Origin of the sequence: Thiomicrorhabdus sp. (genome assembly GCF_041583835.1) — a bacterium.
Lineage (GTDB): Bacteria > Pseudomonadota > Gammaproteobacteria > Thiomicrospirales > Thiomicrospiraceae > Thiomicrorhabdus.
In genome coordinates, this window is the sequence record NZ_JBFHFC010000007.1 from 1 (window position 1) to 115343 (window position 115343).

Here is a 115343-nt window from a genome sequence, read left to right on the forward strand (position 1 = left end):
CATTCAAGTCATGCAAGCCATGACCCATGGCGATTTCAGCCAGCGTATCAATCTGGAACTTCCGGGTGAATACACCTACTTGAAACAGTACCTGAATGATTCTTTGGATCGTCTGGAACACTCCATCGAAACCAAAAACAGCATTTTGGATAACTATAGCCAAGGTGACTTCTCGTTTACCACTCAGGTGGAGTTCAACGGTAAACTGAACGAATTGAAAAACAACATGGACAGAATGGCGGGCAGCATCAGTAACATGCTTCAGACCGTGAAACGTGCATCCATCGACGCGGTTTCCGGTGTAGAAGAGATCAGTGCCGGTAACCAGGATCTGAACTTAAGAGTGCAAAATCAGGCGACCGCCTTGCAAAGCACGGCGCAAAGTATGGAACAGATGGCTCAAAGCGTCGCTCAATCGCTGCAGCAAGCCGATGAAGTCAACAAGGTCAGTCACGGCGTGCAAAAAACCATTCAACAAGGTAGCGAAGTCGTCGGTGAAATGGATCAAGCCATGCAGGCAATCTTTGATGCCAGCTCCGAAATTTCCAACATCACCGGCGTGATCGACAGTATCGCTTTCCAGACGAACTTGTTGGCGCTTAACGCAGCAGTAGAAGCGGCTCGTGCCGGTGAAGCAGGACGCGGGTTTGCCGTGGTCGCCGGAGAAGTTCGTTCATTGGCTCAAAAATCCGCAGAAGCGGCCAAACAGATTCGTCATGTGAGCGAATCGAGTATGAACAAAATAGAAGCCGGTCTAAAACTAAGTCAACTGACGACTCAAACTTTTGAGGAAAATTTGAAAGCGGTTGCCGAAGTTTCCGGCATGGTCGAAGAAATGAACCAAAGCCTGCAAAAGCAGAGTCACGGTATTCAAGAGGTCAGCCACGCCTTGAACGAAATCGATAATGCCACTCAGCAGAACGCCGCACTGGTCGAACAGATCGCCAGCACGTCGTCCAACATCATCGATCAGGTCAAAGGATTGGAAACTACGGTCAATGCCTTTAAGGTGCTGGAAGGCGAATCCAACATTCTACCGATTAAAGCGGCTTAACGACAAGACTAGCCTGTTTGGTCTTTTGTTTGACGGCTTGTAAAGCCTGCTCGATCAACGGCCAGACTCGTTGCAGAATCTGCGGTTGCGCCTCGGCATTCGGGTGCAACCCGTCCCACTGCATTAGATCGGGTTCCAGAGCGACGTCTTCAAGAAAAAACGGATCGAACAACACGTTAGACTGCTCAGCCAAAGCTTGGTACATTTTCTGTAATTGCAGATCGTAAGCCGGGCCGTAATTGGTCGGCAGACGAATTCCCAGCAACACCACTTCACAATCCGTCAGGCTGGCTTTGCATGAGTCGATCATGGTTTGCAGGTTGCGCTGAGTCGTCTTCAAATCCTGCCCTCTTAAGGCATCGTTGGCCCCCAACTCCAAAACCATCACACTCGGATGGTACTGCTTCAACAACTCCGGCAGGCGCTGCTTACCGCCGGAAGTCGTTTCGCCGCTGATACTGGCATTAACCACCTGTAAATCCGGTTCTTTGGCTTGCAATAAAGCCACCCAACCCTGCTCCGATTCCATCCCGTAAGCCGCGCTGAGACTGTCGCCCATCACGAGCAATAAAGGCTTGGAAACAGCCTGCTGAGTCCCTTGCGGATTCGCCATGGTTAGACTAGGATAAAGGTTCATTCCAACAACCCAGAACAGCCAACCAAAATGAACCAACCACGCCCGTCCGCGCCAATTATCGAATTGCAAAATGTGCACTATCAGATTCCTTCCGATCAAGAGTTACTCGATATCATAAAAGCCTGCTACCTGAGTGTCCAGCCGGAAGAGACTTTAGCGATCGTCGGACGTTCCGGCTCGGGTAAATCGACCCTGTTGGCCTTAATGGCGGGATTGGAACTGCCTACCGACGGCAACATCCTTTTACTGGGAAAATCGCTGGAAACGTGCTCCGAAGACGAACGGGCGCAAATCCGCGCCCAACAGGTCGGATTTATTTTCCAAAACTTCCAACTGATGCCGAGCATGACCGCACTGGAAAACATTCTGATGCCGTTGGAGCTGTTTCAAATTGACGGTGCCAGACAGAAAGCGATGCAGGCTTTGGAAAAAGTCGGCTTGAGCCATCGTGCCCACCACCGCCCTGCCGAACTTTCCGGCGGCGAACAGCAACGCGTCGCCATCGCACGTGCCTTCGTGACCGAACCCAAAGTGCTGTTTGCCGACGAACCGACCGGCAATCTGGACGAAGAAACCGCTCTGCAAATTCAAAACCTGTTGTTTGAACTGAACAACGACCTGAAAACCACTCTGATCTTAGTTACCCACGACATGAGTTTTGCACAGAAATGCCATCGCGTCATGCATCTGACTCACGGTCATTTAGACGAACAACCGGGCAAACAAGCGGAAGCCGTCCAATGAAACAACTTTGGCTTGAAAGCATTACCGCTTCAAAATGGTTTTTCAGAAGTCTGAAAAAAGGGGATTGGCTGTGGTTGATTATGGCCGTCATCATCGCCAGTATGACGGTCACATTGGTCAAACAACTCGGGGAAACCGTACAACAAAGTATGCTGCGCAAAGCTTCCGAATCCCTTGGAGCGGATTTAGTGATTCGCAGCAGCCGGCCAATCGAAGCCAAATGGCAGCAACAGGCTGAGGACCTGGGATTGAAAACCGCCCGCTCCACCTCCGTGGTCACCATGGCGCTCAGTAACGAACAGTTTCAACTGGTCAATCTCAAAGGCGTTACTGACAACTATCCGCTTAGAGGCCGACTGAAATCCACCGAAGATTTGCCGTTTCACCCCCTGAAAGGCGATAAGGTCTGGGTTGAACCCAAACTGATTAGCCTGATGGGGCTTTCCGCCGACAGCGAAATCACCCTCGGGCACATCAAAACCGGCTTGGCAGGCAGCGTACTCAACCAACAAACGCTTGCGCCAATGGGTGGTTTTGCCCCGCAAGTGCTGATTCCGTTGGATACCTTCAAACGCACCGAGTTAATCGGTCCGGGCAGTCGCGCAAGTTATGAACTTTATGCAATAGGCGATGCCGCACAAATCAAACGCTTCTCCAAACGGCTGAACCAAGAAGAGAATCCGCACTGGCAGATTCTTTCGGCCCAATCCCCCACCCAGGATTTGGAAGATTCACTGCAAACCGCCTGGCTATTCCTGGATTTATCCGCACTTTCAGCCGTACTGGTTGCGGGTATGTCGATTCTGATTGCCAGCCGCTTTTATCTGAACCGATGGCAAAGCAGTATGGCGTTGCTGCGCGCATTGGGAGCCGACAACGCCAAAATGCAACGTCTGTTTGCTATGCAACTCAGTTGGATCGCTTTAAGCAGTAGCCTGATCGGCGTTCTACTGGGGTACGGCTTATCCCTGTTACTGCATCCGCTTGTCGGCCATTTTTTTCAACCTCTGGTCGTCGCCGATGCTTGGCCTGCAATGCTGACCGGCTTCATCAGCGGCCTGTTGGTTTTATGGAGCTTTGCCTGGCAGGCTTTCCAAACAGCCGTGCAGACGGCTCCGATGCAGGTACTCAAATCGGTTCCGCGCACACCTAACGGTATCCATTGGTTTATCAGTTTCGCGTTATTACTGGTGTTAATCAGCTTAATGCTAGGAGTCAAATCCATTACTTGGATACTGGTTGGTCTGGTCGCCATCAGCCTTGCTCTGCTGGGAGTCGCCATCGGTTTGTTAAAAGTCATGGCGGCTTTGCAAACCAATAGCCGTGGTTGGTTTAGAATCGCCCTTTCCAATCTGCTTAAAGAACCCGGCCTGGTGAAAATTCAGTTGGTTTCGGTGGGCATGGTTTTGTTTGTCTTAATGTTGATGACCTTTGTTCGCCAGGACTTACTGCTAAACTGGCAGGCCTCGTTACCTGACAACACCCCAAACACCTTTGTTATGAACATTCAGCCCGATCAACGCGATCAGGTCGTCGATATTCTCGCCGCTCAAAAACTGCACCCGGAACTGGTTCCGATGGCTCGCGGACGCTTGACCGCCATCAACCAAAAGCCGCTGCTCGCTTCCGAACAAATGGAAGATCGTGCACGCAGACTGTTGGAACGCGAATCCAATGTCGCCATTCTGGAAAATGTTCCGAGCCACAATGATGTGGTGCAAGAGATTGCCCCTTCAAAACTGACTCTGCCGACCGTTTCGGTGGAAGAAGGTATGGCGGAATTGTTTAACATTCATCCGGGCGATACCTTAAGTTTCAACTTTGCCGGACAGAGTTTCGATTACCAAGTCAGCACGTTGCGTAAAGTGGAATGGCAGAGCTTTCAGCTGAACTTCTTTTTCATTTTGCAGCCGGTTGAACAACGCCACCTGCCGATCTCCTACATCGGAAATTTCCATCTCGGCGGTGACGGTTCGCTTGAATCCGGTAAAACAAGTCCGGTCAGTCAATTGACCCAAACACTGGCAGAACAAACCCCCGGTGTATTATTGATTGACGTACGCCAGATCATGCAGCAAATTCAGGAAATTATGCGCCAGGCAAGTTGGGCGGTAACGGGACTTTACGGATTTACTTTGTTGGCGAGTATCGGCGTTTTATTCACCGCGACCCTTGCCAGCCAGCAGGCCAGAATTCAAAGTTGGCTGTTGCTGCGTACATTGGGTGCGAGAACCCATCAGATCGTCAAGATTGGTCTGACCGAGTTTATTCTTTTAGGAGGATTGGCAGGTATTTTAGCCGCCAGCTTTGCCCAGATTGCCAGCTTGCTGATCAGCCACTTTTTGCTCAAGACCGAACCGAGTTTAAATTTGGATTTGTGGCTGCTAAGCATCGTTATCGGCAGTGGACTACTGCTACTGATCGGCTTATTGACGCAATACAATTTCTTGAGAAAAACGCCTCAACAGCTCAAACTGTATTTAAATCAACTGTAAACCTGAATACAAACCGAACGGGACTGTTCGGTTTTGAAATGTTGGATTTTAAAGTGCCGTGATTAAGCTTGAACCTCATTCTTATAAGGTTCCACCCATTGCGGATCGAAGCTCGTCTGATTCAAATCCAGATTCAGTTCTGTCATCTTCTCTTCCAGGCCGCGTTTTTCGGCCAACAGATCAATCATCGCGTGACTATTGTCTTCCAAACGGTGCATCTGCTCCAGCCCTAGATGATAAAAACGCAGGATTTTCATCGCTTCCGTATCACCCTTCTCCACCGCTTCCTGAATCGGACGTAAACGATTGGTGACGTGCATCAAACTACGCTTTAAACGCCAGCCATACATGGCTTCCCGCATCCATGGACTCTTAACGAAAAACCACTTCACGACAAAAGCCGTAATCACCAAGCCGACAAATGCCCCCATCAGGTTCAACACCAGATGATTATTGGAATATTCGCCAAACCAGTCCACGAACGAGGTTGCCATAACCATTCCGATGACAATAAAAATCGCCATGATGATCAAAGTTGCCTTACGCGTCTGACGACGATAAAACGCCGCATCCATCTCTTCAATTTCAAACATCTAACCGCCTCTTTTATTAAATCAATACCCATGCGAACGGGTTAAACGGGAACATATATTAACATTGAAACCGCTCATACAGCAGCACGATAACGAATTGGATACAAACTTAAATTAAAAATTTCGGAATTAAGGAATAGCTAAAACAGCAATGAAATCACCTTACTCACTAAAAGCCTTTTCAGAATAAGTAAATTAACGTAAAATACAATCAAATAAGTATAATTAAGTAGTCAATTAAGGGCAGACCACAGGTGCGTTATGAATGTTAATAAAGAAATTTTAATTTTCGTAAATCCCACAAAATACATTTCTTTACCTGTACAACAGGAATCATTAGGATTTGACCGTACTAAAATTTTTCATGACTATTTCCATCGAAAAACGACAAAATTGAACACCTACGTTTTAAGCACTAAATGCGAATCCGATACAGAAAAGAAGAGTATTTAGAGATAAAAATTATCGGCTTAGCGACAATTCCTAATATACGAAATGGTCGGAGTGACAGGATTTGAACCTGCGACCACCACACCCCCAGTGTGGTGCGCTACCAAGCTGCGCTACACCCCGATATAAGAGAGATAGAATTATAGGGAGTTTGCGTCACAAATCAACCAGCCAATACACTTTAAGCCGGTTTTTTAACGCCTTTTACGCCAAGCAGATGCTTAGCGAAAAATCACTCCCCATAATCCATAAAACAATTTAAGAAAAAATTAAGCCTCCGCTTTAGGTTTTTCCCAACTTCCGCCTAATGCTTTATACAAGCTGACCAAGGCACTTGAATGATTCAATTTCATGGAAACCTGAGCCAGTTCGGCATTGAACAAGTTGCGTTGCGCGTCCAATACTTCCAGATAGCTTGAATAACCGGCATCGAAACGACTTTGAGCCAATTCCAACGTCTGTTTCAAGGCAGTAACCTGACGCTGCTGAGCGGCTAGCTGCTTGGAACTGCCTTCCAATCTGGTCAATGCATCCAGAACCTCTTTAAAGGCGTTACGAATGGTCTGTTGATAATTAATGACCATCGCCTTTTTCTGGGCTTCGCTGATACGTACCTGCGCCTGACGTCGGCCGTAATCGAAAATCGGAGCAGTAATGCCTGCAGAAGCATTCCAGGTCACGGCATCGTCATCGAATAAGTGGCTTAGAGCTTCACTTTGAAAGCCTAACAATCCCGTCAAACTGATCGACGGGAACAACGCAGCTTTTGCCACGCCGATATTCGCATTAGCGGCAATCAAACGCTGTTCGGCAGCAAAAATGTCCGGACGACGATTCAACAAATCCGAAGGCAGGCTTTTCGGTAAAGGTAAGCTGTCTGTATAGGTCAGCGCTTCCGTCGGCATTGCATCGCCGGTCATATTGACCAACGCACTCGGCGAACGGCCAACCAATACGCCAAGCGCATGCAATTGTAAATCACGTTGCTCTTGCAACTGATGCAACGAAATTTCGACCGCCGCCAACTCCGATTCAGCTTGGTAAACCGTTAAAGGCGTAACACTACCGTATTCCAATTGGGTTTGACGCAATTCAAGCGTTTCCTTTCTGGACTGTACGGTGTTCTGCGCCAACAGCAAACTCTGATTCAGCGCCATCAAATTCAAATAGGACTGAGCAACCGCGGCACTCACACTCAACTTCAACGTATGCTGGTCGGCTTGCGTGGCTTTCAATGCCGCTTCGGACTGTTTCACCGAAGCATCGACTCTGCCCCACAAATCCAACTCGTAACTCAATAAAGCACCCAACGAGAAATCACCGAACGTCGCGCCCTGCTGCATCGGATAAGCTTGATCGCTGGATTGAGTTCGGGCGAGTCCGGCGTTGGCATTCAACTCGGGATATCGACCCGACTGGCTTTGGCGTAACAGAGAAATCGCCTGTTCCAGATTGACTCTCGCCAAGGCGATATCCTGGTTATTTTTCAACGCTTCGTCGATCAATTGATTCAACGTCTCGCTACCGGCTAGCTGTTTCCACCAAGCCGATTCATCCATGACCACCGACTGCAACTGTTGCGTTTGACTTAACTGCCATTGATCGGGCAACTCGGTTTTTGGTTTTTCATACACCGGAATCTGGCTACAACCCGCCAACAACAGTACAGGAATCAAAGTAGACAACGGTTTTAAAACCGGACGACTCATCGTTTTATTCAACGTGACCTGTTTCATCTTTCTGACTCCTGTGTCTTCGAAGTTTTTTCGATTTTAGTCTCTTTTTTCCCGGAAATGCGTTCCGAGAATTCGGCAATCCAACGGAAGAACATCGGCACGAACAACGGTGCCAGTACGGTTGCCGCAATCATACCGCCTACAAGTCCCGTACCAACGGCAGCACGCGCCGCCGCACCGGCACCGGTACTCAACATTAACGGTACCGCCGCAATCGTAAAGGCCAAAGAGGTCATGACGATCGGACGGAAACGTAATCTTGCGGCGTGCTGTGCGGCTTCCGCCAAAGGCACACCTTTCTTACGTTCCTGCATCGCCACCTCAACGATCAGAATGGCATTTTTCGCAGACAGACCGATCAAGGTCAAAAGACCCAGCTCGAAATAAATGTCATTGCTCAAACCGGCCAACCAAACGGCAATCGAGGCTCCCAATACCGCAAACGGAACGGCTGTGATAACCGCCAAAGGAATCGACCAGCGTTCGTACTGTGCCGCCAGGATCAGGAAGACAAACAGAAGACCAAATAAGAATGCTTGGTTACCGGCACTGGCCGACTGCTTCTGTTGATAGGCTTCACCAACCCAACCTAAAGAGTACCCTTCCGGCATCACCTCTTTAGCTACTTCTTCAAACGCGGCGATCGCCTGACCGGAACTGTAACCCGGAGCCGGTTCGCCCATCAGCTTAGCCGCCGGGAATAGGTTGAAACGATCCACCACGTCAGCCCCAGTCAAACGTTTAAAAGACACCAAGCTGCTCAGCGGAATCATCTCGCCGGTTTGCGAACGCACGAACACTTGCGACAAATCTTCCGGCTTTTCACGATAATCCGCTTCCGACTGAAGATTAACCTTGTAGGTACGACCATACAGGTTGAAATCGTTCACGTACAAACTTCCGAAAGTCGCTTGCATCGCTGCAAACACCTCTTTAGCGGAAACCTGCATGCTCTGCGCCTTCTCTCGGTCCAGAACCACTTCATATTGAGGAACCTTAGTCGAGAACGTCGTACGAACCTGATTCAATTCAGGGCGCGCCGAAGCTTTAGCGATTAATTCATCGGTCACTTTACTCAGTGCAATCGATCCTTGACCTGTCCGGTTTTGCAGATAGGCTTCGAATCCACCGGTCATACTCATCCCCATAATAGTCGGCATGCCGATCGGAATGCTGAACGCATCAGGCACCGCCATCAACTGACCGAACAGTTGACCGACAATAGCAGGCGATGACAATTCCGGTGATTGACGTTCATCCCAGTGTTTCAGCTTCACGAACGAAACGGCCGAATCGGTTTTTTGAGTAAATGTCTGCAAGTCGAACCCGGCAAAACTGATCGAGTGTTCGACGCCGGGATGTGCTAACAAGGTATTACTAACTTGGTCACGAACCACTTCCATTCTCGACAAAGAAGATGCCGGCGGCAGATAGCTCAATACAAACAAGGTCCCTTTATCCTCTTGAGGCAACAAGCTTTTCGGCAAGTGGCTCAACGACTGGTAGGTCAAAGCAATCAATCCACCGAATAAAATGAGACTGATCAAACTGTATCGCATTATCAAACGGACACCGGAACTGAAACCGGAGGTCAACCAGTCAAAAAAGCGGTTGAATGTACCGAAAAAGCGGCCTTGCTCCAAATGGCCCGACTTCAACATATTAGCACAAAGTGCCGGGGTCAAAGTCAAAGCGACAATACCGGAAATGGTGACCGAGATGACGATCGTAATGGCAAATTGTTTGTACATCTGCCCTGTCAAACCACCAATAAATGCCACAGGTAAGAAGACGGCAGCCAACACCAATACGATGGCAATGATCGGCCCGGTAATCTCACTCATCGCCTTAAGCGTTGCCTCTCGGGCGGACAAATGATAGGTCCGCATGATCCGCTCGACGTTCTCGACCACGATGATAGCGTCATCCACCACGATCCCGATTGCCAGAATCATACCGAATAAGGTCAGCTGGTTGATCGAGAATCCAAGCAGATACATACCGATGAACGTACCGATGATCGAAACCGGAATCGCCAGAACCGGAATCAAAGTTGCACGGAAGTTCTGCAAGAATAGGAATACCACCAAAACAACCAGAACCAAAGCTTCCAATAATGTATAAATTACCTTATTGATCGAAATCTCAACGAATTCGGTCGTATCATAAGGCACCGCATAAGACAGGCCTTTCGGGAATTTGGCCCCCAACTCTTCCAATTTGGCATCGATCAACTTAGAGGTTTCCAGTGCGTTTGCGCCCGGTTGCAAGAAAACCCCCATCGGAACGGTCGGTTTACCATCGTAAGTTGCATTGAAATTATAGGCTTGAGCACCTAGTTCGACTCTAGCCACGTCTTTCAGGCGTAACATCGCGCCGTCACTTTCTGCACGCAGAATAATGTTCTCAAACTGAGACACATCGGACAGACGCCCTTCGGTTGTCACCGTATAAGTGAAAGCCTGAGCCGTATCCATAGGTTCCTGACCAAAACGGCCGGCGGCAAACTGAGAGTTCTGCGACTTAATCGCCATTGAAATATCATTCGGGGTCAGGTTATATTTCGCCAACTTGTTCGGATCCAACCAGATACGCATCGAATAATCTTTGGAACCGAATTGTCTGACTTCACCCACGCCCGGAATACGCGACAGGTCATCCAAAACGTTGATAAGCCCGTAGTTTGCGATAAAAACCGTATCCAGACTGGAGTCATCGGAGTACAGCGCAATAACTTTGAGGATACTGGATGACTTCTTGTTAACCTGCACGCCCAACTGTTGAACTTCGGCAGGTAAACGAGCCAAAGCCCCCTGCACCTTATTGTTGACGTTAATGTTGGCCTGATCGATATCGGTTCCGATATCGAAGGTGACCGTTAGGGTCAAGGTGCCGGACGAAGACGTGACACTGTTGATATACAACATGTCGTCAATCCCGTTAATAGCTTGTTCCAAAGGCGCTGCAACCGTATCGGCGATGGTTTCAGCACTGGCTCCCGGATAGGTCGCAACCACACTTACCTGAGGCGGCACGATTTCCGGATATTCGGCGATGGGCAATGATTTCATTCCCATGTAACCGGCGATCACGATGATGAATGAAAAAACCGTGGCCATTACCGGTCGATCTATAAAAAATCTCGAAAACATGATTTATCCTTTATCCGATGAAGGTTATTGCGCTTTATTAGCAGGGTTACCGGCGTTAGCTGCCGCAGGTAAAACCTGTACCGGTGTCTTAGGTCTTAGCTTGATCAAGTTACCGACGATCACTTGGTCTCCGTCATTCAAACCGGTTTCAACCAACCAGTTCTCCCCTTCTTGCGCCGCTAAGCCCACTGGATAAAGCTCGGCCAAACCTTGTTTAACGACATATACGAATGCTTGCTGCCCCATCTGCAATACTGCTTTTTGAGGAATCGTAAAAACGTTTTTACGCGTAGCGGAATAAACTCTCAATCGTTCGAATTCTCCCGGCAAGAACTGGGCATTCGCATTATCAAAAATCGCACGGCCTTGCACACTTCCGGTTTTAGCATCGATTTTGCTGTCGGTGAAATCCACGGTTCCTTTTGCCAACACTTGTTGCTTGTCGTTTATGATTTCAGCATTCAATTTAACGTCGCTGACCAATTGAACCTTACCTGCTACGATCTCTTTATGTAACGACAGACGTTCGCTATCGGGAATCGAGTAGGTGACGTAGATCGAATCCAACTTGGTAATAGTCGTAAGTTTGCTATTTTCCGCATTCGTTCCGACCAAGTTACCCACATCTTGCTCTTTAATACCGGTCACACCGGAAATTTCAGCCTTAACCTGTGTATAGTCCAGATCAATCTGTGCATCATTTAATGCCGCCTTGGCACCTTCAAGCGAAGCTTTGGCAAGTTCAAGACTTGAAATAGCGTTATCTCGTTCTTGTTCACTCACCGCCTTTTTCTTATAAAGACCCTCGACTCGCTTATACTCTCTCTCAGCCTGATTCAAATTAGCTTGAGCGACCTGAACCTGCGCCTTTGCTTTATTCACCAATGCCTGATAACGACGGTCGTCAATTTGATACAACAATTGTCCTGCCTTAACCGTTTGACCGTCTTCATAAAATTTCTTTTGCAAAATCCCGCCTACACGTGCATAAACCGTGGCTTGCTGAACCGCCTGAGTTCTTCCCGGATACTCAAAATAGACCGGAGCATCCATGCTTTGGACTTTCAGCACATTAACCGGCATCGCTTGTGGAGCGGGTGCTCCACCTTTTTCTTGACCGGCAGAAACACTCGCAGGCAACAATAAAGTAACAGCTAATAGAAATGAACTCATTCGAGCCAATGGATGGAATGTGGCAGACATAGGATTTCCCTCAAACTGAATTTGACATAAAAACGAAGTGTAACATACACTACACTTTATTCTCAATCAGAGAATCACTCTTTTTAGGTATAATAATCCTATAAAAAGAATGCAGTAAATAAAACCGGTTAAATCGGTTCGAATTAAGAGAAATCAAATGTCTAAGGAATCCGTAAATAAAACAGTTTCAGCTCAAACAACCACAAAAAGAGGTTTAGCCCGTCAACAGAAAATATTGGAAGTTGCCGAGACCGTGTTTTTATCTCAAGGTTACGCAGGCAGTAGTGTTAATGAAATTGTCCGTCTTTCAGGCGGTTCTCTAGGAACCCTTTACCGAATTTTCGGCAATAAGCTTGGCCTCTTCGAGGCCGTTTTCAAAAAGAAGTCCAAAGAAATTTTCACTCAATTTGACAATGATTCTTTTTGGACGGATAACATGGCCGAAAGTTTATTCAGCTTCGGACAGACATTACAACATGTGGCCCTCTCCCCGGACGGGATTGCCATTTACCGTCTCGTGATCACCGAAAACAACCTTGATCAGGGAGAAATCCAAAAAATCTTCTACAAATACGGACCACAGACAGCGGCAACCATGCTTGAAAACTACCTGAAAAAGCAAGTAGAGGCTGGACGTATTGAATTACTTGACTGTAAGCTCGCGGCAACTCAATTTTTAGAAATGATAAAAGGGCCGTTTGTATTACGGACTTTATTCTGCGAACCCGTTCCGAAAGAAGAATTAGAACTGGCTTTAAACCAAGCAATTAAGATATTTTTAGGTGGATGCAGCGTCGGGAAATAACGCTTAATGAAACGACAATAAATTTATTTAGATTGTGTTTTAAGACGTTTGTTCAAATCAATAACGTTTTTGCAGATAGACTCTAAATTCCTGCAATTCAGCCTTAATGGCTTGCAGTTGTTGCAGAACGTCTTTTTTCTCTTCCGGAATATCTTCCGCACTTAGATTAACCCGATTTTTTGCTAAACGGGCTTTTGCACCAGGAATGGTAAAACCTTGATCGTGCAGAAGGCTCTTGATCTCCATAATCAATTCAACGTCGTTGCGCTGATAATACCTTCTACCACTTCGCTTATTAGGTTCCAACTGCGGAAACACATGTTCCCAATAGCGCAGAACGTGCGACTTTAAGTCGCACAAATCCGCTACTTCACCAATGGTGAAATATTTCTTATCAGGCAAATCAATCTCAATTTGAGTTTGCGTAGGTGTTTTAGACTTCGGCATTGTTATTATCGATCTGCGCACGCAGTTTTTGACCAGGCTTAAATGTTACCACTCTTCGTGCGGAAATGGGAACATCTTCACCCGTTCTCGGATTACGTCCAGGACGCGATGATTTATCTCTAAGCTCAAAGTTTCCGAAACCGGATAACTTAATCTGTTCGCCAGAGATTAATACTTCACTGATCTGATCATAAAACTGCTCTACAATCTCTTTAGATTCACGTTTATTAAATCCAAAAGTATCAGATAAGGTTTGTGCAATATCCGCTTTTGTAAGAGTCATTATTTATTATCCTTATAATTTTTATACTTATCTTAAAACTGCGTTAACCGCCTGCTTAGCCGAAGCTAAAACCAGCTCGACTAAAGCATCGACCTCTTCATCCTGAAGCGTTCGATCGGCATGTTGAATTTTGAGTGTCAAAGCGACACTCTTCTGATCCTGGTCGATTCCCTGACCTCGATAAATATCGAAAATCTCAACCGACTGCAAAATTTCGGACTCGACATTCATGACGGCATCCAGCAGTGACTGAACGGCCACATTCTCAGCAACGACGAAAGCTAAATCACGCTGTACTTCAGGGAATTTCGAAATCGCTTGAGCCGCCGGAACTTGCATCGTCATCAAAGCGTCTTGACGGATTTGGAACAAGTAAACGTCATCGCTGACACCCATCGACTTGACCCACTGTGGATGCAGTTTCCCCATGACACCGACTTCTTTACCGTCTTTGATTAAAGCCGCCGACTGTCCAGGATGCAATGCCGTATGCTCGCAGGATTCAAAACGAATATGACCCAGCTGATGACTCATACGCAATAGCGTTTCGACATCACCTTTGAGATCAAAGAAATCAACCTTACGGCTCACTTCATCCCAACCTGAATCGGCAACGGAACCGACTACGGCACCACCGATCATAGGCACCTGAGTCGCACCGGTAGGGTCGGTTTCGTTCTTATAGAAGACCAAACCGGTTTCAAAAATGCGCACGCGAGGCTGCTGACGATTCTGGTTGTAAGCAACGGTTTGTAACAAACCCGGGAACAAGGTAGTACGCATCGCTTTCATGTCGTCCGAAATCGGGTTTTTCAGCAATACATAAGGCAGATCCGGCGCTAAAAGTTGCTGCTTACCTTCTTCTACAAAGCTATAGGTGATAACTTCGTTGTACCCACGCTGAACCAGCGCCGTTTTCAAAGCGTGTAACTCTTGTTCCGACTCAGGAAGTTCATTCAAGGTCATTGGCGCTAATACCGGCGTTTCCGGAAGGTTGTTATACCCGAAGATACGCCCTACTTCCTCGATAAGATCCATTTCGATCGCCATGTCGAAACGATAGGTAGGTGCCGTTACAGACCAACCGTCAGCCGTGGTTTCAATACCGAATCCAAGCCCTTTGAAAATGCTTTCGACTTTTACATCGTCGATCTCAAGGCCCAAACGTTTTGTAATGGTTTGACGGCGCAGTTCAATCGTCACAGGCTTCGCCAAATGTGCATCGGAAACAACCGCTTCAATCTCACTAACCTGCCCGCCGGCAATTTCGGTGAACAACTGCAAGGCACGATTCAAAGCGCGCTCAGGAAGCATCGGATCAACACCACGTTCAAAACGATGAGATGAGTCGGTATGCAAACCGTATTGACGCGCTTTACCGACTACAGCCAAAGGCGTGAAGTGCGCGCACTCAAAGAAAATCGTTTTGGTTTCGTCGGTCACGGACGTATTCAAACCACCCATAATACCGGCCAACGCAATTGCACCGGAATCGTCGGCAATCACCAACGTATCGTCTTTCAAGCTCAACTCTTTTTCATCAAGCGTTACCAGTGATTCGCCGGACTGTGCCTTACGAACTTGAATTTGGCCTTGAAGCTTATCCATATCGAACGCATGCATCGGCTGCCCCAGTTCAAGCAGCACGTAGTTGGTAATATCCACAACCAAACTCAGAGAACGAACTCCGCCACGCTCCAGCTTCTGTTTCATCCACAAAGGCGTTTTTGCCTGAGTATCAAAGCCGCTAACCACACAACCTAAATACTTCGGACAGGCCGCAGCTTCCGCTACAACAACCTTTTGCGAGCAGGCGCCGCTATGTTCGATAGCCGCCGTTTCGAAAGGCACCTTGAATTCCGCGCCACTGATTGCTGCCACATCACGGGCAATACCCTCAATACTTAGACAGTCTGCACGGTTCGGAGTTAAATCGACATCAAGAACAGAGTCGTTCAAATCTAGATATTCGCGAACATCCATGCCGATCGGCGCGTCTTCAGGCAAAATAAACAAACCGTCGACACCATCGTCAGGTAATCCGATTTCCGTGGCACCACATAACATACCGTTTGACGGTACGCCGCGAAGCTTGGCTTTTTTAATTTTAAAATCACCCGGCAATACAGCGCCGACTTTAGCGCAACAAGCCTTCATCCCGACAACAACGTTCTTGGCACCGCAAACAATCTGCAAAGGCTCGTCTTCACCGACTTCTACTTGGGTGACATTCAATTTGTCTGCATCAGGATGCTTTTCGCAAGCGATGACTTGGCCGACGACGACATTACTGAATTCACCGGCAACCGGCTCAACATCGTCCACTTCCAGGCCGGCAAGACTTAACGATTCCGATAATGTATTGGTATCCCACTCAGGATTTGTCCACTCTCTTAACCAATTTTCACTAAATTTCATATTTCTTTCTCAACAGGCCTGGTCTTATTTAAATTGCTTTAAAAAACGAAGATCGTTTTCAAAAAATTGACGTAAGTCCTTAACGTTGTAACGTAACATCGCCAAACGTTCGACCCCCAATCCAAAGGCTAGACCGGTATATTCATCCGGATCGACACCCACGTTTTTCAATACGTTCGGATGCACCATTCCGCAACCCAAAACTTCAATCCAACGACCTTCACCGAATAAGTTAGTGGCGATATCCACTTCGGCCGACGGCTCCGTAAACGGGAAGTAGGACGGTCTGAAACGAACCTTAAGGTCCTCGTCCTCGAAAAACTGACGTAAAAACTCGATCAACAACGCACGCAACTGAGCAAAGCTGGCATCTTTTTCAATGATCAGGCCTTCAACCTGATGAAACATCGGGGTATGCGTCTGATCGGAGTCGCAACGGTAAACGCGACCCGGCGCAATGATACGCATAGGCGGATTTTTCGCTTCCATCGTACGGATCTGGACACCGGAAGTATGCGTTCTTAGGACGGTATTTTCATTAATGTAAAACGTATCGTGCATCGCACGAGCAGGATGGGTTTCCGGAATATTCAAGGCTTCGAAGTTGTGCCAATCGTCTTCAATCTCAGGACCGGTTTCAACATCAAACCCCGCTTTTGAAAACAGCGTTTCGATACGACGCAAGGTACGAGATACCGGATGCAAACTGCCCAGATCGACGCCTCGGCCCGGCAAAGTAACATCAACGGTTTCTTCAGCCAACTGTTTAGCAAGTTTGGCATCGTCCAACTCTTTCTTTTTACTGTTCAACAAGCTTTGCACTGTCTGCTTGGCTTGGTTGATCAATTGACCGGCCTGAGGACGTTCCTCGGCGCTCAATTGACCCAACGTTTTCATAATGTCTGTTAACTGGCCTTTTTTACCCAGAAATTGAACTCGAATCTCATCAAGCTGCGATAGTTCAGTTACGTCATCGATAGCTTCCTGAGCTTGGGAAATAATGGCTTGAAGTTTTTCTTGCATAATAATGGAATGCCTTAACGAACCTATAAAGAGAATCTAAACGAAATGGATATAAAACAACGTACTTTCAACCGTCAACAGACCCGATTCCAAGTCTTCGGCAAATACATTCTTTTATATCCAAAAAATCAAAAAAATAGGGGACAAAAGTTAAGTTTCTAACTCATGCCCCCTATCATTTAGACGCTGCAGACCGAACCTAAGTCCGATCTGCATACAACGCAAGCGATTAAGCTAGTGCTGCTTTTGCCTTTTCTGCGATTGCGGTGAACGCAACTGCATCATGGATAGCGATATCAGAAAGCACCTTACGGTCAACCGCAATACCTGCTTTATTCATGCCATCGATTAAACGGCTGTATGTCATTCCGTTCATACGAGCTGCAGCGTTGATACGTGCAATCCATAGACGACGGAATTGACGCTTACGCTGACGACGGTCACGGTAAGCATATTGACCAGCTTTGATTACAGCTTGCTTAGCAACGCGAAAAACCTTGCTACGTGCGCCATAATAACCTTTTGCTGCTTTTAAAACTTTATTGTGTCTACGACGTGCGATGACACCTCTTTTAACTCTTGCCATTTTTCAATCTCCCTTAAGCGTACGGTAACATACGGCGAACCATCGCCACATCGTGATCGTGAATCATACTAGCTGCACGCAATTGACGCTTACGCTTAGTCGATTTCTTAGTCAAAATATGACGTAGGTGAGATTGTTTGCACTTAAAACGGCCAGAACCAGTTTTTTTGAAGCGCTTAGAAGCACTACTGTTTGATTTAATTTTTGGCATTGAATCCAAACTCCGCATTTAAGTGGCACCTAAAAAACAGGCCCACTTCCATTTTTAACAATAATAACCAATGGTTATCTTTCGGAACAACGAACAGCACTGAGGGAGCTGCACCGGTAACCTTTTTATTAAAAATAAAAAAGTCCCAGTTGTTGTGTGGAAGCAGTTACTTAATGAACTACTTTCCTTTTTTGTTGGGAGCAACCATCATTTGCATCTGACGGCCTTCCATTTTCGGCATTTGTTCAACGGTCGCAACCTCTTGAATGTCATCCCGAATGCGCTCCAACATTTTCAATCCCAGTTCCTTATGGGTAATCTCACGGCCACGGAACCAAATGGTTACCTTGACGCGATCACCCTTATCTAGGAATTTCATCAGGTTGCGTAGTTTGACCTGATAATCTCCCTCCTCAGTTCCTGGGCGAAACTTAACTTCTTTTACTTGCACTTGCTTTTGTTTTTTCTTAGCTTCGTGCTGTTTTTTCTGTTGCTGGTAAAGATATTTACCGTAATCCATAATCCGACAAACGGGCGGTACGGTTTTTCCAGAAATTTCGACTAAGTCTAATTCTGCTTCCCTCGCAGCTTCAAGAGCCTCTTGAATGGAAACAACACCGGCTTGCTCCCCATCTGCATCAATTAAACGAACTTCAGGAGCGGTAATGGCTCCGTTTATATTATCCTTAGGTGCTTCAGGTTGCTGTGGTCTTCCACGGCCTCTTCTAATTGCGATGGCAATATCCTCCAGTTATAAAAATCTTAATGCAACAGGTCAATTCAGCCTTCCACGATTCGGCCAAGGTTGGAAATATCGTCATTTAACATATCCACCAACTCATCCATGGCAAAACTTCCTAGGTTTTTACCACCTCGGGCACGAACATTGACAGTACCATCTTGCATCTCTTGATCACCTACGACCAAAATATACGGTACTCGTTGCATAGTGTGTTCGCGAATTTTAAACCCAACCTTCTCATTTCTCAAGTCTGTTTCGACTCTAAACCCATGTTTTTTCAATTTATTAGCAAAATCGGCCACATATTCATTATGAACTTCCGAAATCGAAGCCATCACCAATTGAACCGGAGCCAACCAAGTCGGGAACTTACCTTCGTAGTGTTCAACCAGAATACCGACGAAACGTTCCAAAGACCCTAAAATCGCACGGTGAATCATGACAGGATGATGTTTTTCATTATCCGCACCGACGTATACCGCGTTCAAACGTTCTTCCTGAGTCATGGAGAAGTCCAACTGAATGGTTCCGCACTGCCAGACACGGCCGATACAGTCTTTCAATTGGAATTCGATCTTAGGACCGTAGAATGCACCTTCACCCGGCTGTAATGCATAATCCAAACCGGCGTTTTTCAAGGTTGCTTCCAAAGCGGTTTCCGCCAAATCCCACACTTCATCGGCACCTACGCGCTGTTCCGGACGAGTTGAGAATTTAACTGCGATATTTTCAAAACCGAAATCGGCATACGTCTGGAAGACCAAGTCGATACACGCCTGAACTTCCTGCTGAATCTGTTCTTCAGTACAGAAAATATGAGCGTCATCCTGCGTGAACGAACGCACACGCATCAATCCGTGCAAAGTACCGGACGCTTCATTACGGTGAACCAGACCGAATTCCGCAATGTGGATCGGCAGGTCACGGTAACTGTTCAAATGACGGTTATACACCTGAATATGTCCCGGACAGTTCATCGGCTTAACCGCGTAGTCACGGTTCTCGGTTTCTGTGGTGAACATATTGTCTTTAAACTTATCCCAGTGACCGGACTTCTCCCACAAGGAGCGGTCCATGATCAAAGGCGTACGAATCTCTTCATAATCGTTCATCACCAACTGCTGACGCATGTAGTCTTCAACAATGCGGTACAACGTAGTTCCTTTCGGATGCCAGAACGCCATACCCGGAGCGATATCTTCCAAATGGAACAGGTCAAGCGCCTTACCAAGCTTACGATGGTCGCGTTTTTCAGCCTCTTCCATCATGTGCAAGTATTCTTTCAACTCGTCTTTACTGGTAAAGGCTACGCCGTAGATACGCTGCAGCATTTTGTTGTCGGAATTACCGCGCCAATAGGCTCCAGCCACATGAGTCAATTTAAAGGCTTTGATAAAGCCCATGTTAGGCACGTGCGGCCCACGACACATGTCGATGTATTCCTGGTGATGATAAAAACCGAATTCGGTTTCGTCAGGCAAGTCGGCAATCAATTCCAACTTGTAATCTTCGCCGCGCGACTTGAAGATTTCGATCGCTTCAGCGCGTGGAGTCATCTTCTTGATGACTTCGTATTTGGTTTTCGCCAATTCCTGCATGCGCTTTTCAATGACTTTCAAGTCGTCCGGACCAATCTTGGTTTCCATGTCAATGTCATAATAGAAACCGTTGTCGATCACCGGCCCGATCGCCATTTTAACGTCAGGATAAAGCTGCTTAAGCGCATGACCCAAAAGGTGAGCGCAGGAGTGGCGCATAATGTGTACACCATCATCGTCTTTCAACGTAACGATCTCTAGAGAAGCATCTTCCGTAATTAAATCGCAAGCATCTTTCAGCTGACCGTCAACACGCCCGGCAATCGTAGCTTTCGCTAATCCAGTCCCAATACTTTCAGCCACCTGCATGACTGAAACCGCTTCATCATATGTCTTTGTAGAACCGTCAGGTAACGTAATGATTGGCATCGATAATTCTCTTTGATGTACAAATTAAAAAACAAGCTGAGTATTTTAGCATTTTCTTATTTGATCATGTGGTATTTGAAACGATTTTTGTTATAAATTTTTTGCGTAACAGTTACTTAAAGGCAAGCAACAAGATAACCCCGAAAAAAAAACCGGCAAGCAGGCCGGTTTCTTTATAGTCAATGAAACAAATAAGAGCAAGATTAAAGCATGCCCGCCTGTTCGGCGGTATCGTAGGCTTTCTGAATCAGTTCATCGTAATCTTCCAACGCCAAACCAAAGTAGTCCAATGCAGCCAACAACTCTTCGGAAGGTGCCTCGCGATCCTCTTCAGGCAGATCCGCCACCCCGTTATCGATTCCTAGACGTAAAGCCGCCTGCTCGGACAAGAACGTAATATACGCAAACGGTTTGAACTGCTCCCCCGCCTTGGCTGGGGTGTGGTGATTCGCGACCCCCATGATGATTTCCTGCGGAAACTTCCACTGCTGAAGCAAGCGGGCACTCATAAGGGCATGGTTCGTACCGTAAACCTTATTCTCGGCCGCCGACAATTTGTTGATGTCATAATCAGTCAGGCGCATCACCTCAAGGTATTTATCGCGATCTTCGACCGACAACAAGTAAATCCCGATATCATGCATCAACCCGCTTAGAAAAGACTCGCCGGTATTTACGTGCAATGCCTTCCCTAGCGACTGAGCGACAAATGCCGATAGCAATGCATGACGCAAGAAATGTTTTTCGCTAAACGGCGGCTTCGACTTAAATGTCGATTTATAGTTGATGGCGTGCGCCATCATTCGAACGTCCTGGGTACCGATACGGATAACCGCATCGGACAAGTCCGTGACCTTTTCTCCCATCCAATATTTAGCGGTATTCACCACGCCGATCAACCCGGCCGCCAAACGCGGATCCTGTGCAATCAACTGAACGATGTCGTCAATATGGATATCTTCGCCACTCGCCAACAGACGTTCCAACTTCATCAAAGCATCAGGAAAATGAGGTAAATCGTCTAACGCATGGAGGCGTTCGATAATCACCTTACTGACACTTGGTTTTTTCGTTGATTCTGATGACATATTTCCTTTCCTGTTAAGCTAATATCCGTATAAACAATATGTTATTTCACATTGGGCATTAATTTTTACATAAAAATGAGATAAAATCCGCTCAGTTTTTTATATAAGTATAAAATTCATACTTATTCGCCAAGGGGTGGCCAAAGCGGCCTGAGATCTTCCGTTTCACGAAGGAACCCTCCGAACCTGATCCAGTTAATACTGGCGTAGGGACAGGCAGCACATTATTCCACAACTCGACTCTATTGAAAGAGTTCATTTCGAATGTACGCCCTGTCCTTTTAAGTTATTTAAAAGGAACTAAAATGAAATTAAAGCCCTTAGCGCTTGCCCTTTCCGCAGCCCTAGCCTCCACAAACGTTCTGGCCGAAGAATTGAAACCTGTCATGGTTCATGCCGACTTACGAACCACTTCGGAACAAGACATTCCTGCCAGCGTCGACATCAAAGATAACGCCGAACTTCAAGATCAAGGCGCCGTTCATTTTGACGACATCCTTTTAAAAACACCGAACGTCAACTTTTCAGGTCAGTCTTCCCGTGCACGTCACATTCAGATCCGCGGTATCGGCGAACGCGACGAATACACCGGCGCACCCAATGCCAGTGTCGGTTTTGCGATTGACGATATCGATTTCAGCGGCATCGGCATGGTCGGCAACTTGTTCGACATCAAGCAAGTCGAAGTCTTACGCGGCCCGCAAAACACCCGTTACGGACAAAGCGCCATCGGCGGTTTGATCAATATCGAAACAAACGATCCGACGCCTTATCGAGAAAGCATGATCGAAGCGAGCGGCGGACAGGACAACCTGAAAGAATTCGGTTTAATGACGAGCGGCCCGGTCAGCTCCGAAGAAGACGCTGCCCAATACCGCATCGCCATTTTCAAGCACACCAGCGACGGCTTCCGTACCAACGACACGTTGAACCGTACCGATACCAACGGGCGCGATGAATTGACGATACGCGGAAAAGTACGCCTATTCCCGAATCCAAACACCACCGTGGATGTTTCTTTACTGCATGCCGACCTCAACAACGGTTATGACGCCTGGTCTCGTGACAACAGCTTCACCACCCTATCAAACCAGCCGGGCAAAGATGCACAGCTTTCGAATGCCGGATCGGTAAAAGCGGAATGGAAAGGCGATCCAAACTATGTCTTTACCAGTAAAACCACGTTAGCCAATTCCGACATGACTTACAGTTATGACGAAGACTGGACGGCCTCAAGCGCCGGAACTTATTTGAATAACAAGCACCGTAGAACCATGAGTCAGGAATTGCGCTGGACTTCGACGCCAAAGTCCCGCATCAATGATAATACCGACTGGTTGTTCGGTCTTTACGGCTCAAAATTGGATGAAACCAACAAAACCGAATATTGGGGCAACAGCAGTTCCGATTTCAGCCTTAACAAACTGGCCGGTTTCGGACAACTTGATTATGCCATGACGCCAAAAGCCACCATTACTGCGGGCTTACGCATTGAAAACGACGCTAGCGACTTCACCAATAGCGCAGGCGAACACTACACCCCGGATGAAACCCTATGGGGAGCGAACCTGACGTATCGTTATAAATACAACGATACCCATACCGCTTTCACAGGAATTACCCGCGGTTACAAAGCCGGAGGATTCAATGCGGGACAACCTGCCGGTACGCCAAGCCAATACGTGACCTACGATGCGGAAACCCTGATGAACTATGAAATCGGGCTGAAATCCAATTTCGCCGCATTAGGTTTGAAGACCAACATCACCGCTTTCTATATGGATCGCCAAAATCCTCAATTAGACGGCTATACCTACGACCCTAGTTCTTTTACCGCTTGGGTGTTCTATACCGAAAACTTCGATAGCGCCCAGAACTACGGTCTGGAAGGTGACTTCGATTGGCAGGCGAACACCAACTGGAATCTGTACGGAAGCATGGGACTGATTCAAACCAAAGTAGAAGGTACGCCACTGAATTCCGGCTTCACCATCAGCGACCGCGAACAGGCGCACGCACCGAACTACCAGTTCAACCTTGGCGTCAAATACCGCGCAAGCAACGGCTTCTATGCACAAGGTGACGTAACGGCCGTGGACAAGTTCTACTTCGACAATACCCACAACATCGAATCCGATCCGTATCACCTTGTGAACGCTCGAATCGGTTACGAAACCGAGGATTACGAAATCTATCTATGGGGCAAGAACCTGACCGACGAAACCTATGCGACGAGAGGTTATTACTTCGACTTCAACCCGCCTTGGACGAATCCATCCAAATACGTTCGTTTGGGTGATCCAAGACAGTTGGGAATCACCGCTCGCGTATTCTTCTAACCTCATATAAAACGGACTTTTACAGTCCGTTTTTTTATAATTAAAACAAATAGATAAAATCAATTAACGGAAAATAAAATGAGAGTTTCAGTCGATATCAGTATGTACCCGCTTCAAGAGGATTACTGCCAGCCCATTCTGGATTTCATCGCCCGTTTGGAACAGAACCCGGATTTGACAATTGCCCGTAACAGCTTAAGCACGCAAGTATTCGGAGATTTCGACAGCGTCATGAAAGAGATGACTCAAGATATGAAAGACGTTCTGGAAAAGATTCCACACAGCGTGTTCGTACTCAAGATTGTCGGTGTTGACCGATCGGCGGCGGTGATCGATGCTTGCAAATGACAACCTCATACAAACGGTAATCGACAGCTTTCTCGCCCTATCGGGATGGGAAACCGTCGCTGCAGGACTCGGCATTTTATACGTCATCCTGGCGGCAAAAGAATCGGTCTGGTGCTGGCCCGCGGCTTTCGCCAGCACCGTTATCTATACGGTACTCTTCTGGGAAGGCCAGTTACCGATGCAGGCGCTGCTCAACTTTTATTATATGGCGATGGCGGTTTACGGCTTCATGCTATGGCGCCGTCACGACGATAAAAAAGACGATCTGGCGATTTCGACCCGGCCTACCCGGTTTCATATACGCCTCATTGCGGCGGGTGCCGTACTCAGCGTACTGACCGGTCTCTATCTGGAAAACGTCGTTCAATCCCGACTGCCGTATCTGGATGCGTTTGTCACCGTATTTTCGGTCATGAATACCGTCTTAATGGCTCGCAAAATACTGGAGAACTGGCTGTATTGGCTGGTAATCGACACGGCGGCCATTGCGCTGTACTGGCAAACCGGATACTACGTGACCATCGTCATGTTCGCCGTCTATCTGGTTCTGGCTGTAGTGGGATACTTCAATTGGATAAAACTCCGCAGAGAAGAAAGCAAAGCCCCTGCTTCGGGAAATCAGAACACTGCACCCTGACCATTAAAGTCGTCTTGGAGCGGACATCCACGCTTCAAGCGATTCTTCACCCAACACATTCATAAAAAACAACAACAAACGGTAAACCGTTCTTACCGAATCCAATTCCGGCAAATCCCGGTATTCAATATATGCATCTATAAAGCCCTGCCACAAGGATTCGTCCAAAAGATATTCCAACAATACAAATTCCAGTTCCCGCGCACCCCACACCATCGCATCCAAATCGACCAAAGCGTGCAACTGCTGTTGGTGAATTAAAAACTGATCCCAACGCAGGTCGAGCATAATCGGCACAAACTCTTTTTCATCTCCCGAAAAAGTGCGCTCAAACGCTTCCAGTTCCAACCGATAAGCTTCTACCGAAACCGCTTTTTGTCGAGCCAACTGCACAACGGCATTAAGCACTCCGCCCGTCCATCGATCGGCCGAATTCTGCGGCGCGAACAGCACGCCAAACCGTTCCGATTTGTGCCGATGCAAACTGCCCACATGATGCCCTAACCGGGCCGCGACCTCTTTGGTAAGTTGCTCTCCTTGCACTTCCAGACCGGGTAATTTACGCGTCAACAAACAACCGGCAAAATCCTCATGACTGGAACGGGCGGCAACCAACGGCGGAACTTTCAAAGGACTCCATTGCGAAACCAACTCGTAAACTTTGACATAATCGGCCATTTGATGCGGAAAAGAAACGCCAAACAAGACCTTCATCCCCTGCCAGAATTCCGAACTTTCAATATCCAGCGGATGGCACAGTTTCAGTATCGCCTCTTCGTTACCGCCGTCAGTCCGGTAATTGACCGTCCACAACCGGTTGGTACTGTCTTCGAATTTAGGCGGCACAACTTCATAAGCGGTTAATTCGGGTAATTCACCGCGCTGCCGTTCGGATAACCGGTGATAGGGATGTTGGGAATTAAGCATATTCATTTCGCAATCATAACATTGCAGACAAAAACTCTGGAATAACAATCTAGGTAACGCCGATAAAAATCAGGCGGATATTAAGTAAACGTTTTCTTATATTTTTATATATAATGAGCGGCTGAATTATAAATATTGAACACACCCAGGCGCATATGACTATTCGTAATATCAATGTCGCTTGTTGTAGAAATAGCTTATTTAAAGGAACCTGTTATGAATTTTGATCAAGCTCGTTTTTTCATGGTAGAACAACAAATTCGTCCGTGGGATGTACTTGACCAAAAAGTTCTTGATCTGTTTCTTGAAGTGCCTCGTCACCAGTTTGTCGAGGATTCAAAACAGTCTTTGGCTTACAGCGATATCGAACTGCCGATCGGTCACGACGAAGTGATGATGGCCCCAAAAGTGGAAGCCAAATTATTACAGGCCTTGGACATCGACGACACCGACACCGTACTTGAAGTCGGAACCGGGAGCGGTTTCATGACCGCTTTAATGGCAAGTTTAGGTGAATCCGTTACAACGGTTGAAATCCATGAAGATCTTCAGCAAATCGCCAAAGAGCGCCTGAAAGATTACAACAACATCGATTTCCAGATCGGCGACGCCAGCCAGGATTGGAACGACGGTAAACTTTACGATGTAATCGTATTGACCGGCTCGGTTGCAACTATCCCGCAAGCCTATAAAGAAAAACTCAACCTGGGCGGCCGACTAGCGGTTATTTGCGGACAATCTCCGGCAATGACGGCAGAGGTGCTGACGCGCATCAGCGAATCGGAATGGGAAACGGAAAGCTTGTTCGAAACCGACTTAAAAGCCCTAGTCAACGCTCAAATGCCGGACAGCTTCACCCTATAAACGACTAATCGATGACAACGCCCGGACGGCTTTAAGATTAATCCCTAAAAGTCCGCTCGCAAACAAGTATCATTCGAATTGAAAAGTCTAAAGGCCGGAAAACACTCCGGCCTTTTTAATACCTGTAATAACCGCCTGACGCCGACTTAACACCTGGCCGAAATACATTCCCCTTTTTAAAAAACGCATTTTCAGTCCCTTTTAATCACCGTTCATAGATCCTCCCGACCTAACGGCATTTACGACTCAACACACCGCCAATTTATTTTTTTTACACCTTTGCCATTGTGTTTCACACTCCAATGTGTAATATCGATTACTGAAACAACCATAAGTATTTTAATGTATCTCTCATAAAATATTTTGAACACACATAAGCCCTCTTTTTCCTACAATACAGCTTACATAACTTATGCTTATGCCACATAAACTAAACTAATCGTAAGGAAATCCCAATGGATCTTATTAGCCTTTATCCAACTTGGTACGAACCCACCGTAGGTTCGGGCTGGGTGGTTGCCTTGATTGCAACCTTCCACGTACTCGCCTCGCATACCTCGGTAGGAGCTGCTCTACTATTCGCTTACCTTTCTCATAAAGCTTACAGAGAAGATCGTGAGGACTTACTGGATTTTGTTAAGAAATACGGCTTGTTCTTGCTGGTCTTTACTTACGTTGCCGGTTCAATCACCGGACCTGGTATTTGGTATTCGACCACCGTCGCCAGCCCGAACGGCATCGGCGCTCTGATTCATTCGTTCGTGTGGAAATGGGCGACCGAATGGGTCTTCTTCGTCATCGAAGTGGTCGGTGTTTATATGATTGTCTACCTAGTGGGTCGAGTCGATAAAAAGACCCATATGAAAATCTCGGTCATCTTCGGTTTGGCCTCACTGGCAACCATGGTGATTATCGTCGGTATCCTATCTTTCATGATGCTACCGGGTAAAGAACAGTGGTTTACCGAAGGCGGTTATCTGAACGGTTTCTACGGAACCAATACCTTCATCCAACTAGGAATGCGTGTCGCTTTCATGTTCACCATGACGGCCGTTGTCGGGGGCATTGTCGTTGCGGGTATTAAAGACCCTGCATTCAAAAAAGAGATGGCGCGTAAGCTGGGTTGGCTTGGGATTATCTCAACCTTGATCGGTGCGGCAATGTTTCAATGGTATCTGACTTCGGTTCCGGATCAGGCCTTACTGGTTATGGAAAACCGTCTACCGGATTACTTTATTCCAAGTATCGTAGCCGTATTGGCGGGTACTCTGGCGTACTTCATCATCACCATGCTACAGCCTAAAACGCTGGTAACCGGGTTTGCTGGCTTTATGTCCGTAACCATTCTGGTCGCCGGTTTATGGCCGGAAGAGACGGCGCGAGAATCCATGCGTAAACCTTGGGTAGCCGGTCAATACGTCTACTCGAATCAGGTCATCGGACGCGACGTTCCGGGCATGAGCATCAAATCCCAATTACCGACCATCGAAAAAGTCGGGATTTTAAAGGCGCATCCGTTTACACCGGCTGAATTAAAAGAAGTCAACGACCAGAACATGATTCAAGCCGGGGAATTCATTGCCATGGTGTACTGCTCTAACTGCCATTCGCCTAGCAAAACCGGGATTCGCCCTCTGTACCGTTATTTCCCTGACGGAATCACTCAGGAGCGTATGGAGAAATATGTAAAAGGTGTTCTCACAACAGGAAACATCGCTTACATGCCGAAAATGCCAATGTTGGATTCTGAAGTGAAAGCTCTGTCCGCTTATTTGGTCATGAATAAAGAAGGCGGGCAAGATGCCGTTGTCGCCGCCATCAAACAAGAAGTGGAAAACCGCAATCGCGCTCTGGCTGAAAAACAAGCCGCCGATAAAGTTGCCGCTCTGACTCTTCCACAGGAGGTGAAATAATGGACGCTTCTCAAGTCGCTCAAGTTACCGAGATGATGTACGCCCTGCGCAATCCGGCGGGCGTACCTACTTACCCGATCATTTTCATCGGATTAGGCGTATTGACCTTTGCCCTGCACATTCTGTTCGTACAGCTTATGCTCGGCACTTCCGCAATCACTCTGTTCGGCGCTTTCAGCCAGAATTTCTACTGGCGTCGGTTAGGGGCCGCCATGCTCGAGATCGCCAAGGTTTCGGTGTCGGTCGCCATCGTTATCGGGGTTGCGCCGTTACTGTTCGTACAGGTGGTATACGATCCGCACTGGTACACTTCCAACGTACTTTCGGCGCAATGGGTTATCGGCTTTATCGTTATTCTAATTTTGGCTTACTGGGCAATGTACTTCTACTACTTCCAGAACAGCAAGAACGCCGACAAAACCGTTCAACCTAAATCACGTTGGTCGATGATTCTAAGCTTGATTTTGATGCTGACCGTCGGATTTATCATGCACAGTTTAACCAGCGCAATCCTGCATCCTGAACTGTGGAAAGAATGGTATATGCAAAACGGCGTTCTCGATTATTCCGGTTCCAAACTGCATGCTTATAACATCTGGCGATTTGCGTTCTTCATCAGCTTAGCGATTCCGGTTACCGGGGGCATGCTGGTTACTTACCGACGCTTTAAATCGGTTCGCGAAGATGCCGACCACGACTACCTGAACTGGGCAGCCGATTTAGGTAAAAAATGGATTAAAGTCGGTTCCGTTATCTCTGCGATTTTATATGTTGCCTGGATGATGACCCTTCCGGAAACAGCCGGTGATTTTGCAACCTCTTTCTGGGGAATTGCAGGTGGTATCGCGGTGATCTTCTACGCCTTATGGGCCATGATTCGTCTACGCGGTGAAGCACGCTTCTGCAGCTACATGGCATTGCCGATGGCTTTAGTGGTCGGTTTAGTGGTCGCCATCTCTCGCGAGATGTTGCGCTACGGCATACTGAACGACTTCTTCCACTATGACTTCATGGATTACAAAGTGGTCATGGATTGGTATTCGACAGGTCTGTTCTTCCTGACTTTCGCAATCGTCGGCGGGGTTGTATTGAGCTACTTCCTAACCGTCGCCTGGAAAACAGGTCAAACCGTCGGTGTCTATACACCAAGTGCCACTGTCGATCGCCTTGGAACCATCGCCATCTGGATTGTAGCCATTTGGATGGTGCAGTTCTTTGTCGTCGGTTTCTATATTTGGGCGCAGTAAGGAGTCAAACATGAAATTATCGTATTTATTTACACCCGCTTTGGCTTTTGCCTTGATTCAACCTGCGGCCGCCGACGCTCAAAATCCGATCGCCAGCGGTGCAGCGATGGCGTGGCAATGTGCGCCATGCCACGGCACTAACGGACAGGAATTCCTCGAAGCTATGCCGCCGCTGGCCGGCATGCCTGCGGAACAGTTCATTAAAGCCATGATTGCTTATCGTGAAGGCACCCGCCCTGCAATCATCATGGATCGCGTGGCACGCGGTTTTACCGATGCCGAAATCGAAGCCATGGCCTACTGGTTTGAAAAACAACCGGTTAAGCAGTGGGAAAACACCAGCCTCACAGAATCACAAAATGCTCAAAAGTCTAACTCTACCGGAGGTCAACAATGAGCCAACTCGAACACAAAACATTCGACAGCAAAATCACTCGTCGTGACCTAATCAAAGTTTTCGGTGCCACCGCGGTAGCGGGTACCGGAATTTTCGGAGCCAGCAGCAAGGCTTTCGCCAAAGATGCACAGCACGTTGTCGTATTAGGCGGCGGTGTCGGCGGTTCGACCTTTGCCAAATACCTGCGTTTTGCCGATCCTGACGTCAAGATCACCATCATCGAGCAATACCCTGAATACATCACCTGTTTGCGCAGTAACGATGTCATCGTCGGTATGCACACGTTGGATGAACTGACTTTCAATCTGGACACCATCAAATCCAAATACAACGTGAACGTCGTCATCGACAAAGTAATCGGTGCGGATTTTGACAAGAAGACCGTGCGCACGGCCAAAGGCGAAAGCTTCTCTTACGACAAGCTGGTGGTCTCTCCGGGGATCGACTTCAAATTTGAAGATTACGAAGGTTACGATGCCGAATTGGCCGCGGGCAAATTCCCGCACGCATACAAAGCCGGTCCACAGACCCTTGAATTGAGAAGACAGCTATTGGCGATGCCACAGGGCGGAACTGCGATTATCGCCCCCCCTCAAAACCCGTTCCGCTGCCCTCCCGGACCTTATGAGCGTGCGTCGTTCTTTGCGGAATACTTCAAGAAGCATAACCCGACGGCTAAGTTGCTAGTACTGGACCCTAAAGACCGATTCACTAAGGACGGACCTTTCAAGAAAGCCTGGGAACGTCTTTACGGTTACAAAACCGACAACTCATTGATTGACTGGGTCTCCGGCTCAGACGGCGGCCGTGTGGTTGCACTACATGCTAAGGAAATGGTGGTAGAAACCGACGGCGGAGATCATAAAGCCGACGTCATCAACATCATCCCTAACCAACGTGCCGGTAAACTGGCTCAGGAACTTGGCTTGACCAATGCTTCCGGTTGGTGCCCGATCGAACGCAACTCGATGGAATCGTCACTACACAAAGAAGTGTATGTACTGGGTGACAGTAGTATTGCCGATGCCATGCCTAAGTCCGGTTACTCGGCCAACTCTCAGGCAAAAGTCTGCGCTAGAGCCGTAGCCGACAGCTTGAAGGGACAGGCACCGGGTGTCGCGATCTACTCCAACGTTTGTTACAGCTTGGCGGGTGAAAACTACGGGGTCTCCATCGCAGCGATCTACGAGGTACGCGACGGTCTGATCCAGCCAAAAGGGAAATCGGCCGGTGTCTCACCGATTACCGATAAAGCCGCACAACCTATTCTAGAAGCCGTTTATCAGAAAAACTGGCAGCGTGAATTTGTTAAAGACGTATTCTCTTAATGGTTAATGGTGAGGAAAACAACATGATTAGAAAAACCCTATTAACCATCGCCATGGCAAGTATTTCCACGATGGTTTATGCCGGCCACGATGCCAAACCCGAAACGAATCCGTGGAGCAACTTCGGATTGGCCAGTAAATTACAGGAAATGCCGAAAGGCGATCCAATGCGCGGTCAAGACATTCACGCACAGATGATGTGTAACGCGTGTCACGGCGAGAAAGGCGAATCGCCTTCCCGCAACTACGCTTCCTTGAAAGGACAACCTGCGGAATACACCATCAAAATGATGTTGGATTATCAGGACGGTCGTCGTTGGGAAAGCTATAAGCAGGCAAACATCATGGTCAAACTGGCGCGTGCTCTGGACGAACAGCAGATTGCCGACGTTGCGGCATTCTATGCGCAACAGCCGACTGAAAACTGGAAATACGCCAGAGAACTAGATAACGAAATGCACTCCAAAACGGATCGTGTCGTGCGTAAAGGCGATGTTTCTCGTCTGATCACACCTTGCGCTTCGTGTCACGGTGCGCACGGCGAAGGTAACGACATCACGCCGGCATTGGCGGGACAAGTACCTGAATACTTCGTGCGTACAATGAAAGCGTACCAAAGCAAAGATCGCCACAATGACGTTAACGAGGGAATGTCTCAATTCACTCACGAACTGACGGATGCGGAGATCGAAGCTTTAGCCGAATACTACGCCTCTCTCGGCCAACAGCAATAAGGAGGCTGACATGAACGGAATCAAAGCAATCATCTGGGGAATCATCCTGACATTCGGCTCGATCGCACTTATGTGGTGGTTGAGTACCCTGACAGTGGTGAGTTTATAATCTGCCAAACCAAAAAAGCCGCTTTTAAGCGGCTTTTTTTATTACTTTTTTAAACTGGACAGGCCTGTTCGGTTTTTCTTCCGCTCAATTCAAGAATAGAACTAGAGATTACTAGCCAGCATTTTTAAATGCTTATCTTTAAATGCCAGCAAACTCTCAAGTTTCAAATGCGAAACATCAAATTTTGAATGTGCAAATTCTAATTTAGAGGGAACGGCGACAGTTTTCATATTCGCCTCTTTCGCCGCTAGAATTCCGGAAAGAGAATCTTCAAACGCAATGCATTTCTCGGGCGAAACCCGCAGTTTTTTGACGGTAGATAAATAGACTGCCGGATGCGGCTTCCCTTTCTCTTCATGCTCGGAAGAAGAAATGGCTTGGAAATAGTCCACAATACCCAACTTTTTCAAAACGACAGGAATAAGTCGGTGAGGCGAATTGGTAGACAGACCGATTTTTAAGTTGTTCTTATGGAATAGCTCCAAGATCTCGTTAACCCCTTCCATCGCCACACCCTTTTCGGTGATCAAGGATTCAACACACTCAACTACTTCATTTTCGACTTGTTCCAGACTCTTGCCCGTCCAAGGACAATGACTGTACCAAAACCGCGTGACCTCATCGGTTGTCATCGACGCCGTTTTAGCGGACAGCTCTTCATTAACATCAACGCCAACAGACGAAAAAACCTGCTCTTCCGCCTCTTTCCACATAGGCTCCGAATCAATCAGTGTTCCGTCCATGTCAAAAATCACGGCTTGTATCATGTGCCACCAACCCCAAATAAAATTGAGGATATATTTTCTCACAATCCTTCAAGGCGTTGTAACTGAACAGACCTTGTTATCGCTCATACACCCAAAAGACAATCTCGTTTTTAACCATCTCGCCTTTTCGTGTAAAACCCAACGACTCGTACAGATGCTGAGCTTCCACCATGGGTTTCTGAGTCCATAAGACAATCTTTGACCATTCATTCTGTTCAGCCGTTTCTATGACCTTAGAAACCAACTCTCGACCCAAGCCCACGCCTCTGAATTTTGTCTTAACGCCCAACAAATGCACTTCACATTCATTCTCCTTCGCCCTGACAATCATGCCTGAACCCGGTGGGACAAGAACAACCATCCCTGCGAATTCTTTTGTTTCGAGTTCACGAGCCGCAAACAATATCCCTCGTGTTTTGACCGATAAAGGATTAAAGACCGATTCAGCAACGTCAGCCGAAACAAAGCCGCCTTGTACGTAAACCTCGAATAACAGATCAAATATTTCCTCATCTGTTATTTTCAACTTTTCGTGACTGTCGATTAAAAAGTTCAACGAACCATCCCCATTACTTTCAAACCCACTTCATACTATTCCCAAACCTGCAAAATATCCACGCATTAAAAAAGCCGCTCTTAATTGCGGCTTTTTAAATTGAGCATGCCTATTCAATTTAAATTGTTAAAACATGTTTACAAAGTTAAAAGTTAAATAAACTTTCCTTTAATAACCGTAGCTATAGAACCTGGTCCCTTTGACATCAAAGACTCACTATCCAAGCCTTTCTGTTCTGACTGTTCTCTAATTTGAGATTCAACATGGGCTCTTACCGATGTATCGAACAGGTGTACAATTTCTCGTAAATGTCTAACCAAAGCACTTATATCAAGAGTGGAATCAAAAGCAGTAAACTCAAACATACCCACAGGTAAATCTAGAATCTTTCCTGAAGAAAGGTTTGCAACAGGCCATTTATGAGAAGAATGGGTTAAAGACCCTGCTGTCATTGTATATATCATACAATCATCAACATTCACTCCTTCATCTTCAAGCTCAAACTTACCGAACGAAAACACCCCATATACAGGAATGACACTCCCTTTCTTAGCAGCTTTATTCGATATATTTTCTGGCAGGTGATCCATCCCATTCCTCATATTTGGTACTGACCCAGTAACATCCAAGAAACGTTCAATAACCACATGATTTTTAATAGTTTTAAACAACCTTCGAAGATTATATGCCTGATCTACAATTGACCATAAATTCAAAAATAATTCCAGTCGCTCTTGATAGGGTGCATTAATAAAATAAACCTCATCACAATTTTCCGCCCACTTTGATACTTGATAATGCTTCAAATAAATAGCATCAATTGAAAACGCAATTGCTTCCAATTCCATTATCGTTTTAGTCTCTAGCGAAAAAGGTATATTTCTTAGAAATGAATTTTCAGGAATCATGAGTTAACAAGCCTTCTTAAATATCTACCTACTTGAACTTATCGTAAAAGATACTAAACATATACTCCAATGCTAAATTACATTTAGCAAAAACAAAAAAGCCGAATCATTTCTGACTCGGCTTTCTTAAAACTTCAGCTTTGTATGAAGCGCTAATATTTGTTTATTACGCTACATTCTGTTTCTTCTGAATGGATTTAATGTTGATTAACATGGCGATAGAGATCAACAATGCAACCACAAAGAATCCTGAGAATACATACAGTGTTTCAGCATAGGAACCGGTGGCGTCTTTGACCATAGAGATAATCAGCGGCCCCACCAAACCGGCTGCAGCCCAGGCGGTTAGGATATAGCCGTGAATCGCACCCAATTCTTTGGTTCCGAAGATGTCTCCGATATACGCCGGAATGGACGCAAAGCCACCGCCGTAACAAGACATGATGAAATACAGAATTACTTGGAAGATGATGATTTCGGTAATCGACGGCAAAACATAAAACGCCACTGCTTGAGTTGCAAAGAAGGTGATATAGACCACCGGTCTGGTTAGATAATCCGATAACGACGCCCAGAAAATTCGACCTGCACCGTTAAAGATCCCCATTAGACCGACCGCTGCAGCGGCTGCAATTGCAGAGACGCCAAGCACTTCCTGCAATAGTGGCGAGGCCACCCCGATAATCGCGATACCGCAAGTTACGTTGATAAACAGCATCAGCCATAAACCGTAAAATCTTGGCGTTTTAACCGCTTCATGCAGCCCTAGCATGGCAAGGTCTTGTTTGATGGTCTTGTGTCCGGCTTCCACCTTTTTCTTGAAGCCTTCAGGCAAATAGCCCTCTTCCGGCTTTTCCAGATACATGGCCGACGCGAACATGATGACGAAATAAGCCGCACCCAAAACGATGAACGTCGAAGCCACTCCGATGGACGAGATCAATACTTTGATGGTTGGTCCCCATACGGCGGATGCAAACCCGAATCCCATAATCGCCAGACCTGTCGCCAAACCTCTCTTGTCCGGGAACCATGTAACCAATGTGGAAACCGGAGCGATATAACCGATCCCCAATCCACATCCTCCCATTACTCCGTAGAAGAAATACAGAAGCATTTTGGATTCCATCAAGATGGCCAGACCTGAGCCCGCAGTACCTAAACCGAATAGTACGGCAGCGATAATCGCGGATACTTTTGGACCGTTCTTCTCTACGAACTTGCCCATCAAGGCCGCAGATAAACCCAAGAAGAAAATCGCGATACTGAATGCGATAGTGACATCGGTTAACGTCCAGTTCATTTCCGCTTTAATCGGATTAACGTAGACGCTCCACGCGTAAACGGAACCGATACAAATATGAACGCCTACTGCGGCCAAGGCCATAAGCCATCTATTTTTTCCCATATAAAACCTCTTAAAATTACTCGTCACGTGCATCAAAATTTAGAGAGGCTAATATCGTAGAAAACAGGCTAATTGTCCATATTTGTAATCAATTATCAGAACCAAAGATTCTTACAGCCATATAAAAAATTACAATTTGCCAGCCGAAACCAAAAATCAAAAGCCAGAAACAAAAAAAGCCGAGTCATTTCTGACTCGGCTTTCTCATAACCAATAATATAAAAGGAGATAGCTTGTTCGAGTTCAAGGCGCTTTTCGAGGAAGTGTACAATGAGTACACGACCCGGAAAGCAACACAGAAATCGGTCAAACTAGACCTTTTAAAAAATTAGTTTTTCTCTTGGTCAACAATCTTGTTCGACGCGATCCAAGGCATCATAGCGCGTAATTTCTTACCAACTACTTCGATACCGTGCTCTGCGTTGTTACGACGTGCAGCCGTCATTGATGGGTAACCAGCTTGTCCTTCAAGGATGAACTGCTTAGCGTACTCACCAGTCTGGATGTTTTTCAATGCCTGACGCATTGCAGCACGTGATTCGTCGTTGATAACGCGAGGACCGGTAACATATTCACCGTACTCAGCGTTGTTAGAGATTGAGTAGTTCATGTCGGCGATACCACCTTCGAACATTAGGTCAACGATCAACTTCAATTCGTGCAAACACTCGAAGTAAGCCATTTCAGGCTCGTAACCCGCTTCAACCAAAGTGTCGAAACCAGCTTTAACAAGCTCAACCGCACCACCACAAAGAACCGCTTGCTCACCGAATAGGTCAGTTTCACACTCGTCACGGAAAGTTGTTTCGATGATACCAGTACGTCCACCACCTACACCAGAAGCGTAAGAAAGAGCGATTGCCTTAGCGTTACCGGAAGCGTCTTGCTCAACTGCGATTAGGTCAGGAATACCGCCGCCACGAACGAATTCAGAACGTACAGTGTGACCAGGTGCCTTAGGAGCGATCATGATAACGTCAAGATCTTTACGAGGCTGGATTTGGTTATAGATGATTGCGAAACCGTGTGCGAATGCAAGTGTAGCACCCTGCTTGATGTTCGGCTCGATCTCTTCTTTGTATAGAACAGACTGGAATTCATCAGGAGTCAAAATCATAACAACGTCAGCACCTGCAACGGCAGTTGCAACATCAGCAGTCTTTAGGCCGTAACCTTCCGCTTTTTTGATTGAAGATGAACCAGGACGCAAACCAACTGTTACGTCAACGCCAGAATCCTGAAGGTTAGCTGCATGAGCGTGACCTTGAGAACCAAAACCGATGATGGCTACTTTCTTACTTTGGATGATTGAAAGGTCACAATCTTTATCGTAATAAACTTGCATTTATCTATTCCTATCTATTATTTTTTGAATTCTTAATTAATGACACTGAGCGCGATCTTTTAGGATCTTGTTGCGCCCGGCGTCAAATTAACTGCTTAATTTAATTGGGGGAATTATCTACAAACCGTTTAGATGTGTAAACACTTTTCTCCGCGCATCACACCGACCGTACCGGAACGTACGGTTTCCAAAATAAGACCTGAATCCAACGCGTCGATAAACGCGTCCAGCTTCTTACTTTCACCAACCATCTGTACCGTATAAGTCGTTGCAGTCACATCGATGATGTCGCCACGGAAGATCTCGGTCAGACGCTTGTATTCGTCACGTGCTTCACCGACGGCGTGCAACTTAATCAACATCAGTTCGCGCTCGATATGTGCGCCTTCAGTCAGATCAAGTACCTTAACTACGTCAATCAGACGGTTAAGGTGCTTCACGATCTGTTCGATCTGCTGCTCGGTACCGCTGGTAACCAACGTCAGACGGGACAAAGACTCGTCTTCGGTCGGTGCAACCGTTAGGGCATGAATGTTATAGCCACGGGCAGAGAACAAACCCGACACGCGCGATAAGGCACCCGACTCATTTTCTATTAACATTGAAATTACATGTTTCATCGAGACACCCCTACACCAAAATCATTTCGTTCAAACCGGCACCGGCCGGAATCATCGGATAGACGTTTTCCTGCTGATCGGTAATGATGTCGATAAACACCAAACGATCTTTGTTCTTTTCGGAGAACGCTTCTTCCAGCTGAGATTTCAGAGTCTTCGGATCTTCAATGCGCATACCGACATGGCCGTAGGATTCCGCCAACTTGACGAAGTCCGGCAAAGATTCCATATAAGACATCGAGTAACGACGCTCATAGAAGAATTCCTGCCACTGACGAACCATTCCCAGGAAGCCGTTGTTCAAACAGACGATCTTCACCGGCAAGCCGTATTGCAAACAGGTCGAAAGTTCTTGGATATTCATTTGAATAGAACCTTCACCGGTCACACAAACAACCGTTGCGTCAGGGAACGCCATTTGAGCACCCATGGCCGCCGGTAAGCCGAAGCCCATGGTTCCGAGACCACCGGAGTTGATCCAGCGACGCGGCTTGTCAAACGGATAGTACTGAGCGGCAAACATCTGGTGCTGACCTACGTCAGACGCCACGTAAGCATCGCCTTTAGTGACTTCCCAAACCGCTTCCATCGCAGCTTGCGGCTTGATCTTGGCACCGGCCGTGTCGTAGCGCAGACACTTGGTCGCACGCCACTCTTCGATTTGCTGCCACCAATCCGCCAACGCTTGTTCGTCGATTTTCAATTTGGTTTTATCCAAAATTGCATTCATTTCGGTCAAGACTTGCTTAACCGGTCCGACGATCGGAATATCGACGATGACGTTTTTAGAGATCGAAGCCGGATCGATGTCGACATGAACGATCTTCGCATCCGGACAGAACTTTTCCAGGTTCCCGGTTACACGATCGTCAAAACGCGCGCCAATTGCAATAATCACGTCACTGTGATGCATCGCCAAGTTCGCTTCATAAGTACCGTGCATTCCCAACATACCTACCGACTGTTTGTCGGAAGCCGGGAAAGCGCCCAAGCCCATTAATGTTTGGGTAATCGGGAAGCCCAACTTGTGGGTTAATTCGGTCAATTCCGCAGAAGCGTCGCCCAAAATGACACCACCACCGGTGTACAGAATTGGTCGCTTGGCAGAAAGCATCATCTCCACCGCTTTCTTAATTTGTCCACTATGGCCCTTAGTTACAGGCAGATAGGAGCGCATCTCAACTTCTTGTGGATAAACATAGGTGCTTTTGGCGTTTTGGATATCTTTTGGAATGTCGACTACAACAGGGCCAGGTCGGCCGGTTGTGGCTAGATAAAATGCTTTTTTGAGCGTACTAGCAAGTTCGTCAACACTCTTGACCAAGAAGTTGTGTTTTACGATCGGTCTTGTAATCCCTACGGTATCGATCTCCTGGAATGCATCCAAACCGATCAGTGCGGTTGGCACCTGACCGGTAATACATACCATTGGAATCGAGTCCATATAGGCCGTTGCGATTCCGGTCACGGCATTGGTTGCACCGGGACCCGACGTTACAAGCACCACTCCTGGTTTACCTGTAGAGCGCGCATAGCCGTCTGCAGCATGCACTGCAGCCTGTTCGTGACGCACCAAAATATGGTTTAATTTTTTAGCGTCCGTATCTAGGGCATCGTAAATTGGTAGAACAGCTCCACCAGGATACCCCCATATATGCTCTACTCCCTCGTCCTCGAGATAATTTACAAGGATCTGGGCACCAGTCATTTCCACAACAATGGTCCTCCAATAAAACCTAAACCAGCCTGCCAATTAAAAACCCATTGAAAAACAAAGGGAAAATTCAGGCAATGGTCAGATATAAACGTTTTAAATACCCGCCGAGATTTGACGACGGGAAAAGGAGGAATTATATAAAATTTTCAACGCTTTTAGAACTCTAAGCGGCGCTTTTTTACCGCTTAAGGGCAAAATAAACCGGCTTAGAGAAAGAATAGGATTATTTACGAGGTTAAATTTCGGATTTGAACAAGTGTTCACGGTAGTGCTTGAGTTCGTCGATCGACTCCATAATGTCGGCCAGAGCCAGATGGGCACCGCTTTTCTTGTGTGACTGATAAACAGTCGGCGCCCAACGGCGCGCCAGTTCTTTCAACGTACTGACATCCAGATTTCGATAATGGAAAAAGGCTTCCAGTGCCGGCATCTGCTCCACCATAAAACGGCGATCCTGACAGATGCTGTTACCGCACATCGGCGATTTTCCGGCCGGAACGTACTGCTTTAAAAATTCGATGGTTTGCTGTTCAGCCTGTTCCATAGTGACCGAACTTTCCTGAACTCGCTTGGTCAAGCCCGAGTTTCCGTGATGGGTCACGCACCAATCGTCCATTAAATCCAAGTCGGTCTGCTCTGTCTGTACCGCAATGACCGGCCCTTCCGCCAACACATTCAATTCACTGTCGGTCACCACTGTGGCGATTTCAATAATTCGATGGGTTTTGGGATCAAGCCCGGTCATTTCCAGATCAATCCAAATTAAATTCTTATCCGACTTCATAAATCTTTCTCTTATCACTTACAATATGCGGTTATATTAACCGAAAAAACAAGAAAGAAAACCCATGAACTGGATCACCCAACTGTTTCTTACCGCTTTGATTTTAAACCTACTGATCGAAGCCTGGTTAAATATCAAAAACCAATTTCATATCCGCCAACACCGCGACCAAGTCCCTGATGAATTCAGCGAAGTCGTGACATTGGAAGCGCATCAAAAAGCCGCTGATTACAGCCGCGCCAAATTACAACTGGGGCGCATGGGACTCTTCTACGATGCGGCTATTTTGGCCTTTATGACGATCGGCGGCGGCTTCCAGGACATTTACAACCTGTGGTTAAACACATCGCTGGAACCAATCTGGCGCGATGTCGGTTTCTTACTTTCCACTCTGTGGTTCCTGTCGTTATTACACCTGCCGTTTTCACTTATCAGCACCTTCAAAATCGAAGCGGATTTCGGTTTCAATAAAACCACTCCGGCAAAATTCGTCAGCGACATGGTTAAACAATGGGCATTGATGCTGGCTCTGGGTCTGCCTCTTGTTTGGGTGATCCTGTCGATCATGAACAACTATTTCGAACAGGCCTGGTGGCTGTACACTTGGATTGTCTGGATGGTTTTCCAACTGGTGATCATGTGGGCCTATCCGAAATGGATCGCTCCGATCTTCAACAAGTTCACACCGCTTGAAGACGAGGCCATGAAAACCCGCATCAACAATCTGTTGGAACGTACCGGATTCGAATCCAACGGCATTTTCGTGATGGACGGCTCATCGCGTTCCGGCCACGGTAACGCCTACTTCACCGGCTTCGGCAAGAACAAACGCATTGTATTTTTCGACACTTTGCTTGAAAAACTAACGCCGGAAGAAGTCGAAGCGGTCTTGGCTCACGAACTGGGTCACTTCAAACACGGACACATCAAGCAGCGCCTGATTGAAAGCACCGTTTTAAGTCTGGCCGGATTGGCTTTACTAGGTTGGTTGGCACAACTACCGGAATTTTACATAGGCCTTGGACTAAGCACTCAAACGCCTGCGGCAGCTCTACTGCTGTTCATGACGGCGGTACCTGTCTTGTTCTTCTTCCTAGGCCCGGTCAGTGCCATCAAAAGCCGAAAACACGAATTTGAAGCCGATGCTTTTGCCGCCGAACACGTCGGATCGAAATATCTGGTATCGGCTCTATTGAAAATGTACCGCGATAACGCCAGCACCTTGACGCCTGATCCAAGCTATTCGGCTTACCATGACAGTCATCCGCCGGCGAAAATCCGTATTGACCATTTGAACTCATTGCCAAGCAACGCCCAAGAAGTCTCACTGGAGGTAAAATAATGACAACGGCTAACTCTCTTGTAAACGAACTGTTAAACCAACACTGCGAAGACATTCCAAAAGGCAGCAAAGCTTTGATCATTCCAAGTATCGAAAGCAATCTAAGCCAACTTCAAGGTTGGGAGGCGCCGCTTGACTACGCATCGATCAAAAAGCAATTCCAATTTAAGAACTACCACCAGACGATTGCATTCGTGAATGCGGTGACTTGGGTTGCCAATCGTGAAGACCACCATCCGGAAATCTGTTTCGGTTATAACCAGTGCACCATCACGCTAACAACGCATAACGCCAAAGGCTTAACCATGAACGACATGATCATGGCGGCTAAAATCGACGCGTTATTAGACTAAACATTAAATCGAGTTCATTTCCCGATGGCTAAACGCAAACTCACCACGCAACAAAAACGCCGTGTCAGCGGCAAACGTCAAAAGTCCACGTTGGAAAACGCAACGGGCAAAGAGAACGACGATAAAAGTCTGTTAGGTGAAGAACAAACCGGCCTGGTCATCACCAGCTTCGGTAAACGCGTATTGGTCGAATCCGAGGACGGCGAAGCCTACAACTGTGCCATTCGCCAACATCTAGGCAAATTAGTGGCAGGCGACCGGGTCATCTGGCAAACCGACGTCGAACCACAGAGCGGCGTGGTCGTCAGCGTTTTACCTAGAACTCACGAACTAAGCCGCCCAGGTTTCCGCGGCCAAACCCGCATGGTCGCAGCCAATATCGACTTTATCGGAGTGGTGACGCCGGTCGTCCCGGGCATTCATCCCGACATGATCGACCGCTATCTGGTTGCCGCCAAACAGCTCGACATTCCGGTCGTCATCATTATCAACAAAGTCGACTTATTGGAATCCGAAGAAGATTGGAATGCAGTTGCAGAACTGTTGCAGCCCTATGATGAAATGGGAATTGAATTATTGCCCGCCTCCACCATCTCCAATGAAGGCCTGATGGATCTGCGCGAATTCATGTCCAATAAGAACTCGGTGTTTGTCGGCCCGTCCGGCGCAGGTAAATCGTCGTTAATTAACGCCCTGATTCCGGATTTACAGATTCGCGTCGGTCAGCTTTCCGAAGCTTCAGGCCTGGGGAAACACACCACAACCAACAGCATTCTATACCACCTGCCGGAATCCTCGCCCGGCGCCAACGACGGCGGCAATCTGATAGATTCTCCCGGTGTTCGTCAATTTAGCCCTATGCCTTGCAGCCTTAACGAGCTGGAATCGATGTATCCCGATTTTGCGCCTTTTCTAGGACAGTGTAAATTCAATAACTGCACCCACACGATCGAACCTAAATGCGCGATCAAGCAGGCGGTGGAAGACGGTGAAATCGCTTACTCGCGTTATCAAAGTTTCCAGCGTTTACGTCAAGAATTTAAAGAAATGGAACAGGCGGAAGCGCCAACCTAACCGCTTCCAACCCGTTGAATGAATTTATTCCGGTTAGTCGATTCAAACGTGACTGGTGAACCACACGGAAACACCATACAGCAACAGAGTCGTTCCCATAATCGCGACTACCCAAAATAAAAATACCAGGCCGATATGGGTCGGTTTATTAATCAACTTCAAAACGAACCAGCTAATAACGGTCATTGCAATGACCAATATCCACAATCTAAACAAATCCGATCTCCAAATAAGAATTAAGACGAAACCGCCTTTTGTACCCGCTTATAAAAACGCAAATGACAAGTTCTACAAAACTTTCCGTATAACTTTATCAAAGGTTTTACACAAAGCTTATGGTTTTGTTCACAATTTAGGTTTTTTTTAAGGGTTACTCAAGGTTTCAACCTTGACTCAACCCCCCTTTTCGTTTGTAATTGCATCCAGGGAAAAAACCCGAACTTTTTATCACGTGCTTTTTAGGAGAGTACATTATGAAAAAACTAACTATCGCACTAGCAACTGCTGGTCTTATCTCTTTTGGTGCAGCTGCTCAAGCTGGTGACGCAGCAGCTGGTCAAGGTGCTTACGCAACTTGTGTTGGTTGTCACGGTGCTGCTGGTGAAGGTGGAGTTGGTCCAAAACTAGCTGGTCAGCCAGCTGCGGACATCGCTTCTAAGCTTCACAAGTATAAAGCTGGTGAGCAAATGGGTCCTATGACTTCTATGATGGCTCCAATGGCTGCTGGTCTTTCTGACGCAGACATCGATAACATCGCTGCTTACGTTGCTACTCTATAATTTTTAGAGTTAAGACTGAAAACCGCCCTCAGGTTTACCTCGGGCGGTTTTTTTTTGCCCTAAACAACGTCTATTAAGTCGACATAACTTGACCCCAAGGTCATCTTGGCTTTTAATGATGTGCGATTTACTTAAACAAATTACGGGAACAGAATTATGAAGAAATTACTCGTTGCAACTCTAACGACAGGATTACTATTCACAGCTTCTGCTCAGGCTGCGGATGCACCTGCTAAAGCCAATACCTGCGTTGGCTGCCACGGAGCCAATGGTAACAGCGTTGTTCCAAACTTTCCTAAATTGGCAGGACAGCACGCAAACTATCTTGAGAAGCAGTTGAAAGACTTCCGTGACGGTTTCCGTAAAGACGCGACCATGGCGACTTTTGCTAAAGGACTAACCGATCAAGAGATTAAAGACTTGGCAGCTTACTACGAAGCACAAAAAGCTCAATAATCTCATCCGGAGATCAATACGGCGGCTGAAGATAGATTCACCGACTTATTGATCATCAGATATAAAAAAGGCACTCAAATGAGTGCCTTTTATATTACCGAACGCAATCTTCTTACAGCAGTACTTTCTCGATACCACCCGCTTCGAGCTTTTTCAAGAATTCCTTGTTCCAACTTTCGCCGTAACGATTCTTCATTAACTCGACCACGATGTAGTCGGTATCCATACCGGTATTATCCGAATAACGTCCCAAACCTTGCTGACAAGCCGGACACGAAGTCAAAACCTTAACACTGCCGTCATTGATCTTGTCTTTACCGGTTAAATCAATCAGACCCTGCTTAAGCTCCGCCTCTTTTCTGAAACGCAACTGTGTCGCAATATCAGGACGTGCCGTCGCCAAAGTTCCCGCTTCACTACAACAACGGTCACTGAATTTAACCTCGGACTGCAACAGATCTTTTGCGACTTGTGTTCCATCCATCAGCTTCATCGGATCGTGACACGGAGCATGATACAAATACTGCTTACCGGTCGCATTCTCAAGCCCCATACCCTTTTCGGTCAAGAACTCGTGAATATCCATCAAACGGCAACCAGGGAAGATACGTTCGAATTCATACTTGGTCAGCTGGTCGTAACAGGTTCCGCAAGAAACGATGACCGTTTTAATGTCCATATAGTTCAACGTGTTTGCAACACGATGGAACAGGGCCCGGTTTTCGGTCGTGATTTGCGAACTTTTATCCGCCAATCCGGCCGCCGCCTGCGGATAACCACAGCACAGATACCCCGGAGGCAACACGGTTTGTACACCGGCATCGTATAACGACGAAATCGTTGCCAGACCGATGTCGCTGAACAGTCGTTCCGATCCGCAACCTGGGAAATAGAATACCGCTTCCGAATCTTCCGTGGTCTTCGCCGGATCACGTACGATCGGAATCTGAGTGGCATCTTCCACACCCAACACATTACGGTAGCTGCTCTTATTCGGACCGGTATGCAACGGCTTGCGAACAAAATTAACCACATGCTGCTGAACCGATGCCGGGTTGGTCGAACTTGCCGGCAAGGTTTTCTTACGATCCACCAGACCTGTCCACTTTGCCAGCTTGTGCCCCAAAGTAATGAAGTTCGATCCCCAACCGATCATGCTCTTACGTAACACCTTAATGGTCAGCGGGTTCTTGGTATTCAAGAATAACAGAGCCGCCTTCACCATCAAGCTGCTCTTCTTCTGCCCCATGTTGGTCAGAATGGTACGCATACGAATCGATACGTCACCGAAGTCGATATCGACCGGACATGGCGTCGCACACTTATGGCAAGTGGTACAGTGATCGGCCACGTCGTTCATCGCATCGAAATGATGCAGAGAAATACCGCGTCGTGTCTGTTCTTCATACAAGAAAGCCTCAATCACCTGACCGGTCGCCAGAATCTTGTTACGCGGCGAATACAATAAGTTTGCACGCGGGATATGCGTTTGACACACCGGCTTACACTTACCGCAACGTAGACAATCCTTGATATCCTTGTTAAGTTCGTCCAGTTCAGTTGCTTCTAGAATCAATGCTTCCTGCTGAACCAACTGCAACGATGGCGTATAAGCTTTTTCCAGACCGGAGCCCGGCATAAGCTTACCTTTATTGAAACGCCCTTCCGGATCGACCTTGTTCTTATATTTGACAAAGGCATCGATCTTATCTTCTTCAAGGTACTGGAACTTGGTCAAACCGATTCCGTGCTCACCGGAAATAACGCCGCCCAAACGATGAGCGATATCCATAATGCGATCCACTACCTTATCCGCGCGATGAATCATGGTGTAGTTGTCGGAGTGCACCGGAATGTTCGTGTGGATGTTTCCGTCACCGGCATGCATATGCAACGCAACAAACAAACGCGCATTTCTCAGTTCAAAATGTAGCTGCTTGATCTTTTTCAACAAAGGTTCAAAATCGTGCCCCATAAAGGTCTCTTTCAAGAATGAAAGAATCTCTTTACGGTAAGAGACCACCAAATCACGTCTCAACATCAGATTAATGATTTTATCGCCTTCGCGGATTTTCTCGGCAACCCCTTCTGGGTACAGATTTAAATGTTCGGCTGCCGGCGCATCCAAATGTGCGAGAATCGAAGACCAACGCTGACGAACCTGACTAAGGTGCGATTTACTTTCGTCGACCTTGCCTTTGAAATACGTCGCAGGCCCTTTGCTGTCCTCAAAGTCGTCCGCTTGATTGAACTCTTTAATCGGTTCGGAAAAGTATTCGCTTAACGAATCGATGATTTCAAGTTTATTCTGAATCGACAATTCGATATTGATACGTTCGATTTCGTTGTTGTAATCGTTCAAACGCTCCAACGGAATCACCACGTCTTCATTGATTTTGAAGGCATTGGTGTGCGCCGAGATTGCTGCGGTACGGGAACGATCCGACCAGAAACGCTTACGCGCCTCTTCACTGACCGCAATAAACCCTTCCGCATCACGTTTGTTGGCCAATTCAACGATTTCCGTACAAGTATTGGCTACTTCAAAACCGTTTTCACCACAAACGTCGGCCAGAAGAATCATCTTCGGAAGACCTTTACGATTGGCTTTGGTGTTGTATTTAACCGCTTTGATATAGCGCTCGTCCAGATGTTCCAATCCGGCCAACAAGATACCTTGCTGTTTCTTGCTTTCGATAAATTCGGTAATTTCGACAATCGCCGGAACCGCCAAACTCAAATCGGTACCGAAAAACTCCAGACACACCGTACGCGTATGACTCGGCATGCGATGAACGACAAAACGAGCCGACGTGATGATGCCGTCACACCCCTCTTTCTGTACACCCGGTAAACCGCTCAGGAATTTATCGGTAACGTCTTTACCTAAACCGGCTTTACGGAATGCAGAACCCGGCATTTCAAGACGTACCGGCGCATCGATTTCGGTTTTCCCGTCGATCTCGTAGCGCTGCATTTCAAAGACAACGGTTTTCTGATCCTGCAATTTACCGAGGTTATGATTGATACGACGGATTTCCAACCAAGTTGCATCCGGCATAACCATTTTCCAAGAAGCAAGGTTGTCTAAAGTCGTTCCCCAAAGCACCGCTTTTTTACCGCCGGCGTTCATCGCGATGTTACCGCCGATGCAGGAAGCATCCTGTGACGTCGGGTCAACCGCAAAGACATAACCGAAACGCTCGGCCTGTTCCGATACGCGGCGAGTCACCACACCGGCACCGGTCTGAATAGTCGCGACTTTACCGATACCCGGCAACTCGACTTTTTCAACCATGCCAAGGTATTCCAGTTTTTCGGTATTAATAACGACCGAATCCTGATGCAATGGAATAGCACCGCCTGTATAACCGGTTCCGCCGCCACGCGGGATCATCGTTAAACCAAGATCGATACAAGCTTGAACCACATAAGCGACTTCTTCTTCGGTATCGGGAGAGACAACCACTAAAGGCAACTCTACGCGCCAATCCGTCGCATCGGTAGCATGAGAAACTCGTGCCAAACCACCAAAGTCGATGTTATCGTTACGGGTAAACTTGGATAATTTCCGGCGAACCCGCGCTCTTAATTCAATCTGTCTAGGGAACCAATCGGCGAATTCTTTTACGGCATTTCGCACGGAATGCAATAAGTCTTCGGCCAAATCATTACCGTTTAAACGCTGTTCAACCTGTTTTAAACGATGATTCAACGCGTTGATCAAGGCATCGCGACGCTTCGGATTCTCGATCAAGTCGTCTTGAATATACGGGTTACGAGTCACGACCCACATATCCCCCAAAACCTCAAACAACATTCTGGCTGAACGCCCAGTATTGCGGGAATCACGCAATGATTCGATCGTTTTCCAACCTGATTCACCCAAAAACCTTAACACGATCTCTTTATCGGAGAACGAAGTGTAGTTGTAGGGAATTTCACGAATACGTTTAGCCGGATTTGGACTCATAATGCTGTCTAAACTCTTAGTAATATCAGAATGATGCTAATTTAAATAGGTATCTTGTCGGTTCGATTAAAGAGCCGACTAAGTTCTGCGTTTTTGAGTACGCTTTTTCTTTTTCTTAGCGGCGATTGGCTCGCCGTCCTTACGTTTAATACGTTCGGATAATTTGTTCTTACGTCCTTCAAAAGGATTGCTGGTCACCTTGTACTCAACCGTTACCGGCGTACCAATCCACTTAAAGGCTTTACGAAATACATTAGTCAAATATTTGGTATAAGCTTGCGGCAACTTATCCACCTGAGTGCCGTGCACAATCACGCGCGGCGGATTCAAGCCACCCAAGTGCGCATAACGCAGCTTCACGCGACGCCCTGCAATCAACGGAGGTTGATGCTCTAATACGGCCTGCTCCAATACACGGTTCAAATCGGAAGTTGAAACGCGCTTCATCGCCGCCATATAAACACTTTTAACGGTCTTGAACAGATCTCCAACACCGGTACCGTGCAACGCCGAAATCAGGTGCTGCTTTGCATAGTCTGCAAACTGCAAACGGTAACTCAATTCATGGCGAACTTTCTGGCGTTGATCGCCATCCAGGTTATCCCACTTATTCACGGCTAAAACCAGACCGCGCCCGGACTCGATTGCCAGACCAAGCAAAGTCAAATCCTGGTCGGTCAGCCCTTCCGAACCGTCGATCACCAAGATAACCACGTGAGAATCTTCCATGGCTTCGATCGCTTTGACGATACTGAACTTCTCGACTTTTTCGGAAATGTTTTTACGGCGACGAACTCCGGCGGTATCGATCAAGGTATATTCTTGACCATCACGTTCGAACGGTACATAAATACTGTCTCGAGTGGTGCCCGGCATATCGAATGCGACCACTCGTTGTTCACCGATCATACGGTTGATCAACGTCGACTTCCCTACGTTAGGACGGCCGATGACGGCTACTCGGATTCCCGGATGATCGTCCAAATCCTGACCGGATTCATCTTCTTTTTGAGGAATCTGATCAAGCACGTGATTCACACAATTCGCGACATTATCACCGTGAGCGGAAGAGACCGGCATCGGTTCACCTAACCCCAACTGGAAGAAATCGGCCTTGATTAATTCATAATCACAACCTTCGGATTTGTTGACCAAAACTTGCACTGCTTTATCGAACTGGCGTACATATTGGGCAATCACTTCATCGCCGTGCGTCAACCCCTGACGACCGTCAACTAAAAACAATACGGCATCGGCCTCTTCCAAGGCGGCCTGCACTTGGCTGGCCATCAACGGATCCACACCGTCCGTCTCACCACTTAAACCACCGGTATCGACCACGATATAAGGCGAGTGGCCGACTCGACCCGTACCGTACTGACGGTCACGAGTTAACCCGGGATAATCCGCCACAATCGCATCACGCGAACGGGTTAAGCGGTTAAACAGAGTAGATTTTCCTACATTAGGACGCCCCACTAGGGCGATAACAGGCTTGCTCATTCTTTATTTGCCTTGCTCAGCGGCTTTAACTTCCGCTGTTTGGAATTCAATTAAATCCGATTTTGTAATTCGGTAACTATTAACGGTTCCTTTGCTGTCTAAAATATACAGCGTATCGCCGTCCAGCATCGCATGCACGACGTTATCTTCATCACCGTAATCATTACTGTGTTTAACACGGCCGATAATCGTACCGTGCACTTTATCCAGCCAATGGATGTATCCAAAGCCGTCAATGGCCAAAATCATATCTTTATAACCGATCAAATCACTCAGGTTGCGGTATTTCAATCCGACCTGACTCCACAGCTCAGTGCCGTTGGAAATATCATAGGCATGAACAACATCGTCTTCATCAACTACATAAATTGCCTGATCGTCCGCAATGAAATCCCGGTAACCCGAAACCTCTTGAGAATAATATAAATTTCCGCTTTCAAGACTGATTGCTGCCAATTTTCCATGGTAGCCAAGCGCAATCAATCGATCGTTTTTCAAGACCAAAGCGGACTGTACGTCAACCATACGCTCCAGGTCGGTACGCCCTCGAGGAATCGCGACTCTCGCTTCCCAAATCGTGTTACCCGATTCCGCTGATACCGCTTCAACCTTACCTGTTTCCCAGCCGATATATACAACATTGTCGTGATATAAAACCGGCGCCGCACCGCGCAATGAAAGATTCGGAATCTGATACTCTTTAACCCAGACAACACGTCCGGTTTCCAGGCTAAGTTCATATAACATTCCGTCTACGGTACGGGTAAAGATTTTACCGTCTGCAATCACGGCACGACTTAAAACTTCACTCGAAACCTGTGTCTGCCAAATGACCTGCCCGTCCTCTGCGGAAATGGCAACCACTTTTCCTTTTGAGGTACCGACAACTAAACGGCCTTCTGCCAGCACAGGACCGGAGATGACTTTTTCATCGATCTGACTCTGCCAGATCACTTGATCGGTCCAGCGTGATTGATTGTCTTTCTTAAAGGCGGAAACCATACCGGTTGAATCGGCAACAAACACCGCATTTAAGTTTTGTGCGATATTCAACCCTTCTTCCGAGTTACGCATAGCATTCATTTGAATTTGCCAATTTCTATCAATTTGAAGCGGCGAATCCAATGGCGTCAAAGCGGTCGGCACTCTCACTACTTTAGAAGAGGAGCACGCGGTCAATCCCAGTGCCAATATAATTAATGAAACAGTACGTAACAAATTCACTACAAGCGTCCTATTTAAAACTCAACCAACTAACCAAATCGTGATCTACTTATTAAGACAGATCATCCAATTGAATTTGCGCGATACCTTTAAGGCTCTTTGAAGCCTCTGCATTTTCCACTACTCGTTTGAAAGCGTCGCGAGCCGCATCAATATCAGCCTGCGATAAAGCGATCAACCCCGAAGTATAGTCATAAGTTCCACGCTCGGATGGCAACAAAGCTTCTGTCTTCACCCCATCCAACATCGCCTTAGCATCAGAAAACGATTTGTTATCCGCCAACATACGAGCCAAACGGATAGTTGCGATGCGCTGCAAACTGTCATCGGAAGAATTTACACGCACCCATTCAAGTTGCTGCTTAGCTTCGTCAAACTCGCCTTTTTCAAAGTCGTACTTTGCAACCATCAATGCCGCAGCCGCAGCATAAGGACTTTCCGGTTGTTCCTGAATCAACTTTAGGGCGTCACGAGAAACTTCGCCAAACGTCCCTTGCTGTAAATTCATTTGTAATACTTCAAAAGTTGCGGAAGCGTTGCTTGCTTCGGCCGTTTTCTTCTGATCCCAATAACGCCATCCGGAAAAAGCAACAGCAACTACCAACAAACCGCTTAATAGCGTCGTACCGTTTTTCTTCCACCAGGTTTTAATCGCTTCAACCTGTTCTTCTTCTGTTTCATAGCGGCTCATAACTTATGAATCCCTCGTTAACTGATTAGTTTCGTAAAAATATATCGATTAATTAAACAACGTTTTTAAATGATCGGTCAGTTCATCCCAGCCAAGCGTAAGCTGTTCGGCTTCGTCTCGAAGCGGTTTTAGCGCAACCACTCTACTTTCGACCTCTTGATCGCCAAGGACAACCGCATAATGCGCGCCGGACTTATCCGCTTTTTTAAACTGGCTTTTGAAGCTGCCGCCGCCGCAATTCATTTGAACGTTAAGTTGCGGTAAATCATCACGAATTTTTTCGGAGATGATCAAGCCCGGTCTTTGAACATTTTCTCCGACCAATACGACATAGATATCCGGTGTTGCATGAGCCGGCACCAACTGTTTATCCATTAACAAGGCCGTCAAACGCTCAATCCCCATCGCAAACCCAACGGCCGGGGTAGACTTTCCGCCGATCTGCTCGACCAGTCCATCGTAACGCCCACCGGCACAAACCGTTCCTTGTGCGCCTAATTCCGTCGTAACCCATTCAAATACAGTGCGGTTGTAATAGTCCAAACCACGCACCAAATTCGGATTGACGACATATTCTATGCCTAAATCATCCAAATGGGATTTTAATGTTTCAAAATGTTGTGCTGATTCTTCATCCAAGTGATCAATTAGCTTAGGAGCACCGTCGACAACCGCTTTCATATCCGGATTTTTGCTATCCAAAATACGCAAAGGATTGGATTCCAGACGGCGTAAACTGTCTTCGTCCAACTGCTCTTTATGCTCGGAAAGATAAGCAACCAACTTATCGCGATAAACTGCTCTCGCTTCTTGGCTCCCCAAAGAGTTGATCTGCAATTCCAGATTTTCCAAACCTAACTTTTCCCACAGACGGGCACTCAGCGCAATCAATTCGGCATCGATATCGGCGTCGCTTAATCCAAAAACCTCCACGCCAAACTGATGAAATTGACGGTAGCGTCCTTTCTGGGGACGTTCGTAACGAAACATCGGGCCGCTATAATATAACTTTTGAATTTGATTGTGGGTAAGACCGTTCTGAATCATCGCTCGAACGCAACCGGCGGTTCCTTCGGGACGCAGCGTTAAACTATCGCCGTTACGATCTTCAAAGGTATACATCTCTTTTTCTACGATGTCCGTGACCTCACCGATAGAGCGCGCGAAAAGTTCGGTTTTTTCAACAACCGGTAGACGAATCGACTGAAAGCCGTATTGCTGTAATGTTTCTTGTGCTTGGGCAAGCAAATAATCGAATGCCTCTACTTCTGAACCATAAAGGTCATTCATGCCACGAATGGCCGAAATCTGTTTTCCCATAAAATATTTAAACTCTTTTTAATACTTTTTATTTTAAAAACTAATCAGGATTTTGCCGCTAATAAATCCGACCGCTCTATTGCATAGCAGCCCAAATAAATACGCCCAATACAACCAACAACAAAACCAACAATACAAAACGAACTAAACCGCCTCGAATCAACGGCTTAGTTGTCGGATACTGATAACGTTGCATCGATTTCAAGTTACTGACGACGTCATCCGCATCCGGAAAATAAGGTTCGTATACCTCTTCATCAATACCGAGAAAATGTGCGTAATTTCGTACGTAACCACGCTCAAAGGGTGTCATCTCGGATAAATTCAGTTCGGTCTGTTCGAATTGTTCCAACTGAGACTCCGGTAAATTAAGACGCTTAGAAGCCTCTTCAAGTGTGAGTTTTTTTTCTTTTCTAACTTTAAGAAGCAATTCATTTAATGCTAATTCCACACTTTCTTGCTCTACCATCTCAACTCCCTTCAATTCACGTTTTTAGCCTGGCCTTCAAACTCAACCCTATGTATCGTACGCTTCGTGCGATCTTTCACTTTTCCGGCCAATTGTCCGCAAGCGGCATCAATATCGTCGCCCCTGGTTCTACGAACCGTACAATTCAAACCTGCATCCTGTAACTTTTGCTGAAAACGGTGAATCGCATTATTAGATGAACGCTGATACTCCGTATTCGGGAAAGGGTTAAACGGGATTAAATTGATTTTGCAAGGCAGATCACCAAGGATAGCGATCAATTGATCGGCATGCTCCGGTAAATCATTGATCTTGTCCAGCATGACATACTCTACTGTTACATGCTTTTTGCTGTGTCCGCCTTCGACAAAACGATGCAACGCAGGCATCAAAACTTCAAGAGGATATTTTTGATTGATTGGAACTAAAATATCACGAAGCTCGTTGTTCGGTGCATGCAAAGAAATAGCCAGACTTACGTCCACTTCTTCTTTAATTTTATCAATTGCCGGCACCACACCCGCCGTACTGATCGTCACGCGTCTTTTGGACAATCCGTATGCATAATCATCCATCAAAATTCGTGCAACCGGAAACACATGAGTAACGTTCAATAACGGCTCACCCATCCCCATGAAGACGACGTTGGAAATACGTCTTTCATCTTTTGGCTTACAACCCAGCGCTTTGTTCGCCACCCACATTTGGGCGATGATTTCCCAATTTTCTAAATTACGGTTAAACCCCTGTTGCCCGGTCGAACAAAAACTACACTCCAACGCACAACCGACCTGAGATGAAATACACAAGGTTCCTCGCGTTTTCTCAGGAATAAACACCGCTTCAATGCAATTGTGATTATCGACTTCCAACAGCCACTTAATCGTGCCGTCGTCGGAATGCTGTTCAGCTACGATTTTGGGCGTTCTAATTTGAGCAACGGACTTGAGTTTTTCACGCAACGGCTTACTTAGATTGGTCATTTCGTCGAAATCACTGACGCCATGCTGATGAATCCACTTCATTACCTGAGAGGCACGAAAAGGCTTTTCACCAATTTCGGTAAAATAAGCCTCCATGGCAGATCGATCCATTCCTAGAAGGTCTACCTTATCCATCAATTCCATTGTCACCTGATAAATACTCTTTTAATCTCTCAGACACAATTCTGTCTGACTGAAAAAATAACCGATTTCACGGGCGGCACTCTCTACAGAATCCGAACCATGGACCGAGTTTTCACGAACGCATTTTGCAAAATCGGCACGAATGGTTCCCGGCGCGGCTTTTGCCGGATCCGTGACACCCATAATCTCACGATTTTTAAGAATGGCATTCTCGCCTTCTAAAACTTGTACGACCGATGGCGCGGAAATCATATATTCAATAAGCGGCTCATAAAACTCACGCCCCTTATGCTCGGCATAAAAACCTTCCGCCTGCTCACGGGTTAAACGTAACATCTTAGAAGCAATGACGCGCAAACCACCCTGTTCAAAACGCTGTAAAATTGTACCAATTAGGTTTCTTTCCACCGCATCCGGCTTAATAATTGAAAAAGTACGCTGCATTTGCTTTTCCTTAATAAAAATAGTTGCATTATTCTAACAATTATTCATTACGGCTGCAGAAAAACAAAACCCCAGCCATGGCCGGGGTTAGTAATCTTTAAGAAAGTGAAGCCAAGATCAAATTACACTGTAAATGATTCTCCACAACCACAACTTTCTTTCACCTTAGGATTCTTGAAATCAAACCCTTCATTTAGCAGACTTTCTCTGACATAATCAATTTCCATGCCATCGATATTCTCTAAACTTTTTGCATCTACCACAACCTGGGTACCGTGACTTTCAAAAACGGAATCATCCGGGTTAATCTCGTCCGCATAATCTACAACGTAAGAAAAACCGGCACAACCACTAACCTTGGTCGACACTCTTAAGCCAATACCCGAACCTCGCTTGGAGATCATGTTCTTCACTCGCTGTGCAGCAGCTTCTGTTAAGGTAACGGCCATATTTACTCCTTATACTACCTATCCGAATTTAATCTCTTTGACATTGACATGCGCCTTATCCAACAGAGATTGTAGCGAAATACCCTTTAAAAAGGAATCTATCAATTCACTCAACTCACCCCAAAGCTCGTGGGACAAACACTTTTCCCCGCCTTGGCAATTTACTTTTCCGCCGCATTTACGTGCATCCACAATCTCATCCACGGCATGAATGATTTGACTGATTGAAATATCACCCGCCGCACGGCTCAAGCGGTAACCGCCTCCCGGCCCTCTTGCACTTGAAACTAAATCCGCTTTTTTCAATTTAGCAAACAACTGCTCTAAATAAGACAGAGAAATCCCCTGTCTTTCAGAAATTAAAGACAAGGTAATTGGCCCATTATTCTGATTCAAAGCAATGTCAATCATTGCAGTTACGGCATAACGCCCTTTTGAAGTCAATTTCATCGCACTCTTCCCGTTCTTAAACTATCGCTAGATTATACAATAACCATGTAAATTACTCAAGTAATATGATGCGTATTTTAGCACCAATCTACGTAAAATTTACACCTTGAGTTCATTCTAACCTAATCAACAACCTTTTTTCCAGCAGAACTTTTCAAATGCGCCGCCTGCTCGGGATCACTTGGCTCCAATACCGCATCATCCAATTTGGGAAAATGCATATCAATCGACTCCCCGCCAAGCTTCTGAAGCTCTTTAGCCATTATCTCTAACTTTTCATCCTGAACCTGTATATGATCCAATAAACTGTAAATCGCTTTTTCAACCGGATCAGCTACATCCTGTCTTACACCGTACGCATCAAATCCAATCTTTTCGGCCATCTTAGCTCGGCGTTCCTTAACACCCGACTTCTCTTGTTCAACGATTCTTCCGGGAATTCCGACCACCGTCTTGCCTTCCGGAACCGGCTTCAAAACCACGGCATTCGATCCAATGCGGGCGTCGTCGCCGACTTCGATAGGACCGAGCACCTTCGCCCCCGCACCGACGACAACACGATTCCCCAACGTCGGATGACGCTTGCCTTTTTTCCAGGTTGTACCGCCTAAAGTAACGCCATGATACAAGGTACAGTCATCACCGATTTCGGCCGTTTCCCCTATCACCACTCCCATACCGTGATCAATAAAAAACCGTTCCCCAATCACACATGCAGGATGAATTTCGATACCGGTAAACCAACGAGCCACCGTTGAAATGAAACGTGCTAACCATTTAAGTTTTTTGTTCCATAAAAAGTGCGCGACACGATACCATAAAATGGCGTGCAAACCTGGATAGGTCGTCAGCACTTCAAAAGTATTTCGAGCCGCCGGATCGCGTTCGAACACACAATTAATATCTGATCTTAGTCGCTTAAACACGCTCAACCCTCTTTTTGATTTTTAGTCGCCTGACGCTGTGCCGCCGTCAAAACACCGCGCAATATATCAATTTCTTTAACGTCTAACTGGGCACGATTGAACAATCGACGCATCCTACGCATGAAGCGGGCGTTTTTGGCAGGATCCAAAAACTCGATATCCTGCAAAGCTTGATACAAGTGATCGTAAAACCCTTCCAACTGCTCAGAAGACGCTAATTTATGACGATAACCCTTACTATGCTGCCTTTCGATATCCGTCGCCATTAGACATTCATAGGCAAATACTTGAACCGCAGCACCCAAATTCAATGAACTGTACGTCGGATTTGTCGGGATATGCGCCAAATAGTGGCATTTATCCAATTCCGAATTACTTAAACCGGAATCTTCCCGCCCGAACACCAGAGCAACATCACCCTCTTCCACCGTACTCAACGCCAATTCAGCGGTTTCTCTAACATCCAGTTGCGGCCAAGAGACTTTTCGTAACCGGGCACTTGCCCCTATGACCAGCTTGGCGTCTTTAACCGCCTCATCCAAACTCTCAACCACCCTAGCCGAATTAAGTACATCGGCCGCACTGGACGCCCTGACCGAAGCGACCTGACTCGGAAACTCTTTTGGGCTGACTAAGACCAACTGGCTCAACCCCATATTCTTCATGGCTCTCGCCACGCTCCCGATATTCCCTGGATGGGAAGTTTCAATCAATACAATTCGGATTCTTGACAATCCCTTATGCAGAGCATAATCTTCAATCATTATATTTTTCCGTTATAATTCGCATCCACTTACATTTTAGCGTTTAGCTAATCACTTTATCGCTCGTAGTGCACAGATTAGAAATAAAAACCAACATAGGAATTTACCATGCACCCTTTACTCAATGTCGCCAGCATAGCCGCCCGCAGCGCAGGCAGCAACATCATGCACCACCTAGACAACATCGATCGTCTGCATATTGAACATAAAGGCAAAAATGACTATGTCAGCGAAGTCGATAAAGAAGCTGAACGGACTATTATACAGACCATCCAAAAATATTACCCGGACCACACGATTATTGCTGAAGAAAGCGGAAAATCTTCCGGCAACAAAAAATCGGATATCGAATGGATCATCGACCCTTTGGATGGTACGACCAATTTCCTACATCAATTTCCGTCGTTTTCAGTTTCCATTGCCGTCAAGGAAAAAGGAAAACTCATGCATGGTGTCATCTTCGATCCGCTTCGAGATGAAATGTTCAGTGCAACCAGAGGGAGCGGTGCAAAACTGAATAACTTCCGCATTCGCACCAGCGAACAGAAAACACTGGATAACGCCCTGCTTGCTACCGGCTTCCCATATCACGACTTCAGCTACCTTGACAGCTATATGGCAAGCTTAAAGAGCTTCATGCTAACCACCGCAGGCGTCCGCCGGGCCGGCTCGGCCGCACTTGACCTAGCTTACGTAGCTTGCGGGCGCGTAGACGGCTTTTGGGAATTCAACTTAAAGCCGTGGGACATTGCCGCAGGTGCCTTGATTGCACAAGAAGCGGGGGCATTGGTGACGGATTTCATGGGTGCGGAAAACTATCTGGAAAGCGGTAACATTCTGGTTTCGAACCCAAAACTATATAAAGAAATGGCACAGACCATCGCCAAAACCATTCCGGCCGAATTAAGACGTTAATTTAAAAATCAGAGGGTGCAGGACATCAAAACCGCATCCTCTTTTCCTTCGATCAAAGATAGACTCTCATCATCCCATAACTGACAGCGGTAATAATTCTTTCGTACGCCGTCATGCTGAAACTCGCATTGCTTATAAAGCTTTTGACCGGCTTCATTGGACGCCCTGACCTCCAACAAAATGAGTCGATAACCACCTGCATTTAATTTTTCTTTCAAAGCATTCATAGCGGCTCTACCGACACCTTGCTTTTGATATTTTGGTGCCACACAAAAATTCAGCAACTGCACCTCATCCAGAACTGTGAGCATGCATGCATACCCCAACTGTTCGCCTTCGCCGCTGCAAAAAATATAGTTCAATCCTTGATCCAGGCTATTTTCAAACCCTTTTTTCGACCACGGATAGTCATAGGCCTGCTGCTCAACGCCCATTACCCAATCAAGATCACTTTCATGCATAGAACGCAAATAACTAAAACCGGACATATGTAGAGATTAAGAAAGGTTTACGGAAGTAACAACGGATTGATAAAAAGATTGCTTGGCATAAGGATCGACCAACATATCCTGCAAACTGGGCACCTCTATCACTTGAAGACCCTCGGAAAGCTGCTCGGACAATTCGCTATCGGACTGCATGCTCAGCACACAATCAACACCGGATTCCACAATCTCTTCCATCGTTGCAAACAGCATTTCTTCGGAAATTAATGCTTCGGTATCGTAATAAACAATCTGATCTTCTGGCCAATTCAGAGCTTCACAAATATTTAGCCAAAGCTGCCATTCCAGCTGCTCTTCGTCTTCCCAAATCGAGTTTAGACCGGAACCAATCAGAATCAAACCGACCGAATCCTGAGTGTTTGCAGTGCTCCGATCAACAGACATTGGAGATTGTTCCTGAGCAACCACAACCTCTTCAACTCGATTCGTTTCTGATTCACCATCAAACAATAAGCCACTTTCAGGCGAGTCATTTAATGGCTCGTCATCATCGAGCGGCATTGATTTTTGGAGCAGCTGGTTTTCAAAAAAAACAGACCTCTCTCGCCAGTTAGAACCTCCTAACTGTTCAAACAGGTCTGCAGAAAACTTTGGCGAGGACATAGAAATTAAAAGCCTTAAACGGCTGCTTGCGGATGAGCCTTTTCACCCACCGCCTGAAGCTTATTCAAGGCATTGATATAGGCCTTCGCTGAAGCCGTAACAATATCCGTATCCGCGCCTTGACCATTCACAATGCGGCCGGCCAACTCCAAGCGTACGGACGTTTCACCCATCGAATCGGTTCCGTTAGTTACGTTACTAACCGAATACAATTCCAAAGTGGCACCGGAGGACACCAACTTTTCGATCGCTTTAAAGGTTGCATCAACGACACCGCCACCATTGGCCGAAGCGGTCGCTTCATTACCGTCAATCCATAAAGTCACTTCTGCAAAAGGCTGCTCGCCGGTTTCAGTCGCCACCTTAAGAGAAACTAGTCGACAGGTTTCATTTTCAACACGCTGTGCAGAATTATCTGTAACAAGGGCTTGCAGGTCTTCATCATAAATTTCGTGTTTACGATCCGCCAATTCTTTAAAACGTACAAAAGCCTCATTTAACTCCTGCTCTGTTTCAAAGGTAATACCCAATTCCTCTAAGCGCGAACGGAAAGCATTACGCCCCGAATGCTTACCCAACACCATCTTATTGGTTGTCCAGCCCACGTCTTCAGCGCGCATAATCTCGTAAGTTTCGCGATGTTTAAGAACACCGTCCTGATGAATCCCGGACTCGTGAGAAAATGCATTGGCCCCGACAATCGCTTTGTTAGGCTGCACGGCAAAACCGGTGATATTAGAAACCAAACGTGAAGCCGCCAGTATTTCCGTCGTGTTGATTCGAGTATCGACGTCGAAAATGTCCTGACGGGTTTTCACTGCCATCACTACTTCTTCCAACGCCGTATTACCGGCACGCTCACCTAAACCGTTAATCGTACACTCGATCTGGCGTGCGCCATTACGCACTGCCGCCAACGAGTTAGCCGCCGCCAAACCTAAATCATTATGGCAGTGGGCAGAAAAAATCGCTTTATCGGAATTTGGAATGCGTTCAATCAAGTTTTTAAATAGCTGCCCGAATTGATGAGGGACGTTGTAACCTACCGTATCCGGGATATTAATGGTCGTCGCTCCTGCATCGATTGCAGCTTCAATCACACGGCATAAAAAATCCAACTCCGAACGACCCGCATCTTCCGGCGAGAATTCCACATTATCAGTATAATTACGCGCCTTTTTAACCGCCCAAACCGCACGCTCAACCACCTCGTCCGGAGTCATACGTAATTTCTTTTCCATATGAATCGGCGAAGTCGCGATAAAAGTATGAATTCTTCCCGAATTGGCCGGCTTGATCGCCTCACCGGCGCGTACGATGTCATTTTCAACCGCACGAGCCAAACCGCAAATCGTACTGTCTTTAATTACTGAAGCAACCGCTTTTACCGAATCGAAATCCCCTTCACTCGCCGCCGGAAAGCCGGCCTCAATGACATCGACACGCAACTTCTCTAACTGCTTGGCAATACGCACCTTCTCTTCTTTAGTCATAGAAGCGCCCGGACTTTGCTCGCCGTCGCGCAGGGTGGTATCAAAAATAACTAAATGGTCTTTCATTACTCTTCTCTATTCTTTTAATTCAGTTTCCGATGACTCGATACTTTTCTCTTCGGACTGCTCTGAATCGTCTTTTTTATTTTGTTTGCGCAAACTCCTGGTTTTACGCAGCGCCACTAATGTCAAAACCGGGCCGGAAACCGCGTAAACCAAAAATATCAAAAACAAGATCATGGCCGGTTTTAAAGTAATCACTACAAACAACAGCACCATCACCAACAAAGTGACAAATGGCACTTTGCCCTTCATATCCAATTCTTTAAACGAACTGAAACGAACATTACTCACCATCATCAGGCCGGCTAAAACCGTTAACAACATCGCAACCAACGGCTCAAGCCCCGTCTCAATATTATTACTTTCGACCATCCAAACTAAACCTGCCAGCAATGCTGCGGCCGCAGGACTCGGTAAACCTTGAAAGTAACGCTTATCGGCACTGCCTACCTGAGTATTAAAACGGGCCAAGCGCAACGCAGCTCCAACCGTGTAGATAAAGGCAACCAACCACCCGAGTTTGTCATAGTCATGCAGCGCCCACTGATATACCAATAGCGCCGGAGCCAATCCAAACGAAATCATATCAGCCAAGCTGTCGTATTCAGCACCGAAAGCACTGCATGAATTTGTCATGCGCGCCACCCGTCCGTCCAAGCCGTCAAAAATCATAGCGACGAATATAGCAATCGCGCCGGCTTCAAAATGCCCCTGCATTCCGGCGATTACGGCGTAAAAACCGGCAAACAAAGCTGCGGTGGTCATTAAATTGGGCAGTAAATATATACCGCGTTCAAATGGTTTCATAAACTACACTTCAAAAATTTTGTGAATACATCTTTATTTTAACAAGATGTGGTTAGCATCAGGCTTTAAGTTATGCCTGATGCCGTATTTTATATGGTTTCGCCGCGGCCTACACCAAAATAACGGAAACCCAGTCCTTTCATTACTTCCGGCTCATAGATATTTCGTCCGTCAAAAATCACCGGCGTCGTCATGCGGCTTTTCATCAACTCGTAATCGGGACTCCAAAACGATTTCCATTCGGTAAGAATAAACAACGCATCCGCGCCTTCAAGAGCTTGATACATATCTTCAAAATATTCTATGCATGAACAGCCTTGATAATGTTTTTTGAAATCTGCCACCCCTTTGGGATCATAGGCGTTAATCGTTGCACCTTGCGCCGCCAGAGCTTCGACGGTTTTGATACTCGGCGCGTTTTCTACCGTCGAAGTATTGGGCTTAAACGACAAACCCCAAATGGCAATTTTTTTGCCCCTAAGATCCGTATCGAAAAATCGCCAAGCCTTGCGGAAAAGAACTTCCTTTTGGGATTCATTGTTACTCAGCACCGTTTTCAACAAATCGGCATCGTAACCTTTGCTTTGTAAAGTCCCGACCAGGTTTTTAACATCTGCGGCAAAACTCGGTCCGCCGAATCCGCACCCCGGATACAAGTAACTAAAACCGATTCGAGCATCCGACCCCATCCCTTGTCGAACTTCTTCCATATCGATATCGAAGTGCTCGGCATTGTTCGCCAACTCGTTCACTAAACTGATACGGGTCGCAAGCAACGCATTAACGGCATATTTAGTGTATTCGGCCGCTCGCGTACTCATGACCTTCACTTGATCCGTCACCCTGTTGAAAGGACGCATCAAATCCTTAATACGATTTATACTCTGCTCATCGCGGCTTCCCAAAACAATGCGGTCGGGACGAGTAAAATCTCCGATCGCCGAACCTTCACTGATAAACTCGGGCATTGCCGCAACCGAGACTTTTGCGACCAGCCCCCTTTGAGCAAACGCCAATTTGATTTGAGCCTCGAAACGATCGGCCGTACCAATCGGGAAAGAACTTTGATTCACCACCAAAACATCGCCGGTAGCGCATTCACCAATCACCTTAATCACTTCTTCCGCTCTATCCAAGCGCCAAGAAGGCATGCTTAAGATCAAAACCTCACCGTGCTTAACCCCTGCTCTCCAGTCGGCTTCAAAAACCAAACCACCCTCTTCAACCTGCGATCTAATTAACTGACTCAAGCCCGGCTCGTCTCTAGGTAAAACCCCTTGATATAAATCTTCAACTTTAACCACACCAATCGGCATGGCGACTACCCGGTTACCTGTTTGCGCCAATGCGCCAGCAGTTACCAGTCCACTCAACTCACAACCGAAAACCGATACCTTCATTTTACAAGCCTCTTAATCAAATTCTGGGTGGATGAATCAAAGCCGTCAATACGAGTCACATCTTTAATGGCCGCGTGAGCCTCTTTAGCGATCAGCTTACCTAACTCAACCCCCCATTGATCGAACGGATTAATTTCCCAAATAACCGATTCTACGAACGTCTTATGCTCATAAAGCGCAACCAACATACCTAATGTTTTAGGAGAAATTGTCTTGAGCAAAATCGTATTGGACGGTTGATTGCCCGGATAATGCTTAAAAGGTGTATTAAACTGCTCTTTGATCGAGTCCGGGATTGCAGCATCCCCCAACATAAGAACACGAGACTGGGCAAAACAGTTCGCCATAGCCAATTCATGCTGGTTGCGCAAACTCCCGTCTTTTTCGGATACGGAATTACGGTCGAAATCGTCGCGCTCAATCGGTGCAATAAAGTCACACATAACCGACTGGGTTCCCTGATGCAATAACTGATAAAATGCATGCTGCGCGTTAGGTCCGACCTCACCCCATAAAATCGGACAGGTTTTATAAGAGACTTTTTCGCCGGCGCGATCCACCGATTTACCATTACTCTCCATCACCAACTGTTCGAAATAGGAAGGCAAATACCTCAAACGGGCGTCATAAGGTAAAATCGCTTTTGCTTGAATATCCAAAAAGTTAATATTCCACACGTCGATCAAGCCCATCAACACCGGCATATTTTTTTCAAGTTCGGCAGAACCAAAGTGATTATCCATAAGATGGGCACCAGCCAACATCTCTTTAAATCCGTCCATGCCGACTTTCAACGCAATCGGCAAACCAATGACAGACCACAAAGAATAACGTCCGCCGACCCAATCCCAAAATACCAACTGATTCTCTTCCGGGATACCCCATTGTGACATCATATCAGGCTTGGTCGAAACGCCTAAAAAGTGCTGAGACACCAGCGTATTCGAGTCATGAACCACCTCTTCCAACCAATCACGAGCCGTTTCGGCATTCGACAGAGTGTCGATCGTGGTAAAAGACTTCGAAGCCAGAATAAACAGCGTGGTCTCTTGATTTAAAGTTTTTAACAGATTGGAGGTCTGGGTGCCGTCGATCGAAGAAATGAAATGCAAATTGATAGGAGATTTTATCGTTTGTAAAGCATGGGTGATCATCAACGGTCCCAAGTCGGAACCACCGACACCGATATTCACCACATCAGTAATCGGCTTTCCGCTATAGCCTCGCCAATGGCCGCTTCGAATCTTATTGACGATGCCCGCCATTTTATTGAATTCGGCATCGATATCCGCCTGAACACTCAAGGCGACTCCCTTAACGTCTTTACCGCCGGCACGCAACGCTGCATGCATCGCAGGACGGTTTTCGGTATCGTTAACCTGTTCACCCGTCAGCAGACGATCAATCCAATCAGGTAAAGCCTGTTGCTTCGCCAATTCTACCAATAATGAAAGCGTCTCTTTGGTCACCCTATTCTTGGAATAATCCAAAAACAACTCATCCAGCTCAATCGAAAAAGCATCCGCTCTATCAGGATCCTCAAACAACGATTTCAAATGCACTTCACCGATACCTTGCTCGTAATGCAACTGCAAGGCTTCCCACGCTTTAGAACTTTCCACACCCATGCTTATCGCTTCCTTCATGCCCATGATTGAAAAAGTGAAACTGCGTTAAATTTCTGTAAGTTCGATTTTCTCTAAATATTCTCTAAACCCCTGCCCCAACTTAGGATCACGCAAAGCGTATTCAACGTTCGCCTGTAAATATCCAAGCTTATCTCCGCAGTCATAACTCTTTCCATTCTTGAATTCAAAGCCAAACATGACCTCTTCATCCAATAACGCATCCATCGCATCGGTCAATTGAATCTCTCCGCCCGCGCCAGGTTTGGTTTTTTTCAGCAGCTGCATCAATCGAGGGGTAAAAATATAACGTCCGACAACAGACAGGTTCGAAGGCGCCTCTTCAATACTCGGCTTTTCAACCAACTTTGTAATTCTCAGATCCGGCCCTTTTACGTCCGCAATTCCGTACTTTTCAACCTGATCCTCAGGAACCTCTTCCAAAGCAACAACACTGGTATGGACTTTCTTATAAGTTTCCGCCATTTGTGCAAGACACCCCTTTTTCGGGTGATACATCAATACGTCCGGAAGCAATACTGCAAACGGTTCATTTTCACCAATAATAGGTGCCGCGCAAAGAATCGCATGCCCCAGACCCAAAGCCTCCGGTTGACGCACACTTACCAGACGCACCCCTTCCGGTGTAATTTCTCGCAACGGCTCCATACGATCCAACTTACCGCGCAGTTCCAATTCTTTTTCCAACTCGTAATGTTTATCAAAATGGTTTTCAATCGCCCCCTTACTTGAGTGCGTCACCAAAATAATATCTGTAATTCCGGCTTCGGCGGCTTCATGCACAATGTACTGAATAAGTGGTTTGTCGACGACCGTCAACATCTCTTTAGGAATGGCTTTAGTGGCTGGTAAAAAACGGGTTCCCAAACCCGCAACAGGCAAAATCGCTTTGGTTAACGGCTTATATGACATATTCCCGACCCTTTATCGTTATGAACTAAATAATACATTAAATAAATAAACTTTGTGTTTGCGGCGTTTGCACAAAATAGCTCGGCGCCCCGGCAAATTCCACCCCGTCAATAAAGTCCGATGCCTCAAACCCCATTAAATCCACCGTCATCTGACACGCCGTCATTTTAACGCCCAACTCTAGGCATAAATTACGCAACTCTTCCAGTGGCAGCTGCCCCTGTTCGGCCAACTGTTTTTTAAAACCTTTCGTCGCCAAACTTGCCATACCAGGCAAAGTCCAAACCAACCCCGGTAAGCACTGATTCCAATCGACATTCTTAAACCAGTTGGGTCCCACTGGACTTTTAACAATCATATCCGGACGCCCTAAAGGAGAGACTTTCAAGCCTCGCGTATCGCGTAAAAGACATTTCAATCCATAAAACGTAAAGAACAATTCCACTTCCTTATCCATTACAGAAGCAGTACTGGCAAGAATAAAGGAGGCATAAGCCCAATCAAGTGTTCCTTTCGATTGAATAACACTAAACTGGTTTGGAGAATTGGCCGTTTCACTCGATACCATGAACAGCCCTTTGAATTTGAAAAACAAGACATGGCTCAGTCTGTTTGAGCTCGCAAGACAACTCTTTCTGCTTACAAAACGCGGGAATATCTTTCAATCCGCCTTTATCGGTAAGCACCACCAAAAACGGTTGAATGACGTCAGGAGATTCAGCCAAAAATTTCTTTAATTTAATAACTGGCATAGGGCAAGCCAATCCACTAAAATCCAACGTCTGCATAATTTAACACCCGATTAACTCCAAAATGAAACGCCTTTTTTATCAGCCTCGTACAATCCATTTTAAACGCGGCAACTTTTATTTCATTGTACACAACTTACTATAAGAGTAAGCTTATAATACTTAAAAAATTCGTGCTTTTAATTAAGCCCATAAAACATAATCAAATTCGATAGAATCCTATGTTAACAGCCGCATACTCGACGTTCAAACCATTTAGAAAAGCGACTTCTTTTCTACTGTGGGCCATTATCCACTGGCTATTCGTTCTCCAGGCTGCGCAAGCTAACGAACTTCCAAACTTAGGCTCTTCCGATCTTGTCGAATACACAAAAGAAAAAGAGCAAGCTCTTGGAAGAGCTTTCAAATCGGCACTACATACAGAATATCGTGTCGTTACAGATCCTGACATTGAAAACTACATTCGCAGAATCGGCCATCAAATAGCGCAACACACCGGAGACAATAGAAACTTCTCTTTTTACGTTATAGAAAATCCTGATATCAATGCATTTGCGGGCCCCGACGGCGTCATCGGCATTCACACCGGACTAATCACCTCGGTCAGGACAGAAGCCGAACTCGCATCCGTCATCGCGCATGAAATCGCCCACGTCACCCAAAACCATCTATCCAGACGGTTTGAACTTCAATCAAACAGCAGCATTACGACCATTGCATCAATCATTGCCGCCATATTAATCGGTATGCAAGATTCCTCAGCCGGCATGGCCACATTAATGGGCAGCATGGGAGCCGATGCTCAACAACAACTTAAATACTCCAGAGCACATGAATCAGAGGCAGATTCTGCAGGCATTTCTTACCTCTATAAAAGCGGATACAACCCTTATGCTATGGGAGATTTCTTCGGCCGCTTATCACTTGCATACCAAAACAGCGAATTCAAACCGATCGAAATTCTGCAAACTCATCCCGTAACCGAACACCGTCTGGCCGAAGCAAGAAACCGAGCGCAAAACTATCCTCCGCTTATTTTCAAACAAGACGAAGAGTCACTTACACTCATCAAACTAAAGCTGCAAAGCATGAGTGGGCAAGAAGATCAAAGCTTGCTCTCGACAAAACTAAACAAATCGGAACAGTGCTATGCAGACACACTAAACTTACTGAAACGTTCACCGTTACAACTACATAAAAATAGCCTATCCTGCCTATATGACACAATAAAGAGTAGACCTACCCAACGGCTTTATCAGACATTACTCTATGAAGTATTTTTAAATCCCGACGTAAAAGATGTACCTGAAAATATAATCAAGCAAGCAGAATTCACCCATGAACTATACCCACAAGATCCTTCGGCACTCTTAAGGCTCACACAACTACTCATTAAAGACAAAAAATCAGAAAAGGCCATAAACCTTCTTGAGAAAGAGACTCCGGATCTTCAATATCAGAATCAAGCTTACAAACTATTAAGTACAACCTTTGCACAAGAAAACAAAATGGCTGCCGCGTACTATTATGAAGCCCTAAGTTATTTCAACATAGGTGATGTAAAGAGAACCAACATCTATCTAAATAAAGCAAAAAACCTTACAAACTCCAATGAAACCAATATCTTATCCAAGATAAACCATTTCGAATCCGAACACGCCAAGGCTTTGAAAGAAAACAACAAAGATGACTAAATAAATTTGGTCATAAGTTTTTATTAAGAAGAGATTAAATAAAACAATACCTTTTCCCCCCCAAAAAACTTGCGTTTGAAATTTTAGTGAGTAAGCTTACGTCCAAGAGCAAGTTTTGTTCAAAATAATAAAATCCCAAGCTAAATATAAAACGGGAAAAGTTATAAAGACTCTTTAGGAGGAGAAGAATGTTTAATTCTAACATGAAGAAGTTGTTGAGCGCTTTAGCGATCTCGTCTGCTGTAATTTTAACTCCTGTAGCCTCCTTTGCGGCGGAAACAGGTGCTTCATCAGTGGAAGAAGGTAAAAAGCTAGCTTTTAGCCGTTCAAAAGGTAACTGTCTTGCATGTCACATGGTTGGTGATGGTGCAATGCCTGGTAACATTGGCCCTGCGATAATTGCCATGAAACTGCGTTACCCTGACAAACAAAAGTTGTTCAACAAAGTTTGGGGAACGCCTGAGACTCAGAATGTTCCAAACAGCATGATGCCTCCATTTGGACAAAATGGAATACTTACAGACGATGAAATCAGCAAAATTGTTGACTACATCTATACACTGTAATTTTAATGTTTATTAAACCTTAACCGGGAGTTTAAAACCTTATGAAACGTAGATCTTTCCTTAAAGGTACCCTAGCAACTGGCGCGGCAGCTGTAGCTGTAAACGCTGGTCTTTTAACGCCAAGCACTGTATTAGCTGAATGGAACAAAAATGCTTTCTCAGCTAAAAAAGCTGATGATGCACTTAACTCTGTATTTGGTTCAGCATCTGCAACTGCTTCTGGTGACATCAAACTTAAAGCTCCTGCGATCGCAGAAAACGGTGCAGTAACTCCTGTAACTGTTGATGCTACAGGCATGAGCGGTGTTGAGTCTATCGCAATCATGGCAAGCAAAAACCCAATGCCATTAGTTTGTACTTATGACTTTTCAAGTTCTGCATTAGGTTATGTTTCTACTCGTATCAAAATGGGTGAAACAATGAATGTTATTGCCGTTGTTAAAGCTGGTGGAAAACTTTTCAAAGCTGAACAAGAAGTTAAAGTAACTATCGGTGGTTGTGGTGGTTAATCCACACCTTTAAACTTTGAAAGTTTATTGACACACTGAAAATTATTAAAAGGAAATAACATGTCTATTAAAATCAGAATGCGTGGAAAATCAAAAGGTGGCGTTGCAGAAGTTAAAGCGCTAATCAAGCACCCTATGGAATCAGGTGTTCGTATGAACAAAAAAACTGGTAAGCCATATCCTGCTAAGTTCATCGATACCGTTAAAGTACTTGTAAACGGTACTGAAGCTGTTAACTCTCAATGGTCTGGTGCGGTTTCTGCAAACCCATACATGGCTGTTCAAGTAAAAGCTAACGCTGGTGATGAAGTTAAAATCGTTTTAACTGATAACACTGGTGAAGCTGGTGAAGACACTCTTAAATTGAAATAATTTGAGAGATGGTACCTACCTTTATAGGTAGGTACACCCCCATAATAATAATAGAAATAGAATAACAGAGCTCTCGGACGGAGGATTGGGAATGAAAAAAACTCTACTAATCGCCTTAACACTAGGTGTTTCAGTAGGTGCCACCTCAGCAATGGCATCGAATGTGGACCCTGAAACTGATCGTCAACAAATGATTGATTATTTCAAAGCTAAAAGTCCTAATATTAAAATCGAAGATTATGCTAATGGTGCATACATCTATTCAGCAGATAAATACGCTCAATGGGAAGCGGCTGAAGAATTCCCTCCTTATTTAGACGCGGTTGATGCAGGTGAAGCTGCATGGAACAAGGACAAAGCGGTATTTGAAAAATGCTTTGGTTCAGATGTTTCAAAAATTCGACCAAAATACCCTTACTTTGATGAAGCAACCCAACAGGTTGTTACACTTGAAGGCGCAATCAACAAGTGTCGTACTGATGCTGGTTTAAAGCCTTACAAGTGGAAAAAAGGCACATTGGCTGACGTAAGCGGTTACCTAGCTTACAACGCTCGTGGACAGAAAATTGATGTTAAAATCGACAGTGAAGGTGCTAAAAAAGCGTTTAACGCAGGACGTGAAATTTATATCACTCCACGCGGACAATTAAACCTTTCTTGTGCGAAGTGTCACACCTACAATGCAGGACGTCTTGCACGTTCGAACATTTTATCTCCAAACGTAGGTCACACTACACACTTCCCTGTGTTCCGTGCTAAATGGCAGAACCTAGGAACGCTTCACCGTCGTTATGATGGTTGTATGAAAAACATGCGTGCAACTCCATTCAAAACTCAAGGTGAAGAATTCCGTAACCTAGAGTTCTTTGAAGCCTATATGTCAAACGGTCTTGAAATCAATGGACCTGGTTACCGAGAATAAGGTAATTGACAATAAAAAAACCCGGACCTATCCGGGTTTTTTTATATCTATCATTTTTGCTTCCATCCAAAGTTCACATTAATACCATTGAACGCATGGAGTAAAGACGTAAAAAAACCAGCATCAAGCTGGTTTTAATTAAGACACGTAACATGCTCTCTTCTGCATCAATTGAAAATCAAGATAACTCAAGCATCTGCTCGCCTTCATAGATCCAATCAAACCCTTGACGTACCCACTTCTCGATTCTCATCAGTAACTCAGGATCATTCAATCCCATCTTTTGTGCAATAAGAAAAACCTTATCTTGCTCTTCCTCACCAAAGTGACCGTCTTTGTAGGAAATCTTGATAATTTCCTGAAGAGTGATAATACGTGCCTGCTTACTATTTAAAAGCTTAATTGACTCACCAATATCAATGTCGGCTTTATCCAAGTCGTATTCAATACCATACGCTTCGCTAAAGTCTTTTAAATATTGAACCTCTTCATCAGAGACATCATTATCAGCGGCGGCGATATGGGCCGTTAAATCAAAAACAACTTGGCGCTGCTCCTGTGTCAATCTATCTGCAAACATGTTTCCAACTCCTAATAATGAAATTATCTATGCTCAATTTGTTCTACATTACGCACTGCACCAAACGCAGCGCTCGTTGTCATAGCCGCATAAGCTCTCAGTGCGGCACTAACCTTACGCGTTCTTTTTTCGACCGGCTTCCACGCTTCATGACCTTTCGCAATCATTGCCTGTCTTCTTTCCGCCAGTTCTTCATCAGTCAAACGAACGTTAATTCTACGTTCCGGAATATCGATTTCAATGATATCGCCATTTTCGACCAGACCAATATTCCCGCCTTCTGCCGCCTCTGGAGATACATGCCCTATCGACAAACCGGAAGTCCCACCTGAAAAACGACCGTCCGTTAATAACGCACACTCTTTTCCAAGTCCTTTAGATTTTAGGTAACTTGTCGGATATAGCATTTCCTGCATACCCGGACCGCCTTTTGGCCCCTCATATCGAATTAGGACTACTTCACCCGCCTTAACTTCATCACCCAAAATACCAGCGACTGCTGCATCCTGACTTTCATAAATACGGGCTTTCCCGGTAAATTTAAAGATCTCTTCGTCGACACCGGCCGTTTTGACGACACAACCATCCAGAGCGATATTTCCGTAAAGTACTGCTAAACCACCGTCTTTGGTATAAGCATGCTCGACACTACGGATACAACCGTTCTTTTCGTCACTATCCAGTGTTTTCCAACGTTTATCCTGACTGAACGCAACAGTCGTGCGTACATTTCCTGGAGCGGCTTTAAAAAACTTTTCAACTGCCGGGTCATCGGTACGACGAATATCCCATAATTCCAGCGCGGCCCCCATAGTGGAGGCGTGAACCGTGGATACATCTGTATGCAACAAGCCCCCTCTCTCAAGTTCACCAAGAATTCGCATAATACCGCCGGCACGATGCACATCTTCCATATGATAAATCTTTGAGTTAGGCGCCACTTTTGACAAACACGGAACACGACGTGAAATATGATCAATATCCGCCATAGTAAATTTAACTTCCGCTTCTCGAGCAATCGCTAATAAATGCAGAATAGTATTAGTGGATCCACCCATTGCCACATCCAAAGACATGGCGTTTTCAAATGCCTTATAATTCGCAATTGATCGTGGCAACACAGATTCGTCATCTTGTTCATAATATTGCTTGGTGATTTCAACAATACGACGACCGGCTTCCTCAAATAGGTGCCTACGATCTGCATGCGTTGCCAAAGTCGTCCCGTTACCTGGTAACGCAATCCCTAGCGCTTCCGCAAGACAGTTCATTGAATTAGCGGTAAACATCCCGGAACATGATCCACATGTCGGACAGGCCGAACGTTCAACTTCATCGACATCTGAATCGGAACAATGATCGTCTGCTGCCATAACCATCGCATCAACCAGATCAAGTTTGATTCCCTCTCCCCCCAACACGGTTTTGCCCGACTCCATCGGTCCACCGGTAACGAAAATAGTAGGGATATTCAATCTCATCGCAGCCATCATCATGCCCGGAGTGATCTTGTCACAGTTTGAAATACACACCAATGCATCGGCACAGTGGGCGTTACACATGTATTCGACCGAATCTGCAATCAAATCACGCGAAGGAAGCGAGTACAACATGCCGTCATGACCCATAGCGATACCGTCATCCACGGCAATAGTATTAAACTCCTTGGCAACGCCACCATTCTCTTCAATCACTCTTGCAACCAACTGCCCCATATCTTTCAAATGCACATGCCCGGGAACAAACTGGGTAAACGAGTTTGCGACCGCAATAATCGGTTTGCCAAAATCCTGGCTCTCCATCCCCGTCGCACGCCATAAAGCACGTGCACCGGCCATATTTCTACCATGTGTGCTGGTTCTTGAACGATATTGAGGCATCTAAAACTCCTTGAGGCTTAGCAATGATTCAACAATCATTGACTGGCTGTTATACTTATCTATATTATTGAGTTATTTTCTCACATCTATCGCGTAGATATGACAAAATCCCATCGGTTTTTTATTAAAAATCGGATCACGATAACAAAACGGATACACGACTGGAATTAAGCGATAGATTCGCAAAACCAGATGACTATTCCATTGATTTTTAACGGCGAACGAATGCATCAGTCAGAATTGGATTTTATAAACTCTTTACGTCAGTCTTCGCGTTACATTGAACAGCATCGCGGCAAGACTTGTGTAATTTATCTACCTGGTGAATTGTTACTTTCAGAATCGAGCCGCAAACAACTCTCACAAGATGTCGGATTGCTGCATAACTTGGGGTTGAAAATCGTTTTGGTCATGGGGGCAACGCCACAAATTGATGAAGCATATAAGGCCGCCGGGATCGAATGGCAAAGCCATCATCAATTTCGTATTACCACGCCAGCCATGCTACCTATTTTTCAACAAACCATCGGTACCGTTAGAAGTGAACTGGAAGCAAGTTTTAGCCAAGCAAACCGCTTACAACCAAACCCACTAACCATCACTTCCGGAAACTGGGTCATTGCCCAACCTAAAGGGGTCGTTGACGGAATCGATTACCAGCACACGGGCAATTTACGCAAGATCAATCATCAAGCCATTTCAGCCAACCTGGAGGCCGGGCAAATCGCTCTACTGACGCCTCTAGCCTATTCCTTGACAGGTGAGGTATTCAACCTCAATACCTTGGAACAGGCATGCGAAGTAGCATCGGCAATCAAAGCCGACAAGCTAATGATCTTTACCACCGAAGCTGAAATCGTCAACCTTCCAAAGCAATTGAGCATTCCCGAACTGGATGCCGCCCTCCTGACGCCAAATAATCAAGAACAAGAGCGCTTGTTGACCCAAATCCGAAAAACAAGCCAGAACGTCAAACGTGTGCATTTAATGGATAAACACGATCCTAGTGCTATCCTAATAGAACTCTTCACTCATGACGGCATGGGAACTTTAATTTTCAGTGATCGTTATCACCAGGTTCGACCTGCCCACATTGAAGATGTCGGTGGTGTTCTAGACTTAATCGCGCCACTGGAACAAAAGGGTATTTTGGTAAAACGTTCCCGTGAATTGTTAGAACTGGAAATCGACAACTTTATGGTACTCGAACGTGACCGGCTCATCATCGGTTGCGCCGCACTATACGAACACGAAAATGGCTTTGCTGAACTAGCTTGCCTAGCGGTTCACTCTCATTATCAAGGGCAGGAGTTGGGCAGCGAATTATTGAATGCAATTGAAGCTAAAGCGAAAAAATTGTCTGTAAATTCACTATTCCTACTCACTACCCACACACAACACTGGTTTATCGAACACGGTTTTGTGACCGGCAGCATCGAAGATCTTCCAGAAAAAAAACAAACGCTGTACAATTTTCAGCGTAACTCCAAGGTATTAATTAAACATATAAATTAAAACCGTTTTTAACCCATTTAAACGTCGACTATTGTCGGCTAAAGAATCCAATGTCACGAGTTACCCGTATAAAAGATCGCTTCCGAGGTTTCCTCCCGGTTGTGGTTGACGTAGAAACCGCCGGCTTCAATGCCGATACCGACGCCTTGATCGAAATGGCCGTCGTCACTCTAAAGATGAATTCCAACGGACTGCTGGAACGCGATGCAACCTATGCAAAAAACATCCTTCCTTTCAAAGGCGCCAATCTGGATGCAAGCGCATTGAAATTCATCGGTGTGGAAGATCCTTTTCACCCTTTTCGAGCTGCGATAGCAGAAAAAGATGCGCTCCAAGCACTCTTTAAGCCTATTAACCAACAAATCAAAGAGACCGGTTGCAGCCGGGCGATTTTAGTTGGCCATAACGCATTTTTTGATTTAGGCTTCGTAAAAAAGGCCGCCGAACGTACAAATATTAAGTCGCCGTTTCATGAATTCAGCACCTTTGATACGGTTTCTCTTGCCGGTTTGGCTTACGGTCAAACCGTTCTAGCCAAAGCGGCCGAAAGAGCCGGAATGGAGTGGGATAATAGTAAAGCGCATTCCGCCGCTTACGATACCGAAAAGACCGCCGATCTGTTTTGTCAAATCGTCAACCAATGGCCAATATACGAAATGGATTATGACGATTAACGTCTCATAGGGTGTGGTCGGCACAGAATACAAAATCACTTTTTACATAAATCTGTGAATTTGAAATGTATAAAAAAGCCCCGGTTGAATTGATTTCAACCGGGGCTTTTTTAACGCTAATTCAGTTTTATTCATCAAGACAGTCAAGCAACTATCTCAATCAATTCAACCTTATTACTCGGCTTTGCTGTTTGCTTCCGCCATCATCTTCTTAAGTTCACCAGATTCCGCCAACTCAAGCGTAATATCGCATCCGCCCTGCAATTCACCGTTGATATACAGCTGCGGGAACGTCGGCCAGTCTTGGTATTTTGGTAAATGTTCAAAAATTGCCGCGTCCGCCAAGATATTTACAAAAGCGAACTTCTCACCCGTTTCAACCAACGCCTGTGCCGCACGGCTTGAAAAACCGCATGACGGCATTTGTGGCGTTCCTTTCATATATAGAACCACCGGGTTATTGGTTACTTGTTGGTGAATTCTTTCTAATGTCTCTTTTTCAAGTGAATCTTGTGTGGACATATACTGACTTCCTTATAAATACTTAAATTTTAATGTCGGAGTATTTTACTCGGTTATAGCCGAAAAATACACCCGACGAATTACAGGGGTATCTCGCTAAAATTAAATCGTCTTATCAACGTGCTTTTGCAGCCAAAATTCAAGCAAAGCCGCATGCCACAGTTTACTCCCCTGAATTGCCGTAAAACTTTCGGGCGCCTCGGGATTATCCAATAAACGCTGTAAAGCCGCCCCATTGAAAATGCCTCTTGCTTGCGCTTGCGGCGAGGTTAGAATTTTTTTCATAAACTCAAAAAATTCTCCGCGAACATACTTCAAGGCAGGCATTGGAAAAGCGACTTTAGGGCGGTCTATCACCTCATCCGGCACCAAGCCTCTGGCAATTTGTTTCAAGATGAACTTTCCGTCGTCAATCAACTTCAGTTCGGATGGCGCCGACATTGTCAGCTCTACCAGCTTGTGATCCAAGAACGGAACGCGCGCTTCCAAACCCCAAGCCATTGTCATGTTATCCACACGTTTCACAGGGTCGTCGACCACCAAAGTTGTAACATCCAACCGCAAGACTTGATCCAAAAATGTATCCGCACCCGGCTCGGTTAAGCGATGGCCGATGTAATCCGAAGTCACGTCCTCAACATGATATCGAGGATTAATAACCTCCAGCCATTCCTGATGAGAACGATCAAAATAATACGGTCTGAAAGCATTCAAGGCCGAATCGTAATCTTTCAAATCAATCCCGTCTGCCGCTTGTGCCATTTTCGAATACCAGAAATATCCACCGAACACTTCATCTGCCCCCTGCCCGGACATGACCACCTTAACATCTTGAGCGACTTGCTCGGACAACAGATAAAAGGCAACCGCGTCCTGACCGACCATCGGTTCTGCCATTGCCTCTACCGCCTCATGCAGCCTCGGCAATACCTCGTCATTTGAAATCAAATAACGCTTATGATCGGTATTAAATCGTTCGACGACTTTATCCGAATACTCGAATTCACTCCCCTTCTCTTCAGGGGCGTCCTCGAAACCGATCGAGAACGTCTTGATATTTTCTACTCCGGCCTCATGCAACAAGCCAACAATCAAACTCGAATCCAGACCTCCGGAAAGCAATACACCCACCGGAACGTCCGCAGCCGTTAAACGTTTATGAACGGCTTCTTTCAACGAAGTATGAATAGCATCCACCCAATCCTGCTGCGTTTTCGGTGCGGCTTCATCCGTCGCTTCCGGGCGTTTTGCTTCCAGGAACCAATAACGTTTCTTGTAGATTTGACCATCGGGATTCACAATCATCCAGTGCCCCGGCTCCAATTTCCGCACCCCTTTCAGAATGGTATGAGGTGCGGGAATCACTGCATGCAAAGTCAATTGATGATGCAAACCAACCGGATCAATAGACGTGTCAACATCGTTAGCGGTTAATAACGCTTGCGGCGTAGATGCAAAACGCACCCCGCCTTTGACTGGCGAATAATACAGCGGCTTGATTCCCATTCGGTCTCTGGCCAGCAACAACTGATGCGTATCATCATCCCAAATTGCAAACGCAAACATACCTTCAAAGCGGTTAACGCACTCCATTCCCCATTGACGGTAAGCCTTCAGAATGACTTCCGTGTCGGAATGAGAGGCAAACTCATGGCCCAACTCTTCCAGCTCGGCTTTTAAAGTTTGGTAATTATAGATACAGCCGTTAAACACGAGGCTCAATGATTGATCTCGCATTGGCTGATGACCGCCAGCGGTTAAATCAATAATGGAAAGGCGTCTGTGACCTAAGCCCACATGATCCTGAACCCAGCTTCCACCGTCATCCGGTCCGCGTTTCTCCAATGCAGCCAACATCGGCTTCAGTCGAGTTTCGCTTGCTAATTGTCCATCCCAATAAATTTCGCCACAAATTCCGCACATTTTATTTAGCCAATCGAATTTAAAGATTCTGTTATTGTATCAATTCAAACGCATGAAGTAATGACTCAAACCAAGTCTGCCAAAACTTTCCCGATTTATGCACGCGTCAATTATGTTTAACTTATGGGCCCACTAATAATTTAGGGGATTAACAACAACCCCTCATTGTTTACCGGAAAACGAACTTTTGATAATCTAACTTATAATTCAAAATACCGCTGTCTTATGGAGATAATTCATGCACAAAAACCTTACAGCGATATGCTTGGGAATCGGATTGTTACTGAGTCATTCCATCAGTTTTGCAGACACGGTCACGCATCTAATCACCCCCCTGAATCTCAACGCCGAAGCAGACTATCAACTTGGACAAAAAGACAAACCGGCCATACTGATTTTGCATGGCTTTTTGACAACCAACCAATTCCACACGATCAGAAGCACCGTTCAGGCCTTTCACGATGCCGGCTACAGCACTCTAGCGCCAACCTTAACGCTTAACATCAATCAAAGAAAACAGTCGGTAAAATGCAACTCGGTTCATACCCACACACTTGAGAATGATGTGACGGAGATTACGGAATGGATCAACTGGCTTGAACAGCAAGGACACAAGCAAATCGTTTTAGTGGGTCATTCAAGCGGCAGCTTGGAGTTAATTGCCCAACTGGCACAAAATCATGACCCAAAAATCAAGTTGGCGATCTTTACCAGCCTGTTTTATTTAAGCGGACCCGAGCTTGGTATTTCGCAAGCAGATTTTGACTATGCGACGGAAGCGTTAAAAAACCATAACAATCAACCGCACAAATACAGTTTTTTATTCTGTAAAAATAATTACTACGCAACCGCGGATAGTTTCCTTTCCTACCAAACGCTGAACCGCCAAAATGTTTTAAACTACCTTAAAGCACTTACGATTCCAAACTATACCATTATGGGCAGCGCCGATAAGCGTTATAAAAGCGTCGGACTCAACTGGCTCGACGAGCTGAAAGAAAGCGGAACCAATTTAATTGTGATCGAAGGCGCCAATCACTTCTTTTCGAGTGAATATGAATTTGACTTGCAAGACCGACTAATCGAAATTACCAACCATTACTTTAATTAATCCGGCAGGCTACTTAGTGAACACCCCCTCTAAATTCATACGACCTATTCGCTTTTATTTTGCTTTATTTACCGGCACCGGATTAATTTTACTCGCCACTATGTTTTGGTCTTTCTACTCAGAAGGCAATCGATTACAACAGACCGTCAACCAACAAGCCTACGAAGAAGCCAAAAAAGAGTTGGTTATTGCCATTAACAACACTCTGATAAGCACTCAAAACCAACTACAAAAACTCGCCGAATGGGATGAGGTTCATCAACAATATCACGATCCAAGCTATTACTTTTTTTGGCATGACGAACGTCTTAAAGAAAGCCAGTACTTCCGTTCTTACTATGATGAATTAGAGCTCTTTACCAAAGATGGGAAGCTACTTATGCCGGCGTCCCCCAAACCCAAGATCGAAGGACCGCATCATCGTTTACCGGGCACTATCACGTCCAAAGAACCTAAAGTCGTTCTGAGAGACAACCAAGAAGCCCACCTGAATGTGTACGCCCCCGTTTATAAGCGTGACAGCGATGAAATTCTGGGCTATGTCGGCGTTTCCCTTGATATTTTTCCCGCCATACTGATGCATAATCAATTTTTCTATCTGGACAAAACTTCGTTAAAATTTTTCGGTAATAACGACATCCCGCCTAGTCAACTGATCAACCACATCAAATTTTCTCCGGTGTCCAACCCGGTTAATAACTACCTATGGGATTTGATGAAAAGATTCATTATTGAATTGATTTTGACTCTATTTGTCATTGGTCTAATTCTTCCAATCGTTTTTAAAGAATTCATCCAAACTCCACTCACACAACTATCGGAGTATCTACAAAGATTGCGTGCCACGCCCCATAAAAAGCAAAAGCCGCCTAAAAAAACTTTCTTCATAAAAGAATTTGAAGAGTTAAAAAATACGATTTACCAATACCACCACAACCTGCAAAAAACCCAATTGGAATTGGACGAACAAAACTTAATTGTCTGGGAACAGGCGCGCCGTGACCCTCTCACCAATATCTATAACCGTCGAGCATTCGACGAGGCATGGAACGAGGTCATCATCAACTTTCAGAATGAACCCATTCCGACCGCTTTTATGTTGTTCGACTGCGACTTCTTCAAGGCTCTAAACGACACCTATGGACATGAGGTCGGCGATGAAGTCATCCGAGCCTCTGCAACGACTATTCAACAAACGCTTCCCATGGAAAGCCCGGCCTATCGCATTGGCGGTGATGAATTTGCCGTTATCATCCAACATCGTACCCTGGAAGAAATCCAGGATATCGCCCAACATTGCTTGAATGCACTGAGCCAATACCCGTATCACACACTCGGCATCAAGGAAAAGCTGCCTTTCAGCGTCGGAATCAGTAGCATTGCGTCAACCCTCAGCGACAACTTAACAGCCTTGCCGAGACAAGCTGATATCGCAATGTATAAAGCCAAACAATCTCACCACAGCAAAATTCAAGTTTACAATCATGTACTTGAAAACGAATCCAGCGCCTTAGTTTCAAATCAAATCCTAAACCGTGTCGTCAACAGCATACACACAGGGAAAAACATTCAGATGCATTTCCAACCGATTGTTGCTTCCGACATGTCTGACTGTTATTACGAGGCACTGATTCGGATTAACAACAATCAAGAATTGATCTACCCCGACAAAATTTTTGCCGTCGTCGAACGTCGACGTTTGGAGGTTGAACTTGACCGCCAAGTCATTTTTACAACACTGTTCTTATTGGAACAGCGAAAAATTCCGAAAGGTACCGGCGTCTCGATTAATATTTCGGGTAAAACCCTATTACAGCCTGATCTTATCGAACTGTTCGCACCTTTCATAACCTGGCTGCACGACTATAAAATCGTCATCGAAGTCACTGAGAACTTCCTGATCGACCATATCGAATACGCGCAAAAAGTTTTGAATCAATTAAGACATCAAGGTTTTTTAATCGCATTAGACGATTTCGGTAGCGGCTACTCTTCAATTCGTTACCTGGCGCACATGCCCGTTGATATTATTAAGTTCGATATGTCGTTAATCAAAGCGTTAAAATCAGACGAGAAAACTCGCAAAATCATACTGGCTACTGCTGAAATGATCAGAGGGGTCGGTTTTGAACTGGTTATGGAAGGAATTGAAGATGAAGAGATGCTTGAACAGGCAAAATCTGCAGGTGCCACATACGTTCAGGGTTACCTATTCGGCAAACCCAAGGCTGAATTTTCAAAACCTTGCAACAACTAAGAAAATCAGATGAACCGTAATAAAATCCCTGTAATCGGGTTAACCGGAGGAATTGGATCGGGCAAAAGCCTAGTGTGTAAATTCCTTGCGCAACACGGCATTCCCATTGTAGACACAGACCAAATCGCACGCGACGTTGTCGCACCGACAACGCCGGGGCTAAACACGGTCATTGAAGCATTCGGAAAGGATTACCTAACGGAGTCGGGAGAGCTGAACCGCCAAAAGCTGCGCGAACTCATTTTCCAACAACCCGATAAAAAACAACTTTTAGAGTCGATATTACACCCTCTGATCCGCACGGAGATGCTTGCAAGAATCCACCATTATCAATCGGCGGAATCTCAAGAAAAACAACCGCCTATCATCGTTGTGGCCATCCCACTATTAACCGAACAGTTAAAAGGCAAACACAAACCCGAATACCTTGATGAAATTTGGGTGGTCGACTGTTCCGAAGAGACCCAACTCGAAAGAGCCTCGGCAAGAGACGGTCAAAGCCGCCAACAAATTCAAGCCATCATGCAACAACAATCTACCCGGGAACAGCGTCTAAAATGGGCAGATCGAATCATTCATAACGACACTACTCAGAAACAGCTTGAGCAACAAATCCAACAAATTCTATCTGAGTTTTAGTTCATCTCAGGAATCGGGCCACAGCCCTTTGGTCAACACCACACCCTGAGCGCCGTTTGCGGTTGCCTCTTCCACATCCTCGAGTTTCATCCCACCCAAAGCATACACAGGAATCGCCACTTCATCGATCATTTCAGCCATCCTCTGCCAGCCTATCGGCTCAATATCCGGATGAGCGGAAGTATATTTAATCGGCGATAGCTGCAAGATATCGGCTTCGATTTCCATCGCCGATTCCATGTCGGACAAACTGTGCGTCGAGACGGAGAGTAATTTGTTCTCGGCGATCGGACGCTTCCGGTAATACTTAGCCTGACTCGAAGAGAGCTGAATTCCATCCGCTTCAGGCAACGACTTCAACACTTCCGGATCGGCATTAAGCAATAACTTGGCATCATACTCATGGGCTAACAAGATCAACTTTTTAGCCAATTCAACAAACGCCTTTTCAGCCAATCCTTTGAATTTGAACTGCGCCAGGCGCACGCCGTTTTTAAGTGCCGATTCAAATCGTTTCAGACAATCGTCATCATCTTCAAAGCCGCCAATTGTCAGAAAAGTCGTCGGTAATTTCAACGCCAACAAAATCCCTTTATTCGCATCAGGGAAAGACCTATTATGCAATTGGTTCATCGGACACCACTCGACTAACTGACCTTCATTGCCGTGCGGTTCACCACTAAAATCTCCGGTCGTATACACATGCAAACGAACCGATACCGCTTCATAATGCCAAGGAACCACCATCAATTTACGCCATTGCCCGGTTTCTACGCCCAACTCTTCCTGGAATTCTCTTTGCAACGCTTGTTCAGCCGACTCGCCGGCTTCCATCTTCCCACCGGGGAATTCCCACAAGTCGGCCAAATGTTGATGCTTTTGCCTTAAGCTCAAACACACTTCACCGTCACGCTGCAAAATTCCGATTGCAACATCAATCCAAGGCTTCGATTGCGTACTCATTCCCGTTAAATTCCCTTTCCATAGTCTGAACGGATCCGTTCAGTTTCTTTTTTGCATTATTTTAGCGTTTCTAAAAATAGGCTTAAGGTAAAATAAGCGCTTATTGCTTTAATTAAATGGATGAAGTCCTTATGAGTCAATTCTGGAGCCCGATTGTTCACACCCTAACCCCTTATGTACCCGGTGAACAACCTAAGGTCATGAACCTTATTAAATTGAATACCAACGAAAATCCTTACCCTCCATCACCGAAGGTATTGGAAGCGATTCGTTCGGCAACCAATGAAGGCTTACGACTGTATCCGGATCCGAATTCTGACTTATTAAAGCAAACCATCGCCCGTTATCATCAGCTTGACCCGCAACAGGTTTTTGTCGGCAACGGTTCGGACGAAGTGTTAGCTCACGCTTTCCAAGCGCTGTTAAAACACCAGAAACCGTTGTTATTTCCGGACATCACTTATAGCTTCTATCCGGTATATTGCGGTTTATACGAAATCGAATTCGAAAAAGTTCCTTTAACGGATGAATTTCAAATCGATGTGGACGATTACCGGCAACCGTGCGGCGGCATAATCTTCCCGAACCCGAATGCGCCGACAGGTTGTTTGCTGGGACTGGAGGCAATCGAAAAATTGCTAAAGTCACAACCCGATGTCGTCGTGGTCGTAGATGAAGCCTATATCGATTTCGGTGGAGACAGTGCAGCGGCATTGATCAATCAATACCCTAACCTGCTTGTCATTCAGACACTCTCTAAATCACGCTCCCTGGCAGGAATCCGTGTAGGCTTTGCGATGGGACAGGCTCACCTTATCGAAGCCTTGGAACGCGTTAAAAACAGCTTTAACTCCTATCCGCTGGATCGCTTGGCAATTCCGGCCGCAGCGGCGGCATTCGAGGACGAAGACTATTTCCAAGAGGCGCGTCAAAAAATCATTCGCACCCGCGAAACCTTAACGGCGGCCATGGAAGACCTAGGTTTCAAAGTGTTGCCGTCAGCCGCAAACTTCATCTTTGCCAGCCATCCTAGTATCGATGCCGAAGAAATTGCACAAAAACTAAGGGATGAAGCGATTATTGTTCGCTTCTTCAAACAACCTAAAATTGATCAATTCCTGAGAATCACGATCGGTACAGATCAGGAAAACGATCGTTTGTGCGAAGTACTGACTCAAATCGTCAATACATACTCAAACTAAAAATTGGCGGCGACCGTCAATACAAATTGAGCATAAAAAAAGCCTTAACAAAACGGTTAAGGCTTTTTCTTTTGTGCGGCATGTTATTTAGCTGAACGAGAAGTTATCTCTATTGCTTTTTAACTACGATACTCGGCATTGATTTTGACATAATCGTAAGAGAAGTCGGTTGTCCATACGGTTTCAGCCGCTTCGCCGCGATGCAATCTAATCAGGATCGTAATATCCGTTTCATTCATCACTGCCTGGCCGGCTTCTTCCGTATAGGATTGTGCACGCCCGCCTTTTTCAACGATACACACATCCCCTAGATAAATCTCAATCGCATTGATATCCAACGCTTCAAGACCTGCACGACCGACTGCAGCCAAAATACGACCCCAGTTAGGGTCGGATGCAAATAAAGCCGTTTTGACCAAAGGAGACAAGGCAACCGCATGCGCAACCTGCAAACACTCTTTCTCGTCTTTACCGCCTTCGACTTGAACGCTGACAAACTTGGTTGCCCCTTCGCCGTCACGCACAATCATCTGCGCTAATTCAGTCATGGCTTCTTTAACCGCTTCGGCAAACTGATGATATTCAGGGGATTCGACAGAATCGATGATCGGCATATCCGCCTGCTGGGTCGCCGTCAAAGTACACGCATCGTTTGTCGAAGTATCGCCATCAACGGTAATACGGTTAAACGAAACCCTTACCGCATCCGATAAACACTTCTGCAAACAAGCTTGTGTGATTTTGGCATCCGTCGCAACAAAGCCCAACATCGTCGCCATATTCGGATGAATCATCCCCGATCCCTTTGAGATACCTGTCAAAGTAACGGAATGGCCGCCAATATCGATCTGTCGACTAATCATTTTCGGCACGGTATCGGTCGTCATGATCCCTGCGCAGGCATCTTCCCAACCGGTGATCGCCAAATTGGCACAAGCCTGCGCAATCCCTAAATGCATCTTTTCCATTGGAAGGTTTTCACCAATCACCCCGGTTGAAAAAGGCAAAACTTGCTCGCGACTGCAACCTAACTCATCGGCAACCCACTGGCAACTCTCCAAAGCGTCATGCAAGCCCTGTTCACCGGTTCCGGCATTGGCATTCCCGCTGTTAATCAACAGCGCCTTCGGCGTCACACGTTGCAAATGCTGTTTAGCCACGGTAACCGGTGCGGCACAAAAAGCATTCAGCGTAAAAGTCGCAGCCGTTACCGACTCGGGCGCCAACTCGATCACCACCAAGTCGGTTTTGCCGTTTTTCTTAATCTTAGCTTGCGTGGCTCCTAAATAAAAACCCGCTACCGGATGAATTACGAGTTGTTCTGACATCTGTTTATCCTCATCAAAATCTATCAGTCTATTTGTAAGCGAATCATATCGCGAATGTTCAATTGCTCAAAACAAAAAAGCCCACCAAGTGGCGGGCTTTTAAATAAAACAGCTGCTTTACCGATTACACCAGCTTACCGCAACACTGTTTATATTTTTTTCCCGATCCGCATGGGCAGGGATCGTTACGCCCGACCTTAGGCATTTCTCGTCGGAAAGTTTGATCTTCGTTTTCTGTCTCATCCACCATACCGGCGCTCACTTCTTGTGCGACGGCATCCGCAATGCCTGCAGCAGCAGGATGTGAAGCTTCAAGCTGGGTAGGACGTTCTGCAACTTGCTGATCTTCAAAATCCTGCACGTCCTGCGAACCTTCAATTTGTACCAAAGACAAGACCTTAACGGTTTCCAACATTACTTCATTCAAGAAACGACGGAACAGATCACCCGACTCTCTGCGATACTCTTGGAAAGGATCTTTTTGAGCGTAACCGCGCAAATGAATTCCTCGACGCAGATAATCCATTTCAGCCAAATGTTCGCGCCACTGTTTATCGATGGTACGCAACAACACTTCTTTTTCGAAGTGATGACGCGTCTGAGGGTCGACCACCTGCATTTTTGTCTGATACAGCGAAGTGATTTCCTCAACCAGTTTCTCGCGTAACTTCTCTTCGTAAAGCTCTTTGTCCGCATCCAGCCATGACTGAATCGGCAACTGTGCGCCCAACTCTTCATGCAAGGCCTTCTCCAAACCTGCGACATCCCACTGCTCTTCCAAAGAACCTCTCGGAATATACATATCGGTAATGTCATTAATCACCTCTTCACGCAAAGAATCAATGGTTTCGGTGACATCGTCGGATTCCATCAATTCATTACGCTGAGCGTAAACCACTTTACGCTGTTCGTTGGAAATATCGTCAAACTTCAACAGGTTAGCACGTTCATCCTGATGCATGCGTTCAACCTGCTTCTGAGCACGTTCAATGGATTTGGTCACCATCTTATGCTCAATCGCCTCGTCGGACTTCATCCCCAAACGCTTCATCATCGCTTTCACTTTGTCGGATGCGAAACGTCTCATCAAATCATCATCCAGAGAAAGATAGAAGCGAGTCACCCCGACATCCCCTTGACGACCCGAACGACCACGCAACTGGTTATCGATTCGACGCGATTCGTGACGTTCCGAACCAATCACTTTCAAACCGCCGACGCTCAAGATGAAATTATGACGTTCTTGCCAGTCAGCCTTCACTTTTTCAATCTGCTCAGGCGTTGGATTTTCCAAAGACTGCAACTCTAACTCCAAGTTACCACCTAACACGATATCGGTACCGCGACCCGCCATGTTGGTCGCGATGGTCACCGCTCCAGGCATACCGGCCATAGCGATAATAGAGGCTTCTCTTTCATGCTGCTTAGCATTCAAAACACTGTGTTCGATCCCTTCTTTCTGTAACAGTCGAGACAACAGCTCCGACATCTCGATCGAAGCCGTTCCCACTAGAACCGGCTGCTGGGTTTTCTGTGTTTCACGAATATCCTCAACGATCGCCGAGAATTTGCCTTCCATATCCAAGAAAACCAAATCGGAAAGATCCTGACGTTGCGGTGTCTTATTTGGCGGAACGACAACGACTTCCAAACTATAAGTCGATAAGAATTCTCCGGCTTCCGTATCCGCTGTTCCCGTCATCCCCGACAGGGTTTCATATTGACGGAAATAGTTTTGGAATGTAATCGAAGCAAACGTCTGGCTTTCCTGCTGAATTTTAACGTTTTCTTTCGCTTCAACCGCCTGATGCAAACCGTCTCCCCATCGACGTCCTTCCATCTTACGACCGGTAAATTCATCGATGATTACGACCTGACCGTCTTCGACAATGTAATCGCGGTCGTTTTCAAATAACAAGTTCGCTCTTAAAGCGGCATTAACGTGAATCATCAGGCCGATATTAGTCGCATCGTAAAGACTCTCGCCTTCTTCAATCAAACCGACCTCAGCCAACATTTGCTCGACTTTTTCATGCCCCTGATCGGTTAGATAGATCTGTTTGGCCTTCTCGTCAATGGTGAAATCACCGCTCGAAGTTTTGGTTTCCTGATTCTCTTCACCTAACTCAAGCCTTTCAATTAACGGATTGATTTTACGGTAGATTTCGGACTTATCTTCGGACGGACCGGAAATAATCAATGGCGTTCTTGCCTCATCGATCAGGATCGAATCCACCTCATCCACCACGGCAAAATATTGCCCGCGCATAACCTTCTCGGCGGAGAAAATCGCCATATTGTCACGTAGATAATCGAAACCGAATTCGTTGTTGGTTCCATAAGTGATATCCATGGCATAAGCCATCTGTTTTTCCTGTTGCGTCTGCCCGCTAAAGATCACGCCGGTCGACAAACCAAGAAACTCAAATAACTGCCCCATCCACTCGGCATCACGTTTTGCCAAATAATCGTTCACCGTGATGACATGCACACCTTTACCGACCAACGCTCTCAAATAGACAGGTAAGGTTGCGACCAGCGTTTTACCTTCACCCGTACGCATTTCAGGAATTTTCCCTTCATGCAAAGCCATACCACCAATCAACTGTACATCGTAATGACGCATGCCAAACACACGTTTCCCGGCCTCACGAACGACCGCAAACGCTTCGGGTAAAATGTCATCAAGGCTTTTTCCTTCTGCAATCGCCGCTTTGAACTCTTCGGTTTTGAGCTTAATCTGCTCGTCGCTCAATTGAGAGAAAGACTCTTCCAATGCATTAATGACTAGAACTTTCTTTTGATAGCGTTTCAGGATGCGGTCGTTACGACTACCAAATATTTTTTTGAAGATATTTATGGCCATGTTGGTATGGTTTCCGATTTAAACTTTATGCTTAATTGTATTCTCTGGCCGAGACGGAAGAAAACCGATTCTCTTCAAATTCTCTAGCCAAAATTTAGAATGCTGTAAAATGCCAAATATTCTATCACATCTGTTTGTTATAACATTATGAAACCCTTATTAAATAAACAAAGCGGCGCCTTAGAAAACTTAATCCAAGAAGCCCAGCTGTTTCAAGCCCTGCTGGAAGTCGGACAAGACTGCTTGCCAGAAGAGTTAAAGCCCCATTTGATCGGTGTGAGTTTCGAACAAAACACGCTTATTTTGCAGATCGACGATAACATTTGGTCCACCCAATTACGTTTCTACGAACCTAATTTAATGGGAATCTACCAATCCCATTTCCCGCACTTGGGACTCAACAAAACCAAAATACAGGTGATCCCTATCAGCGCTCCGCCTCCTGTACGCAGAAAAGTATCAACGACCCCTTCGTATGAAGACGCGCAAGAAATGAGGGAAATTGGAAACAAGGTAAAGTCGGAAGGGCTCAAAGCCGCACTTGATCGCTTAAGCAAGAGAGCGGTCGAGTCAGACTAGAACCAACCGAAAAAGAAATACAGTGTTGTAGATCAACTGTACAACCGGCAAACGGACGCTCGACCGGCCATACAAGTTGATTTCAATGAAATTAAACTAGAATCTTACTGCTGCCGTACTCAATCGGCGCCACACTGTTTTCAAAGGTGACGATTTCGTACGCATCCGGCGTGGATTTTAACGCCCTTAACAATTGGTTATTCAACGCATGTCCGGACTTGTGAGCAATAAACTCGCCAAGGATAGGATGACCGATCATATATAAATCACCTACAGCATCAAGAATTTTATGACGAACGAATTCGTCTTTGTTTCTCAATCCCTCAACGTTCATAACCCCTTGATCGTCCAATCCGATGGCATTCTCTAGGCTTGCGCCTAAAGCGAGGTTTTTCTGACGCAACATTTCCATGTCTTTCATGAAACCGAAAGTACGAGCACGGCTTACTTCCTTAAAATAGGATGTCGAGGAAAATTCCAGCGTCATCTTCTCGGCAGTACTGTGAAATGCAGGATGATCGAAATCGATCGAAAACTTTAAACGGAACCCGCTATAAGGTTGGAATTCTGCCCAGCCGCCTTTGTCATTCTCGACGCGAATCGGATGCAATATACGAATGAATTTCTTCGGTTCCTGCTGATTCTTGATACCGGCGGCTTGCAACAAAAAGATGAAATGTGACGAGCTGCCGTCCATGATCGGAACTTCGTCGGATGTAATATCAATATAGACGTTATCAATTCCGACACCGGCCAACGCCGACATCAAATGCTCTATTGTCGCAATTTTTACGCGTCCGTTCGGTTGGTCGCTGACAATGGTCGTACACAACATTGTCTCGCCTACGATTTCGGGACTGACTTGAAATTCGATTACCGGATCGAAATCCACTCGACGGAATACGATACCTGTATTAACAGGAGCAGGCCTTAAAGTCATAATCGACTCATGCCCGGTGTGTAGCCCAATGCCTTTGGCTTTGATTGGGTTAGCAAGGGTTCTTTGATTCACTTACAGCTCGTTTATACTATTTTGTCAACGACAGCATTGATTGGAATTAAGCATCTTTTTAAAAAAAGATAACATTTAAAATTATGAAAATTTTAACACAACTGTCATTCAAAGCTCGGTGAAAATTTCCACCGGATTCGTCTTCTCTTTATGCAAACTAACGCATTTAAGAATTCGATCCGACTTATCTCGTATTACTACGAACAAAAAACACTTTATGTTTTAGAAGCTTTTCTTAAACCAATTTTTCATACGGTTGAAAACGTCTTCGGTACCAATTCTCGATTTTGAAGAGGTATCTTCAAATGCCAAATCGCCGACATGCTCTTTTGCATACATCAGCAAGCCAACCGTCGTTGCATAAGAAGGGCTGTTCACCTCATCCGTAAGACCGGTCACACCTTGTGGGTAACCCAATCGTACCGGCATGTGGAAAACTTCTTCCGCCAATTCGACCGCACCTTCAACCAAGGCACTTCCGCCGGTAAGAACGACACCGGCTGCCAACATATCCTCAAATCCGGATCTGCGCAACTCCGCCTGAATCAACTGAAACAACTCTTCATAACGAGGTTCGATAACTTCGACCAGCGTTCTGCGAGACAAACAGCGCGACGGACGATCGCCAACGCTAGCAACCTCAATCTCTTCATCCTGGTCGATCAATTGAGGCAAAGCACACGCATATTTACGCTTGATATTTTCCGCTGCCTGAGTCGGCGTTCTCAAAGCAACCGCGATGTCGTTCGTGACTTGATCGCCGGCAACGGAAATCACCGCCGTATGGCGAATGGCACCGTTATGGAAAATCGCAATATCGGTGGTTCCACCACCGATATCGACCAGACAAACCCCTAATTCTTTCTCGTCTTCGGAAAGAACCGACTCGCTGGACGCCAACTGTTCCAAAATAATATCCGCCACGCCCAAATTACAGCGTTCCACACACTTAATAATGTTTTGCGCGGCACTGACCGAGGCCGTCACCATGTGTACTTTTGCTTCCAAACGCACGCCCGACATACCAACCGGCTCGCGAATACCGCCCTGGTTATCAATCATATATTCTTGGGAAAGGATATGTAGAACTCGCTGATCGCCTGGAATGGCAATCGTCTGTGCGGCATCCATGACACGCTCGATATCGTCCGGCTGAACATCTTGATTACGAATCGCGACCATACCGTTGGAGTTAAAACTTTTAATATGACTACCGGCAATACCGACGTACACCGATTCTGCAGTATAACCGGACATGCGTTCAGCTTCGTCGATCGCTCTTTGGATAGATTCGACGGTGGCGTCGATATTCACCACCACGCCCTTCTTCAGACCTCTAGAAGGATAAGTTCCCATGCCAACAACTTCAATTTCACCATCCGGTTTAATCTTACCTATAATGGCAGCTATTTTTGAAGTACCAATATCCAAACCCACGACTGTGTTTGAAGCTTGTTGTTTACGAGCCATGTTCTACTTTACCTTTTCCCATTAAACTATTTTTGTATTTGCTTATGACGAAGTAAGCGCTTCTTTTAGCTTGATTGCAAAACCATTACTATAGCGTAAATCATAAACTTGTGCTGATTTTCTAAACCCATCCTTCAACTGCGGATAAGCGGCGACAAAACGCTTCAATTTATGTTGTTCATCGTGGCGATCCAAAATAAGCGTCGGCCCGTCCATGATTTGAATATTCCACACGCCATCCACGGATTCCTGCAAACGTGAAATGGACCAATTCAATCCTTGTAAAGCCGATTGTAATTCGGCCAATTTCAAGAGCAACTGCTTAGAGTCCTCAAGTTTACCGTCCAAACGCACAAAACGTTCGTAGCCATCCAATCGATTAGGGAAAAACACTTCTCCCTTATGATTCACCAATCCGGTTTCACCCCAACGTGCGACCGGCGACTGTTCCTCAATTGATATTCTCAGCTGATTAGGCCAGCTGCGTTTGACGACCGCCTGATTGACCCAATCCAAGTGCATCAAGTCAGCCTGAATCTTATTGAGTTCAACCCCCCAGAACGACTTACCCAGATAAGGCTGCAACACTTTTTCCACTTCTTGGCGACTGAGCTGTTTCAAATCGGTGGTAATCTGAAACTCTTGAATCGGTCGATCACTGGTCACTTCCTGGTGAAACAGAAACCAGATACCTGCCCCGATCACAACGATTAACGCTAATCCCAACCAAATCGACTTACGACTTTTCATCTCGATCAATTCACTCAAGCCCCGTCACTAAAGCACAACCAATCACAAGGTGCTTGCCAGAATTTCAACCACCAACCGGTCGAAAGAACGGCCGGTCGCTTTTGCCGCCATCGGAACCAAACTGTGATCCGTCATCCCCGGAACCGAATTCAACTCGATCAACCACGGCTGATTGGATTCATCCAACATAACGTCGATCCGCCCCCATACTTTCGCGCCAATCACATCAAAAGCATGCAGAACCATCTGCTGAATTTTCGATTCCAAAGCTTCCGGAAGACCGCACGGACAAATATACTGCGTATCGTTTGATTTATATTTGGCATCAAAGTCGTAAAAGTCATGCGATGTTTCCAACCGAATCAGAGGCAAAGCTTCGCCATTAAGAATCCCGGCGGTAAATTCGGAACCTGTGATCCATTGTTCGATTAAAACTTCCGAGTCGAACTGCTGGGCATAAGCAACCGCTTCTTCCAGATCGGATAAATTACCTACCTTGCGCATTCCAATACTTGAACCTTCATGACTAGGTTTGACAATCACCGGAAACGGTATTGAAAACGCTTCGCGATCAAACGGGTTATTGTCTGAAATCCAAACAAAATCAGGGGTCGGCAGACCCGCTCCGCGCCACATCCATTTAGTACGCAACTTATCCATTGCGACGGCGGAAGCCGCCATACCGCTACCGGTAAAAGGAACACCCAAGTCTTCCAACACCGCTTGGACTTTACCGTCCTCACCCCAGCGACCGTGGAGAGCGATAAAAACCCGATCGTACTGCCGGGCGATTGCCTGCAAATCATCCAAGGTTGAAACGTCACACGCCGTCGCATCGATCTTCTGACGTTGCAACGCTTGAGCGACAGCTGTTCCGCTCTTTAAAGAAATCTCTCTTTCTGCGGCCTTACCACCCATTAACACCGCGACTTTTCCAAATTCCACTAACTTTCACCTTCACACGTATTCTGCCATTTTTTGGCGAGCTGACCAATATTACCCGCGCCCATCACCAGCAGCAGATCATCGTCCTGCAATACCTCTTCGGCAATCAATTCGAGTTGATCGAAATCTTCCGCATAAATGCCCTGCTGACCGCCCCTCAAACGCATGGCTTGAAGTAACGATTTGGAATCGAAAGTAGGAATCACGGCTTCACCCGCGGCATAGATTTCCGTCAGAATAACAACGTCGGGTTCCAATAATGACTGGACGAAATCGTCGAATAAATCGCGCGTTCTTGAATAGCGATGCGGTTGAAACACTAATACAAGGCGTTTTTCAGGGAACGCCTCTCTCGCAGTACGAATGGTCGCCGTCAATTCAGTCGGATGGTGACCGTAATCGTCCACCAACGTCACTTTATGACCGGCAATTAAGCAGTTAGGATAGACTTCAAAACGTCGGCCGACGCCACCGAATTGGCTTAAAGCCTGTTGAATCGCTTCCACCGACACATTCAGTTCCAAACCTACCGCAATCGCCGCCAAAGCGTTTTGGACGTTGTGCAAACCGGGAATATTCAATGTGACATCAAAGCTGCGCTCTCTCCCGACCAGAACCTGAAATTCCATCTTAAGACCTTGCGATCTGACATTAATTGCCCGAATGTCTGCATCCTCATGAAAACCGTAAGTCATTAATTTACGGGTTAACTTAGGCAGCATCTCGCGAACATTCGCATCATCCAAACAGACGATCGCCAAGCCGTAAAACGGCAATTGCTGGATAAACTCAATAAACGTATTCTCAAGGTTCTGATAATCCCCTTGATAAGTTTCCATGTGATCTTCATCGATATTAGTCACCACCGACACCATCGGAGCCAAATGCAAAAACGAAGCGTCTGATTCATCCGCCTCGGCAACTAAATACTGACTTGAACCCAAACGGGCATTGGCGCCGACCTGATTTAGCCGCCCTCCGATGACGAATGTAGGATCCAACCCGCCTTGGGTCAAAACCGCGGCCGTCAAACTCGTTGTGGTGGTTTTACCGTGGGTCCCGGCAATCGCGATCCCGAAACGCATACGCATCAGTTCCGCCAACATTTCAGCGCGGGGAATCACCGGGATTCGAGCTTCTTTGGCCCAAGAGACTTCGGGATTATCGACAGGAATGGCGGTTGAAACCACCACTACATCGGACTGTTTCACATGTTCGGCGTCGTGCCCCAACTGAATCAGGGCGCCTAATTCGATCAGCCTTGCCACGGTTGGATTGTGTTTCAAATCCGAACCGCTGACAATGTAACCTAGATTTAAACAGACTTCCGCTATGCCGGCCATCCCAACACCGCCGATACCGACAAAATGAATCTGTTTAACTTTTTCTTTCATTCAATACCACTTATTTAACTTGTTCGTTGTTCTGATGACTTTTGACAATATGATACCGTGCTTTTTTGCAGGAATAGAGCGATTATTTACAATAAAAACGATTTTATTTCTCTTGCGACACATATTGAAGTGACAAATTACGCTGGGATTATTGCAAGCTATGTTCACCGTCATCTTCCGAGGAGGAATCCATCGGGCCTGGCGACTTGACGGGTTGAGGAACAACCCAGAAATACTGGGCGAGCACAGCCGCCAATTCCGAAGGTTTTTTTAAAGGATCGGTCACTTCAAACGAACCGGAAGATACGCTTTTAACGAATTTATCCTGAATGGCCCGATCAATTAATTGCAATACAAGATCCACGTTTTCACCCAATAAGCGACCCTCTTCCGGGTTCCACCAAAGTAACAGCGGTTTAAATTCCTGCTCAAACTCGGGCAAAGGCAAAAGTTCTAATTGAATCCAATCTAGAGGGGCGTGTTCGGTTGTCATTCGACAACCTTACACGAATTGACTTAAAGAAGCATCTCTTTTGCATCCATGACGGATGCAATTAAACGATCGATATCTTCTTTATTGTTGTACATACCTAGCGAGGCACGAATGGTCGCCGGAATATTGAAATGTTGCATAACCGGCATAGCGCAATGATGACTGGCACGAACGGCAACGCCGTCCTGATCCATCAAGGTTGCCATATCGTGAGGGTGGACACCTTCCAATATGAAAGAAACCACCCCGCCCTTATTTTGGGCTTCACCGATGATCCTCACCCCTTCAACCTGCTTAAGCTTCTCGGTTGCATATTCAAGCAATTCCGCTTCATAAGCGGCGATTCGCTTTAAACCGACAGACTGCATGTACTGCATAGCCGCACCCAGCCCGATCGCACCGGCAATATTCGGAGTACCTGCTTCGAATTTATAAGGCAAAACGTTATATTCGGTCTTTTCAAAAGTCACCGAATAGATCATGTCGCCGCCGCCCTGATAAGGTGGCATAGCCTCAAGCAACGCTTCTTTCGCATACAAGACGCCGATTCCTGTCGGACCATACATTTTGTGCCCGGAGAGAGCGTAAAAATCGCAATCCAAATCTTGAACGTCGACCTGCATATGCGGCGTAGCCTGAGCTCCGTCAACCAACACCTTAGCGCCGACCGAACGTGCGATTTCGGCCATTTCCTTAACCGGATTGATCGTTCCCAACGCATTCGACATGTGCGTGATCGCCAGCAACTTGGTTTTTTCGGAAACCAACCCTTTCAAAGCATTCAAGCAAATTTCACCGGCATCGTTCATGCGCAACACCGTCAAACGAATGCCCATCTGATCACGTAAAAGCTGCCATGGAACGATATTGGAGTGATGTTCCATTTCGGTCACGATCACTTCATCGCCCGCCTTCAGGTTGGCTCTTCCCCAACTATGCGCCACTAAATTAATCGCTTCCGTCGTACCACGGACAAACACGATTTCTTTAGTCGACCTTGCATTCAAAAACTGTCGGCTGATTTCACGCGCACCTTCATACAATTCGGTAGCACGCTCGCTTAACCCGTAAACACCGCGGTGCACATTGGCATTTTGCTCGCGGTAATAACGGTCAATCGCTTCGATCACCGCCAAAGGCTTTTGGGATGTGGCACCGCCGTCTAGATATACCAACGGGTGGCCGTTTTCTGTCTGATTCAGAATCGGAAATTGAGCTCGAATTTGAGCGAAATCTAAAACATTTTCACTCATGGCCGTTATCCGTTTAACTTTTGCGACAAGCTTGAAGCAACCCAAGCCTTGATATCCGGATTACCCACCTCTTCCAGAGGTTCCAACAAAAACGCTTCGGTGATCATGCGGATCGCCTGAGGTTTGGTGATGCCGCGCGCCTGCAAATAGAACACCTGATCCTTGTTGATTTGACCGGTAGCCGAACCATGGGAACATTTCACGTCGTCGGCGTAAATTTCCAATTGCGGCTTTGTGTCCATCTGCGCCGTGTTAGACAATAACAAGTTTTTATTATCCATCTGACCGTCTGTTTTCTGTGCCGCTTGCGCCACTTTGATCATGCCGTTAAACACACCGACCGCCGAACCGTCCAACACATACTTATGCAACTGACGGCTTACACCGTTCACTTGATTGTGTTCGGTATAAGTACGGGAATCCATAGTCTGCTGACCGCTTGCGTAACATGCGCTGTTCTGAGTACTTTCAATATGCTCGCCGTTCATCTGTAAGTGGTTCTGATGGCGTGAAGTCAAGCTCCCGGTTGCCGCATATAACGTATTGAACATACTGCGAGCACCCTGGGAAACAAACTGGTTACCGAAATAATAACTCTTCTCCGCCTGCCCCTGAAAGACAACCTGCTTGAAACGAGCCTCTTCCGCCACTTCAATCTCGCTTACGACATTCGTCAATCCGCTAAACGCTTCATCCTGTCCTGCCGTCAAACTAACATAAGATTCAATCAAGGTCAGTTCGGCATTCTGCTCGACGATAATGCGATTACGCAAATTGGAAACATGCTGATTTTGAGTCTGCACATGCAATACGAAAATGGGAATCTCGACAGCCGTATTTCTGGAAACCTGTAAAAAATAACCGTCTGAAAGCAACATCGTATTTAGAATGCCAAAAGGCTCTTTCTCGATTTCAGCCTGCGGCCCGATCAACTTTTCCGCCGATTCCGGAATATCCAAAATGTCATTCATGGATTCAACCGACACCCCTTTAGGCAGGGAAGAAAGATCGTCAGATAAGTTTTCGCTGAACCAACCGTCAACCATCACAATGCGAGTCGCAGGATACGAAGGCAGAAAAGGCTGAATATCGCCTAAAGAGATCTGGCTTAGACCTTCAATACGGAAATGGGTTTGTACAAAATCGGTCAGCTTGGTGTAACCCCAGTCTTCATCGCGACGGGTCGGAAAACCTTGCTGCATAAACGTCTGTTTTGCCTGCTGGCGCAAGGCAACGACATTGGCATGCTCGCACGCCTTGTTCAAATCATCAGACAGCTGCGCATAGTGCTCCATCGCAGCCTTAACGACAGGTGAGAACTTCTTAACCAATGGCTTATTCTCCCTGGTACTGCTGGATAATGTCGTCATAACCGTTCTCCTCCAACTCATGTACCAGCTCGAAGCCGCCGGATTTTACGATGCGGCCGTTATACAGAACGTGCACATGATCAGGTTTGATGTAATCCAACAAACGCTGATAGTGAGTAACAACGATAAAACTTCTTTCCTCCGAACGCAGTGCATTGACGCCGTTAGCAACCACACGCAATGCGTCGATATCCAAACCGGAATCGGTCTCGTCCAAGATGCATAATTTAGGCTCTAACAAAGCCATCTGAAAAATATCGTTACGCTTCTTCTCACCACCGGAGAAACCAACGTTAACCGAACGCTCCAGCAAATCCGGACGCATGTTCAACAATTCGATTTTTTCTTGCGCATATTCGTCGAAATCGAACATATCGAAAGGCGGTAAACCTTTTTCTTCACGCACGGCATTAACCGCAGTTTGCATAAACAACTTGTTGCTGACGCCGGGAATTTCCACCGGATATTGGAAAGCCAAGAAAACCCCTTTTCTAGCTCGATCTTCCGTGTCCATTTCTAACAGATCTTGGCCTTCGAACTCAACCGAACCAGCCGTGACTTCGTAGTCTTCACGTCCGGCCAATACACTTGCAAAAGTACTTTTCCCGGAACCGTTAGGCCCCATGATCGCATGTACTTCGCCCGGTTTTACTTCTAGGTTCAATCCTTTCAGGATCTGTTTTTCTTCGATTTGCGCTTGCAGATTTTCGACTTTTAATAACATGATTTTTAAATTCTTTTGATTAAATACTGATAATTCTTTTCGGCTGCCGATGTCGTCAATTAACCGACGGAACCTTCCAAACTGATCGCCAATAACTCTTCGGCTTCTTGAGCGAACTCCAGCGGCAATTCGCTGAACACCTCTTTACAAAAACCGTTTACGATCATGGAAATCGCATCTTGTTCGCTGATTCCACGCTGTTTGCAATAGAACAATTGATCTTCACCGATTCTCGAAGTGGTCGCTTCATGTTCGACCTGAGCGGTTGAATTCTCGACCTCGATATAAGGGAAAGTATGTGCTCCACATTGATCTCCGATCAACATCGAATCACATTGGGTGAAGTTACGTGCGCCTTCGGCTGAAGGGGCGATTTTAACCAAACCTCGATAAGTGTTATCGCTTTTACCGGCCGACAATCCCTTAGAAATGATCGTGCTACGAGTATTCTTACCGATATGAATCATCTTGGTTCCGGTATCCGCCTGCTGACGACGGTTCGTTAAGGCGACGGAATAGAATTCCCCGATCGAGTTGTCCCCTTTTAGGACACAACTCGGATACTTCCAGGTAATCGCAGATCCCGTTTCAGCCTGAGTCCAAGACAATTTTGAATTTTTACCTTCGCAGATTCCGCGCTTGGTCACGAAATTCAAAATACCGCCTTCACAGTCTTCGTCCCCCGGATACCAGTTCTGTACGGTTGAATATTTGACTTCCGCATCTTCATGCACAATGACTTCAACCACAGCGGCATGCAACTGATAGGTATCGCGCACAGGCGCAGAACAACCTTCCAGGTAGCTGACGTAACTGCCCTTCTCGGCAATCAGGATCGTTCTCTCAAACTGCCCGGTTTTGGCTTCGTTAATACGGAAATAAGTTGAAAGGTCGATTGGGCTTCTGACCCCCTCTGGAATGTAAACAAACGTTCCGTCGGAAGCAACCGCAGAGTTCAATGCCGCAAAATAGTTGTCATGATACGGAACCACCGTACCCAAATATTTTTGAACCAATTCAGGATAGTCCTGCACGGCTTCGGAAAACGAACAGAAAATAATGCCCAACTTAGCAAGCTCTTCTCTTTTGGTCGTAGAAACCGAAATCGAATCGAAAATTGCATCTACCGCGACGTTAGCGTCTTCACCTTGAATAGGCACGCCTAGCGCGGCAAAAGCCTTCGCCACTTCCGGATCAATCGTCTCCTCTTCGTCGGTACTGCAACTGCCGTCGCACGCACCGCATTCAGGAGCGGAATAGTAGCTATAGTCCTGATAGTCTAAAGGCTCGTATTCCGCTTTCGCCCAATGCGGTTCATCAAGCGTCTGCCAATGTTGAAACGCCTTAAGGCGAAAATCGAGCATCCATTGAGGCTCATTTTTTTTAGCCGAAATGGCACGAACCACAGCTTCATTCAAACCTTTTTCAAAGGTTTCAACCGCCGTGGTTGTCACAAACCCTTCCTTATAATGCTTGTTCTTGCTTAACAAGTCATTAATCTCTTGGTACTGGGTCTCTTCTTGTGTCACTTGTGCTTCTAACATCGAATTTGTTCACCTAAACTTTAATTCAGAGCATTTTAGTTGGTTATTACCTAAATGTCCACATTCAGACCGATAAACGCCCAAAACAACCAACTATTTTACCTTACATTTCAAATGGTTAAGAAACCAACATACTCGCTTGAATAATTTCCTTTAACCAAGCCTCGTTCAAATCGATTCCTTCAATTTTGATCCAACCCGATTCCGCCTCGGGAATTGCTGCAAACGTATCCCATCGAAACGGAGTCGCCTCAACTGCCACTCGGTTTTCGTACTCAACAGTATCGACTACCGCTTGAACTCGCCAGATCTGCATTCCCAAGTTTTGTCTTGAATTGTCCAACCCCATCAAAAGATGGTCCAGACAAACCCGGCCGACATCAAACTTGAACGACTGCAACGCCTTATCGCTCGCGGCCAATGCGGAAAAAGCGGCTGGCTTTTCAGTCTTATCGGCCACCGCCTCAAACCCGCACCATCCTTTTGGTATTTGTCGGTTTAGAAAGCGCATGATCGGTTTATCCGGATAACGCTGTTTAACCCATCGACCCCAAAACAGCTGATCGTCCAACTCCGACGCCTCCATAAAATTGAATACCACGCCATCGGCGGCACTCACCAAGGATTCCAACTGTTTAACGGCCAAAGGATCGTGATTCGACTGCAACCCTGAACGCACATCGATCACACACCAGGTCTGATCGAAATCCTCAGACCGGTCCGACGGCAAAATATCCGAAGAGGGATGAATATTTTCCGGCTTACAACCCAACTGTTCGACCAACGCTTGTTTTAAACGCTGCTTTCCCGAGCCCGGCAAGCCAAGCAAAGAGACCGTTGCATGCATCAATTCACAACTCATAACTATTCTGCAGCCGCCGCCAGACAATCGCTCATCGCATTCGCCAAACGAGTCAACAGCTGGTCATACGTTTTATATTCCGATTCAATCCGGGTTCCGTCGGCACTGTAAACTCCCATTGGATCCAAACTGCCGACTTTCACATCCAAACCTGAAACGACGGCGGAAATTCTTTTAGCGGGAAACTGAGGTTCCTTGAACACGCAACGGATACCTTGCTGCTGAATTCTTTCCCTAACCGCTTGAACCCGCTTCAAGCTAGGCGCGATTTCCGGGTTTAAGCGAATCGAACCGACCCCGTTTAACCCATAATGTTTTTCAAAATACTGATAAGCATCGTGCAGGACAACGAAAGGTTGATTCTTTACCGGCTTCAATTGAGCGGCAATCTCACCATCAACGTTCTCCAAACGCTGTAACCAAGCCGCCGCCCTCTGCTGGATTTGCTTTGCTTTATTCGGCTTCAGAATTTGAAGTTGTCGACTGGTTTCCGAAATTAACAGACGAACATTGTCGATCGAAAGCCATAAATGACCGTCATTCCGCAATTGCTCGTGTTCGTCTTCGTGTTCGTCTTGATGCCCTTTTTCGTGACTATCAACTTCATCGTGCTGAGCATGCACGTCTTGCTCGTCACCATGGCTATGGCCGCTCTTTTCCCACAATCCGCCCTGGCGAGCCGGTAGAGTTTTAACCCCTTCCAACTCACTCAACTTAATTACGGTATTTTCATAGTGGGTCAACGCCTTATCCAACCATGCGTCCACCGGCGTACCGACCGCGATCGCCAAATCGCTCTTTTTCAAAGCCAATAAATGCGAAGGTTTCAACTGAAATCCGTGAGGCGAAACGCCGGGTTTCAAAAGAACATGCAATTCGTCCTCATCATCCAACAGAGGAGAAACAATGCCGGCCAAAGGAGGAATACTGACGGTTATTTGTGCAGCGTAAACCGATGTCATCGACAATAAAAATATTCCGCCGAATAGATTTCGAATTATTTGTTTCATCATAGTCACTCAATGCCGATTAAATTACGCATCCCGATTAAATTGCCTATAAAATAGGGTTATTCTTGAATAACGAACTTACTTATGCCTTTATTAATCAAAGCCGAACACATTTCCCATAAATTCGCGCAAACCGAAGTATTAAACGATGTGTCGCTGGAAATTCATTCCGGGGAAATCGTCACTCTGATCGGTCCGAATGGAGCCGGAAAATCCACACTATTAAAAATCCTGTTAGACCTGCTTAAACCGTCTTCCGGAAAAGTCACCAAAAAAACCGATTTGAAGATTGGTTTCATGCCGCAAAAAATTCAAATCGATCCGACGCTTCCGATGACAGTCAAACATTTTTTAAACCTCGGGCGACCAAAACAGAACGCCTCCGAGAGTCGTTGGAAAAACTTCTTCAATTTCAGCGCGCATGATACCACAGAGATACAAGAAGTGATCGATGAACTCAATATTCGACACTTGCTGGAACAGCCGATTCAAAAGGTCTCAGGCGGACAAATGCAACGCATTCTTCTTGCTCGCGCCCTGATCCGCGAACCCGATCTACTCGTCTTGGACGAACCGGTCCAAGGGGTCGACCTGCAAGGCCAAACCGAGCTTTACCACTTCATCAACGAACTGCGTAAGCGCCGCAATATCGGAATATTAATGGTCAGTCACGATTTGCATATCGTTATGAAAAACACCGACCAAGTATTGTGTCTCAACCAACACCTTTGCTGTTCGGGCACCCCGCAGACCGTCACTCAAACACCTGAATTCATCGCGATTTTCGGTCAAGGCAGCAGCGAATTTGCCGTTTACGAACATCATCACAATCACGACCAATGTGACATGGCACATGGCCATCACCATCACACACACCCAGCAAGCGACAAGGAAATAAATTAGATGGAATGGTTTCCCGACTTTTTAATCTTCGCCCTACTCGGCGGCTTAGGTATCGCGATCATCTCGGCTCCGTTAGGCGTATTCATGGTTTGGCAACGTCAATCCTATTTTGGAGCCACACTGGCTCACTCGGCCTTACTCGGCGTGAGTCTGGGACTGTTTCTGGAAATGGACCTGAGTATCAGCGTAATCCTGTTCGCCCTAATCATCGCTTACGGCATCCATCAATTAGCACAACACACTCAACTCTCGTCAGACACCTTATTAGGGATTCTCGCCCACAGCAGTCTGGCATTTGGCCTCACCTTACTCAGTCTGCAGAATACCGTACAAATCGATGTCATGGGCTATCTATTCGGTGACATCCTCAGCGTCACGTCAACCGACTTGATCCTGATATCCCTTGTCGGCCTGATTACTTTGATCTTCTATCTTTTCCATTGGCGCGATCTGCTGAACATCACCCTAAACCCCGAACTGGCACAGGTTGAAGGCATAAAGGTTAAATCGATTCAACTTCAATATGTTCTGCTTTTGGCTCTAATGATCGCCCTTTCGATGAAGATCGTCGGCGTATTGCTTGTAACGTCGCTGCTGATTATTCCGGCGGCTGCGGCTAGACGATTCTCGACGACTCCGGAAGCGATGCTGCTGTTCAGTATGCTTCTCGGCATCGTTTCCGTTATCTTCGGATTGGCGAGTTCGATGGCTTGGGATATCCCAACCGGTCCGGCCATCGTTCTGGTCGCCACCATTATTTTCTTAATGCTGTTAATAAAAAAAGCCCCGAACTAACGGGGCTTTTTAAAATTACATCCAACGCAACGTTTGGATTTGGCATCAGACAAAAAAATCAGACAACCATCTCGATCAACCTTCTTCCCTCTTCTCTTCGATCTGCATCAAGCGCTGCTTTTGCTTCGGTAACTCCACATCCACTACAAAGCTTGAAACCTGTTCGCGCAACATTTCGGCCTCTCCAAGCAATTCGGTACTGCCTCTTGCCGCATTCTGAACCACAACCGCATTGTCCTGCGTCAACTGATCCATAGAAACAACCGTCATATTGACCTGCTCGATACCTTGCGCTTGCTCGGCACTCGCCTGACTGATCTCGGACATCATTTTACCGACAGTCTGCAAACTATCATTTACTTGCGTCATGACATCGCTGGTTTGCTGAACATAGTAACCGGTCGTATCACTGACCTTAACGCTGTTTTCGATGAGCTTTTTAATATCGCCGGCCGCTTCGGCCGACTTACCGGCCAGATTTCTGACTTCGGAAGCCACTACCGCGAAGCCGCGACCGTGTTCACCAGCACGTGCAGCTTCAACCGCCGCATTCAAGGCCAATAAATTGGTTTGGAAAGCGATCGCATCAATCAATGTAATAATATCGCTGATTTTTTGACTGGCTTCCGTCATTTTAGACATTGAAGACAAGGCATCCTGCATCGTCACCAGACCACCGGCCAGCTGCTCCTGAACCTGCTTGGTCACGGCATTAACCTGCTGAGCGTTTTCGGCGTTCTGACGAACCGTCGAAGTCATTTGCTCCATGGTCGCAGAAGTTTCCTCCAAAGCGGCCGCCTGTTCGTGAATTCGACTGGAAACACTTTCGTTACCACGTGCAATCTCACCGGCACCATCGGCAACATCGCCTGCAATAACACCAACCCTTCCGACCATCAAGGCGATGTTGGAAACCGATTCGTTCATATATTCTTTCAACTCGGCCATCTTACCTTGATAGACGCCATCAACCTTATGAGTGAGATCGCCTTTACTCATTTCGCCTTGCACGTACGCGACTTCTTCCACGAAGCGTTGCAAATCACTCAACGTTACATTAATCGATTCTTTTAAAGCGACAAAATCACCGCTGGCATCTACATCCGAACGAACCGAGAAGTCACCTTGAGAAAGCGCATCTAAAGTTTCTGCAATGGAATCCACCGTAATCTTGATCAGTTCCGCCGATTGAGTGAAATCCTGAATAACCTTGGAGAAACTGCCTTTCAACTCCACCGAATCATCAACTGCAACCTGAAGTTTTCCGGAACGGAAGTTAACCGCCGTCTGTTGAAGCATACCCATCATGACATTGATTTGATCAATCGACTGATTCACGCCTTCTTTCAACTGTAGGAATTGACCGTGTTTACCGACTTCGACACGGCGCTCGAAACGTCCGTCCGAAACTTCCTGCATAACACCGACGACATCGGCAATCGCGCGATTCATACGATCAAACAAGGTATTCATTGCTTCGGAAATCTGGGCTAACTCGTCCTTGCCATTTACTTTAACGCGATGATTAAGGTCGCCGGTTTTTGCAATTTTGTCGACCGTATCCGCAATCGCATTAATCGGTTTAAGGAAGCTTCGCGCCACTAACCATCCCACGATGCTGAATAAAACCACACTGATGGCCAACCACGACCAGATTAAAACCGCGCCTTTTTCCTGACTGTTAAAAAGACTTTCTATTACTTGATCGTTCTGCTCGACTTCATACGCTTTCAAAGCATCCACAATTTCAGTAAAGCCCTGGTATTTAACCTGAAATTCATTCATCAAGATTGAAACCGCTTCTTCGGTAAACTCTTCATCGACTGCCAACATAAAACTCCCGAAAACCGCATTTGCACTGGAAACATTAGCTTTCAATGCCTCATACAACTCGGTTTCTTTCGGGTCGAGATTCATATTATTCATGGCTTCGAAAATATTAAATATTTTTGTAGCACTGTCTTTTAACTGCTGCTTAACTTCCGCTTTCTGCTCGGGTTCTTCGACCAGAACCAAATTTCGTTGCTGAACCGCACGTTCGTCGGATACGCTTTTTAGATCGTTCAATAATGCGAGTTTGACACCGTTGACCTTAATGATCCGGTCCATGGTCTGATTAGTTTCATTGATTAAATACTGAGTGACAAGGTTGCTAGCCAATAAGAAGAAAATAGCGCCTACAATTCCGATGATCATCCGGATCTTAATTGTCATAATTGAACCTTTTGTGTTACTACGTTAACTGCTGTTGTTGCCAAAGTTTGCATTAGGATTAGTTATGAATTCTATAGCAATAGAATTAGTATGGTTATCAATTGTTTTTTGGCTACACTCTGTCCAAAGTTATAAACTCAAATGCATAAGCGTGCCGTTCATCTGCCGAATGCGGCTGAATTTCCACTTGCTTCCAATTGAACTGCGTCCAATCGGGGAATAAGGTATCTCCGTCGATTTGGGCATCGATCAACGTCAAATAAAGACGATCGGCACGAGGCAACATCTGCTGATACAACTGACCTCCCCCCATGATGATCACCTCTTCCTCTGTTTTGAAAGCCTCTAAAGCCTCGTCCACGGAATGAAAAACAGAGACGCCATCCAATTGAAGATCGACATTCCGGCTGATTACGACATTCGGGCGATTCGGTAAAGGACGGGAACCGATCGATTCAAACGTTTTACGTCCCATGATCACGGGTTTTCCAGTCGTCTTAGCTTTAAAGAATTTTAAATCGTCCGGCAAATGCCAAGGCATATCGTTATCCAAACCGATAACGCGATTCTTGGCCATCGCCGCAATCATAGCAATTCTCATACCGATACCAACGCCTTAATATGAGGATGAGCTTGATAATCGACAATTTCAAAATCATCGAATTGATAATCGAAAATACTTTCCGGCTTGCGTTTGATCTGCAACTTAGGCAACGAGTAAGGTTCACGCTCCAGCTGGATCTTGGCTTGCTCCAAGGTGTTGTTGTAAAGATGAACGTCCCCCCCCGTCCACACAAAGTCGCCGACTTCATAACCGGTTTGCTGGGCGACCATATGAACCAATAAGGCATAACTGGCGATATTGAAAGGCACGCCTAAGAAAGTATCCGCGCTGCGCTGATAAAGTTGACAGGACAACTTGCCGTCGGCGACGTAAAACTGAAAGAAGGCATGACAAGCAGCCAATGCCATTTTGCCGTCCTTGACGTTTTCCTGCGGACTTTTGCTTTCATCCGGCAGATCGGCCGGGTTCCATGCAGAAACGATCATACGGCGGCTGTTCGGATTGGTCTTGAGGATTTCGATTACTTCGGCTATCTGGTTGATCGTATCGCCGCCGGGAGTTTGCCATGCAACCCACTGCTTACCGTACAAAGGTCCCAAGTCGCCCTCTTCAGTCGCCCATTCATCCCAGATTCTTACGCCGTTATCCTTAAGATATTGAATATTGGTATCACCCGACAAAAACCACAACAACTCATGAATAATCGAACGCAAATGCAGCTTTTTAGTCGTAACTAAAGGAAACCCTTGCTGCAAATCAAATCGCATCTGATAACCGAATACCGAACGTGTCCCCGTCCCGGTTCGGTCTCCTTTATCCGTTCCCTGTTCAATTATGTGATTGAGCAATTCTAAATACTGTTTCATACCAATTCATTCTTTTATTTAATTTATCGAAGCAACTCTTTTACCGGCCTTTCGATAAGACCAAATCATCAAACCGGCCCCGACCACAATCATCGGCAGTGACAAAACCTGTCCCATCGTTAACCAGCCCCAAGCGAGATAACCTAATTGAACGTCCGGTACCCGATAGAATTCGACAATAAAGCGGAATACACCATATCCAATCAGGAATAAACCGGCCACCGAACCTGCAGGACGCGGCTTATTGGAATAGAAAGCCAATAGAACGAATAATACAACGCCTTCCAACAAGGCTTCCAAAAGTTGAGTAGGATACTTGTGTACGACCTGGTGTAGGTTCGTATCGTAAACCGCCATTCCCAACGGCGAATCGGTGACTTTCCCCCAAAGTTCGCCATTAATGAAATTACCGATACGTCCAGTAAATAAACCGATTGGAATCAGAGGCGCGACAAAATCCGCTACTTCGAATAGCGGCAATTTGATCTTACGCGCGTATAACCACATGGCCAAAGAAACACCGATTAGGCCGCCATGGAACGACATACCGCCATGCCAAACCTGCAACACGCTCAATGGATGCTCTATATAGTAAGCCAGATCGTAAAAGAGAATATAACCGATGCGTCCGCCCAGGATTACCCCCATGGCGATATAGAATAAAAGATCACCGACCTTTTCGGAGTTCCACCCTTCGCGCCGACGGGCTCGCCAAACGCCGTACCCCCAACCAAGAAGGAATGCAAGCAGATACATCAAGCCGTACCAGTGGATTTTAAAGAAACCTAAATCCAGTGCTACTGGGTCGATATTAGGATATTGCCACATAGGAAGTCTCAGTCATTTTTTTAATTCTGAGCATCATAACAGAAGAGACAGGTATCAGAAATAGCAATACTGCTAGTTCAATGTTCCACTTTTAAACCAAAGCCAATCCATTCACTAAAACCGGCGAATTCATTGGCTTTTTATGCTTTTAACAAACCCATTAAAATCAAATTTTAAACTGGTGAACCAGAGTTTCCAGCTTATCCGCCAACGCTTGCATATTATGACCTGCCGATTCGGTATTTTGAGCGCCTAACGCCGCTTTTTCGGTCACTTCATAAATTTGGGTAATGTTACGGTTAATCTCTTGAGCCAGTTCGCTTTGGGAGTGTGCCGCTGAAAACATCTGCTCGCTCATTTTATTAATATCGTCCATTAAAATAGTCACCGGACTCAATGCGCGCTCAGAGGTATAAACCGCGTCGCAACTTGCAGCCGTTGCCGCCTGGCTTTGCTGAACCATCACTACGGTTGACATTGTCGCCTGACGAATCTTATCGATGATTTTCTCGATTTTAAGCGTCGATTCCTGTGTTCTTTGCGCCAGACCTCTAACCTCGTCCGCCACCACGGCAAACCCGCGGCCGTGTTCACCGGCACGTGCCGCTTCAATCGCCGCATTCAACGATAACAAATTGGTCTGCTCGGCGATTTCACGAATAACGTTCACCACCGTACCGATCTGTTCGCTGTCTTCTCTTAACAGCGACACGGCTTCGGTCATCGCTTTCATGCCTTCAGACAAGTGTTGAATTTCGCTTGCGGTACTTTTGACCAACTCGCCGCCTTCTTTGACACGAGACGCCGCTTGTTGCGTCGCTCTGGAAGTATTATGGGAATGATCCTCGACGCTTTTTGCCTTATTCGTCATATCGATCATCACCGCAGACAACTGACGGGACGATTCCAATTGTTGCTGCGTACCCGATTTAGTTTCATGAGTAATTTCCAACAATCCCTTGGAAGAAACTTCCAACTCCTCGATGGTGTTCGAAACCTCTTTCAACATCACCTGAATTTTTTCAATGAACTGATTGAAGTAATTTGACAGATCCGCCAGTTCATCTTTGCCGATAACCGGCAAACGCTGAGTCAAATCGCCATCCTCTTCGGCAATCGCTTTCATCGCGGCCGTCGCCTGCTGAATCGGAGTGACAACGGAACGGGTGACTCGACTAGACACCATCATGCCGATAATTTGCCCGATGATGGAAACCGACAACACAAAAACAATATTATAAAAACTGGAATCAACCACGGAATCGCTGACGTCGACCATCTCTTGGGTAGCCGCTTTCGCAATCGCACCCAACTCCAAATCCAACGTATGGAAAATCGGCTCAATCTGGTTCTTCATCAACCAAGTATCCATACGCCACTTTTCACCTTGATGAATGGCTTTCAATTGCATGAAATGTTCGCGGTAAGCCTGGTAACTTTCCCAAACCTTATCCAGGCCGGTCTCCTCTTCCAGAGTCAATTCAACTTTATCCTGACTGCGCAAACGGTTGATAGTCTGTTCCGTCGTGTCCAGATAACTTTCGGTCAACTCGGCCATCGAGTCGGTTCTGAACGCCACGTAGCCGCGAACGTTAGAAATCACACTCAACCAGCTTTTTTGCAGATTCAATAAATCCGTTACCACACCTTGACGCTCTTGCTCCAATGACGACAGCTCGGATGAAATCATGATATTGATCTCGTTTTGCATATTGTTCGCCAAACTCAGCATGTTCTGGTTCAGATACTGAAACGCCGGAAACTTTTTACTGCGGTCTTCCTGTAAAGATTCGAGCTGTGAAACCAAATCCGGCAGCTGATTTAGATTCGACTGAATCAAAGCGTACGATTTCAATAAGTTTTGATCGGGATTTTCGCTATTTTGAACCTTACGTTTGGTTTGCTCCACTTCCGTCGAAACACGAATAAAGCCCTGCTGATACATTTCCAGTAGCGACTGGTCGTGAGTCGACATATACAGACTTAGAGAATTCATGCTTTTTTCTAAAGCCAAAGCCAGTTCGGATGCGCCAATCGCCACCGGCTGCTTTTCATTGACCACTACGGATACATTCTGTCGAACCAAATACAAATTCACGACGGCTTGTAGCGTAATAATCGCTAACACCGTCCAGATGACACCAAAGCCAAACCGCATTTTCTGCTTAATTGTAAGATTCTGTAAAAACGAACGCATAATTCTTCACTTCACTATTTTTTGACAGTTCAAATATCTAGCCTTCACTTAGCAAGTTAGATGCCAACAAAACCTACGGCAACTAAAAGACACGGAATAGAAAAAGGGGGATATAAAAAAGCCGCTGCCAGATCGACAACGGCCGGAACTCATAAATCGGCTCATCGCACCGGATAGTTGCCTCGGGCGATCAAACCACCGTCGACCGTAAGTACGGACCCCGTCATCCAGCCTGCCGCATCGGAAAGCAGGTAAGCCGTCGCCTCACCCATCTCCTCGGTCGTACCGTAACGCCCGGCCGGCATTCGTTCACACCATTTCCGAGTCATTTCCGGCGTCGTTAAAATCGACTCGGTACGTTCAACCGGAACAACGCCCGGTGCCAAACCGTTGACACGTATTCCGTACTGGCCCCACTCAGCCGCCTGAACTTTGGTAATTGCATCCAACCCGGCCTTGGAAGCGGCATAAGCCGAAAACCACTCACAGGTGGCTTGGCCGTGAATACTGCTGTTATTAACAATTGCGCCCGGCTGCCCGGCGGCCATACACGCCTGGGCAAACGCGGTACTTAACTGGTAAGGTGCTTGCAGATTCACTGTCAAAGTATCGGCAAATTGCCGTCCGAACGGATCGTCGACAGAAGTGCTTTTGGTCACGATTCCGGCATTATTGACCAAACCGTCCAAACCGTTGAAGACCGCCCAAGCCTGCTTAAAAAATTCGGACAATCCTTCTAAATTTCGAAAATCGCACTGAACTATTTCCGCCGCGCCCCCCAAAGCCAAAACATCGGAAAAGGTTTTCTGAATTCCCTTTGAATTAGCATTGTAATGCAACACCAAACGACACCCTTTACGAGCCAGTACTTTTGCCATCCCGGCACCGATACCGCTGGACGCGCCGGTGATTAAAATGCGTTTGTTTTTCAAACCTTCCATTTTACTTTGCCCCATTGGTTAATTCGCGCCCGGCGTGAGATCGATTCCGCGGTTTCGATGAAATTCTAACGTCCGGCGATCAAGGCCATCAAAATCCGTGTAATTTTTTCCGTCGCCTGCGTATGCGCGCCGCCACGAATCGCCATTGAGGCCGAAACCCGCTTATCCGAATGACCACACCATTCTCTTAAAACTTCTGCCAAACGCTCGGGCGTCAATTCCGACTGCTGAATGACAACACCGCCGCCCAAGTCCACCAACGCCTGTGCGTTAGCGGTCTGATGATCGTCCACGGCATGCGGATACGGCACCATAATCGCGGGCCGTGCGGTCGCCATCAACTCACTGACGGTTAAAGCACCGGAACGGCTTAGCACCATATCTGCAGACGCATAAGCTTGATTCATATCGTGAATAAACGGTACCACTTCCGCTTCGACGCCGGCCATTTGATAAGCTTTTTGCGCCTCTTGCAATGTCTTCTTCCCCGTCTGGTGCGTCACTGTCGGCCGCGTTTCTTCGCTCAGCAACGCCAATGCTTTCGGCAGGGTTTCGTTCAATGCCAAAGCGCCGCGACTTCCGCCCAATACCAATAGATGACACTGTGCTTTCGGCTTGACGACTTCGATGTCCTCCAACCCCTCTCTAACCGGATTGCCGATGGTTTCGACATGCTCACCGCGTAATACCGTTTGCGGAAAAGCGGCAATCACTTTGTCGGCCAATGGCGTCAGTAACTTATTGGTCATTCCCGGAATCGCATTTTGCTCATGCAGCACCAATTTAATCCCCAAAGACTTGGCTGCCAAACCGCCCGGGCCGCAAACGAAACCACCCATACCCAAGACCAGATCGGGCTTTTGACGACGCATGATTCGACGTGCCTGCCACCAAGCTCGAGTCACATTGATCGGCGCTTTTAACCAACCAATCAAGCCGTTGCCTCGTAGCCCTTTAATGGAAATCGTATCGAATGGGATGCCGGCCTGAACCACCCACTCAGCCTCCATTCCGCCTTCGGTTCCCAACCAACAGACTTCCACCCCTTGCTGCTGCAAGGCATGGGCAATTGCGATACCGGGAAACACATGACCGCCGGTACCGCCAGCCATAATCAATACCTTATTCATCTTTGCGGCACTCACGACGACTCCTTGTCATCCGAATTCGTTTGAGCAGATTTTTCAGCCGGTAATGCACGCCGAGTTTCGTAATCCACCCTAAACACCAACGCCATTGCCGAAATCAATAATAAAACACTGCTCCCACCGTAACTCATAAACGGCAAAGTCAGCCCTTTAGTCGGGAAGGCGCCGAGGTTTACCCCCATATTGATCATCGCCTGCAAAATAATCCAAATCCCAATACCGTAAGCGATCATACCGCCGAAGAAGTTGTCTTTATCCAATGCTTTACGACCGATACGAAACAGTCGAAAGAGAATGAAAAGATAAAGTGTAATGAGGAAAGCGACGCCGAGCAGACCGAACTCTTCGGCATAGATTGAGAACAGAAAATCCGTATGCGCATCCGGCAGGAAAAGCAACTTCTGGACACTACCGCCCAAACCGACACCGGTCCATTCACCACGACCTAAAGCGATTAATGCCTGAGTTAATTGATAACCGCTGCCGAAGGGATCCTGCCAAGGATCCAAAAAGCTACTGACACGTGCCATTCGGTAAGGCGAAATGATAACCAACACGGCCAACAAACTGGCCATCGGCAATACCGTCAACACAAAGTAACGCCACGGCGCGCCGGCAATCAGCAGCATGCCGGTGATCATCACTGCGATAACAAAGGTACTGCCGTAATCGGGTTCCATCAGCAATAAAATCGCCATAATCCCGAATGGTAAGGCCAGACGGATAACCGCTTCGAAACTCTCTTTAACTGCGGAAGCATGGCGATTCAAATACCCCGCCATAAACACCACAATCACCAATTTCATAAATTCGGAAGGCTGGAAATTCATAATCACCAACGGCAACCAACGTTTACTACCGTTAATCTCGCGACCGAAAACCAGCACCATCACCAATAATAGCAAGGCAAACAGAAATAATTTTCCGCGGTGTTTTTCCCAGAAGGAAAGCGGTACCTGAAATAGTATATAGGCGGCGCTCAGTCCAAGCCCCATCGAGATGAACTGGCGTATGAAATAGTGACTGGTATCACCGAAGCGCTTTTCACTGATTGCGACGGAACTGGAAGCCACCATTGTCAAACCGATCACAGCCAGGGTAATCAACAACCCTAATAGCCAAAAATCAACCGGCCATTGCTGACTGCGTTCACGCCACCGTTGCAACATGCTTAAGCCTGCTCCTGTGAAGCGATCAGCTCGCCCACATAACGCTCAAACGCCAAACCGCGCTCGACATAATTCGCAAACTGATCGAAACTGGCGCAAGCAGGTGAAAGTAAGACACAATCATAAGGTTGTGCGATCTGTCCCGCCAGTTCCACCGCTTCTTTCAAAGTCGAAACCAAGCGGACTTTTTCATTAGGCAGCACTTCGGCAATCTGATCACGGTCGCGCCCGAACAAAATGACCTCTCGGCAATATTGATGTACCCCCGGTTGCAACGGACTGAAATCGGCTTCTTTACCGACGCCGCCTGCGAGAAGAATCACCTTACCGTTATGCTGGTATGCCTGCTGCCCGATACTCTCGATAGCCGTCAAAGTCGCGCCGACATTGGTTCCCTTAGAGTCGTTGATCCATTCGACGTCACGGAAATTAACCACTAGCTGAGTACGGTGTGGTAACCCCTTAAATTCCTTCAAAACGTCTCGAAACACCTCAACCGGCAAATTAAACGGCTGACACAACGCAATCATCGCCAACGCGTTCAACAGATGATGCTTACCTTGCAACGCCATCTCTTCGACTTTCACCAATGGCGTCTCGCCGCGAGCCAGCCAGGCCTGTCCGTTTTCAATTCGGACGCCGTAATCGTTCTCGGATTGAATGAATTCCGGTGAAATTCCGAAATGTACTACCGGACAATGATGAATCACACCCTGTTCGCTGAAACCTTCCGGCAATACGGCAAGTTCGGTGGTTTCAAACAACTTGGTTTTAGCCTGGATATAGTCCTCCAATCCATCGTAACGATCCATGTGGTCTTCGGAAATATTCAACACCGTCGAAGCAACGGTTTGCAAGGAATAGGTCGTCTCAAGTTGAAAACTGGAAAGCTCCAGAACGTAAAGATCATATTCGTTCTCGTCCATCAATAGATCCAGAACCGGTTCGCCCAGGTTACCGCCCACAGCCACCTTATAACCGCCCGCTTGCAACGCCTGACCGGTCAAGGTCGTAACCGTACTTTTGCCGTTAGAACCGGTAATCCCGACAACCGGTACACTGACCACTCGTGCAAACAACTCCACATCGCCGATCACTTGTTTGCCGATTTTTCGCAAATTACTGACCCACGGCTCGGACTGACCGATACCCGGACTCAAAATGATCGTATCAAACTGTCCGATCCATGAGGTCGGTAAATTGCCCGTGGCGAATTCCACTTCGGGAAACTGTCGGGCCAACTTGGACACATCCAATTCTTCCCGGGTATCGTAAGCAAAACATTGCTCACCCTGCGCCTGAAAATATCTTAAAACCGACTGTCCGGTAATGCCTAAACCAGCGACTAAATACATCTTTTATCTGTTTTCCTATCTTCTACAAGCCAACTAATCGAATATCTTTGCGACCTTTGTCACCGACATCTCTATCGAATTTTCAAACTGGCCAAACCGATTAAAACCAAAATAATGGTAATAACCCAAAAACGCACAATCACTTGAGATTCGTGCCAACCTTTTTGTTCAAAATGATGATGTAACGGCGCCATCAAGAAAATACGCTTGCCGCGTAACTTGAAAGACCCTACCTGCAAAATCACCGACAGCGTTTCCGCCACGAAAATCCCACCCATGACAAACAGCACCAACTCCTGTTTAACCGCAATCGCCATCCCGCCTAAAGCGGCGCCGATCGCCAAGGAACCTACATCCCCCATAAACACCTGTGCCGGGTGAGCATTAAACCACAGGAAACCTAATCCGGCGCC

Annotated in this window: 107 protein-coding genes, 1 tRNA gene and 1 riboswitch (1 of these 109 running past the window's edge); of the genes, 33 read left to right on the forward strand and 75 right to left on the reverse strand. The window is 46.4% G+C overall.

Annotated elements, in window-relative coordinates; genetic code table 11:
- Positions 1 to 1054: methyl-accepting chemotaxis protein (locus ABY044_RS05310; RefSeq protein ID WP_373018921.1), on the forward strand; the 1054-nt coding region annotated here is incomplete at its 5' end.
- On the opposite strand, the gene ABY044_RS05315 is transcribed toward ABY044_RS05310, so the two are convergent.
- Positions 1041 to 1769: an arylesterase gene (locus ABY044_RS05315; protein ID WP_373018923.1), complete on the reverse strand. Its 729-nt coding sequence runs from the start codon at positions 1767 to 1769 to the stop codon at positions 1041 to 1043. The two genes, ABY044_RS05310 and ABY044_RS05315, sit on opposite strands and share 14 nt — an antisense overlap.
- On the opposite strand from ABY044_RS05315, the gene ABY044_RS05320 reads away from it, so the two are divergent.
- On the forward strand, positions 1719 to 2435 hold the full coding sequence (locus tag ABY044_RS05320; protein ID WP_373018925.1) for an ABC transporter ATP-binding protein: 717 nt from the start codon (positions 1719 to 1721) through the stop codon (positions 2433 to 2435). The genes ABY044_RS05315 and ABY044_RS05320 overlap by 51 nt on opposite strands.
- Positions 2432 to 4930 carry an ABC transporter permease gene (locus ABY044_RS05325; RefSeq protein WP_373018927.1) on the forward strand — a complete coding sequence of 833 codons (2499 nt, stop codon included), beginning with the start codon at positions 2432 to 2434 and terminating at the stop codon, positions 4928 to 4930. The genes ABY044_RS05320 and ABY044_RS05325 overlap by 4 nt, the downstream gene beginning before the upstream one ends.
- 62 nt (positions 4931 to 4992) lie before the next feature.
- Here ABY044_RS05325 and ABY044_RS05330 read toward each other — a convergent pair whose 3' ends face one another.
- The 5 genes from ABY044_RS05330 to ABY044_RS05350 form a co-directional block, all read right to left on the reverse strand.
- Positions 4993 to 5523, reverse strand: a complete 531-nt coding sequence (locus ABY044_RS05330) for a DUF3087 family protein (RefSeq protein WP_373018929.1) — start codon at positions 5521 to 5523, stop codon at positions 4993 to 4995.
- 496 nt (positions 5524 to 6019) lie between these two features.
- Positions 6020 to 6096: transfer RNA gene (locus tag ABY044_RS05335), tRNA-Pro, on the reverse strand.
- Between the two features lie 146 nt (positions 6097 to 6242).
- Positions 6243 to 7709, reverse strand: coding sequence for an efflux transporter outer membrane subunit (locus ABY044_RS05340; protein ID WP_373018931.1), 1467 nt, complete (start codon positions 7707 to 7709; stop codon positions 6243 to 6245).
- Positions 7706 to 10861, reverse strand: coding sequence for an efflux RND transporter permease subunit (locus ABY044_RS05345; protein ID WP_373018933.1), 3156 nt, complete (start codon positions 10859 to 10861; stop codon positions 7706 to 7708). Before ABY044_RS05345 ends, ABY044_RS05340 begins: the two co-directional genes overlap by 4 nt.
- 24 nt (positions 10862 to 10885) lie before the next feature.
- Complete coding sequence (locus tag ABY044_RS05350) at positions 10886 to 12064, reverse strand: efflux RND transporter periplasmic adaptor subunit (RefSeq protein WP_373018935.1); 1179 nt, start codon at positions 12062 to 12064, stop codon at positions 10886 to 10888.
- A gap of 157 nt (positions 12065 to 12221) precedes the next feature.
- Between ABY044_RS05350 and ABY044_RS05355 the strand changes: the two genes are divergently transcribed.
- Positions 12222 to 12869 (forward strand): TetR/AcrR family transcriptional regulator, encoded by a 648-nt coding sequence (locus ABY044_RS05355; protein ID WP_373018937.1) that lies wholly within the window; start codon positions 12222 to 12224, stop codon positions 12867 to 12869.
- Positions 12870 to 12926: 57 nt separating this feature from the next.
- Here the strand turns inward: ABY044_RS05355 and ABY044_RS05360 are convergent, their stop codons facing one another.
- The 9 genes from ABY044_RS05360 to ABY044_RS05400 all read right to left on the reverse strand — a co-directional run bounded on the left by ABY044_RS05360 (position 12927) and on the right by ABY044_RS05400 (position 21634).
- Complete coding sequence (locus ABY044_RS05360) at positions 12927 to 13316, reverse strand: MerR family transcriptional regulator (protein WP_373018939.1); 390 nt, start codon at positions 13314 to 13316, stop codon at positions 12927 to 12929.
- Positions 13303 to 13599 (reverse strand): integration host factor subunit alpha, encoded by a 297-nt coding sequence (locus ABY044_RS05365; protein ID WP_279420198.1) that lies wholly within the window; start codon positions 13597 to 13599, stop codon positions 13303 to 13305. The genes ABY044_RS05360 and ABY044_RS05365 overlap by 14 nt, the downstream gene beginning before the upstream one ends.
- A 27-nt stretch (positions 13600 to 13626) precedes the next feature.
- Positions 13627 to 16017, reverse strand: coding sequence for a phenylalanine--tRNA ligase subunit beta (gene pheT, locus ABY044_RS05370; protein ID WP_373018941.1), 2391 nt, complete (start codon positions 16015 to 16017; stop codon positions 13627 to 13629).
- Between the two features lie 24 nt (positions 16018 to 16041).
- A complete protein-coding gene (gene pheS / locus ABY044_RS05375) occupies positions 16042 to 17040 on the reverse strand; it encodes a phenylalanine--tRNA ligase subunit alpha (protein WP_373018943.1) in 999 nt (332 codons plus the stop codon).
- 229 nt (positions 17041 to 17269) lie between these two features.
- Positions 17270 to 17626 (reverse strand): 50S ribosomal protein L20, encoded by a 357-nt coding sequence (gene rplT, locus ABY044_RS05380; RefSeq protein ID WP_373018945.1) that lies wholly within the window; start codon positions 17624 to 17626, stop codon positions 17270 to 17272.
- 13 nt (positions 17627 to 17639) lie between these two features.
- Positions 17640 to 17837 carry a 50S ribosomal protein L35 gene (rpmI, locus tag ABY044_RS05385; RefSeq protein ID WP_279420194.1) on the reverse strand — a complete coding sequence of 66 codons (198 nt, stop codon included), beginning with the start codon at positions 17835 to 17837 and terminating at the stop codon, positions 17640 to 17642.
- 178 nt (positions 17838 to 18015) lie between these two features.
- Positions 18016 to 18567, reverse strand: a complete 552-nt coding sequence (gene infC / locus ABY044_RS05390) for a translation initiation factor IF-3 (RefSeq protein WP_373019172.1) — start codon at positions 18565 to 18567, stop codon at positions 18016 to 18018.
- Between the two features lie 50 nt (positions 18568 to 18617).
- The gene (thrS, locus tag ABY044_RS05395) at positions 18618 to 20546 is read right to left on the reverse strand and encodes a threonine--tRNA ligase (RefSeq protein ID WP_373018947.1); all 1929 of its coding nucleotides are present in this window, start codon (positions 20544 to 20546) and stop codon (positions 18618 to 18620) included.
- 203 nt (positions 20547 to 20749) lie between these two features.
- Positions 20750 to 21634, reverse strand: coding sequence for an HDOD domain-containing protein (locus ABY044_RS05400; RefSeq protein WP_373018949.1), 885 nt, complete (start codon positions 21632 to 21634; stop codon positions 20750 to 20752).
- A 122-nt stretch (positions 21635 to 21756) separates the two neighbouring features.
- A riboswitch (TPP riboswitch) is annotated at positions 21757 to 21865 on the forward strand.
- Positions 21866 to 21939: 74 nt separating this feature from the next.
- Here ABY044_RS05400 and ABY044_RS05405 point away from each other — a divergent pair.
- From ABY044_RS05405 to pnuC, 3 genes are all read left to right on the forward strand, one after another.
- Positions 21940 to 23973, forward strand: coding sequence for a TonB-dependent receptor (locus tag ABY044_RS05405; protein ID WP_373018951.1), 2034 nt, complete (start codon positions 21940 to 21942; stop codon positions 23971 to 23973).
- A 78-nt stretch (positions 23974 to 24051) separates the two neighbouring features.
- Positions 24052 to 24321 carry a hypothetical protein gene (locus ABY044_RS05410; protein WP_373018953.1) on the forward strand — a complete coding sequence of 90 codons (270 nt, stop codon included), beginning with the start codon at positions 24052 to 24054 and terminating at the stop codon, positions 24319 to 24321.
- Positions 24308 to 24958, forward strand: a complete 651-nt coding sequence (pnuC, locus tag ABY044_RS05415; RefSeq protein ID WP_373018955.1) for a nicotinamide riboside transporter PnuC — start codon at positions 24308 to 24310, stop codon at positions 24956 to 24958. Before ABY044_RS05410 ends, pnuC begins: the two co-directional genes overlap by 14 nt.
- A 3-nt stretch (positions 24959 to 24961) precedes the next feature.
- Here pnuC and ABY044_RS05420 read toward each other — a convergent pair whose 3' ends face one another.
- Positions 24962 to 25891: a hypothetical protein gene (locus tag ABY044_RS05420; RefSeq protein WP_373018957.1), complete on the reverse strand. Its 930-nt coding sequence runs from the start codon at positions 25889 to 25891 to the stop codon at positions 24962 to 24964.
- A 210-nt stretch (positions 25892 to 26101) separates the two neighbouring features.
- On the opposite strand from ABY044_RS05420, the gene ABY044_RS05425 reads away from it, so the two are divergent.
- The 6 genes from ABY044_RS05425 (at position 26102) to ABY044_RS05450 (ending at position 32368) form a co-directional block, all read left to right on the forward strand.
- Positions 26102 to 26749, forward strand: coding sequence for a protein-L-isoaspartate O-methyltransferase (locus ABY044_RS05425; protein ID WP_373018959.1), 648 nt, complete (start codon positions 26102 to 26104; stop codon positions 26747 to 26749).
- A gap of 455 nt (positions 26750 to 27204) precedes the next feature.
- Positions 27205 to 28662, forward strand: coding sequence for a cytochrome c (locus ABY044_RS05430; protein WP_373018961.1), 1458 nt, complete (start codon positions 27205 to 27207; stop codon positions 28660 to 28662).
- Positions 28662 to 29909, forward strand: coding sequence for a hypothetical protein (locus tag ABY044_RS05435; RefSeq protein WP_373018963.1), 1248 nt, complete (start codon positions 28662 to 28664; stop codon positions 29907 to 29909). Before ABY044_RS05430 ends, ABY044_RS05435 begins: the two co-directional genes overlap by 1 nt.
- A 10-nt stretch (positions 29910 to 29919) precedes the next feature.
- A complete protein-coding gene (locus ABY044_RS05440; RefSeq protein WP_373018965.1) occupies positions 29920 to 30306 on the forward strand; it encodes a cytochrome c in 387 nt (128 codons plus the stop codon).
- Positions 30303 to 31634 (forward strand): FCSD flavin-binding domain-containing protein, encoded by a 1332-nt coding sequence (locus ABY044_RS05445; protein ID WP_373018967.1) that lies wholly within the window; start codon positions 30303 to 30305, stop codon positions 31632 to 31634. The genes ABY044_RS05440 and ABY044_RS05445 overlap by 4 nt, the downstream gene beginning before the upstream one ends.
- 23 nt (positions 31635 to 31657) lie before the next feature.
- Positions 31658 to 32368 carry a cytochrome c gene (locus ABY044_RS05450; protein WP_373018969.1) on the forward strand — a complete coding sequence of 237 codons (711 nt, stop codon included), beginning with the start codon at positions 31658 to 31660 and terminating at the stop codon, positions 32366 to 32368.
- Positions 32369 to 32578: 210 nt separating this feature from the next.
- Here the strand turns inward: ABY044_RS05450 and hxpB are convergent, their stop codons facing one another.
- The 8 genes from hxpB to orn form a co-directional block, all read right to left on the reverse strand.
- Positions 32579 to 33244, reverse strand: a complete 666-nt coding sequence (hxpB, locus tag ABY044_RS05455) for a hexitol phosphatase HxpB (protein WP_373018971.1) — start codon at positions 33242 to 33244, stop codon at positions 32579 to 32581.
- A gap of 76 nt (positions 33245 to 33320) precedes the next feature.
- Positions 33321 to 33800 carry a GNAT family N-acetyltransferase gene (locus ABY044_RS05460; protein WP_373018973.1) on the reverse strand — a complete coding sequence of 160 codons (480 nt, stop codon included), beginning with the start codon at positions 33798 to 33800 and terminating at the stop codon, positions 33321 to 33323.
- A gap of 152 nt (positions 33801 to 33952) precedes the next feature.
- A complete protein-coding gene (locus ABY044_RS05465) occupies positions 33953 to 34708 on the reverse strand; it encodes a hypothetical protein (RefSeq protein ID WP_373018975.1) in 756 nt (251 codons plus the stop codon).
- A 166-nt stretch (positions 34709 to 34874) separates the two neighbouring features.
- Entirely contained in the window at positions 34875 to 36116 is a 1242-nt protein-coding gene (locus ABY044_RS05470) for an OFA family MFS transporter (RefSeq protein WP_373018977.1), read from the reverse strand.
- Between the two features lie 328 nt (positions 36117 to 36444).
- Entirely contained in the window at positions 36445 to 37461 is a 1017-nt protein-coding gene (ilvC, locus tag ABY044_RS05475) for a ketol-acid reductoisomerase (RefSeq protein WP_373018979.1), read from the reverse strand.
- A 128-nt stretch (positions 37462 to 37589) separates the two neighbouring features.
- On the reverse strand, positions 37590 to 38081 hold the full coding sequence (gene ilvN / locus ABY044_RS05480) for an acetolactate synthase small subunit (protein WP_373018981.1): 492 nt from the start codon (positions 38079 to 38081) through the stop codon (positions 37590 to 37592).
- Positions 38082 to 38091: 10 nt separating this feature from the next.
- The gene (locus tag ABY044_RS05485; RefSeq protein WP_373018983.1) at positions 38092 to 39795 is read right to left on the reverse strand and encodes an acetolactate synthase 3 large subunit; all 1704 of its coding nucleotides are present in this window, start codon (positions 39793 to 39795) and stop codon (positions 38092 to 38094) included.
- 238 nt (positions 39796 to 40033) lie between these two features.
- A complete protein-coding gene (orn, locus tag ABY044_RS05490; RefSeq protein ID WP_373018985.1) occupies positions 40034 to 40582 on the reverse strand; it encodes an oligoribonuclease in 549 nt (182 codons plus the stop codon).
- A gap of 64 nt (positions 40583 to 40646) precedes the next feature.
- On the opposite strand from orn, the gene ABY044_RS05495 reads away from it, so the two are divergent.
- From ABY044_RS05495 to rsgA, 3 genes are read left to right on the forward strand one after another with little or no spacing between them, the layout of a single operon-like run.
- Positions 40647 to 41924 (forward strand): M48 family metallopeptidase, encoded by a 1278-nt coding sequence (locus tag ABY044_RS05495; protein WP_373018987.1) that lies wholly within the window; start codon positions 40647 to 40649, stop codon positions 41922 to 41924.
- Positions 41924 to 42277 carry a 4a-hydroxytetrahydrobiopterin dehydratase gene (locus tag ABY044_RS05500; RefSeq protein ID WP_373018989.1) on the forward strand — a complete coding sequence of 118 codons (354 nt, stop codon included), beginning with the start codon at positions 41924 to 41926 and terminating at the stop codon, positions 42275 to 42277. Before ABY044_RS05495 ends, ABY044_RS05500 begins: the two co-directional genes overlap by 1 nt.
- A 24-nt stretch (positions 42278 to 42301) precedes the next feature.
- A complete protein-coding gene (rsgA, locus tag ABY044_RS05505; RefSeq protein ID WP_373018991.1) occupies positions 42302 to 43351 on the forward strand; it encodes a small ribosomal subunit biogenesis GTPase RsgA in 1050 nt (349 codons plus the stop codon).
- Between the two features lie 42 nt (positions 43352 to 43393).
- Here rsgA and ABY044_RS05510 read toward each other — a convergent pair whose 3' ends face one another.
- Entirely contained in the window at positions 43394 to 43567 is a 174-nt protein-coding gene (locus ABY044_RS05510; RefSeq protein WP_373018993.1) for a hypothetical protein, read from the reverse strand.
- Between the two features lie 257 nt (positions 43568 to 43824).
- Here ABY044_RS05510 and ABY044_RS05515 point away from each other — a divergent pair, with 257 nt between their 5' ends.
- Both ABY044_RS05515 and ABY044_RS05520 read left to right on the forward strand, forming a co-directional pair.
- Entirely contained in the window at positions 43825 to 44130 is a 306-nt protein-coding gene (locus ABY044_RS05515; RefSeq protein WP_373018995.1) for a cytochrome c, read from the forward strand.
- A gap of 156 nt (positions 44131 to 44286) precedes the next feature.
- Positions 44287 to 44586 (forward strand): cytochrome c, encoded by a 300-nt coding sequence (locus tag ABY044_RS05520; RefSeq protein ID WP_373018997.1) that lies wholly within the window; start codon positions 44287 to 44289, stop codon positions 44584 to 44586.
- A 112-nt stretch (positions 44587 to 44698) separates the two neighbouring features.
- Here ABY044_RS05520 and ABY044_RS05525 read toward each other — a convergent pair whose 3' ends face one another.
- The 12 genes from ABY044_RS05525 to ABY044_RS05580 all read right to left on the reverse strand — a co-directional run bounded on the left by ABY044_RS05525 (position 44699) and on the right by ABY044_RS05580 (position 57926).
- Positions 44699 to 48559 carry a DUF3683 domain-containing protein gene (locus ABY044_RS05525; protein WP_373018999.1) on the reverse strand — a complete coding sequence of 1287 codons (3861 nt, stop codon included), beginning with the start codon at positions 48557 to 48559 and terminating at the stop codon, positions 44699 to 44701.
- A gap of 78 nt (positions 48560 to 48637) precedes the next feature.
- On the reverse strand, positions 48638 to 50062 hold the full coding sequence (der, locus tag ABY044_RS05530; RefSeq protein WP_373019001.1) for a ribosome biogenesis GTPase Der: 1425 nt from the start codon (positions 50060 to 50062) through the stop codon (positions 48638 to 48640).
- A gap of 3 nt (positions 50063 to 50065) precedes the next feature.
- Positions 50066 to 51286: an outer membrane protein assembly factor BamB gene (bamB, locus tag ABY044_RS05535; RefSeq protein WP_373019003.1), complete on the reverse strand. Its 1221-nt coding sequence runs from the start codon at positions 51284 to 51286 to the stop codon at positions 50066 to 50068.
- A gap of 52 nt (positions 51287 to 51338) precedes the next feature.
- Positions 51339 to 51977 (reverse strand): YfgM family protein, encoded by a 639-nt coding sequence (locus ABY044_RS05540; RefSeq protein ID WP_373019005.1) that lies wholly within the window; start codon positions 51975 to 51977, stop codon positions 51339 to 51341.
- Between the two features lie 48 nt (positions 51978 to 52025).
- Complete coding sequence (gene hisS, locus ABY044_RS05545; protein ID WP_373019007.1) at positions 52026 to 53297, reverse strand: histidine--tRNA ligase; 1272 nt, start codon at positions 53295 to 53297, stop codon at positions 52026 to 52028.
- 76 nt (positions 53298 to 53373) lie between these two features.
- Complete coding sequence (locus ABY044_RS05550; protein ID WP_373019009.1) at positions 53374 to 53766, reverse strand: helix-turn-helix domain-containing protein; 393 nt, start codon at positions 53764 to 53766, stop codon at positions 53374 to 53376.
- 11 nt (positions 53767 to 53777) lie between these two features.
- Entirely contained in the window at positions 53778 to 54893 is a 1116-nt protein-coding gene (rlmN, locus tag ABY044_RS05555) for a 23S rRNA (adenine(2503)-C(2))-methyltransferase RlmN (protein ID WP_373019174.1), read from the reverse strand.
- Between the two features lie 21 nt (positions 54894 to 54914).
- Entirely contained in the window at positions 54915 to 55337 is a 423-nt protein-coding gene (ndk, locus tag ABY044_RS05560; protein ID WP_373019011.1) for a nucleoside-diphosphate kinase, read from the reverse strand.
- A 122-nt stretch (positions 55338 to 55459) separates the two neighbouring features.
- Positions 55460 to 55786 (reverse strand): HesB/IscA family protein, encoded by a 327-nt coding sequence (locus ABY044_RS05565; protein WP_373019013.1) that lies wholly within the window; start codon positions 55784 to 55786, stop codon positions 55460 to 55462.
- 18 nt (positions 55787 to 55804) lie between these two features.
- The gene (locus ABY044_RS05570) at positions 55805 to 56236 is read right to left on the reverse strand and encodes an Rrf2 family transcriptional regulator (protein ID WP_373019015.1); all 432 of its coding nucleotides are present in this window, start codon (positions 56234 to 56236) and stop codon (positions 55805 to 55807) included.
- 122 nt (positions 56237 to 56358) lie between these two features.
- Positions 56359 to 57162: a serine O-acetyltransferase gene (gene cysE, locus ABY044_RS05575; protein WP_373019017.1), complete on the reverse strand. Its 804-nt coding sequence runs from the start codon at positions 57160 to 57162 to the stop codon at positions 56359 to 56361.
- Positions 57163 to 57164: 2 nt separating this feature from the next.
- The gene (locus ABY044_RS05580; RefSeq protein ID WP_373019019.1) at positions 57165 to 57926 is read right to left on the reverse strand and encodes an RNA methyltransferase; all 762 of its coding nucleotides are present in this window, start codon (positions 57924 to 57926) and stop codon (positions 57165 to 57167) included.
- Positions 57927 to 58034: 108 nt separating this feature from the next.
- Between ABY044_RS05580 and ABY044_RS05585 the strand changes: the two genes are divergently transcribed.
- Positions 58035 to 58841 (forward strand): inositol monophosphatase family protein, encoded by an 807-nt coding sequence (locus ABY044_RS05585; protein ID WP_373019021.1) that lies wholly within the window; start codon positions 58035 to 58037, stop codon positions 58839 to 58841.
- An 8-nt stretch (positions 58842 to 58849) separates the two neighbouring features.
- Here the strand turns inward: ABY044_RS05585 and rimI are convergent, their stop codons facing one another.
- The 9 genes from rimI to ABY044_RS05630 all read right to left on the reverse strand — a co-directional run bounded on the left by rimI (position 58850) and on the right by ABY044_RS05630 (position 67059).
- Positions 58850 to 59302 carry a ribosomal protein S18-alanine N-acetyltransferase gene (gene rimI, locus ABY044_RS05590; RefSeq protein ID WP_373019023.1) on the reverse strand — a complete coding sequence of 151 codons (453 nt, stop codon included), beginning with the start codon at positions 59300 to 59302 and terminating at the stop codon, positions 58850 to 58852.
- Between the two features lie 36 nt (positions 59303 to 59338).
- Positions 59339 to 59950: a hypothetical protein gene (locus ABY044_RS05595; RefSeq protein ID WP_373019025.1), complete on the reverse strand. Its 612-nt coding sequence runs from the start codon at positions 59948 to 59950 to the stop codon at positions 59339 to 59341.
- Positions 59951 to 59964: 14 nt separating this feature from the next.
- Positions 59965 to 61509, reverse strand: coding sequence for a 2-isopropylmalate synthase (locus ABY044_RS05600; RefSeq protein ID WP_373019027.1), 1545 nt, complete (start codon positions 61507 to 61509; stop codon positions 59965 to 59967).
- Positions 61510 to 61518: 9 nt separating this feature from the next.
- On the reverse strand, positions 61519 to 62313 hold the full coding sequence (pssA, locus tag ABY044_RS05605) for a CDP-diacylglycerol--serine O-phosphatidyltransferase (RefSeq protein ID WP_373019029.1): 795 nt from the start codon (positions 62311 to 62313) through the stop codon (positions 61519 to 61521).
- A gap of 89 nt (positions 62314 to 62402) precedes the next feature.
- Positions 62403 to 63713, reverse strand: a complete 1311-nt coding sequence (locus ABY044_RS05610) for a UDP-glucose/GDP-mannose dehydrogenase family protein (protein ID WP_373019031.1) — start codon at positions 63711 to 63713, stop codon at positions 62403 to 62405.
- Positions 63710 to 65341: a glucose-6-phosphate isomerase gene (gene pgi / locus ABY044_RS05615; RefSeq protein WP_373019033.1), complete on the reverse strand. Its 1632-nt coding sequence runs from the start codon at positions 65339 to 65341 to the stop codon at positions 63710 to 63712. Before pgi ends, ABY044_RS05610 begins: the two co-directional genes overlap by 4 nt.
- Before the next feature lie 45 nt (positions 65342 to 65386).
- Positions 65387 to 66271 (reverse strand): UTP--glucose-1-phosphate uridylyltransferase GalU, encoded by an 885-nt coding sequence (gene galU / locus ABY044_RS05620; RefSeq protein WP_373019035.1) that lies wholly within the window; start codon positions 66269 to 66271, stop codon positions 65387 to 65389.
- A gap of 37 nt (positions 66272 to 66308) precedes the next feature.
- Complete coding sequence (locus ABY044_RS05625; protein ID WP_373019037.1) at positions 66309 to 66839, reverse strand: DsrE/DsrF/DrsH-like family protein; 531 nt, start codon at positions 66837 to 66839, stop codon at positions 66309 to 66311.
- Positions 66826 to 67059 (reverse strand): sulfurtransferase TusA family protein, encoded by a 234-nt coding sequence (locus ABY044_RS05630; protein WP_373019039.1) that lies wholly within the window; start codon positions 67057 to 67059, stop codon positions 66826 to 66828. The genes ABY044_RS05625 and ABY044_RS05630 overlap by 14 nt, the downstream gene beginning before the upstream one ends.
- Before the next feature lie 182 nt (positions 67060 to 67241).
- On the opposite strand from ABY044_RS05630, the gene ABY044_RS05635 reads away from it, so the two are divergent.
- The 5 genes from ABY044_RS05635 (at position 67242) to soxA (ending at position 71083) form a co-directional block, all read left to right on the forward strand.
- The gene (locus ABY044_RS05635; RefSeq protein WP_373019041.1) at positions 67242 to 68714 is read left to right on the forward strand and encodes a M48 family metalloprotease; all 1473 of its coding nucleotides are present in this window, start codon (positions 67242 to 67244) and stop codon (positions 68712 to 68714) included.
- A gap of 188 nt (positions 68715 to 68902) precedes the next feature.
- Entirely contained in the window at positions 68903 to 69280 is a 378-nt protein-coding gene (gene soxX, locus ABY044_RS05640; RefSeq protein ID WP_373019043.1) for a sulfur oxidation c-type cytochrome SoxX, read from the forward strand.
- A 41-nt stretch (positions 69281 to 69321) separates the two neighbouring features.
- Positions 69322 to 69789 (forward strand): thiosulfate oxidation carrier protein SoxY, encoded by a 468-nt coding sequence (soxY, locus tag ABY044_RS05645; RefSeq protein ID WP_373019045.1) that lies wholly within the window; start codon positions 69322 to 69324, stop codon positions 69787 to 69789.
- A 60-nt stretch (positions 69790 to 69849) separates the two neighbouring features.
- Positions 69850 to 70161: a thiosulfate oxidation carrier complex protein SoxZ gene (gene soxZ / locus ABY044_RS05650; protein WP_373019047.1), complete on the forward strand. Its 312-nt coding sequence runs from the start codon at positions 69850 to 69852 to the stop codon at positions 70159 to 70161.
- 91 nt (positions 70162 to 70252) lie between these two features.
- Positions 70253 to 71083, forward strand: coding sequence for a sulfur oxidation c-type cytochrome SoxA (soxA, locus tag ABY044_RS05655; RefSeq protein WP_373019049.1), 831 nt, complete (start codon positions 70253 to 70255; stop codon positions 71081 to 71083).
- Positions 71084 to 71261: 178 nt separating this feature from the next.
- On the opposite strand, the gene ABY044_RS05660 is transcribed toward soxA, so the two are convergent.
- Complete coding sequence (locus tag ABY044_RS05660; RefSeq protein ID WP_373019051.1) at positions 71262 to 71663, reverse strand: TerB family tellurite resistance protein; 402 nt, start codon at positions 71661 to 71663, stop codon at positions 71262 to 71264.
- A 23-nt stretch (positions 71664 to 71686) separates the two neighbouring features.
- Positions 71687 to 73543 carry a dihydroxy-acid dehydratase gene (gene ilvD / locus ABY044_RS05665; RefSeq protein ID WP_373019052.1) on the reverse strand — a complete coding sequence of 619 codons (1857 nt, stop codon included), beginning with the start codon at positions 73541 to 73543 and terminating at the stop codon, positions 71687 to 71689.
- A gap of 225 nt (positions 73544 to 73768) precedes the next feature.
- Between ilvD and argA the strand changes: the two genes are divergently transcribed.
- Entirely contained in the window at positions 73769 to 75058 is a 1290-nt protein-coding gene (gene argA / locus ABY044_RS05670) for an amino-acid N-acetyltransferase (protein ID WP_373019054.1), read from the forward strand.
- A 50-nt stretch (positions 75059 to 75108) separates the two neighbouring features.
- Positions 75109 to 75732, forward strand: a complete 624-nt coding sequence (gene rnt / locus ABY044_RS05675; protein WP_373019056.1) for a ribonuclease T — start codon at positions 75109 to 75111, stop codon at positions 75730 to 75732.
- A 174-nt stretch (positions 75733 to 75906) separates the two neighbouring features.
- Here the strand turns inward: rnt and grxD are convergent, their stop codons facing one another.
- Both grxD and ABY044_RS05685 read right to left on the reverse strand, forming a co-directional pair.
- Positions 75907 to 76254 carry a Grx4 family monothiol glutaredoxin gene (grxD, locus tag ABY044_RS05680; protein ID WP_373019058.1) on the reverse strand — a complete coding sequence of 116 codons (348 nt, stop codon included), beginning with the start codon at positions 76252 to 76254 and terminating at the stop codon, positions 75907 to 75909.
- A gap of 102 nt (positions 76255 to 76356) precedes the next feature.
- The gene (locus ABY044_RS05685; RefSeq protein ID WP_373019060.1) at positions 76357 to 78177 is read right to left on the reverse strand and encodes an N-acetylglutaminylglutamine amidotransferase; all 1821 of its coding nucleotides are present in this window, start codon (positions 78175 to 78177) and stop codon (positions 76357 to 76359) included.
- 238 nt (positions 78178 to 78415) lie between these two features.
- On the opposite strand from ABY044_RS05685, the gene ABY044_RS05690 reads away from it, so the two are divergent.
- The 3 genes from ABY044_RS05690 to coaE are packed head-to-tail and all read left to right on the forward strand — an operon-like array spanning position 78416 to position 82184.
- A complete protein-coding gene (locus ABY044_RS05690) occupies positions 78416 to 79288 on the forward strand; it encodes an alpha/beta hydrolase (RefSeq protein ID WP_373019062.1) in 873 nt (290 codons plus the stop codon).
- Between the two features lie 16 nt (positions 79289 to 79304).
- Positions 79305 to 81545, forward strand: a complete 2241-nt coding sequence (locus ABY044_RS05695; RefSeq protein WP_373019064.1) for a putative bifunctional diguanylate cyclase/phosphodiesterase — start codon at positions 79305 to 79307, stop codon at positions 81543 to 81545.
- 9 nt (positions 81546 to 81554) lie between these two features.
- A complete protein-coding gene (coaE, locus tag ABY044_RS05700; RefSeq protein WP_373019066.1) occupies positions 81555 to 82184 on the forward strand; it encodes a dephospho-CoA kinase in 630 nt (209 codons plus the stop codon).
- A gap of 6 nt (positions 82185 to 82190) precedes the next feature.
- Here the strand turns inward: coaE and ABY044_RS05705 are convergent, their stop codons facing one another.
- A complete protein-coding gene (locus ABY044_RS05705) occupies positions 82191 to 83147 on the reverse strand; it encodes a Nudix family hydrolase (protein ID WP_373019068.1) in 957 nt (318 codons plus the stop codon).
- Positions 83148 to 83278: 131 nt separating this feature from the next.
- Here ABY044_RS05705 and hisC point away from each other — a divergent pair, with 131 nt between their 5' ends.
- On the forward strand, positions 83279 to 84349 hold the full coding sequence (gene hisC, locus ABY044_RS05710; protein WP_373019070.1) for a histidinol-phosphate transaminase: 1071 nt from the start codon (positions 83279 to 83281) through the stop codon (positions 84347 to 84349).
- A gap of 119 nt (positions 84350 to 84468) precedes the next feature.
- Here the strand turns inward: hisC and argJ are convergent, their stop codons facing one another.
- Positions 84469 to 85677 (reverse strand): bifunctional glutamate N-acetyltransferase/amino-acid acetyltransferase ArgJ, encoded by a 1209-nt coding sequence (gene argJ, locus ABY044_RS05715; protein ID WP_373019072.1) that lies wholly within the window; start codon positions 85675 to 85677, stop codon positions 84469 to 84471.
- Between the two features lie 124 nt (positions 85678 to 85801).
- Complete coding sequence (gene secA, locus ABY044_RS05720; RefSeq protein WP_373019074.1) at positions 85802 to 88543, reverse strand: preprotein translocase subunit SecA; 2742 nt, start codon at positions 88541 to 88543, stop codon at positions 85802 to 85804.
- A gap of 147 nt (positions 88544 to 88690) precedes the next feature.
- Between secA and ABY044_RS05725 the strand changes: the two genes are divergently transcribed.
- Complete coding sequence (locus ABY044_RS05725) at positions 88691 to 89122, forward strand: DciA family protein (protein ID WP_373019076.1); 432 nt, start codon at positions 88691 to 88693, stop codon at positions 89120 to 89122.
- A 91-nt stretch (positions 89123 to 89213) separates the two neighbouring features.
- Here ABY044_RS05725 and lpxC read toward each other — a convergent pair whose 3' ends face one another.
- The 12 genes from lpxC to ABY044_RS05785 all read right to left on the reverse strand — a co-directional run bounded on the left by lpxC (position 89214) and on the right by ABY044_RS05785 (position 101952).
- Entirely contained in the window at positions 89214 to 90134 is a 921-nt protein-coding gene (gene lpxC, locus ABY044_RS05730; RefSeq protein ID WP_373019078.1) for a UDP-3-O-acyl-N-acetylglucosamine deacetylase, read from the reverse strand.
- Positions 90135 to 90356: 222 nt separating this feature from the next.
- The gene (gene ftsA, locus ABY044_RS05735; RefSeq protein ID WP_373019080.1) at positions 90357 to 91604 is read right to left on the reverse strand and encodes a cell division protein FtsA; all 1248 of its coding nucleotides are present in this window, start codon (positions 91602 to 91604) and stop codon (positions 90357 to 90359) included.
- 42 nt (positions 91605 to 91646) lie between these two features.
- Positions 91647 to 92372: a cell division protein FtsQ/DivIB gene (locus tag ABY044_RS05740; RefSeq protein WP_373019082.1), complete on the reverse strand. Its 726-nt coding sequence runs from the start codon at positions 92370 to 92372 to the stop codon at positions 91647 to 91649.
- Between the two features lie 24 nt (positions 92373 to 92396).
- Positions 92397 to 93299, reverse strand: coding sequence for a D-alanine--D-alanine ligase (locus ABY044_RS05745; protein ID WP_373019084.1), 903 nt, complete (start codon positions 93297 to 93299; stop codon positions 92397 to 92399).
- Positions 93299 to 94693: a UDP-N-acetylmuramate--L-alanine ligase gene (gene murC, locus ABY044_RS05750; protein ID WP_373019086.1), complete on the reverse strand. Its 1395-nt coding sequence runs from the start codon at positions 94691 to 94693 to the stop codon at positions 93299 to 93301. Before murC ends, ABY044_RS05745 begins: the two co-directional genes overlap by 1 nt.
- Before the next feature lie 148 nt (positions 94694 to 94841).
- Positions 94842 to 95186 carry a hypothetical protein gene (locus ABY044_RS05755; RefSeq protein WP_373019088.1) on the reverse strand — a complete coding sequence of 115 codons (345 nt, stop codon included), beginning with the start codon at positions 95184 to 95186 and terminating at the stop codon, positions 94842 to 94844.
- Positions 95187 to 95209: 23 nt separating this feature from the next.
- Positions 95210 to 96439: an aminotransferase class V-fold PLP-dependent enzyme gene (locus ABY044_RS05760; protein ID WP_373019090.1), complete on the reverse strand. Its 1230-nt coding sequence runs from the start codon at positions 96437 to 96439 to the stop codon at positions 95210 to 95212.
- A 5-nt stretch (positions 96440 to 96444) separates the two neighbouring features.
- Positions 96445 to 97809 carry a Fe-S cluster assembly protein SufD gene (gene sufD / locus ABY044_RS05765; protein ID WP_373019092.1) on the reverse strand — a complete coding sequence of 455 codons (1365 nt, stop codon included), beginning with the start codon at positions 97807 to 97809 and terminating at the stop codon, positions 96445 to 96447.
- Entirely contained in the window at positions 97775 to 98533 is a 759-nt protein-coding gene (gene sufC, locus ABY044_RS05770; protein WP_373019094.1) for a Fe-S cluster assembly ATPase SufC, read from the reverse strand. The genes sufD and sufC overlap by 35 nt, the downstream gene beginning before the upstream one ends.
- A gap of 59 nt (positions 98534 to 98592) precedes the next feature.
- Positions 98593 to 100077 (reverse strand): Fe-S cluster assembly protein SufB, encoded by a 1485-nt coding sequence (gene sufB, locus ABY044_RS05775; RefSeq protein WP_373019096.1) that lies wholly within the window; start codon positions 100075 to 100077, stop codon positions 98593 to 98595.
- 118 nt (positions 100078 to 100195) lie between these two features.
- The gene (locus ABY044_RS05780) at positions 100196 to 100939 is read right to left on the reverse strand and encodes a hypothetical protein (protein WP_373019098.1); all 744 of its coding nucleotides are present in this window, start codon (positions 100937 to 100939) and stop codon (positions 100196 to 100198) included.
- Between the two features lie 2 nt (positions 100940 to 100941).
- Positions 100942 to 101952, reverse strand: coding sequence for a zinc ABC transporter substrate-binding protein (locus ABY044_RS05785; protein WP_373019100.1), 1011 nt, complete (start codon positions 101950 to 101952; stop codon positions 100942 to 100944).
- 81 nt (positions 101953 to 102033) lie between these two features.
- Here ABY044_RS05785 and ABY044_RS05790 point away from each other — a divergent pair, with 81 nt between their 5' ends.
- Positions 102034 to 102852 carry an ATP-binding cassette domain-containing protein gene (locus tag ABY044_RS05790; RefSeq protein ID WP_373019102.1) on the forward strand — a complete coding sequence of 273 codons (819 nt, stop codon included), beginning with the start codon at positions 102034 to 102036 and terminating at the stop codon, positions 102850 to 102852.
- A complete protein-coding gene (locus ABY044_RS05795; RefSeq protein WP_373019104.1) occupies positions 102853 to 103647 on the forward strand; it encodes an iron chelate uptake ABC transporter family permease subunit in 795 nt (264 codons plus the stop codon).
- Positions 103648 to 103722: 75 nt separating this feature from the next.
- Here the strand turns inward: ABY044_RS05795 and ABY044_RS05800 are convergent, their stop codons facing one another.
- The 10 genes from ABY044_RS05800 to mraY all read right to left on the reverse strand — a co-directional run.
- Positions 103723 to 105861, reverse strand: coding sequence for a methyl-accepting chemotaxis protein (locus tag ABY044_RS05800; protein WP_373019106.1), 2139 nt, complete (start codon positions 105859 to 105861; stop codon positions 103723 to 103725).
- A 112-nt stretch (positions 105862 to 105973) separates the two neighbouring features.
- A complete protein-coding gene (folA, locus tag ABY044_RS05805; protein WP_373019108.1) occupies positions 105974 to 106462 on the reverse strand; it encodes a type 3 dihydrofolate reductase in 489 nt (162 codons plus the stop codon).
- On the reverse strand, positions 106459 to 107292 hold the full coding sequence (locus ABY044_RS05810; RefSeq protein WP_373019110.1) for a thymidylate synthase: 834 nt from the start codon (positions 107290 to 107292) through the stop codon (positions 106459 to 106461). Before ABY044_RS05810 ends, folA begins: the two co-directional genes overlap by 4 nt.
- 18 nt (positions 107293 to 107310) lie before the next feature.
- Positions 107311 to 108120: a prolipoprotein diacylglyceryl transferase gene (gene lgt / locus ABY044_RS05815; protein ID WP_373019112.1), complete on the reverse strand. Its 810-nt coding sequence runs from the start codon at positions 108118 to 108120 to the stop codon at positions 107311 to 107313.
- Positions 108121 to 108286: 166 nt separating this feature from the next.
- On the reverse strand, positions 108287 to 110317 hold the full coding sequence (locus tag ABY044_RS05820) for a methyl-accepting chemotaxis protein (protein WP_373019114.1): 2031 nt from the start codon (positions 110315 to 110317) through the stop codon (positions 108287 to 108289).
- Between the two features lie 161 nt (positions 110318 to 110478).
- Positions 110479 to 111273: an SDR family NAD(P)-dependent oxidoreductase gene (locus ABY044_RS05825; protein ID WP_373019116.1), complete on the reverse strand. Its 795-nt coding sequence runs from the start codon at positions 111271 to 111273 to the stop codon at positions 110479 to 110481.
- 50 nt (positions 111274 to 111323) lie between these two features.
- A complete protein-coding gene (murG, locus tag ABY044_RS05830; protein WP_373019118.1) occupies positions 111324 to 112403 on the reverse strand; it encodes an undecaprenyldiphospho-muramoylpentapeptide beta-N-acetylglucosaminyltransferase in 1080 nt (359 codons plus the stop codon).
- Positions 112400 to 113575, reverse strand: a complete 1176-nt coding sequence (gene ftsW / locus ABY044_RS05835; RefSeq protein ID WP_373019120.1) for a putative lipid II flippase FtsW — start codon at positions 113573 to 113575, stop codon at positions 112400 to 112402. The genes murG and ftsW overlap by 4 nt, the downstream gene beginning before the upstream one ends.
- Before the next feature lie 2 nt (positions 113576 to 113577).
- Positions 113578 to 114930, reverse strand: coding sequence for a UDP-N-acetylmuramoyl-L-alanine--D-glutamate ligase (gene murD / locus ABY044_RS05840; RefSeq protein ID WP_373019122.1), 1353 nt, complete (start codon positions 114928 to 114930; stop codon positions 113578 to 113580).
- A gap of 71 nt (positions 114931 to 115001) precedes the next feature.
- Positions 115002 to 115343 carry the 3' portion of a phospho-N-acetylmuramoyl-pentapeptide-transferase gene (gene mraY, locus ABY044_RS05845; RefSeq protein ID WP_373019124.1) on the reverse strand. It continues 741 nt past the right edge of the window, so only the last 342 of its 1083 coding nucleotides appear in the window; the start codon falls outside the window, past its right edge; it ends in the stop codon at positions 115002 to 115004.

What these genes read in the sequence shown, in the direction of transcription:
- sufB (WP_373019096.1), bottom strand. Translation starts at nt 100,077, where the DNA reads ATGTTAGAAGCACAAGTGACACAAGAAGAGACCCAGTACCAAGAGATT.
- rplT (WP_373018945.1), bottom strand. Translation starts at nt 17,626, where the DNA reads ATGGCAAGAGTTAAAAGAGGTGTCATCGCACGTCGTAGACACAATAAA.
- soxY (WP_373019045.1), top strand. Translation starts at nt 69,322, where the DNA reads ATGAAACGTAGATCTTTCCTTAAAGGTACCCTAGCAACTGGCGCGGCA.
- ABY044_RS05660 (WP_373019051.1), bottom strand. Translation starts at nt 71,663, where the DNA reads ATGTTTGCAGATAGATTGACACAGGAGCAGCGCCAAGTTGTTTTTGAT.
- ABY044_RS05325 (WP_373018927.1), top strand. Translation starts at nt 2,432, where the DNA reads ATGAAACAACTTTGGCTTGAAAGCATTACCGCTTCAAAATGGTTTTTC.
- ABY044_RS05760 (WP_373019090.1), bottom strand. Translation starts at nt 96,439, where the DNA reads ATGAGTGAAAATGTTTTAGATTTCGCTCAAATTCGAGCTCAATTTCCG.
- ABY044_RS05610 (WP_373019031.1), bottom strand. Translation starts at nt 63,713, where the DNA reads ATGAAGGTATCGGTTTTCGGTTGTGAGTTGAGTGGACTGGTAACTGCT.
- ABY044_RS05800 (WP_373019106.1), bottom strand. Translation starts at nt 105,861, where the DNA reads ATGACAATTAAGATCCGGATGATCATCGGAATTGTAGGCGCTATTTTC.
- rlmN (WP_373019174.1), bottom strand. Translation starts at nt 54,893, where the DNA reads ATGGAATTGATGGATAAGGTAGACCTTCTAGGAATGGATCGATCTGCC.
- ABY044_RS05810 (WP_373019110.1), bottom strand. Translation starts at nt 107,292, where the DNA reads ATGAAACAGTATTTAGAATTGCTCAATCACATAATTGAACAGGGAACG.
- ABY044_RS05350 (WP_373018935.1), bottom strand. Translation starts at nt 12,064, where the DNA reads ATGTCTGCCACATTCCATCCATTGGCTCGAATGAGTTCATTTCTATTA.
- ABY044_RS05795 (WP_373019104.1), top strand. Translation starts at nt 102,853, where the DNA reads ATGGAATGGTTTCCCGACTTTTTAATCTTCGCCCTACTCGGCGGCTTA.
- ABY044_RS05495 (WP_373018987.1), top strand. Translation starts at nt 40,647, where the DNA reads ATGAACTGGATCACCCAACTGTTTCTTACCGCTTTGATTTTAAACCTA.
- ilvN (WP_373018981.1), bottom strand. Translation starts at nt 38,081, where the DNA reads ATGAAACATGTAATTTCAATGTTAATAGAAAATGAGTCGGGTGCCTTA.
- ABY044_RS05320 (WP_373018925.1), top strand. Translation starts at nt 1,719, where the DNA reads ATGAACCAACCACGCCCGTCCGCGCCAATTATCGAATTGCAAAATGTG.
- ABY044_RS05685 (WP_373019060.1), bottom strand. Translation starts at nt 78,177, where the DNA reads ATGTGCGGAATTTGTGGCGAAATTTATTGGGATGGACAATTAGCAAGC.
- pssA (WP_373019029.1), bottom strand. Translation starts at nt 62,313, where the DNA reads ATGAAACCATTTGAACGCGGTATATATTTACTGCCCAATTTAATGACC.
- ABY044_RS05470 (WP_373018977.1), bottom strand. Translation starts at nt 36,116, where the DNA reads ATGGGAAAAAATAGATGGCTTATGGCCTTGGCCGCAGTAGGCGTTCAT.
- soxA (WP_373019049.1), top strand. Translation starts at nt 70,253, where the DNA reads ATGAAAAAAACTCTACTAATCGCCTTAACACTAGGTGTTTCAGTAGGT.
- ABY044_RS05725 (WP_373019076.1), top strand. Translation starts at nt 88,691, where the DNA reads ATGAAACCCTTATTAAATAAACAAAGCGGCGCCTTAGAAAACTTAATC.
- ABY044_RS05580 (WP_373019019.1), bottom strand. Translation starts at nt 57,926, where the DNA reads ATGATTGAAGATTATGCTCTGCATAAGGGATTGTCAAGAATCCGAATT.
- ABY044_RS05435 (WP_373018963.1), top strand. Translation starts at nt 28,662, where the DNA reads ATGGACGCTTCTCAAGTCGCTCAAGTTACCGAGATGATGTACGCCCTG.
- ABY044_RS05520 (WP_373018997.1), top strand. Translation starts at nt 44,287, where the DNA reads ATGAAGAAATTACTCGTTGCAACTCTAACGACAGGATTACTATTCACA.
- galU (WP_373019035.1), bottom strand. Translation starts at nt 66,271, where the DNA reads ATGTCATATAAGCCGTTAACCAAAGCGATTTTGCCTGTTGCGGGTTTG.
- ilvC (WP_373018979.1), bottom strand. Translation starts at nt 37,461, where the DNA reads ATGCAAGTTTATTACGATAAAGATTGTGACCTTTCAATCATCCAAAGT.
- ftsW (WP_373019120.1), bottom strand. Translation starts at nt 113,575, where the DNA reads ATGTTGCAACGGTGGCGTGAACGCAGTCAGCAATGGCCGGTTGATTTT.
- ABY044_RS05820 (WP_373019114.1), bottom strand. Translation starts at nt 110,317, where the DNA reads ATGCGTTCGTTTTTACAGAATCTTACAATTAAGCAGAAAATGCGGTTT.
- ABY044_RS05690 (WP_373019062.1), top strand. Translation starts at nt 78,416, where the DNA reads ATGCACAAAAACCTTACAGCGATATGCTTGGGAATCGGATTGTTACTG.
- coaE (WP_373019066.1), top strand. Translation starts at nt 81,555, where the DNA reads ATGAACCGTAATAAAATCCCTGTAATCGGGTTAACCGGAGGAATTGGA.
- ABY044_RS05440 (WP_373018965.1), top strand. Translation starts at nt 29,920, where the DNA reads ATGAAATTATCGTATTTATTTACACCCGCTTTGGCTTTTGCCTTGATT.
- lgt (WP_373019112.1), bottom strand. Translation starts at nt 108,120, where the DNA reads ATGTGGCAATATCCTAATATCGACCCAGTAGCACTGGATTTAGGTTTC.
- ABY044_RS05540 (WP_373019005.1), bottom strand. Translation starts at nt 51,977, where the DNA reads ATGAGCCGCTATGAAACAGAAGAAGAACAGGTTGAAGCGATTAAAACC.
- murD (WP_373019122.1), bottom strand. Translation starts at nt 114,930, where the DNA reads ATGTATTTAGTCGCTGGTTTAGGCATTACCGGACAGTCGGTTTTAAGA.
- ABY044_RS05465 (WP_373018975.1), bottom strand. Translation starts at nt 34,708, where the DNA reads ATGATTCCTGAAAATTCATTTCTAAGAAATATACCTTTTTCGCTAGAG.
- argJ (WP_373019072.1), bottom strand. Translation starts at nt 85,677, where the DNA reads ATGTCAGAACAACTCGTAATTCATCCGGTAGCGGGTTTTTATTTAGGA.
- ABY044_RS05365 (WP_279420198.1), bottom strand. Translation starts at nt 13,599, where the DNA reads ATGACTCTTACAAAAGCGGATATTGCACAAACCTTATCTGATACTTTT.
- ABY044_RS05355 (WP_373018937.1), top strand. Translation starts at nt 12,222, where the DNA reads ATGTCTAAGGAATCCGTAAATAAAACAGTTTCAGCTCAAACAACCACA.
- ABY044_RS05420 (WP_373018957.1), bottom strand. Translation starts at nt 25,891, where the DNA reads ATGAATATGCTTAATTCCCAACATCCCTATCACCGGTTATCCGAACGG.
- ABY044_RS05630 (WP_373019039.1), bottom strand. Translation starts at nt 67,059, where the DNA reads ATGCAGACGTTGGATTTTAGTGGATTGGCTTGCCCTATGCCAGTTATT.
- orn (WP_373018985.1), bottom strand. Translation starts at nt 40,582, where the DNA reads ATGAAGTCGGATAAGAATTTAATTTGGATTGATCTGGAAATGACCGGG.
- ABY044_RS05780 (WP_373019098.1), bottom strand. Translation starts at nt 100,939, where the DNA reads ATGAGTTGTGAATTGATGCATGCAACGGTCTCTTTGCTTGGCTTGCCG.
- pheT (WP_373018941.1), bottom strand. Translation starts at nt 16,017, where the DNA reads ATGAAATTTAGTGAAAATTGGTTAAGAGAGTGGACAAATCCTGAGTGG.
- der (WP_373019001.1), bottom strand. Translation starts at nt 50,062, where the DNA reads ATGAGCAAGCCTGTTATCGCCCTAGTGGGGCGTCCTAATGTAGGAAAA.
- pheS (WP_373018943.1), bottom strand. Translation starts at nt 17,040, where the DNA reads ATGCAAGAAAAACTTCAAGCCATTATTTCCCAAGCTCAGGAAGCTATC.
- pnuC (WP_373018955.1), top strand. Translation starts at nt 24,308, where the DNA reads ATGCTTGCAAATGACAACCTCATACAAACGGTAATCGACAGCTTTCTC.
- ndk (WP_373019011.1), bottom strand. Translation starts at nt 55,337, where the DNA reads ATGCAGCGTACTTTTTCAATTATTAAGCCGGATGCGGTGGAAAGAAAC.
- ABY044_RS05550 (WP_373019009.1), bottom strand. Translation starts at nt 53,766, where the DNA reads ATGGTAGAGCAAGAAAGTGTGGAATTAGCATTAAATGAATTGCTTCTT.
- ABY044_RS05400 (WP_373018949.1), bottom strand. Translation starts at nt 21,634, where the DNA reads ATGTCATCAGAATCAACGAAAAAACCAAGTGTCAGTAAGGTGATTATC.
- ABY044_RS05515 (WP_373018995.1), top strand. Translation starts at nt 43,825, where the DNA reads ATGAAAAAACTAACTATCGCACTAGCAACTGCTGGTCTTATCTCTTTT.
- hisC (WP_373019070.1), top strand. Translation starts at nt 83,279, where the DNA reads ATGAGTCAATTCTGGAGCCCGATTGTTCACACCCTAACCCCTTATGTA.
- folA (WP_373019108.1), bottom strand. Translation starts at nt 106,462, where the DNA reads ATGAGAATTGCTATGATTGCGGCGATGGCCAAGAATCGCGTTATCGGT.
- ilvD (WP_373019052.1), bottom strand. Translation starts at nt 73,543, where the DNA reads ATGCCTCAATATCGTTCAAGAACCAGCACACATGGTAGAAATATGGCC.
- thrS (WP_373018947.1), bottom strand. Translation starts at nt 20,546, where the DNA reads ATGCCAATCATTACGTTACCTGACGGTTCTACAAAGACATATGATGAA.
- ABY044_RS05755 (WP_373019088.1), bottom strand. Translation starts at nt 95,186, where the DNA reads ATGACAACCGAACACGCCCCTCTAGATTGGATTCAATTAGAACTTTTG.
- ABY044_RS05410 (WP_373018953.1), top strand. Translation starts at nt 24,052, where the DNA reads ATGAGAGTTTCAGTCGATATCAGTATGTACCCGCTTCAAGAGGATTAC.
- ABY044_RS05600 (WP_373019027.1), bottom strand. Translation starts at nt 61,509, where the DNA reads ATGAAAGACCATTTAGTTATTTTTGATACCACCCTGCGCGACGGCGAG.
- ABY044_RS05345 (WP_373018933.1), bottom strand. Translation starts at nt 10,861, where the DNA reads ATGTTTTCGAGATTTTTTATAGATCGACCGGTAATGGCCACGGTTTTT.
- murC (WP_373019086.1), bottom strand. Translation starts at nt 94,693, where the DNA reads ATGAAAGAAAAAGTTAAACAGATTCATTTTGTCGGTATCGGCGGTGTT.
- soxX (WP_373019043.1), top strand. Translation starts at nt 68,903, where the DNA reads ATGTTTAATTCTAACATGAAGAAGTTGTTGAGCGCTTTAGCGATCTCG.
- sufD (WP_373019092.1), bottom strand. Translation starts at nt 97,809, where the DNA reads ATGACGACATTATCCAGCAGTACCAGGGAGAATAAGCCATTGGTTAAG.
- ABY044_RS05785 (WP_373019100.1), bottom strand. Translation starts at nt 101,952, where the DNA reads ATGATGAAACAAATAATTCGAAATCTATTCGGCGGAATATTTTTATTG.
- ABY044_RS05425 (WP_373018959.1), top strand. Translation starts at nt 26,102, where the DNA reads ATGAATTTTGATCAAGCTCGTTTTTTCATGGTAGAACAACAAATTCGT.
- ABY044_RS05595 (WP_373019025.1), bottom strand. Translation starts at nt 59,950, where the DNA reads ATGTCCTCGCCAAAGTTTTCTGCAGACCTGTTTGAACAGTTAGGAGGT.
- grxD (WP_373019058.1), bottom strand. Translation starts at nt 76,254, where the DNA reads ATGTCCACACAAGATTCACTTGAAAAAGAGACATTAGAAAGAATTCAC.
- ABY044_RS05825 (WP_373019116.1), bottom strand. Translation starts at nt 111,273, where the DNA reads ATGGGGCAAAGTAAAATGGAAGGTTTGAAAAACAAACGCATTTTAATC.
- rimI (WP_373019023.1), bottom strand. Translation starts at nt 59,302, where the DNA reads ATGCATGAAAGTGATCTTGATTGGGTAATGGGCGTTGAGCAGCAGGCC.
- ABY044_RS05705 (WP_373019068.1), bottom strand. Translation starts at nt 83,147, where the DNA reads ATGAGTACGCAATCGAAGCCTTGGATTGATGTTGCAATCGGAATTTTG.
- ABY044_RS05625 (WP_373019037.1), bottom strand. Translation starts at nt 66,839, where the DNA reads ATGGTATCGAGTGAAACGGCCAATTCTCCAAACCAGTTTAGTGTTATT.
- ABY044_RS05570 (WP_373019015.1), bottom strand. Translation starts at nt 56,236, where the DNA reads ATGAAATTGACTTCAAAAGGGCGTTATGCCGTAACTGCAATGATTGAC.
- ftsA (WP_373019080.1), bottom strand. Translation starts at nt 91,604, where the DNA reads ATGGCTCGTAAACAACAAGCTTCAAACACAGTCGTGGGTTTGGATATT.
- ABY044_RS05360 (WP_373018939.1), bottom strand. Translation starts at nt 13,316, where the DNA reads ATGCCGAAGTCTAAAACACCTACGCAAACTCAAATTGAGATTGATTTG.
- rnt (WP_373019056.1), top strand. Translation starts at nt 75,109, where the DNA reads ATGTCACGAGTTACCCGTATAAAAGATCGCTTCCGAGGTTTCCTCCCG.
- ABY044_RS05340 (WP_373018931.1), bottom strand. Translation starts at nt 7,709, where the DNA reads ATGAAACAGGTCACGTTGAATAAAACGATGAGTCGTCCGGTTTTAAAA.
- ABY044_RS05585 (WP_373019021.1), top strand. Translation starts at nt 58,035, where the DNA reads ATGCACCCTTTACTCAATGTCGCCAGCATAGCCGCCCGCAGCGCAGGC.
- ABY044_RS05525 (WP_373018999.1), bottom strand. Translation starts at nt 48,559, where the DNA reads ATGAGTCCAAATCCGGCTAAACGTATTCGTGAAATTCCCTACAACTAC.
- ABY044_RS05500 (WP_373018989.1), top strand. Translation starts at nt 41,924, where the DNA reads ATGACAACGGCTAACTCTCTTGTAAACGAACTGTTAAACCAACACTGC.
- hxpB (WP_373018971.1), bottom strand. Translation starts at nt 33,244, where the DNA reads ATGATACAAGCCGTGATTTTTGACATGGACGGAACACTGATTGATTCG.
- rsgA (WP_373018991.1), top strand. Translation starts at nt 42,302, where the DNA reads ATGGCTAAACGCAAACTCACCACGCAACAAAAACGCCGTGTCAGCGGC.
- hisS (WP_373019007.1), bottom strand. Translation starts at nt 53,297, where the DNA reads ATGGGAAAACAGATTTCGGCCATTCGTGGCATGAATGACCTTTATGGT.
- ABY044_RS05445 (WP_373018967.1), top strand. Translation starts at nt 30,303, where the DNA reads ATGAGCCAACTCGAACACAAAACATTCGACAGCAAAATCACTCGTCGT.
- ABY044_RS05450 (WP_373018969.1), top strand. Translation starts at nt 31,658, where the DNA reads ATGATTAGAAAAACCCTATTAACCATCGCCATGGCAAGTATTTCCACG.
- ABY044_RS05635 (WP_373019041.1), top strand. Translation starts at nt 67,242, where the DNA reads ATGTTAACAGCCGCATACTCGACGTTCAAACCATTTAGAAAAGCGACT.
- ABY044_RS05405 (WP_373018951.1), top strand. Translation starts at nt 21,940, where the DNA reads ATGAAATTAAAGCCCTTAGCGCTTGCCCTTTCCGCAGCCCTAGCCTCC.
- ABY044_RS05330 (WP_373018929.1), bottom strand. Translation starts at nt 5,523, where the DNA reads ATGTTTGAAATTGAAGAGATGGATGCGGCGTTTTATCGTCGTCAGACG.
- pgi (WP_373019033.1), bottom strand. Translation starts at nt 65,341, where the DNA reads ATGGGTGTGGAAAGTTCTAAAGCGTGGGAAGCCTTGCAGTTGCATTAC.
- secA (WP_373019074.1), bottom strand. Translation starts at nt 88,543, where the DNA reads ATGGCCATAAATATCTTCAAAAAAATATTTGGTAGTCGTAACGACCGC.
- argA (WP_373019054.1), top strand. Translation starts at nt 73,769, where the DNA reads ATGCATCAGTCAGAATTGGATTTTATAAACTCTTTACGTCAGTCTTCG.
- sufC (WP_373019094.1), bottom strand. Translation starts at nt 98,533, where the DNA reads ATGTTATTAAAAGTCGAAAATCTGCAAGCGCAAATCGAAGAAAAACAG.
- rpmI (WP_279420194.1), bottom strand. Translation starts at nt 17,837, where the DNA reads ATGCCAAAAATTAAATCAAACAGTAGTGCTTCTAAGCGCTTCAAAAAA.
- ABY044_RS05790 (WP_373019102.1), top strand. Translation starts at nt 102,034, where the DNA reads ATGCCTTTATTAATCAAAGCCGAACACATTTCCCATAAATTCGCGCAA.
- soxZ (WP_373019047.1), top strand. Translation starts at nt 69,850, where the DNA reads ATGTCTATTAAAATCAGAATGCGTGGAAAATCAAAAGGTGGCGTTGCA.
- ABY044_RS05565 (WP_373019013.1), bottom strand. Translation starts at nt 55,786, where the DNA reads ATGGCCGTTACCTTAACAGAAGCTGCTGCACAGCGAGTGAAGAACATG.
- ABY044_RS05430 (WP_373018961.1), top strand. Translation starts at nt 27,205, where the DNA reads ATGGATCTTATTAGCCTTTATCCAACTTGGTACGAACCCACCGTAGGT.